The 111,452-nt window shown below is 70.2% G+C and carries 114 protein-coding genes, 3 tRNA genes and 1 other RNA gene (1 of these 118 running past the window's edge); 40 read left to right on the top strand and 78 right to left on the bottom strand.

Features of this window, described 5'->3' with window-relative positions; translation table 11 throughout:
• Positions 1–1,245 carry the 5' portion of an Asp-tRNA(Asn)/Glu-tRNA(Gln) amidotransferase subunit GatA gene (gene gatA, locus AYL44_RS04300; protein ID WP_064001988.1) on the bottom strand. Its footprint begins 267 nt before the window's first position, so only the first 1,245 of its 1,512 coding nucleotides appear in the window; it begins with the start codon at positions 1,243–1,245; its stop codon lies off the left edge, out of view.
• Positions 1,242–1,541 carry an Asp-tRNA(Asn)/Glu-tRNA(Gln) amidotransferase subunit GatC gene (gene gatC / locus AYL44_RS04295; RefSeq protein WP_064001987.1) on the bottom strand — a complete coding sequence of 100 codons (300 nt, stop codon included), beginning with the start codon at positions 1,539–1,541 and terminating at the stop codon, positions 1,242–1,244. Before gatC ends, gatA begins: the two co-directional genes overlap by 4 nt.
• Positions 1,542–1,608: 67 nt before the next feature.
• Between gatC and AYL44_RS04290 the strand changes: the two genes are divergently transcribed.
• Positions 1,609–3,309: a long-chain-fatty-acid--CoA ligase gene (locus AYL44_RS04290; protein WP_064001986.1), complete on the top strand. Its 1,701-nt coding sequence runs from the start codon at positions 1,609–1,611 to the stop codon at positions 3,307–3,309.
• A gap of 3 nt (positions 3,310–3,312) precedes the next feature.
• Here AYL44_RS04290 and ligA read toward each other — a convergent pair whose 3' ends face one another.
• Positions 3,313–5,637, bottom strand: coding sequence for an NAD-dependent DNA ligase LigA (gene ligA, locus AYL44_RS04285; protein WP_064001985.1), 2,325 nt, complete (start codon positions 5,635–5,637; stop codon positions 3,313–3,315).
• Positions 5,610–6,302, bottom strand: a complete 693-nt coding sequence (locus AYL44_RS04280) for a DUF4166 domain-containing protein (RefSeq protein WP_064002473.1) — start codon at positions 6,300–6,302, stop codon at positions 5,610–5,612. The genes ligA and AYL44_RS04280 overlap by 28 nt, the downstream gene beginning before the upstream one ends.
• Before the next feature lie 41 nt (positions 6,303–6,343).
• Here AYL44_RS04280 and AYL44_RS04275 point away from each other — a divergent pair, with 41 nt between their 5' ends.
• Entirely contained in the window at positions 6,344–7,360 is a 1,017-nt protein-coding gene (locus tag AYL44_RS04275; RefSeq protein WP_064001984.1) for an epimerase, read from the top strand.
• Here the strand turns inward: AYL44_RS04275 and mnmA are convergent.
• Positions 7,317–8,414, bottom strand: a complete 1,098-nt coding sequence (mnmA, locus tag AYL44_RS04270) for a tRNA 2-thiouridine(34) synthase MnmA (protein WP_082886089.1) — start codon at positions 8,412–8,414, stop codon at positions 7,317–7,319. The two genes, AYL44_RS04275 and mnmA, sit on opposite strands and share 44 nt — an antisense overlap.
• 9 nt (positions 8,415–8,423) lie before the next feature.
• Positions 8,424–9,608 carry a cysteine desulfurase family protein gene (locus AYL44_RS04265; protein ID WP_064001982.1) on the bottom strand — a complete coding sequence of 395 codons (1,185 nt, stop codon included), beginning with the start codon at positions 9,606–9,608 and terminating at the stop codon, positions 8,424–8,426.
• A gap of 51 nt (positions 9,609–9,659) precedes the next feature.
• On the opposite strand from AYL44_RS04265, the gene glgX reads away from it, so the two are divergent.
• The 3 genes from glgX to glgB are packed head-to-tail and all read left to right on the top strand — an operon-like array spanning position 9,660 to position 16,011.
• Positions 9,660–11,759 carry a glycogen debranching protein GlgX gene (gene glgX / locus AYL44_RS04260; protein WP_082886088.1) on the top strand — a complete coding sequence of 700 codons (2,100 nt, stop codon included), beginning with the start codon at positions 9,660–9,662 and terminating at the stop codon, positions 11,757–11,759.
• A 44-nt stretch (positions 11,760–11,803) separates the two neighbouring features.
• Positions 11,804–13,879, top strand: a complete 2,076-nt coding sequence (locus AYL44_RS04255) for an alpha-1,4-glucan--maltose-1-phosphate maltosyltransferase (protein ID WP_064001981.1) — start codon at positions 11,804–11,806, stop codon at positions 13,877–13,879.
• Entirely contained in the window at positions 13,876–16,011 is a 2,136-nt protein-coding gene (gene glgB, locus AYL44_RS04250; protein ID WP_064001980.1) for a 1,4-alpha-glucan branching protein GlgB, read from the top strand. The genes AYL44_RS04255 and glgB overlap by 4 nt, the downstream gene beginning before the upstream one ends.
• A gap of 42 nt (positions 16,012–16,053) precedes the next feature.
• Here the strand turns inward: glgB and AYL44_RS04245 are convergent, their stop codons facing one another.
• Together AYL44_RS04245 and AYL44_RS04240 are read right to left on the bottom strand one after the other, a co-directional pair.
• Positions 16,054–16,989: a tetratricopeptide repeat protein gene (locus AYL44_RS04245; protein WP_064001979.1), complete on the bottom strand. Its 936-nt coding sequence runs from the start codon at positions 16,987–16,989 to the stop codon at positions 16,054–16,056.
• Entirely contained in the window at positions 16,986–18,764 is a 1,779-nt protein-coding gene (locus AYL44_RS04240) for a glycosyl transferase (RefSeq protein WP_231872720.1), read from the bottom strand. Before AYL44_RS04240 ends, AYL44_RS04245 begins: the two co-directional genes overlap by 4 nt.
• A gap of 157 nt (positions 18,765–18,921) precedes the next feature.
• Here AYL44_RS04240 and AYL44_RS04235 point away from each other — a divergent pair, with 157 nt between their 5' ends.
• On the top strand, positions 18,922–19,995 hold the full coding sequence (locus tag AYL44_RS04235; RefSeq protein WP_064001977.1) for an AI-2E family transporter: 1,074 nt from the start codon (positions 18,922–18,924) through the stop codon (positions 19,993–19,995).
• On the opposite strand, the gene AYL44_RS04230 is transcribed toward AYL44_RS04235, so the two are convergent.
• The 8 genes from AYL44_RS04230 to rpsB form a co-directional block, all read right to left on the bottom strand.
• Entirely contained in the window at positions 19,996–20,277 is a 282-nt protein-coding gene (locus tag AYL44_RS04230) for a hypothetical protein (protein WP_064001976.1), read from the bottom strand. It abuts the gene before it with no gap.
• 3 nt (positions 20,278–20,280) lie between these two features.
• Entirely contained in the window at positions 20,281–21,000 is a 720-nt protein-coding gene (locus tag AYL44_RS04225; RefSeq protein ID WP_064001975.1) for a phage tail tip lysozyme, read from the bottom strand.
• Positions 21,001–21,042: 42 nt separating this feature from the next.
• Positions 21,043–21,600 carry a DivIVA domain-containing protein gene (locus AYL44_RS04220; RefSeq protein ID WP_064001974.1) on the bottom strand — a complete coding sequence of 186 codons (558 nt, stop codon included), beginning with the start codon at positions 21,598–21,600 and terminating at the stop codon, positions 21,043–21,045.
• Positions 21,597–22,628 carry a phosphatidate cytidylyltransferase gene (locus AYL44_RS04215; protein WP_064001973.1) on the bottom strand — a complete coding sequence of 344 codons (1,032 nt, stop codon included), beginning with the start codon at positions 22,626–22,628 and terminating at the stop codon, positions 21,597–21,599. Before AYL44_RS04215 ends, AYL44_RS04220 begins: the two co-directional genes overlap by 4 nt.
• A gap of 7 nt (positions 22,629–22,635) precedes the next feature.
• On the bottom strand, positions 22,636–23,190 hold the full coding sequence (frr, locus tag AYL44_RS04210) for a ribosome recycling factor (protein ID WP_064001972.1): 555 nt from the start codon (positions 23,188–23,190) through the stop codon (positions 22,636–22,638).
• Between the two features lie 55 nt (positions 23,191–23,245).
• Positions 23,246–23,965 (bottom strand): UMP kinase, encoded by a 720-nt coding sequence (gene pyrH / locus AYL44_RS04205; protein ID WP_064001971.1) that lies wholly within the window; start codon positions 23,963–23,965, stop codon positions 23,246–23,248.
• 87 nt (positions 23,966–24,052) lie between these two features.
• Entirely contained in the window at positions 24,053–24,880 is an 828-nt protein-coding gene (tsf, locus tag AYL44_RS04200) for a translation elongation factor Ts (RefSeq protein ID WP_064001970.1), read from the bottom strand.
• Between the two features lie 78 nt (positions 24,881–24,958).
• Entirely contained in the window at positions 24,959–25,840 is an 882-nt protein-coding gene (gene rpsB / locus AYL44_RS04195) for a 30S ribosomal protein S2 (protein WP_064001969.1), read from the bottom strand.
• 287 nt (positions 25,841–26,127) lie between these two features.
• Between rpsB and AYL44_RS04190 the strand changes: the two genes are divergently transcribed.
• The gene (locus AYL44_RS04190; protein WP_064002471.1) at positions 26,128–26,625 is read left to right on the top strand and encodes a murein hydrolase activator EnvC family protein; all 498 of its coding nucleotides are present in this window, start codon (positions 26,128–26,130) and stop codon (positions 26,623–26,625) included.
• Between the two features lie 18 nt (positions 26,626–26,643).
• Here the strand turns inward: AYL44_RS04190 and AYL44_RS04185 are convergent, their stop codons facing one another.
• The 13 genes from AYL44_RS04185 to rpsP all read right to left on the bottom strand — a co-directional run bounded on the left by AYL44_RS04185 (position 26,644) and on the right by rpsP (position 35,639).
• On the bottom strand, positions 26,644–27,543 hold the full coding sequence (locus tag AYL44_RS04185) for a tyrosine recombinase XerC (protein WP_064001968.1): 900 nt from the start codon (positions 27,541–27,543) through the stop codon (positions 26,644–26,646).
• Between the two features lie 70 nt (positions 27,544–27,613).
• Positions 27,614–28,783, bottom strand: a complete 1,170-nt coding sequence (gene dprA / locus AYL44_RS04180) for a DNA-processing protein DprA (protein ID WP_064001967.1) — start codon at positions 28,781–28,783, stop codon at positions 27,614–27,616.
• On the bottom strand, positions 28,777–30,303 hold the full coding sequence (locus tag AYL44_RS04175; protein ID WP_064001966.1) for a YifB family Mg chelatase-like AAA ATPase: 1,527 nt from the start codon (positions 30,301–30,303) through the stop codon (positions 28,777–28,779). Before AYL44_RS04175 ends, dprA begins: the two co-directional genes overlap by 7 nt.
• The gene (locus AYL44_RS04170) at positions 30,300–30,662 is read right to left on the bottom strand and encodes a YraN family protein (RefSeq protein ID WP_064001965.1); all 363 of its coding nucleotides are present in this window, start codon (positions 30,660–30,662) and stop codon (positions 30,300–30,302) included. The genes AYL44_RS04175 and AYL44_RS04170 overlap by 4 nt, the downstream gene beginning before the upstream one ends.
• Before the next feature lie 90 nt (positions 30,663–30,752).
• Positions 30,753–31,076: a DUF2469 family protein gene (locus AYL44_RS04165; protein WP_036309185.1), complete on the bottom strand. Its 324-nt coding sequence runs from the start codon at positions 31,074–31,076 to the stop codon at positions 30,753–30,755.
• Positions 31,077–31,115: 39 nt separating this feature from the next.
• Entirely contained in the window at positions 31,116–31,775 is a 660-nt protein-coding gene (locus AYL44_RS04160; RefSeq protein WP_064001964.1) for a ribonuclease HII, read from the bottom strand.
• Entirely contained in the window at positions 31,775–32,512 is a 738-nt protein-coding gene (gene lepB, locus AYL44_RS04155; protein ID WP_064002470.1) for a signal peptidase I, read from the bottom strand. Before lepB ends, AYL44_RS04160 begins: the two co-directional genes overlap by 1 nt.
• 134 nt (positions 32,513–32,646) lie before the next feature.
• Positions 32,647–32,994, bottom strand: coding sequence for a 50S ribosomal protein L19 (gene rplS, locus AYL44_RS04150; protein WP_064002469.1), 348 nt, complete (start codon positions 32,992–32,994; stop codon positions 32,647–32,649).
• A gap of 173 nt (positions 32,995–33,167) precedes the next feature.
• Positions 33,168–33,626 carry a hypothetical protein gene (locus tag AYL44_RS04145; protein ID WP_064001963.1) on the bottom strand — a complete coding sequence of 153 codons (459 nt, stop codon included), beginning with the start codon at positions 33,624–33,626 and terminating at the stop codon, positions 33,168–33,170.
• 48 nt (positions 33,627–33,674) lie between these two features.
• Positions 33,675–34,385, bottom strand: coding sequence for a tRNA (guanosine(37)-N1)-methyltransferase TrmD (trmD, locus tag AYL44_RS04140; RefSeq protein WP_064001962.1), 711 nt, complete (start codon positions 34,383–34,385; stop codon positions 33,675–33,677).
• 1 nt (position 34,386) lies between these two features.
• A complete protein-coding gene (gene rimM / locus AYL44_RS04135) occupies positions 34,387–34,989 on the bottom strand; it encodes a ribosome maturation factor RimM (RefSeq protein WP_064001961.1) in 603 nt (200 codons plus the stop codon).
• Between the two features lies 1 nt (position 34,990).
• Positions 34,991–35,221 (bottom strand): RNA-binding protein, encoded by a 231-nt coding sequence (locus AYL44_RS04130; RefSeq protein WP_064001960.1) that lies wholly within the window; start codon positions 35,219–35,221, stop codon positions 34,991–34,993.
• 4 nt (positions 35,222–35,225) lie between these two features.
• Positions 35,226–35,639, bottom strand: coding sequence for a 30S ribosomal protein S16 (gene rpsP / locus AYL44_RS04125; protein ID WP_064001959.1), 414 nt, complete (start codon positions 35,637–35,639; stop codon positions 35,226–35,228).
• Between the two features lie 185 nt (positions 35,640–35,824).
• On the opposite strand from rpsP, the gene AYL44_RS04120 reads away from it, so the two are divergent.
• A complete protein-coding gene (locus AYL44_RS04120) occupies positions 35,825–36,982 on the top strand; it encodes a glutamate--cysteine ligase (protein ID WP_064001958.1) in 1,158 nt (385 codons plus the stop codon).
• A 4-nt stretch (positions 36,983–36,986) separates the two neighbouring features.
• Here AYL44_RS04120 and ffh read toward each other — a convergent pair whose 3' ends face one another.
• Positions 36,987–38,537: a signal recognition particle protein gene (gene ffh, locus AYL44_RS04115; RefSeq protein ID WP_064001957.1), complete on the bottom strand. Its 1,551-nt coding sequence runs from the start codon at positions 38,535–38,537 to the stop codon at positions 36,987–36,989.
• Between the two features lie 12 nt (positions 38,538–38,549).
• Positions 38,550–39,128 carry a TetR/AcrR family transcriptional regulator gene (locus AYL44_RS04110; protein WP_064001956.1) on the bottom strand — a complete coding sequence of 193 codons (579 nt, stop codon included), beginning with the start codon at positions 39,126–39,128 and terminating at the stop codon, positions 38,550–38,552.
• A gap of 58 nt (positions 39,129–39,186) precedes the next feature.
• Here AYL44_RS04110 and lipB point away from each other — a divergent pair, with 58 nt between their 5' ends.
• The 3 genes from lipB to AYL44_RS04095 all read left to right on the top strand — a co-directional run bounded on the left by lipB (position 39,187) and on the right by AYL44_RS04095 (position 41,285).
• On the top strand, positions 39,187–39,828 hold the full coding sequence (gene lipB, locus AYL44_RS04105) for a lipoyl(octanoyl) transferase LipB (protein ID WP_064001955.1): 642 nt from the start codon (positions 39,187–39,189) through the stop codon (positions 39,826–39,828).
• Positions 39,825–40,823 (top strand): lipoyl synthase, encoded by a 999-nt coding sequence (gene lipA / locus AYL44_RS04100; protein WP_064001954.1) that lies wholly within the window; start codon positions 39,825–39,827, stop codon positions 40,821–40,823. The genes lipB and lipA overlap by 4 nt, the downstream gene beginning before the upstream one ends.
• Positions 40,824–40,946: 123 nt before the next feature.
• Positions 40,947–41,285: a hypothetical protein gene (locus AYL44_RS04095; protein ID WP_064001953.1), complete on the top strand. Its 339-nt coding sequence runs from the start codon at positions 40,947–40,949 to the stop codon at positions 41,283–41,285.
• A 21-nt stretch (positions 41,286–41,306) separates the two neighbouring features.
• Here the strand turns inward: AYL44_RS04095 and AYL44_RS04090 are convergent, their stop codons facing one another.
• The 4 genes from AYL44_RS04090 to smc form a co-directional block, all read right to left on the bottom strand.
• Complete coding sequence (locus AYL44_RS04090) at positions 41,307–41,807, bottom strand: DUF2004 domain-containing protein (RefSeq protein ID WP_064001952.1); 501 nt, start codon at positions 41,805–41,807, stop codon at positions 41,307–41,309.
• 44 nt (positions 41,808–41,851) lie between these two features.
• Positions 41,852–42,724, bottom strand: coding sequence for a signal recognition particle-docking protein FtsY (ftsY, locus tag AYL44_RS04085; RefSeq protein ID WP_064001951.1), 873 nt, complete (start codon positions 42,722–42,724; stop codon positions 41,852–41,854).
• 22 nt (positions 42,725–42,746) lie between these two features.
• Complete coding sequence (locus AYL44_RS04080; protein WP_231872719.1) at positions 42,747–43,103, bottom strand: excalibur calcium-binding domain-containing protein; 357 nt, start codon at positions 43,101–43,103, stop codon at positions 42,747–42,749.
• A 74-nt stretch (positions 43,104–43,177) separates the two neighbouring features.
• Positions 43,178–46,684, bottom strand: a complete 3,507-nt coding sequence (smc, locus tag AYL44_RS04075) for a chromosome segregation protein SMC (protein WP_064001950.1) — start codon at positions 46,682–46,684, stop codon at positions 43,178–43,180.
• A 417-nt stretch (positions 46,685–47,101) separates the two neighbouring features.
• Between smc and AYL44_RS04070 the strand changes: the two genes are divergently transcribed.
• Both AYL44_RS04070 and AYL44_RS04065 read left to right on the top strand, forming a co-directional pair.
• Complete coding sequence (locus AYL44_RS04070; protein ID WP_064001949.1) at positions 47,102–47,359, top strand: hypothetical protein; 258 nt, start codon at positions 47,102–47,104, stop codon at positions 47,357–47,359.
• Positions 47,360–47,417: 58 nt separating this feature from the next.
• Positions 47,418–48,509: a GNAT family N-acetyltransferase gene (locus tag AYL44_RS04065; RefSeq protein WP_064001948.1), complete on the top strand. Its 1,092-nt coding sequence runs from the start codon at positions 47,418–47,420 to the stop codon at positions 48,507–48,509.
• On the opposite strand, the gene mutM is transcribed toward AYL44_RS04065, so the two are convergent.
• The 6 genes from mutM to AYL44_RS04035 are packed head-to-tail and all read right to left on the bottom strand — an operon-like array spanning position 48,510 to position 53,631.
• Complete coding sequence (gene mutM, locus AYL44_RS04060) at positions 48,510–49,412, bottom strand: bifunctional DNA-formamidopyrimidine glycosylase/DNA-(apurinic or apyrimidinic site) lyase (RefSeq protein WP_064001947.1); 903 nt, start codon at positions 49,410–49,412, stop codon at positions 48,510–48,512.
• 6 nt (positions 49,413–49,418) lie between these two features.
• On the bottom strand, positions 49,419–50,111 hold the full coding sequence (gene rnc, locus AYL44_RS04055) for a ribonuclease III (protein WP_064001946.1): 693 nt from the start codon (positions 50,109–50,111) through the stop codon (positions 49,419–49,421).
• Between the two features lie 10 nt (positions 50,112–50,121).
• Positions 50,122–50,331: a 50S ribosomal protein L32 gene (gene rpmF / locus AYL44_RS04050; RefSeq protein ID WP_018188062.1), complete on the bottom strand. Its 210-nt coding sequence runs from the start codon at positions 50,329–50,331 to the stop codon at positions 50,122–50,124.
• Between the two features lie 2 nt (positions 50,332–50,333).
• On the bottom strand, positions 50,334–50,891 hold the full coding sequence (locus AYL44_RS04045) for a YceD family protein (protein ID WP_064001945.1): 558 nt from the start codon (positions 50,889–50,891) through the stop codon (positions 50,334–50,336).
• 56 nt (positions 50,892–50,947) lie between these two features.
• Positions 50,948–51,445 (bottom strand): pantetheine-phosphate adenylyltransferase, encoded by a 498-nt coding sequence (coaD, locus tag AYL44_RS04040; RefSeq protein WP_064001944.1) that lies wholly within the window; start codon positions 51,443–51,445, stop codon positions 50,948–50,950.
• 38 nt (positions 51,446–51,483) lie between these two features.
• On the bottom strand, positions 51,484–53,631 hold the full coding sequence (locus AYL44_RS04035; RefSeq protein ID WP_064001943.1) for an ATP-dependent DNA helicase RecG: 2,148 nt from the start codon (positions 53,629–53,631) through the stop codon (positions 51,484–51,486).
• Positions 53,632–53,675: 44 nt separating this feature from the next.
• Between AYL44_RS04035 and rsmD the strand changes: the two genes are divergently transcribed.
• A complete protein-coding gene (gene rsmD / locus AYL44_RS04030; protein WP_082886084.1) occupies positions 53,676–54,263 on the top strand; it encodes a 16S rRNA (guanine(966)-N(2))-methyltransferase RsmD in 588 nt (195 codons plus the stop codon).
• Here the strand turns inward: rsmD and thiL are convergent.
• Complete coding sequence (gene thiL / locus AYL44_RS04025) at positions 54,233–55,204, bottom strand: thiamine-phosphate kinase (RefSeq protein ID WP_064001942.1); 972 nt, start codon at positions 55,202–55,204, stop codon at positions 54,233–54,235. The two genes, rsmD and thiL, sit on opposite strands and share 31 nt — an antisense overlap.
• Before the next feature lie 22 nt (positions 55,205–55,226).
• Here thiL and AYL44_RS04020 point away from each other — a divergent pair, with 22 nt between their 5' ends.
• Positions 55,227–55,703 carry a DUF3515 family protein gene (locus AYL44_RS04020; protein WP_064001941.1) on the top strand — a complete coding sequence of 159 codons (477 nt, stop codon included), beginning with the start codon at positions 55,227–55,229 and terminating at the stop codon, positions 55,701–55,703.
• Between the two features lie 6 nt (positions 55,704–55,709).
• Here the strand turns inward: AYL44_RS04020 and AYL44_RS04015 are convergent, their stop codons facing one another.
• The 6 genes from AYL44_RS04015 to leuC all read right to left on the bottom strand — a co-directional run bounded on the left by AYL44_RS04015 (position 55,710) and on the right by leuC (position 62,064).
• Positions 55,710–56,789, bottom strand: a complete 1,080-nt coding sequence (locus AYL44_RS04015) for a D-alanine--D-alanine ligase family protein (protein WP_082886083.1) — start codon at positions 56,787–56,789, stop codon at positions 55,710–55,712.
• Entirely contained in the window at positions 56,695–57,837 is a 1,143-nt protein-coding gene (locus AYL44_RS04010) for an NAD(P)H-dependent glycerol-3-phosphate dehydrogenase (RefSeq protein ID WP_064001940.1), read from the bottom strand. The genes AYL44_RS04015 and AYL44_RS04010 overlap by 95 nt, the downstream gene beginning before the upstream one ends.
• On the bottom strand, positions 57,827–58,597 hold the full coding sequence (locus AYL44_RS04005; protein ID WP_064001939.1) for a lysophospholipid acyltransferase family protein: 771 nt from the start codon (positions 58,595–58,597) through the stop codon (positions 57,827–57,829). Before AYL44_RS04005 ends, AYL44_RS04010 begins: the two co-directional genes overlap by 11 nt.
• The gene (gene murA / locus AYL44_RS04000) at positions 58,594–59,958 is read right to left on the bottom strand and encodes a UDP-N-acetylglucosamine 1-carboxyvinyltransferase (RefSeq protein ID WP_064001938.1); all 1,365 of its coding nucleotides are present in this window, start codon (positions 59,956–59,958) and stop codon (positions 58,594–58,596) included. The genes AYL44_RS04005 and murA overlap by 4 nt, the downstream gene beginning before the upstream one ends.
• Positions 59,959–60,023: 65 nt before the next feature.
• Positions 60,024–60,620 (bottom strand): 3-isopropylmalate dehydratase small subunit, encoded by a 597-nt coding sequence (leuD, locus tag AYL44_RS03995; protein WP_064001937.1) that lies wholly within the window; start codon positions 60,618–60,620, stop codon positions 60,024–60,026.
• 1 nt (position 60,621) lies between these two features.
• Positions 60,622–62,064, bottom strand: a complete 1,443-nt coding sequence (gene leuC / locus AYL44_RS03990) for a 3-isopropylmalate dehydratase large subunit (RefSeq protein WP_064001936.1) — start codon at positions 62,062–62,064, stop codon at positions 60,622–60,624.
• Positions 62,065–62,290: 226 nt separating this feature from the next.
• Between leuC and AYL44_RS03985 the strand changes: the two genes are divergently transcribed.
• A complete protein-coding gene (locus AYL44_RS03985) occupies positions 62,291–63,607 on the top strand; it encodes an O-acetylhomoserine aminocarboxypropyltransferase/cysteine synthase family protein (RefSeq protein WP_064001935.1) in 1,317 nt (438 codons plus the stop codon).
• Positions 63,604–64,914, top strand: a complete 1,311-nt coding sequence (locus AYL44_RS03980) for an LLM class flavin-dependent oxidoreductase (protein WP_064001934.1) — start codon at positions 63,604–63,606, stop codon at positions 64,912–64,914. Before AYL44_RS03985 ends, AYL44_RS03980 begins: the two co-directional genes overlap by 4 nt.
• Positions 64,915–64,922: 8 nt before the next feature.
• On the opposite strand, the gene AYL44_RS03975 is transcribed toward AYL44_RS03980, so the two are convergent.
• Positions 64,923–66,008: a TerC family protein gene (locus tag AYL44_RS03975; RefSeq protein WP_064001933.1), complete on the bottom strand. Its 1,086-nt coding sequence runs from the start codon at positions 66,006–66,008 to the stop codon at positions 64,923–64,925.
• A 104-nt stretch (positions 66,009–66,112) separates the two neighbouring features.
• Between AYL44_RS03975 and AYL44_RS03970 the strand changes: the two genes are divergently transcribed.
• A complete protein-coding gene (locus tag AYL44_RS03970; protein ID WP_064001932.1) occupies positions 66,113–66,673 on the top strand; it encodes an RNA polymerase sigma factor in 561 nt (186 codons plus the stop codon).
• The gene (locus AYL44_RS03965) at positions 66,670–67,728 is read left to right on the top strand and encodes a DUF4349 domain-containing protein (protein ID WP_064001931.1); all 1,059 of its coding nucleotides are present in this window, start codon (positions 66,670–66,672) and stop codon (positions 67,726–67,728) included. Before AYL44_RS03970 ends, AYL44_RS03965 begins: the two co-directional genes overlap by 4 nt.
• A 61-nt stretch (positions 67,729–67,789) precedes the next feature.
• Here the strand turns inward: AYL44_RS03965 and AYL44_RS03960 are convergent.
• A tRNA-Glu gene (locus tag AYL44_RS03960) sits at positions 67,790–67,865 on the bottom strand.
• 114 nt (positions 67,866–67,979) lie between these two features.
• Between AYL44_RS03960 and AYL44_RS03955 the strand changes: the two genes are divergently transcribed.
• On the top strand, positions 67,980–68,618 hold the full coding sequence (locus AYL44_RS03955) for an MBL fold metallo-hydrolase (RefSeq protein ID WP_064001930.1): 639 nt from the start codon (positions 67,980–67,982) through the stop codon (positions 68,616–68,618).
• A 71-nt stretch (positions 68,619–68,689) separates the two neighbouring features.
• Here AYL44_RS03955 and AYL44_RS03950 read toward each other — a convergent pair whose 3' ends face one another.
• The 5 genes from AYL44_RS03950 to AYL44_RS03930 form a co-directional block, all read right to left on the bottom strand.
• Positions 68,690–68,959 (bottom strand): HPr family phosphocarrier protein, encoded by a 270-nt coding sequence (locus AYL44_RS03950; protein ID WP_064001929.1) that lies wholly within the window; start codon positions 68,957–68,959, stop codon positions 68,690–68,692.
• Between the two features lie 32 nt (positions 68,960–68,991).
• Complete coding sequence (locus tag AYL44_RS03945; protein WP_064001928.1) at positions 68,992–71,043, bottom strand: PTS fructose transporter subunit IIABC; 2,052 nt, start codon at positions 71,041–71,043, stop codon at positions 68,992–68,994.
• Positions 71,036–72,016 carry a 1-phosphofructokinase family hexose kinase gene (locus tag AYL44_RS03940; RefSeq protein WP_064001927.1) on the bottom strand — a complete coding sequence of 327 codons (981 nt, stop codon included), beginning with the start codon at positions 72,014–72,016 and terminating at the stop codon, positions 71,036–71,038. The genes AYL44_RS03945 and AYL44_RS03940 overlap by 8 nt, the downstream gene beginning before the upstream one ends.
• Positions 72,013–72,795 carry a DeoR/GlpR family DNA-binding transcription regulator gene (locus AYL44_RS03935; protein ID WP_064001926.1) on the bottom strand — a complete coding sequence of 261 codons (783 nt, stop codon included), beginning with the start codon at positions 72,793–72,795 and terminating at the stop codon, positions 72,013–72,015. The genes AYL44_RS03940 and AYL44_RS03935 overlap by 4 nt, the downstream gene beginning before the upstream one ends.
• 114 nt (positions 72,796–72,909) lie before the next feature.
• Positions 72,910–73,683: a hypothetical protein gene (locus tag AYL44_RS03930; protein WP_064001925.1), complete on the bottom strand. Its 774-nt coding sequence runs from the start codon at positions 73,681–73,683 to the stop codon at positions 72,910–72,912.
• A 122-nt stretch (positions 73,684–73,805) separates the two neighbouring features.
• Between AYL44_RS03930 and AYL44_RS03925 the strand changes: the two genes are divergently transcribed.
• Positions 73,806–75,818: a DUF262 domain-containing protein gene (locus tag AYL44_RS03925; protein ID WP_064001924.1), complete on the top strand. Its 2,013-nt coding sequence runs from the start codon at positions 73,806–73,808 to the stop codon at positions 75,816–75,818.
• 93 nt (positions 75,819–75,911) lie between these two features.
• Positions 75,912–76,091, top strand: coding sequence for a hypothetical protein (locus AYL44_RS03920; RefSeq protein WP_064001923.1), 180 nt, complete (start codon positions 75,912–75,914; stop codon positions 76,089–76,091).
• 24 nt (positions 76,092–76,115) lie between these two features.
• On the opposite strand, the gene AYL44_RS03915 is transcribed toward AYL44_RS03920, so the two are convergent.
• Complete coding sequence (locus AYL44_RS03915; protein WP_064001922.1) at positions 76,116–76,337, bottom strand: hypothetical protein; 222 nt, start codon at positions 76,335–76,337, stop codon at positions 76,116–76,118.
• A 157-nt stretch (positions 76,338–76,494) separates the two neighbouring features.
• Here AYL44_RS03915 and AYL44_RS14515 point away from each other — a divergent pair, with 157 nt between their 5' ends.
• Positions 76,495–77,154, top strand: coding sequence for a hypothetical protein (locus tag AYL44_RS14515; RefSeq protein ID WP_157532567.1), 660 nt, complete (start codon positions 76,495–76,497; stop codon positions 77,152–77,154).
• Between the two features lie 106 nt (positions 77,155–77,260).
• Here AYL44_RS14515 and AYL44_RS03910 read toward each other — a convergent pair.
• From AYL44_RS03910 to AYL44_RS03880, 7 genes are all read right to left on the bottom strand, one after another.
• Positions 77,261–77,332: transfer RNA gene (locus AYL44_RS03910), tRNA-Gln, on the bottom strand.
• 91 nt (positions 77,333–77,423) lie between these two features.
• Entirely contained in the window at positions 77,424–78,938 is a 1,515-nt protein-coding gene (gene gltX / locus AYL44_RS03905; RefSeq protein ID WP_064001921.1) for a glutamate--tRNA ligase, read from the bottom strand.
• Positions 78,939–78,980: 42 nt separating this feature from the next.
• Positions 78,981–80,216 (bottom strand): MFS transporter, encoded by a 1,236-nt coding sequence (locus tag AYL44_RS03900; RefSeq protein WP_064001920.1) that lies wholly within the window; start codon positions 80,214–80,216, stop codon positions 78,981–78,983.
• On the bottom strand, positions 80,209–80,976 hold the full coding sequence (locus AYL44_RS03895; RefSeq protein WP_064001919.1) for a fumarylacetoacetate hydrolase family protein: 768 nt from the start codon (positions 80,974–80,976) through the stop codon (positions 80,209–80,211). The genes AYL44_RS03900 and AYL44_RS03895 overlap by 8 nt, the downstream gene beginning before the upstream one ends.
• A 3-nt stretch (positions 80,977–80,979) precedes the next feature.
• Complete coding sequence (locus AYL44_RS03890) at positions 80,980–82,074, bottom strand: branched-chain amino acid aminotransferase (protein ID WP_064001918.1); 1,095 nt, start codon at positions 82,072–82,074, stop codon at positions 80,980–80,982.
• Between the two features lie 49 nt (positions 82,075–82,123).
• Positions 82,124–83,176, bottom strand: coding sequence for a 3-isopropylmalate dehydrogenase (locus AYL44_RS03885; protein WP_064001917.1), 1,053 nt, complete (start codon positions 83,174–83,176; stop codon positions 82,124–82,126).
• Between the two features lie 31 nt (positions 83,177–83,207).
• Positions 83,208–84,758: an MFS transporter gene (locus AYL44_RS03880; protein ID WP_419865911.1), complete on the bottom strand. Its 1,551-nt coding sequence runs from the start codon at positions 84,756–84,758 to the stop codon at positions 83,208–83,210.
• 62 nt (positions 84,759–84,820) lie between these two features.
• Between AYL44_RS03880 and AYL44_RS03875 the strand changes: the two genes are divergently transcribed.
• Positions 84,821–85,363, top strand: a complete 543-nt coding sequence (locus AYL44_RS03875; protein ID WP_064001916.1) for a TetR/AcrR family transcriptional regulator — start codon at positions 84,821–84,823, stop codon at positions 85,361–85,363.
• Between the two features lie 77 nt (positions 85,364–85,440).
• Here AYL44_RS03875 and serA read toward each other — a convergent pair whose 3' ends face one another.
• The 9 genes from serA to AYL44_RS03830 all read right to left on the bottom strand — a co-directional run bounded on the left by serA (position 85,441) and on the right by AYL44_RS03830 (position 95,424).
• Positions 85,441–87,045 carry a phosphoglycerate dehydrogenase gene (serA, locus tag AYL44_RS03870; RefSeq protein ID WP_064001915.1) on the bottom strand — a complete coding sequence of 535 codons (1,605 nt, stop codon included), beginning with the start codon at positions 87,043–87,045 and terminating at the stop codon, positions 85,441–85,443.
• 122 nt (positions 87,046–87,167) lie between these two features.
• Positions 87,168–87,512, bottom strand: a complete 345-nt coding sequence (locus AYL44_RS03865; protein WP_064001914.1) for a hypothetical protein — start codon at positions 87,510–87,512, stop codon at positions 87,168–87,170.
• Between the two features lie 2 nt (positions 87,513–87,514).
• Positions 87,515–88,006 carry a hypothetical protein gene (locus AYL44_RS03860; RefSeq protein ID WP_064001913.1) on the bottom strand — a complete coding sequence of 164 codons (492 nt, stop codon included), beginning with the start codon at positions 88,004–88,006 and terminating at the stop codon, positions 87,515–87,517.
• A gap of 107 nt (positions 88,007–88,113) precedes the next feature.
• Complete coding sequence (gene ilvC, locus AYL44_RS03855) at positions 88,114–89,139, bottom strand: ketol-acid reductoisomerase (protein ID WP_064001912.1); 1,026 nt, start codon at positions 89,137–89,139, stop codon at positions 88,114–88,116.
• Between the two features lie 44 nt (positions 89,140–89,183).
• Complete coding sequence (gene ilvN, locus AYL44_RS03850) at positions 89,184–89,693, bottom strand: acetolactate synthase small subunit (protein WP_064001911.1); 510 nt, start codon at positions 89,691–89,693, stop codon at positions 89,184–89,186.
• A gap of 2 nt (positions 89,694–89,695) precedes the next feature.
• On the bottom strand, positions 89,696–91,489 hold the full coding sequence (locus AYL44_RS03845) for an acetolactate synthase large subunit (RefSeq protein ID WP_064001910.1): 1,794 nt from the start codon (positions 91,487–91,489) through the stop codon (positions 89,696–89,698).
• 42 nt (positions 91,490–91,531) lie between these two features.
• The gene (gene ilvD / locus AYL44_RS03840) at positions 91,532–93,238 is read right to left on the bottom strand and encodes a dihydroxy-acid dehydratase (protein ID WP_064001909.1); all 1,707 of its coding nucleotides are present in this window, start codon (positions 93,236–93,238) and stop codon (positions 91,532–91,534) included.
• A 9-nt stretch (positions 93,239–93,247) separates the two neighbouring features.
• Positions 93,248–94,015: a trehalose-phosphatase gene (otsB, locus tag AYL44_RS03835; RefSeq protein WP_064001908.1), complete on the bottom strand. Its 768-nt coding sequence runs from the start codon at positions 94,013–94,015 to the stop codon at positions 93,248–93,250.
• Positions 94,012–95,424 carry an alpha,alpha-trehalose-phosphate synthase (UDP-forming) gene (locus tag AYL44_RS03830; protein ID WP_064001907.1) on the bottom strand — a complete coding sequence of 471 codons (1,413 nt, stop codon included), beginning with the start codon at positions 95,422–95,424 and terminating at the stop codon, positions 94,012–94,014. The genes otsB and AYL44_RS03830 overlap by 4 nt, the downstream gene beginning before the upstream one ends.
• 73 nt (positions 95,425–95,497) lie before the next feature.
• Here AYL44_RS03830 and AYL44_RS03825 point away from each other — a divergent pair, with 73 nt between their 5' ends.
• Positions 95,498–95,758 carry a hypothetical protein gene (locus AYL44_RS03825; protein ID WP_064001906.1) on the top strand — a complete coding sequence of 87 codons (261 nt, stop codon included), beginning with the start codon at positions 95,498–95,500 and terminating at the stop codon, positions 95,756–95,758.
• 26 nt (positions 95,759–95,784) lie between these two features.
• On the opposite strand, the gene AYL44_RS03820 is transcribed toward AYL44_RS03825, so the two are convergent.
• The 3 genes from AYL44_RS03820 to AYL44_RS03810 are packed head-to-tail and all read right to left on the bottom strand — an operon-like array spanning position 95,785 to position 98,391.
• Positions 95,785–96,966: an acetyl-CoA C-acetyltransferase gene (locus AYL44_RS03820; RefSeq protein ID WP_064001905.1), complete on the bottom strand. Its 1,182-nt coding sequence runs from the start codon at positions 96,964–96,966 to the stop codon at positions 95,785–95,787.
• Positions 96,963–97,616, bottom strand: a complete 654-nt coding sequence (locus AYL44_RS03815; RefSeq protein WP_197471579.1) for a CoA transferase subunit B — start codon at positions 97,614–97,616, stop codon at positions 96,963–96,965. Before AYL44_RS03815 ends, AYL44_RS03820 begins: the two co-directional genes overlap by 4 nt.
• A gap of 1 nt (position 97,617) precedes the next feature.
• Positions 97,618–98,391, bottom strand: coding sequence for a CoA transferase subunit A (locus AYL44_RS03810; protein WP_064001903.1), 774 nt, complete (start codon positions 98,389–98,391; stop codon positions 97,618–97,620).
• A gap of 102 nt (positions 98,392–98,493) precedes the next feature.
• On the opposite strand from AYL44_RS03810, the gene AYL44_RS03805 reads away from it, so the two are divergent.
• A complete protein-coding gene (locus AYL44_RS03805; protein ID WP_064001902.1) occupies positions 98,494–99,285 on the top strand; it encodes an IclR family transcriptional regulator in 792 nt (263 codons plus the stop codon).
• Between the two features lie 12 nt (positions 99,286–99,297).
• Here the strand turns inward: AYL44_RS03805 and AYL44_RS03800 are convergent, their stop codons facing one another.
• Positions 99,298–100,713 carry a dihydrolipoyl dehydrogenase family protein gene (locus AYL44_RS03800; RefSeq protein ID WP_064001901.1) on the bottom strand — a complete coding sequence of 472 codons (1,416 nt, stop codon included), beginning with the start codon at positions 100,711–100,713 and terminating at the stop codon, positions 99,298–99,300.
• 148 nt (positions 100,714–100,861) lie between these two features.
• On the opposite strand from AYL44_RS03800, the gene AYL44_RS03795 reads away from it, so the two are divergent.
• From AYL44_RS03795 to corA, 12 genes are all read left to right on the top strand, one after another.
• Positions 100,862–101,698, top strand: a complete 837-nt coding sequence (locus AYL44_RS03795) for an ABC transporter ATP-binding protein (protein WP_064001900.1) — start codon at positions 100,862–100,864, stop codon at positions 101,696–101,698.
• 7 nt (positions 101,699–101,705) lie between these two features.
• Positions 101,706–102,383, top strand: coding sequence for an ABC transporter permease (locus tag AYL44_RS03790; protein ID WP_064001899.1), 678 nt, complete (start codon positions 101,706–101,708; stop codon positions 102,381–102,383).
• Complete coding sequence (locus tag AYL44_RS03785) at positions 102,380–103,099, top strand: ABC transporter permease (protein ID WP_064002464.1); 720 nt, start codon at positions 102,380–102,382, stop codon at positions 103,097–103,099. The genes AYL44_RS03790 and AYL44_RS03785 overlap by 4 nt, the downstream gene beginning before the upstream one ends.
• Before the next feature lie 39 nt (positions 103,100–103,138).
• Positions 103,139–104,062, top strand: coding sequence for an ABC transporter substrate-binding protein (locus AYL44_RS03780; RefSeq protein ID WP_064001898.1), 924 nt, complete (start codon positions 103,139–103,141; stop codon positions 104,060–104,062).
• A 3-nt stretch (positions 104,063–104,065) separates the two neighbouring features.
• Positions 104,066–104,851: a glycosyltransferase family A protein gene (locus AYL44_RS03775; protein ID WP_064001897.1), complete on the top strand. Its 786-nt coding sequence runs from the start codon at positions 104,066–104,068 to the stop codon at positions 104,849–104,851.
• Positions 104,848–105,666 (top strand): endonuclease/exonuclease/phosphatase family protein, encoded by an 819-nt coding sequence (locus AYL44_RS03770; protein WP_231872718.1) that lies wholly within the window; start codon positions 104,848–104,850, stop codon positions 105,664–105,666. Before AYL44_RS03775 ends, AYL44_RS03770 begins: the two co-directional genes overlap by 4 nt.
• Positions 105,663–106,265: a hypothetical protein gene (locus AYL44_RS03765; RefSeq protein WP_064001896.1), complete on the top strand. Its 603-nt coding sequence runs from the start codon at positions 105,663–105,665 to the stop codon at positions 106,263–106,265. The genes AYL44_RS03770 and AYL44_RS03765 overlap by 4 nt, the downstream gene beginning before the upstream one ends.
• A complete protein-coding gene (locus tag AYL44_RS03760) occupies positions 106,253–106,465 on the top strand; it encodes a DUF2945 domain-containing protein (RefSeq protein WP_064001895.1) in 213 nt (70 codons plus the stop codon). The genes AYL44_RS03765 and AYL44_RS03760 overlap by 13 nt, the downstream gene beginning before the upstream one ends.
• A 75-nt stretch (positions 106,466–106,540) precedes the next feature.
• Positions 106,541–107,248, top strand: coding sequence for a hypothetical protein (locus AYL44_RS03755; protein ID WP_231872717.1), 708 nt, complete (start codon positions 106,541–106,543; stop codon positions 107,246–107,248).
• Entirely contained in the window at positions 107,248–107,886 is a 639-nt protein-coding gene (locus AYL44_RS03750; protein ID WP_064001894.1) for a DNA/RNA non-specific endonuclease, read from the top strand. Before AYL44_RS03755 ends, AYL44_RS03750 begins: the two co-directional genes overlap by 1 nt.
• A 14-nt stretch (positions 107,887–107,900) precedes the next feature.
• Complete coding sequence (locus AYL44_RS03745; RefSeq protein WP_064001893.1) at positions 107,901–108,281, top strand: hypothetical protein; 381 nt, start codon at positions 107,901–107,903, stop codon at positions 108,279–108,281.
• 73 nt (positions 108,282–108,354) lie between these two features.
• Positions 108,355–109,353, top strand: a complete 999-nt coding sequence (gene corA, locus AYL44_RS03740; RefSeq protein WP_064001892.1) for a magnesium/cobalt transporter CorA — start codon at positions 108,355–108,357, stop codon at positions 109,351–109,353.
• Positions 109,354–109,419: 66 nt separating this feature from the next.
• On the opposite strand, the gene AYL44_RS03735 is transcribed toward corA, so the two are convergent.
• Positions 109,420–109,492, bottom strand: a tRNA-Lys gene (locus AYL44_RS03735).
• A 115-nt stretch (positions 109,493–109,607) separates the two neighbouring features.
• Here AYL44_RS03735 and AYL44_RS03730 point away from each other — a divergent pair.
• Both AYL44_RS03730 and AYL44_RS03725 read left to right on the top strand, forming a co-directional pair.
• A complete protein-coding gene (locus AYL44_RS03730) occupies positions 109,608–110,432 on the top strand; it encodes an inositol monophosphatase family protein (RefSeq protein ID WP_064001891.1) in 825 nt (274 codons plus the stop codon).
• Complete coding sequence (locus AYL44_RS03725) at positions 110,429–111,001, top strand: hypothetical protein (RefSeq protein ID WP_064001890.1); 573 nt, start codon at positions 110,429–110,431, stop codon at positions 110,999–111,001. Before AYL44_RS03730 ends, AYL44_RS03725 begins: the two co-directional genes overlap by 4 nt.
• 60 nt (positions 111,002–111,061) lie before the next feature.
• On the opposite strand, the gene ssrA is transcribed toward AYL44_RS03725, so the two are convergent.
• Positions 111,062–111,434: a transfer-messenger RNA gene (ssrA, locus tag AYL44_RS03720) on the bottom strand.
• Positions 111,435–111,452: the final 18 nt, after the last annotated feature.

Raw genomic sequence — 111,452 nt, 5'->3', positions numbered from 1 at the left:
GAACGCGGTCGTCGGCGCGGACGGCGTCGCGATGACGTCGACCTGCGCGAACGCCTCGTCGAAGTCGCGCTGGATGAGGGTGCGGACCTTCTGCGCGCTGCCGTAGTAGGCGTCGTAGTAGCCCGCCGAGAGCGCGTAGGTGCCGAGGATGACGCGGCGCTTGACCTCGTCGCCGAAGCCGGCGTCGCGCGTCGCGGCCATGACGTCCTCGACGGTGCCGCCGGGCACGTTCACCCGCATCCCGAAACGGACCGAGTCGAACTTCGCCAGGTTGCTGGACGCCTCCGCCGGGAGGATCAGGTAGTACGCGGCGACGCCGTACTCGAAGTGCGGTGCGCTGACCTCGACGATCTCGGCGCCGGCTGCCTCCATCGCGGCGAGGGACGCTCGGAAGGATGCCGAGACGCCGGACTGGAAGCCGGAGTCGTCGAGCTCGCGGATGACGCCGACCTTCAGACCCTTGAGGACCTCGCCGGTCGCGCCCTCGCGGGCGGCGGTGGCGAACGACGGCCAGGCGTCGGTCAGCGACGTCGCGTCGTGCGGGTCGTGTCCGCCGATGACGTCGTGCAGGAGCGCCGAGTCGAGGACGGTGCGCGAGACGGGACCGACCTGGTCGAGGCTGGAGGCGAGGGCGATCGCGCCGTAGCGGCTCACACCGCCGTATGTGGGCTTCATACCGACGGTGCCGGTGACGTGCGCGGGCTGGCGGATCGAGCCGCCCGTGTCGGAACCGAGCGCGAGCGGTGCTTCGAAGGCGGCGACCGCAGCGGCCGAACCGCCGCCGGAGCCGCCGGGGATCCGATCGAGGTCCCACGGGTTGCGGGTCGGGCCGTACGCCGAGTGCTCGGTCGACGAGCCCATCGCGAACTCGTCCATGTTGGTCTTGCCGAGCGGGACGAGGCCCGCCGCCCGGGATCGTGCGACGACGGTCGCGTCGTAGGGCGACATGTAGCCCTCGAGGATCTTCGAGCCGCTCGTGGAGGGCATGTCGGTCGTCACGAGGACGTCCTTGATCGCCAAGGGCACGCCGGCCAGCTCGCCGAGCTCCTCGCCGGCGGCGCGACGGCGGTCGATGTCCGCCGCGACCTCGACCGCGTGGTCGGAGACGTGGAGGAAGGCGTGCACGTCGCCGTCGACGGCGGCGATGCGGTCGAGGTGGACCTGCGTCGCCTCGACGCTCGAGAGCTCGCCGGAGCGCAGCTTCGCGGAGAGGTCGGCGGCGGTCAGTTTCAGGATGTCGCTCACTGCTCCTCCCCCAGGATCGCGGTCACGCGGAAGCGGCCGTCGGCGGCATCCGGTGCGTTCTGGAGCACCTCGTCGACGGTCAGCATGTCGCCGGGGACATCGGGGCGGAAGACGTTGCGCAGCGGGATCGGGTGGCTCGTCGCGACGACCTCGGGGGTGGCGACTTCGGACACCTTGGCGATGTTGTCGACGATCGCGTCGAGCTGGCCGGTGAGCCGCTCCACCTCCTCGTCGCTCAGCTGGATCCGGGCGAGCACGCCGAGATGGCGCACGAGATCGGGGGTGATTTCAGACACCCCGACAGTCTAGTTCGGGCCGGTCGCCCTCCCGAGCCCGCGCCGACCCGCGCCCTAGGCTGGGGGCGTGACCGATTCGCCCTCCGCCGATCGCCCGTGGCTCTCCTCGTACGGTGAGGGCGTCCCCCTGGACCTGCCGCCCATCGACGGGTCGTTGATGGACCTGCTCGACGAGTCCGCGCGCGACTACCCGGACGCGCCCGCCCTCCAGTTCTTCGGCCGCGAGACGACCTACGCGGCCCTGCACGACGCCGTGAACCGGGCCGCCGCGGGGCTGCGCGATCTCGGGGTGAACAAGGGCGACCGGGTCGCGATCGTCCTCCCCAACTGCCCGCAGCACATCATCGCGTTCTACGCCGTCCTGCGACTGGGCGCGGTCGTCGTCGAGCACAACCCGCTCTACACCCCGCGGGAGCTGCGGACGCAGTTCCAGGACCACGGCGCGCGGCACGCCATCGTGTGGGACAAGGTCGCGCCGACCGTGCAGGGGTTCCCCGCCGATCTCCGGGTCGAGGCGCTCATCGCCGTCGACGTCACGCGGGCGCTGCCGCTGCACACCCGTCTCGCGCTCCGCCTGCCGGTGAGGAAGGCGCGGGAATCGCGTGCCGCGTTGACCTCGCCGGCGCGCGGTGCGCTGTCGTGGGATGACCTCGTGCGGACGCCGGCACTGGCGGCATCCCACCCCGGTCCGCAGACCGACGACCTCGCGGTCCTGCAGTACACCTCGGGGACGACGGGCACGCCGAAGGGGGCGATGCTGACGCACCGAAACCTGCTCGCCAACGCCCGGCAGAGCCAGGCGTTCATCCCGGCCGTGCAGCGCGGGGACGGATGCGTCTTCTACGCCGTCCTGCCGATGTTCCACGCCTACGGGCTCACCCTCTGCCTCACCTTCGCGATGTCGATGGGGGCGCGTCTCGTGCTCTTCCCCAAGTTCGACGCGGACATGGTGATCGATGCGATCAAGAAGCACCCGCCCACCGTCCTCCCGCTCGTCCCTCCCATCGCCGAGCGGCTGCTCGCGCGGGCACGCGAGCGCGGCGCTTCGATCCGCGGCATCCGGATCGGCGTCTCGGGGGCGATGGCCCTGTCCCCTGCCCTCGTCGAGCCGTTCGAGGAGGCCACCGGCGGTTACCTCATCGAGGGCTACGGCCTGAGCGAGTGCTCCCCCGTCCTCATGGTCAACCCGCCCGCCGACAACCGGAAGGCGGGCACCATCGGCATCCCGATCCCGGGGACGGACGCGCGGGTCGTCGACCCCGACAACCCGTCGCGTGTCCTCGGCGACGGCGGGCCGGGCGAGCTGGTCGTGCGGGGACCGCAGGTGTTCTCGGGGTACTACGGTAAGCCGGAGGAGACCGAGAAGGTGCTCGTCGACGGCTGGTTCCACACCGGCGATATCGTCGAGCGCGACGCCGACGGCTTCTTCCGCGTGGTCGACCGCCTCAAGGAGCTGATCGTCACCGGCGGCTTCAACGTGTCGCCCACCGAGGTCGAGGCCACGCTCCGACAGCACCCGCAGGTGGCGGATGCCGCCGTCGTCGGTCTCCCCGACGCACACAGCGGCGAGCAGGTCGTCGCCGTCGTGATCCCCGCCCCGGGGATGAGCGAAGTCGACGTCGAGGACGTCCGCGCGTTCGCCCGCACCCGGCTGACGCCCTACAAGGTGCCGAAGCGGATCGAGACGGTCGTCGAGCTGCCGCGCTCGCTCATCGGCAAGGTCCTGCGCCGACAGGTGCGCGACGCGCTCCTCGCGAAGGACGCCTGAGCGTCACTCCGCGGCGGGAACGTCGCCGAGCGCGGCCGGACCCTCGGTGACGAGGACGTGGAACTGCGCGGCGTCGATGATCCGGATGCCGAGGGCCTCGGCCTTCGCGAGCTTCGATCCCGCACCGGGCCCGGCGGCGACGAAGTCCGTCTTCTTCGAGACGCTCGACGCCGCTTTGCCGCCCGCCTGCATGATGGCCTCCTGCGCGCCCTCGCGGGTGTACCCCTCGAGCGAGCCCGTCGCGACGACGGTGATGCCCTCGAGCACTCCTCCGGCCGCGGCCGCGGCGCCGGGTCCCGGGTGCCCGGGCGTGGCCAGCCGCGCGCCCGCGGCGGTCCAGCGGTCGACGATCTCGACGTGCCAGTCGACGGCGAACCAGTCGATGAGCGCGTCGGCGATGATCCCGCCGACACCGTCGACCGCAGCGAGCTCGTCGCGCGAGGCGGCCCGGATCGCGTCGAGCGACCCGAAGTACTGCGCCAGCGCGCGCGCGGCGACGGGTCCGACGTGGCGGATGTTCAACGCGACGAGGAAGCGCCACAGATCCTTCGTCTTGGCCTTCTCGAGCTCGTCGATGAGGGTGAGGGCCTGCGCCGACGGCTGCGGACCCGTGAGGCCCTCCTTCTTCTCCGCCGCGGTGGGGTTGCGGCGGAACGGCGCGCGGCGGACGACCTCGCCGGTGCTCTCGTCGACCCGCGGCTCGCCGGTCTCGGCGTCGCGGACGATGACCTCGATGGGCACGAGCCGCTCCAGGGTCAGCTCGAACAGTCCCGCCTCGGTCTCGAGCGCCGGCTGCTGCGGATCGATCGGTTGGGTCAGCGCGGCCGCAGTGACCTCGCCGAGCGCCTCGATGTCGAGTGCGCCGCGCGAGCCGATGTGCTCGACGCGCCCGCGGACCTGTGCGGGGCAGCCGCGCGTGTTGGGGCAGCGCAGGTCGATGTCGCCCTCTTTGGCCGGCGCGAGGGTCGATCCGCACTCCGGGCACGCCGTCGGCATGACGAAGGCGCGCTCCGTGCCGTCGCGGAGTTCGGCGACCGGGCCCAGCACCTCGGGGATGACGTCCCCGGCCTTGCGGAGCACGACCATGTCGCCGATCAGGACGCCCTTCGCCTTGACGACGTCCTGGTTGTGCAGGGTCGCCTGGCGCACGACGCTACCCGCGACGAGCGCCGGCGCCATCTGCGCGTACGGGGTGGCGCGCCCGGTGCGCCCGACCGAGACGATGATGTCGAGGAGCCGCGTCTGCACCTCTTCGGGCGGGTACTTGTACGCGATCGCCCAGCGCGGGGCACGGCTGGTCGCGCCGAGCTCGTCGTGCAGGGACAGCTCGTCGACCTTCACGACGATGCCGTCGAGTTCGTGCGCGACCGAGTGGCGCTTCTCGCCGTACTCGGCGACGAAGGCGAGGACGCCGTCGACGTCGTCGAACGTCTGCGGATAGGGGCTGACCGGCAGGCCCCATTCGGCGAGCAAGCCGTACACCTCGCTCTGAGCGGACACGGGCGGGTCGGGCCAGGCGCCGATGCCGTGGACGTACATGCGGAGGGACGAGAGACGGGCCTCGCCGGCTTCGAGTTCGAGCCCCGACTTCTTGTCGAGCTGCTGGCGCAGCCCTCCGCTCGCGGCGTTGCGCGGATTGGCGAACGCCGGAAAGCGTCGCGCCGCGCTCTTCTGCGCCTTCTCCTCGTCGTAACGGGGACGGGAGGCGGCGTCTGCGACGACGCGGTCGCGCAGACGCGCCTGCAGCGCGTTGAGGTCCTCGAACGCCGCCACCGGGATGAAGACCTCCCCCCGCACCTCGACGAGAGGGGGATGCCCCTCCCCCGACAGCCGCTCCGGGATCCCGGCCACGCGCACCGCGTTCACCGTGACGTCCTCCCCGATGCGGCCGTCGCCGCGGGTCGCCGCCGAGGTCAGCACACCGTTCTCGTAACGCAGCGAGATGGCGAGCCCGTCGATCTTGAGCTCCGTCAGCCATCGCACCTTGCGCCCCGCTGCGGCCTCGGCCTTCGTGCACCACTCCCGCAGTTCGTCCGGCGAGAAGACGTTGTCGAGGCTCAGCATCCGCTCGGCGTGCTCGACGGGAGCGAACATCGACGACTCCGCCGCGCCGACGGTCTGCGTCGGCGAATCCTGCCCCTGCAGCTCGGGGTGCGCGCGCTCGATCGCTTCGAGGCGCTGCATCCACCCGTCGTAGGTGGCGTCGTCGACCAGACCGACGTCGCCCCCGTAGTAGGCCTCGCGCGCGCCGATGATCTTCTCCGTGAGCCGCGCGGCCTCTGCGCGGGCCTCATCGAGGGTCAGTTCGGGGAGTTCTGCGTCAGCCACATCGACAGTGTAGGGAGGGCCGGCGACACGACCGGGACCGTATCGCACTCCGGCACGATGCGGTAGACGAAGGTCCCGGAGTAACGGAACACCTCGCCGAGCAGCGGCATCCGCAGTCGGACGTCGACGCGCTGCCGGCCGTTCCCGTCCTCCGTCTCCCGGACCTCCACCCCCGCGATGCGCGGCAGCGGGACCCGGAGGCCGCGGATCCGCCACGCGAGACGGCGCGAGCGCAGCAGCATCCCCTCCGCCGACGCACGGGCGGCCAGGCGGACCTCGAGACCGCCGCGGCGACCGAGCCGTTGGACGATCTCGCCGCCGTCGACGTGCATCGTGTCGCGCATAACGCGGGTCGCCCGCGGGAAACCGAACCAGCGCATGCCCCGGAGTGTGCCGTCCGCGGCGGCCCGGTTCTCCACCACGAACGGGATGTCGCGCCCGCTCTCGGCGAACAGCACGTCGTGCCGCGCGGACCACCGCAGCAGAGCCCCGGCCGCGCGCCGGTAGCGCGAGCCGACGATCTCGTAGACGCCCTCCCCCACGCCGACGTGCCCCTCCGGCACCGGGCCGAAGTAGCGTCGCAGTACCGGAGGCAGCGAGCGGATGCCGGATCCGACGGCGCGTTCGTACACGGATGCGGCGTGTTCCCGGCCCTCGGAGTCCATGGTCGGAATCTACCGGCGACGGGACCCGGTAGCGTCGAGGCATGTCCCGTCCACGTGCCGTCGTCGCCGGGGCCGGCGGATTCATCGGTGAGGCTCTCGTCGCAGCCCTCACGGACGACGGGTACGACGTCGTCACCGTCGGACGCACCGCCGCCGTCCGCTGGGACGATCCCGACGCGCTCGCGGCCGCCGTCGACGGCTCCGACCTGCTCGTGAACCTCGCCGGGAAGTCCGTCGACTGTCGCTACACCGATCGCAACCGCGACGAGATCCTGCGGTCGCGGGTGGAGACGACGCGCGCCCTGCAGGCTGCGGTGGCCGCGGCATCCGCCCCGCCCCCGCTCTGGCTCAATGCGTCCACCGCGACGATCTACCGCCACGCGATGGACCGCCCGAACACCGAATCGGGCGGCGAACTCGGACAGGGCTTCTCGGTCGACGTCGCGCGGTCGTGGGAGCGTGCGTTCTTCGCGGGAGAACTGCCGCGCACGCGCCGCGTCGCCCTGCGTCTGGCGATCGTCGTCGGCGACGGCCCCGCCTCTCGGATGTTGCTCACCCTCGCGCGCACCGGGCTCGGCGGGCCGCAGCACGACGGCTGGGTCCCGCCGCACCGTCGCTACCGGGGCATCGGCGACGAGCCGACGGGCGACCGGCCGCCCTGGTACCGCACCCGGGGGCGCCAGCGCTTCAGCTGGGTGCACATCGAGGACGTGCTCCGCGCCGTCCGCTTCCTCATCGAGCGGGACGACATCTCCGGCCCCGTCAACATCGCGGTGCCCGAGGCATCCGACAACCGCACCCTCATGCGCACCCTCCGCGGCGTCGTCGCGATGCCGGTGGGCCTGCCGTCGCTGCGCTGGATGCTCGAGATCGCGATGTGGGCGCTGCGGACCGAGCCGGAACTGATCCTCAAGAGCAGATGGGTCTTCCCCGAGCGGCTCGTGGGCGCCGGATTCCGCTTCGCGCACACGGACCTCCGCGCGGCGTTCGCCGAGGTCGATCGGGGCCGCCGGGTCAGGCGTTCTGGGGGACGGCGGAGACGGTCCGCGCGATCGTGAACTGCCCGATCACCCGGGTCCCGTCGTACAGCACCGCCGTCTGACCGGGCGCGACGCCGTCGAAGGGGGTCTCGGGGACGACCGTGATCGACCCGTCGCGCACGCTCGCCCGCGCGGGGACCGGATCCGCGTGCGCGCGGATCTGCACGTCGCACGCGAACACGTCGTCGGCAGGAGCACGTCCGGCCCAGCTGTGCCGCTCCCCGGAGATCTCCGCCGTCGCGAGAGCCTCCTTCGGCCCGACGACGACCGTGTTCGAGACGGGACGCACCTCGAGGACGAACCGCGGCTTGCCGTCCGCGGCGGGGACACCGAGCTGCAGCCCCCGGCGCTGACCGACCGTGAACGCGTGCGCTCCCTCGTGCCGCCCGACGACCGATCCCTCGCGGTCCACGACGTCACCCTGCTCGGCGCCCACCTTCTCGGCGAGCCACCCGCGGGTGTCGCCGTCGGGGATGAAGCAGATGTCGTGGCTGTCCGGCTTCTGCGCGACCGTCAGACCGCGCTCGGCGGCCTCGGCACGGACGACGGCCTTCGACGGCGTCGTCCCGAGCGGGAAGTAGGTGTGGGCGAGCTGGTCCGCGGTGAGCACCCCGAGGACGTAGGACTGGTCCTTCGCCTCATCCGACGCGCGATGCAGTTCGCGCCCCTCGGGACCATCGACGAGGGTCGCGTAGTGGCCGGTGCAGACGGCGTCGAAACCGAGTTCGAGCGCGCGTTCGAGCAGGGCCGCGAACTTGATCTTCTCGTTGCACCGCATGCACGGGTTCGGTGTGCGTCCCGCCCGGTACTCGCTGATGAAGTCGTCGATCACGTCGTCGCGGAAGCGCTCGGAGAAGTCCCAGACGTAGAACGGGATGCCGAGGAGGTCGGCCGCGCGCCGGGCGTCGAGCGCGTCCTCGATTGTGCAGCAGCCCCGGCTGCCGGTGCGGAGGGTGCCCCCGGCGCGCGAGAGCGCCAGGTGGACGCCGACGACGTCGTGACCCGCGTCGACCGCTCGCGCCGCGGCGACGGCCGAATCGACCCCACCGCTCATGGCTGCCAGTACGCGCATCGTTCCAGTCTACGAGCGCGACCCCGCACGGGCGCTGGACGCCGCCGCGCGGCGGTGCGCCTCGGGGAGGGCGGCGAGGAACGCATCGATGTCGGCCGCCGTGGTCGTGCGCCCGAGCGTGACCCGCAGGACCGAACGGGCCTCGCGATCGGTGCGACCGAGGGCGAGGACGACGTGGCTCGGCTCGGCGACACCCGCTTGGCATGCCGATCCGGTCGACACGCGCACGCCCGCGGAGTCGAGGAGGAACAGGAGGGTCTCCCCCAGCGCGTCGGGGAAGAGCAGGTGCAGGTGGCCGGGCAGTCGCTGGTCCGGTGCACCGAGTAGCCGGACCTCCGGGGCGATGCCGTGCACACCGATCAGGAGCCGGTCGGACAGCGCACGCAGGCGTTCCGCCTCGGCGGCGCGCTCCGCGGCGGTGAGCTCGAGGGCCACGGCCAGGGCGGCGGCACCGGCGACATCCGGTGTGCCCGAGCGGAGGCCACGCTGCTGCCCCCCACCGTGGAGGACCGCGCCCATGCGGGCGTGACGCGACACGACGAGCGCCCCCGTCCCGACCGGCGCACCCACCTTGTGGCCTGCGACGCTCAGCGCGACGAGTCCGCCGCGACCGGCTCCCGGTCCCCGCAGCGCGGCGAAGTCGAGCGGCAGATGGGCGATGGCCCCGACGGCGTCGAGGTGGAGGGGCACGTCCGCCGCCGCCGACGATGCGGCCAGAGCGGCGACATCCGACACGCTCCCGACCTCGTTGTTGGCCACGAGCGCCGTCGCCAGGGCGGCGCCCGGGAGTGCCGTATCGAAGGCCGCGACATCGATCGCCGCGCTCTCGTCGAGCGGCACGGGTCGGACCTCCGCCCCCTGGGCGGAAGCGAGCCACGACACCGTGTCGAGGGTCGCGTGGTGCTCGCCGTCGGGCAGGACGATCGCCGACCGGTCCGGGTCGCGCACCCACCACGTCCCCTGGAGGGCGAGGTTCACCGACTCCGTGCCCCCCGAGGTCAGCACCACTTCGATGGGGTCGCACCCCAGCACCGCCGCGATCCGCTCACGGGCGTCCTCGAGCAGTTTCCGCGCCGCCTGACCGGCGCCGTGCACGGACGACGCGTTCCCGGTGACCTCCGACGCGGCGAGCCACGCATCACGCGCCTGCGGCCGCAGCGGAGTGGATGCCGCGTGGTCGAGATAGACCGCCATGACCCTCCGCCTGCCGCTGACCTTCATCGCCTGCTCACTACTGTAGGACGCATGACCTCCGCTCCGGCCGGCCCGACGACCGCGGCGTCCGCCACCCCCGTCCCGGGGATGCTGTCGGACGTCTACGACCGGCTCGGGGTACGCCTGCACGACGGGGGCGGGACGCTGCGGGTGTGGTCGGAGCACGCCACCGACGTCGAGCTTGTGGTCTTCGACGACGACGACCCGGACTGGATCGTCGAGACCGTCCCGCTGGCGCCGGTGGACGGCGGCGTGTGGGAGGCGACGACGCCCGCGCTGCGGGTCGGCGTCACCTACAGCGTGCGGGTCGACGGACCGCACGGGCCCGGGATGACCTTCAACCCGGCGACGCTGCTGATCGATCCCTACGCGCGGGGGTTGTCGTCCCCCGGCATCCACTCCTGGCGCTCCGTCGTCGTCGACGACTGCTTCGACTGGGGTGGCGTTGCGAAGCCGGCGACGCCGCTCGATCGCACCGTCGTCTACGAAACGCACGTGAAAGGCCTCACGAAGCGGCATCCCGGTGTGCCGGCGGCGCTGCACGGCACCTACGCCGGGATGGCGCATCCAGCCATGATCGAGCACTACCGGAGCCTCGGGGTGACCGCGATCGAGCTGCTCCCGGTCCACGCCTTCGCGAGCGAGCCCCGCCTCCTGCAGCTGGGGTTGACCAATTATTGGGGCTACAACTCCGTCGGCTTCTTCGCGCCGCACGCCCCGTACGCGACGGCCGCCGCCCAGGCCGAGGGCGCCACCGCGGTGCTCCGCGAGGTGAAGGGGATGGTGAAGCTGCTGCACGCGGCCGGCATCGAGGTCATCCTCGACGTCGTCTTCAACCACACCTCCGAGCAGGGACTCGGCGAGCCCCGGTCGAGCTTCCGCGGGATCGACAACCGGTCGTACTACCGGCAGGCCGACGACGGCACCTACATCGACGTGACGGGATGCGGGAACTCCCTGAACACGTCGACGGATGCCGCGTCCCGCCTCGTCCTCGATTCGCTGCGCTACTGGGCGAACGAGGTGCAGATCGACGGGTTCCGTTTCGACCTCGCCCCCGTCCTGGGGCGCGACGCGTCCCACGCCTTCACCCCGGAGCACCCGCTCCTGCAGGCGATCGTCGAGGACCCCGCGCTGGCGGGCGTCAAGATGATCGCTGAACCCTGGGACGTCGGCATCGGCGGCTGGCAGACGGGGGCGTTCGGTGTCGGCTGGAGCGAATGGAACGACCGCTACCGCGATCGGGTCCGCAACTTCTGGCTGAGCGACATCGACTACTCGCGCCGCGCCGACGTCACGCCCGTGGGGATCGGCGGGTTCGCGACCCGGCTCGCCGGATCGGCTAACACGTTCAGCGCCGAGCGCGGACCGCTCGCGAGCGTCAACTTCGTCACCGCGCACGACGGGTTCACCCTCCACGACCTCGTCTCCTACGACTCCAAGCGCAACGAGGCCAACGGCGAGCACGGACGGGACGGAGCGGACACGAACCGCTCCTTCAACCACGGCTTCGAGGGGCCGACCGACGACCCGGCCGTCCTCGCCGCCCGCCGGCGCGCGATGCGCAACCTGCTGGGCACGCTCCTGCTCTCGGCGGGCGTCCCGATGATCACCGCGGGCGACGAGATCGGACGCACGCAGCACGGCAACAACAATGCGTACTGCCATGACTCCGCGCTGACCTGGTACGACTGGGGCCGCGAACCCTGGCAGGACGACCTGCGCGCCCACGTCGAGCTGCTCACCCGCATCCGCCGGGAGAACCCGGCCCTGCGACCCGTCCGGTTCGCGCATGCCGAGAAGACCGTTCCGGGCGCCTCCGTCATCGACTGGTACGACGAGCAGGGGAACACGATGTCGGTCGAGCAGTGGACGGATCCCTCGCACCGCACGCTGCAGTACGACGCCTGCTCCACGCCCGAGAGCGAAGCGCCCAATCGCACGCTCCTGGTGGTCCACGGCCGGGAGAGCGACGTCGAGATCACCCTTCCGGCGCTGGAGGGTGTGACGCGCTTCGCCCCGCTCTGGTCGAGCGTCGACGAGCGTCCCCGCTCGGATGCCGCCCCGCTCTCCCCCGGCGACGCGTTCACCGCGACCGGCCCGTCAATGTACCTGTTCCGGGCCGAGTGATCCAGGCCGTTTCGAGCCTTCCTCGGCACCGGTAGGTTCGGAACGTGGCCACACAGATCTCCCCCGCTTCCGTCCGCAGCTCCGCTGAGATCCCGGTCCGGCCGGTGAAGGCGACCAGGAAGGATGCCGGCATCCGCAACGGCCGTATCCCGATCGCCTCCCACCGCCCCAGCGTCCCGGGCGGCCGGTTCGCGCCGACCGCGTTCGTCGGCGAGGCGGTGCCGTTCACAGTCGCCGCTTTCCGCGAGGGACACGACCGCATCGGCGTGCACCTGCGTCTGACGGCGCCCTCGGGCGCGGTCACGCTCCACCGGCTCCGGCCTCTCGACGACGGCTTCGACAATTGGCGCGTCATTGTGGCACCCCTCGAGCAGGGGACGTGGAAGTTCCGTTTCGAGACGTTCGCCGACGACTACGCGACCTGGCGTCATGCAGCCGAGCTGAAGATCGCCGCGGGTGTCGATCCGATCCTCATGCGGGAGATGGGCGCGCGGCTGTTCGAGCGCGCCGCCGCGGAGAAGACCCGTCCGGTCGAGGAGCGCAGCGCCCTGACCTCCGCGGCGCGCGCCCTCCGCGATGACGCCGTGGACGACGAGGCGGCGCTCATCGTGGTGCGCGACCCGGGGCTCGCCCGGGTGTTCGCCGACCGCCCCGCCCTCTCCCTCCACACCCTCCACGAGGAGAACACGCTCCTCGTCGAGCGCGAGCGTGCCGGCGTCGGCGCCTGGTACGAGTTCTTCCCGCGCTCCGAGGGGGCGGTCCGCCTGCCCGACGGCGCCGTCCGCAGCGGCACCTTCCGGACGGCGGCCGAACGCCTCCCCGCCGTCGCCGCGATGGGCTTCGACGTGGTCTACCTCCCGCCCATCCACCCGATCGGCGAGGTGAACCGCAAGGGCCCCAACAACACCCTGAACGCCGGTCCCGAAGACCCGGGATCGCCGTGGGCCATCGGCTCAGCGGACGGCGGACACGATGCGGTCCACCCCGACCTCGGGACGCTCGAGGACTTCCGCGCGTTCGTGGACACCGCGAACGCCCACGGCCTGGAGATCGCCCTGGACCTCGCCCTCCAGGCCGCTCCCGACCACCCCTGGGTGACCGAGCACCCGGAGTGGTTCACGACGCTGCCGGACGGTTCGATCGCCTTCGCGGAGAACCCGCCGAAGAAGTACCAGGACATCTACCCGGTCAACTTCGACAACGACCCGGTCGGCATCCGCGCCGAGGTGCTGCGCATCGTCCAGCACTGGATCCGACAGGGGGTGAAGATCTTCCGCGTCGACAACCCCCACACCAAGCCGCTGCAGTTCTGGGAGTGGCTGATCCGCACCGTCAACGCCGAGCACCCCGACGTCGTCTTCCTGGCCGAGGCGTTCACCCGCCCCACGCCGATGCGGGCCCTCGCACAGAGCGGTTTCCAGCAGAGCTACTCGTACTTCACGTGGCGCAACACGAAGACCGAGCTCGAGGAGTTCTTCGCCTCGATCTCGGACGAGACGGCGGATTTCATGCGCCCGAACCTCTTCGTCAACACCCCCGACATCCTGACCGAGTACCTGCAGTTCGGCGGTCGCCCCGCCTACCGGATCCGCGCCGCTCTCGCGGCCACCGCGGGGGCCAGCTACGGCGTCTACGCGGGATACGAGCTCTACGAGAACGTCGCCCGCCCGGGGTCCGAGGAGAACATCGACAACGAGAAGTACGAGTACAAGTTCCGCGACTGGGCGGGGGCCGAGGCCGCGGGCGACTCCCTCGCCCCGTACCTCCGGCGGCTGAACGAGATCCGCCGGGCGCATCCCGCGCTCCGGCAGCTGCGCGGTCTGCACCTGCAGGGCACGGATGACGACGCGATCGTCGCCTACGTGAAGCACCTGCCCGCGGCGGTGGCCGAGCGCGGCGAATCCGACACGATCATCGTCGTCGTGAACGTCGACCCGCACTCAGCACGCGAGACGACGGTGCACGTCGATTCGCAGATCTGGGGACTCCCCCGCGGCCACGACTACGAGGTCGAGGACCTCCTCACCGGCGCGCGCTGGACGTGGAACGAGCACAACTACGTCCGACTCGACGCTTTCGCCGAACCCGTCCACATCCTCCACGTGAAGGCACACTCATGACTCGTCCCGATGATTCGATCCTGGATGCCGTCGGTGCCGGCGCCTACCACGCCCCCCACGACGTGCTGGGCCCGCACCCCGAGGGCGACGAATGGGTGATCCGGGCGCGGCGCCCCTTCGCGCAGACCGTGACCGCCGTGCTGGCCGACGGCTCCCGCGTCGAGCTCGAGCACATCCGTCAAGGGGTCTGGGAGGGCGTCACCGAGACGCAGCCGACCGCCTACGATCTCGTCGCGACGTACGAGGGCGCTCCCGACTACCGCGTGGACGACCCGTACCGGCATCTGCCGTCGCTCGGCGAGATGGACCTGCACCTCATCCGCGAGGGGCGCCACGAGCAGCTGTGGACCGTCCTCGGGGCCCACGTCCGCCACTACGGCCCCGTCAGCGGCGTCTCCTTCGCGGTGTGGGCGCCCAACGCCCGGGCCGTCCGCGTCGTCGGCGATCTGAACGGGTGGGACGGCACCCAGCACGCCATGCGCTCGCTCGGCTCGAGTGGCGTCTGGGAACTGTTCGTCCCGGGTATCGGTGCGGGCTCGGCCTACAAGTTCGAGATCCTCACCGCCGCGGGCCACTGGGTGATGAAGGCCGACCCGATGGCCCGGGCCGCCGAGGTCCCGCCCGCGACGGCGTCCGTCGTCACGGAGAGCGAGTACACCTGGTCGGACGACGAATGGATCACCGCGCGGGCGTCGGGCTCCGTGCACGACAAGCCGATGTCCACCTACGAGCTCCATCTCGGCTCGTGGCGGCCCGGTCTCAGCTACCGCGACGCCGCCGACGAGCTCGTGGACTACGTGGGGGCGCAGGGCTTCACCCACGTCGAGTTCCTCCCGCTCGCCGAGCACCCCTTCGGGGGCTCCTGGGGCTATCAGGTGACGGGCTACTACGCCCCGACGAGCCGCTTCGGCAGCCCCGACGACCTCCGCTATCTCATCGACCGGCTGCACCAGGCGGGCATCGGCGTCATCATGGACTGGGTGCCCGGGCACTTCCCGAAGGACGAGTTCGCGCTCGCGCGCTTCGACGGAGCCCCGCTCTACGAGCACCCGGATCCCCGGCGTGGCGAGCACCGCGACTGGGGCACGTACATCTTCGACTACGGGCGCAACGAGGTGCGGAACTTCCTCGTCGCGAACGCGCTCTACTGGTTCGAGGAGTTCCACGTCGACGGCCTGCGTGTCGACGCCGTCGCCTCGATGCTCTACTTGGACTACTCCCGCGAGGAGGGGCAGTGGGAGCCGAACATCCACGGCGGCCGCGAGAACCTCGAGGCGATTCGCTTCCTGCAGGAGGTCAACGCCACGGCCTACAAGCGCCACCCGGGGATCGCCATGATCGCCGAGGAGTCGACGAGCTTCCCCGGCGTCACGGCGCCGACGAGTCAGGGCGGTCTCGGGTTCGGCTTCAAGTGGAACATGGGCTGGATGAACGACTCGCTCGTCTACATCGGCCGCGACCCGCTCTACCGCTCGCACCATGAGGGCGAACTCTCGTTCTCGTTCGTCTACGCGTTCAGCGAGAACTTCGTCCTCCCCATCAGCCACGACGAGGTCGTCCACGGCAAGGGGTCGCTGTTCACTCGGATGCCGGGCGACCACTGGCAGCAGCTCGCCAACATGCGAGCCTTCCTGGCGTACATGTGGGGGCACCCGGGCAAGCAGCTCCTGTTCATGGGGCAGGAGTTCGGGCAGATGTCCGAATGGTCCGAGGGGCGCGGCCTGGACTGGTGGATGCTGGATCAGCCGGCGCACCAGCAGTTGCAGCACTTCGTCGCCGCCCTCAACCGCACCTACCGGGACGAGGCGCCGCTGTGGTCGCGCGACACCGACGGGTCGGCCTTCTCGCGCGTCTGGCCGCACACCCCCGACGGCAACATCCTCGGGTTCGCCCGCCGCGACCACGACGGCGGCACGGTCGTCGTCCTGTGCAACTTCGCCGGCTCCCCCCGCCACGACGTGCGGATCACCCTGCCCGAGGCCGGCGCGTGGGCCGAGATCCTCAACAGCGACGCGCAGGAGTTCGGCGGTTCCGGGGTCGGCAACTTCGGCGGCGTGACGACGGATGCCGACGGCACCGCCTCGGTCGTCCTGCCGCCGCTCGGCGTCCTCTGGCTCCGTCACCGGGCGTGAGATAAGGGGGTCCGGGCTGATGCCCGGACCCCCTTTCCTCTGTCAGAAGAGCAGACTCGCGAGTCGTCCCCGCGCTCGGATGACCCGAGGGTCTGCGTCGCCCACGACGCCGAAGAGTTCGAGCAGACGTGCCCGCACGGGCGCGCGCTCGTCCGCCGGCAGGGCGGCGAACAGATCCAGCAGTCGCGCGAACGCGTCGTCGACGTGCCCGCCGGCGAGATCCAGATCGGCGACGGCGAACTGCGCCTCGACGTCGTGCGGAGCGGCAGCGGCAGCGGCGCGCGCCGCGGCGAGGTCCAGGTTCTGCACACGGCCGAGCAGATGCACCTGCGCGAGGCCGGCTTTCGCGTCCTCGTCGCGGGGGTTCTCGGCGAGAGCCTGCTCGTACGCTGCCGCGGCGGCCTGGTAGTCACCGGACTCGATGGCGTCGAAAGCCGCCTGATGGAGCGGCGGTAAGGCGGCCGGGCGGTCCTCGGCATCCGTCTCAGCGCCCTCGACGGGCACCGTCCCGGTCACCCCGTGCTGCGCGGCGAGCTGCAGCAGTTGCGTGAAGACCTCGCGCACCTGCGCCTCCGGCACGGCCCCCGTGAAGAGCTGGACGGGCTGACCGGCGACGAGGGCGACGACGAGCGGGATCGACTGCGCACGGAAGCTCTGCGCGAGCTGCGGGTTCGCGTCGACGTCCACCTTCGCGAGCACGAGCCGGCCGCTGAGCTCGGTCACGAGCTTCTCGAGCACGGGGCTCAGCTGCTTGCAGGGGCCACACCAGTCGGCCCAGAGGTCGACGACGACGGGGACGGTCCGCGACAGCTCGAGGACCTGACCGAAGTCGGCATCCGTCACGTCGAAGATGAGGCGGGATGCCGGGGCCCCGCCGCCGGCGGGCGCGGCGCCCTCGGGCTGTCCCGCGGGCCGGTTGCGGAGGGACGAGAGATCGACGGCGCCGCGGAGGACGGCGCCGGGTGCGGGGGTGCTCACTCTTTCTTAACCACCTTGGCGTCGAGGACGTTGGAACGGGAGGCGAGCAGCTGGATCTTGTCGTTCGATCCCTGCGCGGGCACGAAGAAGTACAGCTGATCGGTGTAGCGGGTCTGGAAGCCGGTGCTCGACTGCGAGACGCCCGAGAGCGCCTTCACGACGACGTTCTCGCCGAGCTTGATCACGGCGTCGGAATCTGTCGGGACGGCGGTCTCGTTCTCCGTGACGGTGACGGCCACGATCGCGCCGCTGTCGAGTGTGACGAGCGAGAGCGGCTCGGAATCGCCGGGCTCGGCCTGGAACGAGACCCGGCCGGTCTCCTCACCGGTCTCATTGAACTTCTTCAGGACGGCCGCGCGGTTCTCGGCGACGAGGGAGCGGAACGTGTCGGTCTTCTCATCGAACAGGGCGGCGAACTCGCTCTTGTCGCCCTTGTCGAGGACGTCGGCATACGCCGCGGCCAGGTTCTCGGGCGGCATGAGGAGGAACGGTGAGTTGGGCTCGACGGCCACGGCACCGACGTACTCCGCGGCGAGGTTCATTGTGGCATCGGCGCGGAGACTCGAGATGTAGGCGACCTTGTACTCGGCCCACGGGTCGCTCTGCGTCGCCGTCATGACGGTGGCGACGCCGTCCGCGTCCTCGACCACCGCCATGAACATGCGCGGCCAGTCGTTCTTCGCCTGCGGCAGGAGCGCGGTCATCGTGCCGGCGGGGATGGCGGGCAGCGGGTCGGCATCGGGGAGCTCGGTGCGGAGCCGGTAGTTCGTCTTGCGCTCGGTGAGGGCGGGCCCCGTGAGCCGCAGTGCCGCGGCCTTCGGGTCCTTCGCCTCGTCGGCGGCGGCGACCTGCTCGGAGATCCGGCCGAGGATGCGCTCGGCCTGCGTCTTCGTCACGGCGGGCGCTCCCTGGCCCTCGGGCACGATGACGGATGCCGAGGGCGATGGCGTCGCCTCGGGCTGCAGGTCGGGCCAGGCGTCGGGCGAGCAGCCGGTGAGCGCGATCCCGCCGACGAGGAGGGCGGAGAGCGCGACGAACGGGCGCCGTCCGCGGCCGAGTCGCTTCCGCGCGGGAGCCGCCGTGATGACGCCCTTCTCCGCCTGCTCGACCGAGAGGTCGATGGGTTGCGTCGCAGTGGTCGGCAGACCCTTGCGACGCGGACCCCGGGATCGCCGGACGTGACGCAGAGCGAGGATGTACAGGACGAGGCCCACGACGGCCATCAGGATGCCGCCGGCCAGCAGCGGTCCCGCCCACGGCGTGGTCGCGCCGGTCGGCCAGGTGACGCTCAGCTCGGAGGGGGCCGCCGCGGTGCCGTCCGAGGCGACCAGAACGCTCATGTCCGCGGGGAGGCGGAGGGTGGTGGCGAGAGACCCGTCCTGCTCGAACTCGTCCAGCCAGAGGTCGGACCCGGCGGGCGCCGCGGTCGGCGCATCGCCCTCGACGGGGGCCGACGCGGCGACGGTCTCGGAGACGGGCAGGTCCTCGGCGCCGAGGGTCACATGGACGTACTCGGTGGGAGCCAGCCACGCCGCGATGTCCTGCGTCCGACCGTAGGCGGCGAAGACCGGGCCGTCGCCCGCGATGCGGAGGGTCTGCGCGCCCGGGTGGCTGGCGAGGACCGCACCGTCGATGAGGACGTAGGGGGCGTCGGCATCCGTCGTGAGGGTCGCCGTCTCGGTCGCCGGTGCCTCGAGGATCGTGCGCTGAGCCACTCCGGCGCCGATCATCAGCGTGGCAAGGACGAAGGCGATGATCGCCCACACGAATCTCACGAACTGCCGCCCTCCTCCAGCCGGCATCCGGGGTGCACGGCCGATCATTCGACATTCCAGCCTAGCGAACGGTGCTGGCAAACGCGTGGGAGGGCGTCGTTCCCGCGCCCGGGCGCATCGGCGAACTAGGGTGAGGGAAGACCTGGGAGAGGGCACCGTGAAGATCCAGCATCCGTTCCGCACCGCGCTGATCGCCACCCTCGGCGTGGGCGTCGGCATCCTCATCCTCACCGGGGTGCAGACCCTGTCGACCGTCCTGCTCTACATCGGGACGGCCCTCTTCCTCGCGCTGGGACTCGACCCCGTCGTGTCGTTCTTCGAACGCCGCGGACTCCCCCGCTGGGGCGCGCTGCTGGCGACCTTCGCGGGCCTCCTCGCCATCGCGACGGCGCTCGTGCTCATCGTGGTCCCGGTCCTCGTCGACCAGATCGCCAAGCTCGTCCAGCAGATCCAGACACTGGTGGAGAGCGCGGTCGATCAGGAGTGGAACCCGGTCACGGTCGCGCGGGACTGGCTCTCGCACACGTTCCCCCTGCTGCAGGTCGACATGGTGTTGGGCTACGTCAACGATTGGTGGAACGGGCTCGACTTCGCCGACATCGGAGCGGCCCTCGGCACCGGCCTGCTCTCCTTCGGTGCGGGGATCGTCGCGACGGCGACGGGGACCATCATCGTCCTCATCCTGACGATCTACTTCACCGCTTCGATGCGCTCCCTCAAGCGCTCCGTCTACCAACTGGCACCGGCCTCGAAGCGCGAGCGCTTCGTCGGGCTCTCCGAGCAGATCACGGCGTCCGTCGGCTACTACGTCATGGGGCAGGTCGTCCTCGGCGCGATCAACGGCATCCTGAGCGCCATCTTCCTCACCATCATCAAGGCGCCGTTCCCCGCAGTCCTGGCCGTGATCGCCTTCTTCTTCTCGTTGATTCCGCTGGTGGGAACCCTGACCGGATCCGCCATCATCGTGATCGCCTGCCTGGGGCTCGCGTCGCCGTTGACCGCGCTCGTCGCCCTCGTCTGGTACCTCGTCTACATGCAAGTCGAGGCGTATTTCCTCTCCCCCAGGATCATGAGTCGGGCCGTCTCGGTACCCGGCGCCGTGGTCGTGATCGCCGCCCTTGCGGGTGGATCACTCCTCGGCCTACTGGGTGCGCTCATCGCGATCCCGGTGGCAGCGAGCGTTCTGATCATCTACCGCCAGGTGCTGATCCCCCGCCAGAACGAACTCTGATCAGGCGATCCGCCAGCACGCCGTGTGCCAGTGCCGCCTCGCGGCCAGGTCCGCGGCATCCCCCAGCACACCGTCGGCACGCCAGACGACGACGTGCGCCGTCCCGGCCGCCACCGCCCGTCCGCATCCCGGGCACACGTAGTCCTTCTGCGCCTGGACGGCGGACACCGGCTGCACCGTCCACTCGACACCGCGGCGCTGCTCCGTGCGCTTCCAGCCCGCGAGAAGACGGTCGAACGACGCGTCAGGACCGCTGGGCTTGCGCCGATTCGACCGGGGCACGGTTCAGTACCAGCCCGAGCGCTGTGACTTCCCCCAGGCGCCGCACGGGGTGCCGTAGCGGCCCTGGATGTACTTCAGGCCCCACGTGATCTGGGTCGCGGGGTTCGTCTCCCAGTCGGATCCGACCGAGGACATCTTGCGGCCCGGCGTGGCCTGCGGGATGCCGTAGGCACCGCTCGAGGCGTTGTAGGCGTTCACCCGCCAGCCGGATTCCTTCTTCCAGAGCGCGACGAGGCAGGCGAACTCCGAGTCCCCCCAGCCGCGAGCGGTCACCATGTCGTAGGCGATGGCCTGCGCACTGCCGGGATTCGGCGAGACGAAAGGCGGCTGCCAGGAGGAGGACGAGGACGACCGCTTCGCCGAGGACGATGCGGCCGGGGGCTGCGGAGGCGGCGTCGGGGTGGGCTTCACATAGACGGTGTACTCACTCGCACGCTCGAGCTCGACGGCCGGAGCGTCCCCTGCCTGGAAACGCTGCGCGTCCTCGACCGCCGACGCGTAGAGCGAGAGCGGGTCGAGTTGCGTCGCCTCGGCAGGGGCGGGGAATGAGACCAGCGGAACGAGCGTGGCGGCGACGAATCCCGCGGTGGCGACCACCGAGAAGACGGCCAGCACACTCCGGCGACGCGACCAGCGCGATCGCGGAGCCGCGCGCACGGAGCGCCGGACGGTCTGCGTCGCGACGCCGGCGCGCGATGGGAAGATCTCGTTGCCGGAACTCACAGTCTCCCGATCATATCGGCGACGGAAGGCACCCGCCACGCATCAACCGACGGACTGCATGACGTCGACGACGGCGTCGAGGACGGCGTCGACCTGCGCCTCGTCGTACCCTCGGAGCTGCATTCGGAAGGCGACCGAGCGGACCTGTTCGATCGTCAGCCCCTCGCCGGATTCGAGGTAGCGTGCGATCCGCGCCGCGACGAGATCCACTTCGTCGACGCGGTATCCGAAACGGAGCGGGGACACACGACGGAAGCGCTGTCGCGGCTTGCGTGAGAGGCGGTCGAGGATCTCCTGCGCCAGCGCACGGGATGCCCCCACCCAGGCGCGCGCGCCGCGCCGAGTCATCGCCGTCGATCGCTCGCGCTGCGCGAAAGCATCCTCGATGCGGGCCAGGGCCGCGTCGACGGCGTCGATCGCATAACCCTCGCGCACCAGTGGGAACGCGGCGCCGCGGATGTCGGCGGCGGTCAGGTCGGTGCCGTCGGCCTCGAACGCGGCGCGCGCGGAGGCGAGGAAGTCGTCGACTGCGCGCGGGGCGTAGCCCTTACGACGCCCCGAGGTCTTCGGGAACGCGGCGGGAGAGGTGAGCTCGGTCATGACAGTCCGCTCAGGGGGCTCAGAAGGATGTACAGGGCGAGACCCGGGACGAGGGACGGCAGGATCGAGTCGAGTCGATCGAGCACCCCGCCGTGACCGGGCAGGAAGGAGCTCATGTCCTTGATGCCGAGGTCCCGCTTGATGAGCGATTCACCGAGGTCGCCGACTGTCGCCGACACGAGGATCGCGAGTCCGAGGACCACACCCGCCCACAGCGGCAGCTGCAGCATCAGCACGGCGAGCAATCCGCCGGCGACCAGACTCGCGACGACCGCGCCCGCGAAGCCCTCCCACGTCTTGTTGGGGCTGATCCGCGGGGCCATGGGATGCCGCCCGAAAGCGACCCCGCTCGCGTAGGCCCCCGTGTCGACCGAGACCGCGATGACGAGGACGGCCAGCAACCACAGCTCGCCGTGCTCCTGTCGCAGGATCACCAGCGCCAGGCTGCCGTGGAAGACGACGTAGAGCTGGACGAGCGCGCCCGCGAGGACGTCGGTGACGACGTCACCGTAGCGACGACCGTCCACGGCGGCCATCTGTGCGATGAGGCGCCACACGATCACGAAGACGACGGCGGCGAACAGGACGAACCACTGCGTGAGGTAGCCGACGAAGGCGGCGCCCAGCACCAGCGCACCGGCGGTCAGCTGCGCGGGGACGTCGATCCGCCGACCCGATGCCTGCAAGGCCCGCGAGAACTCGAACGCTCCGAGGAGGCACAGCGGGACCGCGAACGCGATGAACGCCCATTTCCAGAAGAGGAGGGATCCCAGCACGATCGCACCGATACCGAGCCCGATGAGGGTAGCCATGATCAGGTTGCGACCCGATCGCGCATTGATGCGCTCGTTGGCCTCTTCGAACTCGACCCGGGCACGCTCGATCTGACTCTCGAACTCGCTGCGCGCCGCGCGGACGTGCGACTGGAACGAGGACGGGTCTCCCGTCGCCTGAGCGGCCCGCCTCAGCTCGGATCTGCTCGGCGGCGTCTCCGGTCCGACCGCGCTCCCCGGTGCCTCTTCGGACATGGCGCTCTCAGACCTCGAGGAGTTCTGCCTCTTTGCGCTTCAACGCCTCGTCGATGAGCTCGACGTGCGTCTTGGTCACCGCGTCGAGCTCCTTCTCGGCCCGAGCGAGGTCGTCGTCGCTGACCTCGCCCTTCAGGGCGTCGAGCTCGTCCTTCGACTTGCGGCGGATGCCGCGCACGTGCACCTTCGCGTCCTCCGCCTTGCTCCTGACGAGCTTGACGTATTCCTTGCGACGGTCCGCGGTGAGTTCGGGCATCGTCACACGGACGATGTTGCCGTCGTTCGTCGGGTTCGCCCCGAGGTTCGGCATGTCGCGGATCGCCTGCTCGATCGCCTTCAGCGCCGACTTGTCGTAGGGCGTGATCACGAGGGTGCGCGCCTCGGGGGCGTTCAGCGATGCGAGCTGCGCGAGCGGCGTCGGCGTGCCGTAGTACTCGACCTGGACCTTCTGGAAGAGCTGAGGATTCGCCCGTCCGGTGCGGACGGTCGCGAAGTCCTCTTTGGCGGCCTCCACGGCGCGGTCCATGCGGGTCTTCGTGTCGGCCAGGATGTCGGCGATCACGGTCTCTCCATTCGTCGGTACGTCCGGTTAAGTCTAGTCCGCGGCATCCCCCGCCTCAGACGCTGACGAGGGTGCCGATCGATTCGCCGAGGAGGGCGCGGGTCACGTTGCCGCCGGGCTCCATGCCGAACACGCGCATGTCCATGCCGTTGTCCATGCAGAGGCTGAAGGCGGTCGAGTCCACGACCTTCAACCCGCGCTGCAGTGCGTCACGGTAGGTGATCGTGTCGAGCTTCTCGGCCGAGGCATCCGTCCTCGGGTCGGCCGTGTAGACGCCGTCCACGCCGTTCTTGGCCACGAGCACCTCGACGGCGCCGATCTCGAGCGCACGCTGCGCCGCGACGGTGTCGGTCGAGAAGTACGGCAGGCCGGCACCGGCGCCGAAGATGACGACGCGCCCCTTCTCGAGGTGACGCTCCGCCCGCCGCGGGATGTAGGGCTCCGCGACCTGCGTCATCGAGATCGCGGACTGGACGCGGGTCGCAGCCCCCGCCTGCTCGAGGAAGTCCTGCAGGGCGAGTGCGTTCATGACGGTGCCGAGCATGCCCATGTAGTCGGCGCGCCCGCGGTCCATCCCGCGCTGGCTGAGCTCGGCGCCGCGGAAGAAGTTGCCGCCGCCGACGACGACGGCGACCTCGACCCGGTCGACGGCCGCGGCGATCTCCTGTGCGATCTGGCTGACGACATCGGGGTTGACCCCCAGCTGTCCTGCGCCGAACGCTTCGCCGGACAGTTTCAGAAGGACGCGACGGCGTCCGGTGTTCTCGTCGATCACGCGGGGATCCTCTCGTTTAGGGGGAGACTATCGAACGGCATGGAAAAGGGGTTCGCATCATCCGATGCGAACCCCTCTCTCATGTGCTTACGCGCCGACCTTGAAGCGGGCGAAGCCGGTGACCGTGATCCCGGCGTCGGCCGCGACCTTCGCGACGGACAGCTTGTTGTCCTTGGCGTAGTCCTGGTCGAGCAGGGCGACCTGCTTGAAGAACGCGTTGACGCGGCCCTCGACGATCTTCGGGAGCGCAGCCTCGGGCTTGCCCTCGTTGCGGGAGATCTCGGTGACGATCTCGCGCTCCTTCTCGACATCCGCCTCGGGCACCTCGTCGCGCGACAGGTACGTCGGGTTCGCGAACGAGATGTGCTGCGCGATCGAGCGAGCGGTCTCGGCGTCGTCACCCGAGTAGGCGACGACGACGCCGACCTGCGGGGGCAGGTCCTTGCTGGTCTTGTGCAGGTACACCTGGAAGGCGTCACCGGACAGCGTGCGCACGCGACGCAGCTCGACCTTCTCGCCGATGATGGCGGCCTCGTCCGAGATGAGGTCGGCGACGGTCTTGCCGCCGGCGTCCGCCGCGAGGGCCTCCTCGGCGGAGTCGGCACCGGCCGCGGCAGCGGCGTCGAGGACCTTCTCCGACAGCGCGATGAAGCGCTCGTTCTTCGCGACGAAGTCGGTCTCGGTGTTCAGCTCGATGAGCGTGACCTTGCCGTCCTGCTCCTTCGCGGCGACGAGTCCCTCGCTCGTGGAGCGGTCGGCACGCTTCGCGTTGCCCTTCGCGCCCTTGAGACGCAGGATCTCGACAGCCTTCTCGAGGTCGCCGTCGGCCTCCTCGAGCGCCTTCTTCGTGTCGACCATTCCCGTGCCGAGCTGCTCGCGCAGCGCCTTGATGTCGGCGATGGTGAAGTTTGCCATGGGTGGCGGCTCCTCAGTAGTTGGGTGGGTGTTTCCAGGCGCCTGTGCCCCGCGGATCGCGGGGCACAGGCGGGATGATCACTCGGCGGACTTCGCCTCGGCGGTCTCGTCGGCGGCGGGGGCCTCGTCAGCGGCCTCCTCCGCGGCGGGGGCCTCGTCAGCGGGCGCCTCGGCGGCGGGGGCCTCGGTCTGCTCGGCCGGAGCGGACTCGAGCAGCTCGCGCTCCCAGTCGGCCAGCGGCTCGGCGTCGGCCGACTCGTCGGTCGGGTTGTGGCGCTGGATGAGGCCCTCGGCAGCGGCGTCGGCGATGATGCGCGTCAGCAGGCTGACCGAGCGGATCGCGTCGTCGTTGCCCGGGATCGGGAACTGGAACTCGTCGGGGTCGGCGTTCGTGTCGAGGATGCCGATCACGGGGATGCCGAGCTTCTTGGCCTCGTCGATGGCGAGGTGCTCGCGCTTGGCGTCGACGACCCAGATCGCCGACGGGGTCTTCTGCAGGTTGCGGATACCCCCGAGCGACTTGTGGAGCTTGTCGAGCTCGCGCTTCTTGAGGAGGAGCTCCTTCTTCGTGAAGCCGCTCTCGGCCGGGTTCTCGAAGTCGAGCTCCTCGAGCTCCTTCATGCGCGCGAGTCGCTTGGAGACCGTCGAGAAGTTGGTGAGGAGACCACCGAGCCACCGCTGGTTGACGAAGGGCTGACCGACACGCGTGGCCTGCTCGGCGATGATCTCCTGCGCCTGCTTCTTGGTGCCGACGAAGAGGATCGTGCCGCCGTGGGCGACCGTCTCGCGCACGTACTCGTACGCCTTGTCGATGTACCCGAGCGACTGCTGCAGGTCGATGATGTGGATGCCGCTGCGCTCCGTGAGGATGAAGCGCTTGACCTTCGGGTTCCACCGACGGGTCTGGTGTCCGAAGTGAACGCCGCTGTCGAGCAGCTGGCGGATGGTGACGACGGCCATGGCCGTTCTCCTGTTCGTTGTGGTTGATCGCGCCGGACGATGGTCGCGGCGAGCCTGGTGCCCGGCACGCACCCGCTCCCGGAGGAGACCGTTGGGTGGGATGCCGCGATGTCGATCGACGGTGTCGGATCGAGCCGCTGTGGGCACGCGTAGTCACCCCGACGAACGGGGTGCCCCACCAGCATAGCAAGAACGAGACCTCCTCCCCCGCCGCCGCCCGCCGCGATCCGTCCCCCGTCGGCGAGCGGGACGCCCGTGCTGACCACGTCGCGGAGCACCATCGGCTCATGCCCTCGATCCGCCGCGTGACCTTGGCTCTGGTGGCTGCCGCCACCCTCGTCCTGCTGACACCCCTGCGCGTCGACGCGGTCCCCGACGGCGCGCCGGACTGGCGACTGCCGGCGGAGGGTGCCAGCGTGGTCGCCGCGTTCGAAGCCCCCGCCCACGACTACGGCGCGGGCCACCGGGGAATCGACATCGGACCCGTGGCGGGTCCCGTCGTCGCACCGGCGGCGGGTGTGGTCGCCTTCGCAGGAACAGTCGTCGACCGCGATGTCGTCACGATCGACCACGGAGGCGGGTGGGTCACGAGCGTCGAGCCGATCGCGCCCTCCGTCGCCGTGGGCGATGCGGTGGAGGCCGGTGATCCGATCGGCACCGTCTCCACGGGAGGCCACGCGCCCGCCGGGACGCTCCACGTCGGCGTCCGGCTGGACGGGGAGTACGTCAACCCGCTCCTGCTGCTCGGGCGGGTGCCGAGAGCGATCCTGCTGCCGTGTTGCTGACCTGGAGGTCCGGGTGTCTCAGGCCCGGGGGTGGGCCAGTCGATACGCGGCGGTGAGCCGCTCGGTCGAGACGTGCGTGTAGATCTGGGTCGTGCCGAGACTCGCGTGTCCGAGCATCTCCTGCACGGCCCGGAGGTCCGCGCCCCCGTCGAGCAGGTGTGTCGCCGCAGAATGCCGCAGGGCGTGGGGACCGACGGCATCCGCGCCGATCACGGGGCTGAGCGTGCGACGGACGACCTCGTAGGCCGTGCGGACACCGAGACGGCCGCCGCGGGCTCCGAGGAACAGCGCGGTGGTCCCGGGGTCGGTCAGAAGAGCGGGTCGCCCGCGCACCAACCACGCATCGACGGCTCGGGCGGCCGGAGCGCCGTAGGGGACCACTCGCTCCTTTCCGCCTTTGCCGAGGACGCGGACGGTCGCCGCTGCGCGGTCGAGCGACCCGAGGTCGAGCCCGCATGCCTCCGACACGCGGAGGGCGGCGCCGTAGAGGAGCTCCAGCAGGGCCGCATCCCGCAGCGCGACGGGGTCTCCTGTCCCGTCGGCGTCGACGCGCTGCGCTTCCAGCACGGTGTCGAGCTCCGCCGCGGCGGCGACGGTCGGCAACGTGCGACCGCGCTTGGGCGTCACGAGGCGGAGTGTCGGGTCGTCTCCCCGCATCCGCTCGGCGGACAGCCACCCGAAGAACCCACGCAGCGAGGCGGTGCGCCGCGCGAGGCTCGCGCGGGAGATGCCGCGCTGCGTGGCGGACCAGAGCCACTCGCGCAGGTCCTCGACGTCGAGGCCGGCGACCGACGGGTCGTCCGCGAAATCCGCGAGGTCGGCGAGGTCGGCCCGATAGGCGCGGACCGTGGCCGGAGACAGCCGCCGAACCCTGGCCAGATGCTCCGTGTAGAGCTCGACCGCCTCCGACATCCGCATCCTCCCAGGATGCCTCGCCCTTCGCCCTTCCGACGGGAGGCGTGCGGGGAAGTCCCTGCCCGACGGATGGTCACCGCGCCGCCGGGGCGCGGCGCCACCCCTCCGGTCCGCGCTGCGCGCGGCCGTCGAGCTCGAGCAGCGCCAGCAGGCCCCGGGCCTCGCCGGGGGCGAATCCGGCGCGACGGGCGACGTCGTCCGGGGTCCGCGGGCTGCGCGCGCTCAGGGCGTCCAGGATCCTCGTCGCATCATCGACTCGTTCGGCGGATGCGTCGCCGCGAGGGCTGTCGAGCCCCAAGAGCTCGCGGGCTTCGTCGGCGGAGGTCACGCACCGCGCGTCGTACTCGCGGAGCAGGCGGTGGCACCCCGCCGAGGCGGCGCTGGTCACGGGTCCCGGGACGGCGCCCAGGGGTCTCCCGAGCGCGGCGGCATGCCCGGCGGTGTTGAGCGAGCCGCTGCGCCATCCCGCTTCGACGACGACCGTCGCTCCCGCCAACGCCGCGATCAGCCTGTTCCGTTGGAGGAAGCGCCATTTCGTCGGCGCGGTCCCACACGGCACCTCGGCGACCACGACACCCGGACCCGCGGCGATCCGCGCGAGGAGGTCCGCGTGGCCCGACGGATAGGCGCGGTCGACGCCACCGGCGAGGACGGCCACCGTCACGCCGCCGGCGGCGAGCGAGGCACGGTGGGCCATGCCGTCGATGCCGTAGGCCCCGCCGGAGACGACGCGGACGCCCGCGCGCACCAGATGCGTGACGAACTCCCCCGTCACGTGCTCGCCGTACCCGGTGGCGGCCCGCGCACCGACGAGGGCCAGAGCCGGACGCGCACCGCTCAACGCGGTGGTGTCACCGCGTGCCCACAGGGCGCGCGGTGCGTGGACGCCGAGGTCGCTGACCGCCTTTGGCCACCCGTGACCGCCGGGGACCAGGAGCTGGGCGCCCACCCGGCGTGCGCGATCGAACGCATCCTGCACGGAGTCCCGCCGCGCATGCCACCGCCGTCTCCCCGCCTCGAGCTCCGCCGAGGTCGGCCCGCCGCTCCCCCACGCGACGTGGAGCGCAGCGACCGCGCCGAGTTCCGCGATGAGGGACCCCGCGACGCCGTCACCGGGTTCCGTCAGGCACGACCAGACGGCGCAGGCGTGATGGTGGGCGACGGCCCCCTCGTCCGCGAGGACGTCTTCCGGCACGAGACCGGCCAACCGCTCGCGCTGCTGAGCCGGGCTCACGGTCAGCATGACGATGCCCCGCGCTTCAGGAACAGGGCTCCGCCGATGTCGACCGCGTCCGGGCGCTCTCTGCCGGCGAGGTCCGCTAGGGTCCACGCGACGCGCAGCACGCGATCGTAGCCGCGGAGCGTCAGCGATCCCCGATGCAGGGCGTCGTCGAGCGGCCTGGTGGTCTCGGGCGCGGGGCGCAGAGGTCCAGATCTCAGCCACGTGCCGTCGACTTCGCCGTTGGTCGTCCACGGTGTGCCGGCGAGCCGTCGTCGTGCCCGATCGCGTGCCGCGCGGACGCGCTCGCGGGCGGCTGCGCTCGTGACACCGGCGCCCACCGTCTGCGTCGCCGACACCCGCTGGAGACCGAGCTCGATGTCGATGCGGTCGATCAACGGACCGGAGAGCCTGCCGAGGTAGCGGCGGATGGCCAGCGACGGGCACGAGCAGACGCCCCCGGGGATGCCGTAATTGCCGCACGGGCAGGGGTTCGTCGCGACCACCAGTTGGAAGCGCGCAGGGAGCACGGCGCGGAACCCCACTCGGTGTATCTCGATGCGACCGGACTCGAGCGGCTGCCGGAGGGCGTCGAGCGCGTGACCGCTGAACTCCCCGGCCTCGTCGAGGAAGAGCACGCCGCCGCTCGCCCTCGCGATCGCCCCCGGCTGGAGGATGCGGCTGCCGCCGCCGACGAGCGCGACGGCGGATGCGGTGTGGTGCGGCGCCTCGAAGGGCGGTCGCCGTCGGAGCGTGGTGACGGGCAGGCCTGCGAGCGATCGGATCGATGCGACCTGCAACGCCGTCTCGTCGTCCAAGTCCGGGAGGAGCCCGGGCAGTCTGCGGGCGAGCATCGTCTTGCCCGCCCCGGGCGGACCGCTCATGAGGACGTGGTGTCCGCCCGCCGCGGCGACGATGAGCGCCTCGACCGCATCGCTCTGCCCGATGACGTCCGCTAGATCGGGGACCGACTCCTCCTCCGCCGGCGCGCTCTCGGGGGCCGACACGGGTTCGGCGACGACATCGGGGACGTCGAGGCCGTGAGCGCGGGCGACATCACGCAGGCTGACCGCGCCGCGGACCTCGATCCCGTCGACCAACTCCGCCTCGGGGAGGTTCGCGTGCGGCACGATGACGCGACGGAACCCTGCGCGAGCGGCCGCCAGGACCGCGGGCAGCACGCCGGAGACCGGGCGCAGACGACCGTCGAGCCCGAGCTCCCCCAGGTGGACGGTCTCGGCCAGCGACTGCCGGTCGAGTGGGGCCTCCGTCGCAACCGCGGCGATCGCGACGGCGACGTCCAGCGCGGACCCGCGCTTCGGGAGGTTCGCGGGCGACAGATTGACCGTCACGTGTCGCCGCGGGAGCGGGAGGTCGCTGTTCGCGCACGCGTTGTGCACGCGCTGCTGCGCCTCCCCGATCGCCTTGTCTGCCAATCCGATGATGGAGAAGCCCGGCACCTGGTTCGACAGATCGGCCTCCACCTCGACGATGTCGCCGACCAGCCCGGTGAGGACGACCGACCACGTGCGCCCCAGGCTCATCGCAGGTCCTCGAGGTGCTCCACCACGGCCGACTCCGGGTCGGGACCCGTGATGCCGATAACATCCAGTCGCAGTCGGCGTCCCCGAGCCGCCTCCGGGTGTGCCACGATCCATGCGGCGGCCAGCCGCCACAGGCGATCCCGCTTGCGGGCGTCGACGGCGGCGAACGGATGCCCGAACCACTCCCCCCGGCGGGTCTTCACCTCGACGACCACGAGATCGGCCCCGTGCGCCGCGACGATGTCGATCTCCCCGCCGTGGGTACGCCAGTTCCGGTCGAGGATCCGATACCCGCCGGCACGCAGATGCCGCTCGGCGCGCTCCTCACCGGCCCGTCCGAGGTCGTCTTTCGCTGCCATGCGACCAGCGTGGCCCGCGCGTCCCGGCGAACGGCGTCGTCGACCCGCCCCGGTGGACGAACGCGGAGGGACGACTCCTGGGGAGGAGGCTCAGCCGTCGAGCGAGAGCTCCTCCGGCAGCTGGAAGTCGCGCCGCTGGAGTTCCTCGACGTTCACGTCCTTGAAGGTGAGCACCCGCACGGACTTCACGAAACGGTCGGCGCGGTAGATGTCCCACACCCACACGTCGTTCATCGAGATCTCGAAGTAGAAGTCGTGCTCGGTGTCGCGGCGGACGACGTTGACCTCGTTGGCGAGGTAGAACCGGCGCTCGGTCTCGATCACGTACTGGAACTGACCGACGACGTCGCGGTACTCCTTGTACAGGGCCAGCTCGAGTTCGCGGTCGTAGTCCTCGAAGACTTCGTCATCCATGGTGACTCCATCCTAGGCGGGCGGCGAACGGCCCCGGACCTAGAACAGGGTCGGGGCGGCCGCGATCGACCACGACGCACGGTGGTGTCCGGAAAGACCGTGCTCTTCGATGGCCGCGCGGTGTTCCGCGCTCGCATACCCCTTGTTGCGGGCCCATCCGTAGACCGGCGCCTCGGCGTCCAGCTCGCTCATGTGCTCGTCGCGCGCCACCTTCGCGATGACGGATGCCGCCGACGCCGACGCGCAGTCACGGTCGGCCTTGATGATGGGCAGGACGCCGCGACCCACCGGCGCGACCGGGGTGATGTAGTCGTGGTTTCCGTCGAGGACCACCAGGGCATCGCCGATGTCGACACCCTGCACGCGGAGCTCCTCGATGGCGCGCGCGGCGGCAAGGCCCAGGGCCCGGATGATCCCGACCTCGTCCACTTCCGTCGCCGACGCCCACCCCACCGCGTGGGCGGGCACCCAGGCCCGGACGCGTTCCGCCATCCCCGCTCGGCGCGGTTCGACAATGAGCTTCGAGTCGCGCAGTCCCTCCGGCACGCGACGCCGGCTGAACGCGGCGTCCGCGGCGACCGCGCCGACCGCGACGGGCCCCGCCAGCGCGCCCCGGCCGACCTCGTCGCACGCGATCACGAGGGGATGCTCCCGGAGCAGTCGACGCTCGAGCGACAGCGTCGGCGCGACCACGGCCATCACGGCGCCGGCACCCCGCGGAACACGTCGTGGTGCGAATCGATGAGACCGAACCGGTCGAACGGCCACGTGATGAGGAACGCCCGCCCGACGATGTTGTCCATCGGAACGAACCCCTGCCCCGGCTGCTCCTGCTGGTACCGCGAGTCCTGCGAGTTGTCGCGGTTGTCGCCGAGCACCCAGATCGAGCCCTCCGGCACCGTGACGTCGTAGTCGAACTCGTCGGGAGCCGACTGGTTCGGACCGAGGTCCAGGTAGGGCGTCTCGTCGATGGGCACGTCGTTGACGGTGACCTGCCCGAGCGCGTTGCAGCACACCACGTGATCGCCGGGCAGACCGATGATGCGTTTGATGAGGTGGTCGTCGCTGTCGGACGCCGTGAGCCCGACGAGGGATCCCAACCAGTCCAGCGCCGCCGTCAACGGAGGCTGCGCCGGCTCGTACGTCGTCGGGAGCCACCCGCCGGGGTCCCGGAAGACGACGACGTCGCCGCGTTCGTACCCGTTGAACCGCGGCGTCAACTCGTCGACGAGGATGCGGTCGCCCTTCAGCAGCGTGCGCTCCATCGAGCCGGACGGGATGTAGAACGACCGCACCAGGAAGGTCTTGACGAGGAAGGACACGAGGACGGCCACCAGGAGGATCACCAGGACGTCCCGGATGAACGGCCACGGTCCGCGTCGCGGACGGGAATCGGAGTCGCTGCCGAGCGTCGGGGACGGGGAATCGGTGGTCATGCTGTCCTTCACCGGTGCCGGGGTTCGGCGACCATCCACCAGCGTGGCACATCATGTGCACGCCGAGCACCGAAACACCCGGGAACGACGGATGCCCCGGGACTCGGTCCCGGGGCATCCTGTGGAGAACGCGATCAGTTGTCGCGCTTCTCCTTGATCTTCGCCTTCTTGCCACGCAGCTCGCGCAGGTAGTAGAGCTTCGCGCGACGCACGTCACCGCGGGTGACGACCTCGATGTGGTCGATCACCGGGCTGTGCACCGGGAAGGTGCGCTCGACGCCCACCTGGAAGCTGATCTTGCGGACCGTGAAGGTCTCACGGACGCCGTCACCGGAGCGGCCGATGACGACACCCTGGAACACCTGGATGCGAGAACGGTTGCCTTCGGTGATGTTGACGTGCACCTTCACGGTGTCGCCGGCGTTGAAGACGGGGATGTCGGAGCGCAGCGAGGCTGCGTCGACGGAGTCGAGGATCTGCATGATCGTCACTTCCTGCGACCGCCTCAGGTCGACCGCGAGAGTAAGAGGAGAAAAGGATGTGGCGCCCGTCGGAGCCGACTGGGCTCCGAACTCCCCCGAGGCAGAGAACTGTCAGGGCACAAAGGGTCATTCTGCCATGGATGCCGACGGCCGCCAAACCGCGGCGCGCGGCCTCACACGAGCGGGTCGCGCTTCTCCTCGACGACGACCACGCTCTCGGGCGTCCGAGCGGGCGCGGTGTACCTGCGCAGGATGACGGAGGGCCGTGTCTCCTGGAACAGCTGTCGCAGCGACAGCCAGAACACCGCGAGGAAGACGACGGTCGCCGCGATGAGGAGAGGCCAGAACCACGCCTCCGAGAAGAAGCCCACGGCGATGGTCAGGACGTGCCAGAGACCGACGCCGCCGACGTCCCACCAGGAGACCGCGCGCGTGTGCCGGACCGTGCCGCGGGAACGGATCAGGAGCGTCAGGACGAGCTGGCCGATGAGGACGGAGGGGATCGCGACGACCAGCACCCAGGCGAGCGCCCAGCCACCGGCATCCGACACGATCCATCCGATGATCAGCCACAGGGGCAGGATGACCGCGCTCGGCAGGAGCCAGAAGAAGAATCCACGACGCAGGGGCATCCTCCGATGCTACGCCGCCGGGCAGCCGCAGCGATCGCCGTCAGCTGATCACTCGCTGAGCAGGTCCGGGCGCCGAAGGCGGGTCCGCTCCACCTGCTGATCGCGCCGCCACTGCGCGACCCGCCCGTGGTGTCCGCTGAGCAGCACGTCCGGAACGTCGTATCCGCGCCACGATGCCGGCTTCGTGTAGGAGGGGTACTCGAGGAGGCCGTCCTCGTGCGACTCCTCGACGAGGCTCTCCGGGTTGCCGACGACGCCCGGGACGAGGCGTCCGACGGCCTCGATCATGGCCATCGCCGCGACCTCCCCGCCGTTCAGGACGTAGTCCCCCAGGCTCACGAGCCGCACGCGGCCGATGGTCGCGGCGTAGGCGAAGACGCGCTCGTCGATGCCTTCGTACCGCCCGCACCCGAAGACGATGTGCGATTCGGTGCTCCACTCGCGCGCCACGGACTGGGTGAAGCGCTCCCCCGCCGGCGACGGGAAGACGAAGAGCGGTCCGGATGCGGCATCCGTCACCGTCTCGTGGGAGCCGGCGACAATCGCGTCGAGGGCCTGCGCCCACGGCTCGGGCTTCATGACCATCCCGGCGCCGCCGCCGTAGGGCGTGTCGTCGACAGTGCGGTGCCGGTCGGTCGTGTGGTCGCGGAGGTCGTGGACGCGGATGTCGAGCAGTCCCGCGCCCCGAGCGCGGCCCAGCAGCGACACTTCGAGGACGTCGAAGAAGGCGGGGAAGATCGTGACGACGTCGATGCGCACGTCAGGACCCGGCGTCGGCCTCGTCGCCGGCCTCCGGACGAGGCTCGTCGTCACCGGGGAGGTCTTCGAACAACCCGGCAGGCGGAGTGACGACGAGACGACCGGCGCTCATGTCCACTTCGGGCACGATGGCCTTGACGAAGGGAACGAGCACCTCGCGGTCGTCCGCGGCCAGCTGGACACCCAGCAGATCCTGCGCCGGGAAGTGGTCGACCCGCGTCACGCGTCCGACGACCTCACCGTCGCGCACGACGTCGAGCCCCACCAGCTGGTGGTCGTACCAGGCGTCGTCCTCGACGACCGGCGCAACGGCATCCTGGTCGATCCACAGGATGGCGCGGACGATGGATTCTGCGGCGGTGCGGTCGTCGATCCCGTCCAGGAAGACGACCGGGTGCGAGTTCATCCACTTGAACTCGCGGACCGTCACCGTCTTTCCGTGCCAGGGCGAGGACTCCGGCACTTGCAGGGTGAACTCCGCACCCGGGACGAACCGTCCGTCGGGGTCGTCGGTGTAGAGCTCGAGTTTGAGGGCGCCCTTCAGACCGTGCGCCTTGACGAGGCGCCCGACGCGGAGCTGCGTGCGAGCCGACTTCGCCGACACGTCAGTCGTCCGCGACGTCGACGCGGACGCGCGTACCGTCGGCCAGAGCGGAGACGAGGATACGCAGGGCTTTCGCCGTGCGTCCGCCGCGCCCGATCACACGACCCCGGTCGTCGGGGTGCACACGCACCTCCAGCACCTCGCCGCGGGGCGACGAGCTGGAGGCGATGGTGACGTCGTCCGGGTGATCGACGATCCCCTTGACGATGTGTTCGAGCGCGGCGGCCAGCAAGGTCTTACTCGGACTCGGTCGCGTCGTCGGCGGCCTCGGCGTCGGCGGCGGGCGCCTCGGCCTTCTTCTCCGCCTTCGGCTTGATGACCGACTTCTTGGACGAGTCGAGCTCGAACGGCGCCTTGGGCTCCGCCGTCTTCACGGTGGAGACGGCGTCCTTGTCGCCCTTGAACTTGCCCCAGTCGCCCGTGAGCTTGAGGATGGCGGCGACCTGCTCGGTCGGCTGCGCACCGACGGAGAGCCAGTACTGCGCGCGCTCCGAGTCGACCTCGATGAACGAGGGCTGCTCGGTCGGGTGGTACTTGCCGATCTCCTCGATCACGCGACCGTCGCGCTTGGTGCGCGAGTCGGCGACGACGATGCGGTAGTACGGCGCACGGATCTTGCCCATGCGCTTCAGACGGATCTTGACAGCCACAATTCTCCTGAATGGTGTTGCGAGTGATGATGAACGTCGCCTGGAGCGTGGGGTGCACACCCGGCGGGAGCTCTGCGGTGGACCTCCGAGCCGGATAGAGGGTCGGGCAAGGCGGTCCAACCGTCCATTCTGCCAGATGCGGAGGGATGCCGCGAACCGCCGGACGCGCGTGACACACTGGCCCCATGACGGTGACCTTCGCCACATCCGCTCGTTCGACCGTCGGGATCGAGTGGGAGATCATGCTGGCCGACCGGACCACCGGCGATCTGGTCCCGGAGGCGCCCGCGATCCTCGACCAGATCGAGGAGCAGACCCGTCACGAGCGTCACACCGTCACCGGTGAACTGCTCACCAACACGATCGAGGTCACCAGCGGCGTGGGCGACACGGTGGCCGCAGCCGTGGACGACATCGCCGATGCGATCGCCCTGGTCCGCACCGTCACCGATCCCCGCGACATCGAGCTCCTGTGCGCGGGCAGCCACCCCTTCGCCCGGTGGTACGACCAGCAGGTGACCGATAAGACCCGGTACCACAAGCTCATCGAGCGTACCCAGTGGTGGGGGCGCAACATGATGATCTGGGGCATCCACGTGCACGTCGGGGTCGAAGACGTCGCGAAGGTCTTCCCCATGATCAACGCCCTCTCCGCCTACCTCCCCCATCTGCAGGCGCTGTCCGCTTCCAGCCCGTTCTGGGCAGGCGACCGCACGGGCTACGCATCCAACCGCGCCCTCGTCTTCCAGCAGCTCCCGACCGCGGGGCTGCCCTGGCCTCTCGAGTCCTGGGCGGAGTACGAGGCCTACCTCGCGGACATGGAGCGGACCGGCGTCATGGCGGACTCCACCGAGGTCCGCTGGGACATCCGACCGGCGCCGCGGTGGGGCACGATCGAGATCCGCGCCTGCGACGGGATGTCGACGCTCCCCGAGCTCGCCGCCGTCGCCGCCCTCGTCCAGGTGCTGGCCGAGCATTTCTCGCGCATGATCGACGAGGGTCGCCCGCTCCCCACCATCCAGCCGTGGTTCGTCCGCGAGAACAAGTGGCGGGCAGCACGCTACGGACTGGATGCCGACGTCATCGTCGACCGCGCCGGCCGGCAGCGTCCCGTCGCCGACCATCTGCGCGAGGTGACCGAGGCCCTCGCGCCGCTCGCCGCGGAACTCCACTGCGCGAAGGAGTTCGCGGGGGTCACGCAGATCCTCGACCAGGGCGCCAGCTCCGCGCGTCAGACCCGCGTGGCCGATGCCGCCGACGGAGACCTGCGCGAGGTGGTCCACCACCTCATCCGCGAGTTCCGGGGCGGCCCGACGCTGCGCGAGGTCGTCTCGGTCGGCTGAGCTCTCAGCCCTTGCCGAAGAGCTTCTGGATCTCGGCCAGGTCCGCCTCGCTCGGCTGCGGCGCGCCGCCGAGGCCGAAGCCCGAGCCCGAGGGTGCGGTGTTCGCCGCCGCGAGGCCCGCGTTCTCGGCCGCGCGCTTGGCGGGGTTGCCCGACCTCGACCCCCCGCTGCTCTTCTGCTTCTTGCCACGCTTGCTAGATGCGCCCGGCTTGCCGCCGATCGCGCCCATCCCGGGCATGGAGGGCACGCCGCCCCGAGCCACGGTCTTCATCATCTTGGCGGCCTGATCGAAGCGCTGCACGAGCTGGTTGACGTCGGTGACCGTCATCCCCGAGCCGCGCGCGATGCGGAGCCGCCGGGATCCGTTCAAGACCTTGGGGTTCCGGCGCTCAGCGGGGGTCATGGACCGGATGATCGCCTCGGTGCGATCGATCTCGCGCTCGTCGAAGCTCTCGATCTGCTGCTTCATCTGACCCATGCCGGGCAGCATCCCCAGCATCTTCTTCATCGAGCCCATCTTGCGGACCTGCTGCAGCTGCTCGAGGAAGTCCTCGAGGGTGAACTGCTCGGTCGCGAGCTTCTGCGCGACGCGCTGCGCTTCCTCCTCGTCGAACGCCTGCTGCGCCTGCTCGATGAGGGTGAGGATGTCACCGAGGTCGAGGATGCGGCTCGCCATCCGGTCGGGGTGGAAGGCCTCGAGGTCGTCGAGGCCTTCACCGGTCGACGCGAAGATGATGGGGCGGCCGGTGACCGACGCCACCGACAGCGCCGCACCGCCGCGGGCGTCGCCGTCCAGCTTCGACAGCACGACGCCGGTGAAGTCGACGCCGTCCTGGAACGCCTTCGCCGTGTTCACGGCGTCCTGTCCGATCATCGCGTCGATGACGAAGAGCACCTCGTCGGGATCGGTCGCCTTGCGGATGTTCGCGGCCTGCTTCATCAGCTCTGCGTCCACGCCCAGGCGTCCCGCGGTGTCGATGATGACGGTGTCGTACTGCTGGCGGCGCGCGTACTCGACGCCGTCACGGGCGACCTTCACAGGGTCGCCGACCCCGTTGCCGGGCTCGGGCGCGTAGATGGCGGCACCTGCGCGCTCGGCCACGACGGTCAGCTGGTTGACGGCGTTCGGACGCTGCAGGTCGCAGGCGACCAGGAGCGGAGTGTGACCGTCCTTCTCGAGCTGCTTCGCCAGCTTCCCGGCGAACGTCGTCTTACCGGAGCCCTGCAGGCCGGCGAGCATGATGACGGTGGGGGGCTGCTTCGCGAACTGCAGTCGCCGCTGCTGGCCGCCCAGGATGGCGACGAGCTCCTCGTTCACGATCTGGACGACCTGCTGCGCCGGGTTGAGGGCGCGATTCACCTCGTCGCCGAGGGCGCGCTCGCGAACCTTGCCCGTGAAGTCCTTGACGACCTGAAGCGCCACGTCGGCGTCGAGGAGGGCGCGACGGATCTCGCGCACGGTCCCGTCGATGTCGGCGGGCGAGAGCTTGCCCTTCGTGCGGAGGTTGCGGAAGGTCTCGGTGAGACGATCGGAGAGCGTGCCGAAGGTAGCCATGATGGCTCGAGTTTAGTCGAGACCCGTCGTCGCGCCGGCGAGGGACGGAAGCGTGGCCGCGGCCACCGCCAGAGCGCGGGCGAGTTCGTCAGGCAAAGACGATCTGCCGGCGCCCGAGCGGGCCCATCCGTCGATGGCGATCATGACGGCCGCAGCGTGGGCGGCACCCGCGATCTCGGCGGCGACGGGTGGTGCCCCGAGCGCGGACCAGGATGCCGAAAGTGACCGGGCGATCCGCGCCTGACGGACGGCGGCTCCCCGCTCGATCTCGTCCTGGACACCCATCGCCTCGGCGTGGACGAGCGCGAGGGCGAGGCTGTCCGGCGCGAAGCCGTCGCAGAGCTCGATGAGCCCGGCGACGGGTTCGGACAGCGGCACCCGTGCGCGCAACCGATCGATCCGACGGTCGAGCGAGGACCACAGGATCGCTTCCTTCGACTCGAAGTAGTTGAAGAAGCTGGATCTGCTCACTCCCGCACGGACGGCGACGTCGGTGACCGATGTCGCGTCGTACCCGCGCTCGAGGAAGAGCTCGCACGCCGCCTCGGAGAGCACCTCCCGAGAGGATGCGCGTGGTCGGCCGGTCGTCATGCGAGGAGCCTATCGTCGCGTATTGTTGCACGCAGTCCAACAAACAGGAGATGGCCTCGTGATCGAGATCCGCACCGTAGGGATGGCCCCCCACCTCGTCCCGTATCGGCAGGGCTGGGACCTCCAGCGCACCCTGCACGCCGACATCGTGGCGGGCACCCGCACAGACACGCTCCTCCTCCTCGAACACGAAGCCGTCTACACGGCGGGCGCGCGTACGGCACGGCACGAGCGGCCGGTCGACGGAACGCCCGTCGTGGACGTCGACCGCGGCGGCAAGATCACCTGGCACGGTCCCGGGCAACTCGTGGGCTACCCGCTCGTCCGACTTCCCGAACCCGTCGACGTCGTCGCGCACGTCCGCCGCTTGGAGGACCTGCTCATCGAGGTGATCCGGACCGTCGGCGTCGTGGGTGAGCGCGTCGACGGACGCAGCGGCGTCTGGGTCGAACGAGCGGGGTCGCTCGAGAAGGTGGCGGCGATCGGGGTACGGGTGCAGCGCGGAGTGACGATGCACGGCTTCGCGCTGAACTGCGACAACTCTCTCGAACCGTTCCGCAGCATCATCCCCTGCGGGATCACGGATGCCGGGGTGACGACCCTCAGCCAGGTCACCGGTCGGGACATCTCCCCCGTCGACGTCCTCCCCGCCGTCGTCGCGGCGTTCACGCGTGAGCACGGAGCCGAGGTCGCCGCATGAGCGCGAACACCGCACCCGAAGGCCGCCGGATGCTCCGGCTCGAGGTCCGCAACGCCGAGACCCCGATCGAGCGCAAGCCGGAATGGATCCGCACGAAGGCGAAGATGGGCCCCGAGTACCGGGAGCTGCAGGGACTCGTGAAGGACGAGGGACTGCACACCGTCTGTCAGGAGGCCGGCTGCCCCAACATCTTCGAGTGCTGGGAGGACCGCGAGGCCACGTTCCTCATCGGCGGCTCGCAGTGCACGAGGCGGTGCGACTTCTGCCAGATCGACACGGGCAAGCCGGCCGACTACGACACCGACGAGCCGCGCCGTGTCGCCGAGAGCGTCACCCGCATGCGCCTGAGGTATGCGACCGTGACCTGCGTCGCGCGGGACGACCTGCCCGACGGCGGCGCATGGCTCAATGCGGAGACCGTCCGCCGCATCCACGCCGACAACCCCGGTACGGGTGTGGAGCTCCTCGCCACGGACTTCAACGGGGACCCTGAGCTCCTGGACGTCGTGTTCGCGTCGCGCCCCGAGGTCTTCGCGCACAACGTCGAGACCGTTCCCCGCATCTTCAAGCGGATCCGACCGGCGTTCCGGTACGAGAGGTCGCTCGGCGTCCTCACCCGCGCGCGGGACGCCGGACTCATCACGAAGTCGAATCTGATCCTCGGGATGGGCGAGGAACGCGACGAGGTGGAGGACGCACTGCGCGACCTGCATTCCGCCGGTACCGACATCATCACCCTCACGCAGTACCTCCGCCCCACGCCGCGTCACCTTCCCGTGGCGCGGTGGGTCACGCCGCAGGAGTTCGTCGAACTGCGCGAGCTCGCCGAGTCCATCGGGTTCCTCGGGGTCCTGGCCGGACCGCTCGTGCGCTCGTCGTACCGCGCCGGGCGGCTCTGGGCGCGCTCGATGCGGTCGAAGGGTCGCGAGATCCCGGCGGCGCTGGCGCACCTCGCCGACGAGGCCGACGCCGAGGGATTCGCCCAGGCGGTCTGACGCCTCCTCCCCAGGTCGGGCGCGGCCGCATCCCTCCCCCACCTGGCACGGACGGGATCGCGCGCGGCGCGACGCTTCCTACCTTCGGGATGCCGGATGCACCGGCCTCACCGAAGGAGACACATGCGTACTTCACTTCCGCTCGCGACCGCTCTCGGCGCGGCCATGGCGCTCGCCGCCCTGCTCCCCCACACGGCCTCCGCGCCGACCACGCACGATGTGCCCGAGCCCGCGCCTGACACCGTGGTGTCCGTGACCGGTGACGCCGCGAACGGGTTCGAGATCGGGTACTACGACGGATCCGCCGAGTACCCCCCGACCGACTCCGAAGCACTCGCCGAGTGCAGTGAATACGACACCCGCGTCGAGCGGGTGCGATGCCGCACCGAGGTGAAGACCTGGTACCGGGACCTCGCTACCCTGCGGGACGCGATCGACTGGGCGCACGCGTCGCGCGGCTGACCGCCCGGTGACGCAGACCGTTCAGTCGGCGCTGGTCACCGACTGGACGGCCCCCGAGACGTCGAGGTTGACCAGGAGAACGTCGTCGGTCGAGTCAGGGTCGAGGGCGTACTCCAGCACCGCGAAAGGGTCCTTGCCCCCGTGCTCGTCGGCGAGGATCGTCATGCTCATCAGCTGCAGGGAGCGGATGACATCCATATGGGTGTCACCCGACACGTCGACGAGCAGGTCCTCGATGTCCTCGCCGAGCATCTCCTGCTGCTGGAGGATGAACTCCGTGACCTCGCTCGTGCGATCGTCCAGCTCGGAGACCATCGCGTTCCGGGCACGCAGATCGATGGTCTCCAACGCCGCGATCATGGCGGCCGCGACGTCGAGGGCATCGATGGAGACGTCGTCCTGGTCGGGCGCGGTGAGGTCGACGGTCACCCGCTGATCACCGAAGTCCACGACCTCCGACCAGAAGATCGACCCGTCGGGTCCGGACTCGAGAAGTCCGAAGTAGTCGTGCTCGATCGCCATGCATCAATGAAACCAGCCTTGACGGTCGCGCGCGACCGCCTGGGTCAATCGACGAGGGCGGATGCGAAGACGTGGGGCGTGAAACCGGTCAGATCGCCGATCCCCTCACCCTGACCGAGGAGCTTGACCGGGATGCCGGTGCGCTCCTGGACCGCGAGCACGAACCCGCCGCGGGCCGAGCCGTCGAGCTTCGTCAGGACGAGCCCCGTCACGCCGGCGTGCTCGAGGAACGCCTCGGCCTGCATGACGCCGTTCTGGCCGGTGGTGGCATCGAGCACGAGGAGGACCTCACTGATGGGCGCCTGCTTCTCGATGACCCGGCGGATCTTGGTCAACTCGTCCATGAGACCGCCCTTGGTGTGCAGGCGGCCGGCCGTGTCCACGAGAACGATCTCGGTCCCGGTGCGGATCGCGTGCTCGATCGTCTGGAAGGCGACGGATGCCGGGTCCTGCCCCTCGTGCTGCGGGCGGACGATGGCGGCTCCCCCGCGCTCGGCCCATGTCGCGAGCTGATCCACCGCGGCCGCGCGGAAGGTGTCGGCCGCGCCCACCACCACCGTCCGCCCGAACCGCTTGAGGTAGCTCGCGAACTTCCCGATCGTCGTCGTCTTGCCGACCCCGTTGACCCCGACCACGAGCACCACCGCGGGGCGCTCCGTCAGCCGGAGAGTCGTGTCGAACTTCGCGAAGTGCTCCTCGAGCGTCTCGCGCAGCATCCGTTGGAGGTCCTTGGGATCCGTCGTGCGGTACCGCTCGACCTTCTCGCGGAGCTCGTCGACGATGCGTTCGGTGATGTCGGGCCCGAAGTCGGCGGTGAGCAACGCGGTCTCGAGGTCCTCCCACGTGTTCTCATCGATCGTCGGCTTGACGAACATGCCGCGCAGCGCGCGACCGAGGGACCAGGAGCTCTCCGCCATGCACCCAGGCTAGTTGACCGCGTCAGCCCTTCTCGCAGGCGATGCCGTCCTTGTCGCGGTCCATCTTCTTGTTGGCGTTGTAGAGCGCCGTCGAGAAGTACGGCTTCACCTTGAACGGCTTCTTCTTGCCGCTGACTGTGTTGTGGGTCACCCCGGCCCGCGCCACGCCGCCTTTATACGTTTTGTTGAGCGCGGTGCAGTTCTTGAACGTCTTGATCGGCGGCTTGGCGGCCGGAACGATCCCCTGGGCCTGCGTCGCCGTCACCGTCGGCGCGGCCGCGGCCGCAGTCACCGTCACCGGCGCTGCGACGAGCGCCGCCGCCAGCATCGTCGCCACCGCACCCCGCCGCAGCGTTCCCGCGCGCACTGAAATTCTCATCCCCACCCCTTGTCTGGTATCGGCGACGACGACACCGTCCCCGCTGCGCACACGCTAGCGCACACCCGCTGCCCTCAGACGCCCGTCCGCTCGCGCACGCGCTGTCCCACGACGGCGGACACGCCGTCCTGACGCATCGACACGCCGTACAGGGCGTCCGCGATCTCCATCGTCCGCTTCTGATGCGTGATGACGATCAGCTGGCTCGATTCGCGCAGCTGCTCGAAGACGCCGAGCAGACGACCCAGATTCGCGTCGTCGAGGGCGGCCTCGACCTCGTCGAGGATGTAGAAGGGACTCGGCCGCGCCTTGAAAATCGCCGTCAGGAGCGCGACCGCCGCGAGGGACCTCTCCCCACCCGACAGCAGCGACAGCCGCTCGATCTTCTTGCCCACGGGTCGGACGGCGACGTCGATCCCGGTCGTGAGCGGGTTGTCGGGGTCGGTGAGTGAGATGGAGCCCGTGCCCCCCGGGAAGAGGATCGGGAACACCTCCCCGAAGGCGACCTTGGTGTCCTCGAACGCCGCGAGGAAGATCGTCTGCATCCGCTCGTCGAGCTCCTCGATGATCGTCAGCAGATCCGTCCGGGTGCGGACGAGATCGTCGAGCTGCTCGGTCAGGAATGCATGACGCTGCTCGAGCGCGGCGAACTCCTCCAGGGCAAGAGGATTCACGCGACCCAGCTGCGCCAGCTTGCGCTCCGCATCTTGCAATCTGCGCATCTGCGCCGAGCGGTCGAACGGCGACGCCTCGCCCTCCTCCGCTCCCGGGACGGGGGCGTCGGGACCATATTCCGCGAGGAGAATATCCTCGGAGAGACCGAGCTCGGACTGCACCCGGTCGAGCAGGCTCTGCACGTGCAGCCGCTTCTCGTGCATCTGCAGCTCGAGGCCGTGCACCGACTCGGTGAGGCGATTCAGCCTCTCGCGGGCCGCCGCATCCTCCTTCCGGAGCTCGGCCAACTCGGCCGTCAGCGCCGTCCGCGTCTGCTCCGCGCGTTCCAGCTCGACCCGCGCCTGCGCCGTCGACCGGTCGATCGAGTCGAGGACGGGCGGCAGCGCACCGACGACCTCGGATGCGATCGCCCGCTGCGCGCGTCGGATCACGGCTCGACGGGCGGCCGCCTCGGCGGCTGCGCGCTCCTTCTCGCGTTGACGTTCGAGTTGCACCACGCGGCTCTCGGCGGCACGCACCCGTTCCCGGAGCGTTTCGACGTCGAGGCGCGTGTCCATCTCGCGCGCCCGAGCCGACTCGAGCGCATCGAGCAGACCGTCCCGGGCCGACGCATCCAGGATCGGACGCGGCATCTCCTCGGCGGCGCTGAAGGCCTCCGTCGCGGCCCGTGCCGCGTTCTCGGCATCCCGAGCCGCCGACTCGGCCTGAGCGAGGCCGGCGCGCAGGCGGTCGCACTCGGCCACCGCGGATTCCAGACGCACGGTCGCACGGTTGAGCTGTTCCGCGTGGGCCGCGAGAGCGGAGTCGTGCTCGCGCAGCGCGGCGAGGGCGTCACGGGTACGCTGGCGCGCCGCATCCCAGGCAGCCTGCGCGTCGGTCAGCGCTTCACGCAGGGAATCCGCGACCACCGTCACCTCGTCGAGACGGACACGGGCCGCGTCGCGCTCGGCGGCGAGCTCGAGACGCGAGCGCGACTGCCCGGAACCGGCACGGACCGTGCTCGGCGTCACTGTCTCGCCCGCGCGCGTCACCACCACGACGCTCTCCCCCGCGTCGGCGGCCGACATCGCGGCGGCGTGGGCCGCATCCAGATCCTCCGCGATCGCGACGCCCGCCAGGACGGCGCGGAGGCCCGCCGGCGCCTCGACGACGTCGACCGCCCACGTCACCCCCGCTCCGAGGGGCGCCTTCCGGGAAGCCGCAGGACCGTCGGCCAAGGCGACGTCGATCGAACCCAGATCGTGCTCGCGAACCGTCGCGATGACCGCGCGTGCGGCCTCGAAGTCGTCGACGAGGACCCCCTCGGCGAGGGCGCCGAGTGCGGCGGCGATCGCCGCTTCATAGCCGGCCGAGACGCGGATCGCATCGCTGACGATGCCACGGATGCCGTCGCCACCCCGATCGACGACCGCCGCTGCGGCGTTGCGGATGTCGAGGGCGCGGCCGAGAGCCGCCGTCTCCGCCAGCAGCGACTCGCGCTCCCGCTCCGCCGCGTGCAACCGGTCGCGTATCGACCCCACCTCGGATTCGGCATCGGATGCCTCGCGCTGCGCGCGCTCGTACGCGGCCGAGTACTCCCCCGCGGCGTCCGCAGGACCCTCGGTCGCCGGTTCGATCGCCGCCAGCGCGCCTTCCGCGTCGGCGCGACGCTCCTCGGCTGCATCGAGGGCGCGCTGCTGCCTCTCCACAGCCAGCCGGAGCGCCTCCGCCTTCGACCCGGCTGCCTCGGCTCGTCCTCTCAGCGAGGCGAGCCGCATGTCGTGCTCGGAGACCAGCGCACTCTGCGCGGCGATGTCGGTGTCGAGCGCATCGAGCTCGGCGCGCGCCCGGATGACGTCGCGCGCGGCGGCGGCGGCGGCATCCTGCGCGGCACCGAGACCCGACGCGATCTCGTCGATCTCCCGACGTGCGTCGTCGATGACGGCCTGGGTGACGGTGGTCCCGGTGTCCGGCTGGTCGCCGTCGTCGTCGAGCAGCGACAGACGCTGGCCGGCGAGCGAGTACAGCCCGCGCAGTCGCTCCTGGACGCGGCCGAGTTCGAATGTCACGGCGCGCGCCCGGTCGACCGCCTCGGCGCGCTGATCGTTCTCGAGCTCGTCGATGCGGCGACGCAAGGCGTCGGCGCGGTCCTGGAGGACGAGCCGCTCAGCGTGACGCTCGTGCTCGGCTCGGGCGTGATCCGCCAGCTCCGCTCGGAGGCGCGACATCTCGTCGGCGTAGAGGCGCGCCTTCGCGTCGCGCACGACCGCGGCGATCGTGGCCGCCTCGCGCGCGACCTCGGCCTGCTTGCCGAGCGGCTTCAACTGACGCCGCAGCTCGCCGGCCAGGTCGCTCAGCCGAGTGAGGTTCGCCTCCATCGCCTCGAGCTTGCGGAGCGTCTTCTCTTTGCGGCGACGGTGTTTGAGGATGCCGGCGGCCTCCTCGATGAAACCGCGCCGATCCTCGGGACTCGCCTGCAGGACGGTGTCGAGTCGCCCCTGACCCACGATGACGTGCATCTCGCGCCCGAGCCCGGAATCGCTCAGCAGCTCCTGGACGTCGAGGAGCCGACAGGTCTCGCCGTTGATGGCGTACTCGCTCGACCCGTTGCGGAACAGGGTCCGGCTGATCGTGACCTCGCTGTACTCGATCGGCAGCGCGCCGTCGGCGTTGTCGATCGTCAGCTGCACCTCCGCGCGACCGAGGGGACCCCGCGTCGCGGTGCCGGCGAAGATGACGTCCTCCATCTTGCCGCCGCGGAGGGTCTTCGCTCCCTGCTCGCCCATCACCCAGGCGAGGGCGTCGACGACGTTCGACTTGCCCGATCCGTTGGGACCGACGATGCACGTGACACCTGGCTCGAGGGCGAAGGTCGTCGGCTGCGCGAAGGATTTGAACCCCTTGAGCGTCACGCTCTTCAGGTGCATGCGGGTCCTCCGGGGTCGTCGTCCCGTCCACGCTAGCGGACGAATCCCGTTTCCCACTTGACGCCGCGCGCGGGCCGGGTCTAGTGTCAGTGCTCGCGTCAGAAGTCTGAGAAAGGAGGTCCCCTGACATGATCATCGAAATGACACCCACCGGAATCGCGTCCACCGCGTTCCCGTGCGCGCTGGGGACCGTCTCCTTCGGCGCCGCGGTGGCAGACCGCATCCGTTCCGGCCACTGACAGCCGTCACGGATCCCGTCCTCGGACGGTGACCTCTCCCACGCCCTGAGGGCGGACTCCGTCCGTCCCCTCCCGGATGCCGGGCCTCGTTGCCCGTGCGTCCCCGCGTCCTCTCGTGCTGCGGCACGATCCTCCGCCGCGCTCCGCGGCATTCACCCCTTCCGAAATGAGATCACTCATGTCCACCCTCACCGCGCCGCAGCGCACCTCGGCGGTCCTCGCCGCGCTGCAGCATCCCACCTCGACGGACACCTCCGCCCGTCAGACGTTCCTCGACCGGATCGCCCTGCGACTGGCCGTCGCGCTGCTCCTGTGGAGCACGCGCCCCGGCCCCGATCGCGAGGCCCTCCATGCCCGCCGTGCCCAGCGCCTGGCTCGCGAAGCGCGGGAAGCCGAGTGGGAACGCCGTCGTGCGCTCCTCGCTCCGCGTCGATGACACCCCCGGGGGCCGCGACCCGCTCGCGGCCCCCTCACCTCTCCGAGAAGAGTCCCTCATGACCACGTCAGTCCCCTTCCAACTGCGCCCCCTCGTCGTACCGGCCACCGTCGATGCGTCGGATGCCACCGATTTCATCGCCATGGTCGACGTTCGGAACGAGATCTACCGCGAGATCAGCGACAACGACGATGAGGCCGTCACACCGGCCCAACTCCTCCCGCACTTCCAACCCGACCCGGACAACGACAAGCGCAGCTGGATCGTGCTGGTCGAGGATCAGGTGGTGGGCCGCGTCATCGTCGACCTCCCCGCCGAGGCGGGATCGCAGGTCGCCTACTGGACCGTCGAACTCCTCGAGCGGGTTCAGGGCAGGGGTATCGGCGGCGCGCTGTACGCCGTCGTCGAGGACACCGCCCGTGACGCGGGACGCACCGTCCTGCAGGCATGGGCCGAGCATCCCGAGCCCGACGCCGGTGCGACCTCGGAACGTCTGGCCGCGCCGACGGGCTACGGGGAGATCCCGCTGGACCGTCCTGCGCGCTACTTCCGACGCCACGGGTACACGCTCGAACAGGTCGACCGGAAGAGCGTGCTCGAGATCGAACCCGCACTTCCGAGCGTGCGAGACCTCCTCACCGATGCCCGATCGCATGCCGACGGTTACCGCGTGGAGCAGTGGATGCTCCCGACTCCCGAGGCCTACCGCGAGAGCTTCGCCTGGGCGAAGTCCCGGATGTCGACGGACGCCCCGGCGGCGGGGCTCGAGATCGACGAGGAGACCTGGGACGTCGAGCGCCTCGCGCGCCACGACGCCCGCTTCGTCGACGGCGGACAGACGGTGCTCGTCACGGTGGCCGTCCATGAGGCGACCGGCACGGTCGTCGCGTTCAACGAGCTTTGCTCCGGCGTCGACCCGACCGCGGCGACGCAGCAGATGGACACCCTTGTGCTCCGTGAGCATCGGGGGCACCGCCTCGGGCAGCTGGTGAAGTGCGCGGGCATCCTCCGGTGGCGCGAGGTCATGCCCCGGTCCTCCCGCATCGTCACCTGGAACGCCGAGGAGAACCGTCCGATGCTCAGCATCAACGAGACGATCGGCTTCGAGCCGGCGGCGTACATCGGCGCCTGGAAGAAGGTCCTCGACTGATCAGCGTCGCTGACACCGCGGGCAGTAGTGACTCGATCGGTTGGTGAAACTCACCCGCACGATCGGCGTGCCGCAGCGCGGGCAGGGCTGACCCGTCCGCCCGTAGGCGTTCAGGGAATGGGCGAAGTATCCCGCCTGTCCGTTGACGTTCACGTACTGCGCGTCGAAGCTCGTCCCGCCCTCGGCGAGGGCCCGGTCCAGCACGGCCCGGACCTCGCCGAGCAGGCGGGTGACGGCGCGTGTCGGGAGTTCGTTCGCGGGGCGTTCCGGATGCAGCCGCGCGGCCCACAGCGCCTCGTCGGCGTAGATGTTCCCGATTCCGCTGACGACGGTCTGATCGAGCAGTGCACGCTTCACGGCGGAGCGCGTCCGCCCGAGCGCGGTCCGGAACGCGCGATCGTCGAACGCGGGGTCCAGCGGATCCCGGGCGATGTGCGCCACCTGCGTGGGGACGAGCGGGATGTCGCTCCCCCGTCCTGCCGGGGCACCGTCGGGGGTGCGCTCGAGCCGATCGATCGCCAGGGAGCCGAAGGTCCGCTGGTCCACGAAGACCATCGCGATCTCACCGTGGGTCGGATGCCGCACATCGAAGCGGATCCGCTCGTGGCGGAGTGTCGGTGTGCCGGGCTCGCGCAGCAGCATCTGTCCGCTCATCCCGAGGTGACCGACGATCGCCTCGATCGGTTCCGCACCGGCATCCGCCAGCGGCATCCAGAGGAACTTGCCGCGGCGGACCACGGCGTCGACGCGCCGACCCGTCAGCCGCGCTTCGAAGTCGGGTGCGTCGCCCGGGTGACGGGTGAGGGACCGGGCGTCCAGAACGGTGACGGCGTCGAGGCGAGCGCCGGCGAGAGCGGGGACGAGACCGGCGCGCACGACCTCGACTTCGGGCAGTTCGGGCACGGGGACTCAGGCCCGCGCGGAGAGTTCGCGCCAGACCGAGAGCGCTGCCGCCATCTCAGCCTGCTTCTTGCTCGAACCGCCGCCGGTCCGCGCGATCTCGCCGACGGCCACCGTCGCGGTGAACACCCGATGGTGATCGGGTCCCGCCGCCTCGACGCTGTACGTCGGTGCCGCATAGCCCAGGCGCGCGGCGAGTTCCTGCAGGCTCGTCTTCGGGTCCATCGCGGCGCCGTACCGCTCGGGGTCCGCCATCAACGGGGACACCAGTCGCAGGACGAGGGCGGTCGCCGCTTCGATACCGGCCGACAGGTAGGCGGCCCCGATGAGCGCCTCGGTGGTGTCGGCGAGGATCGAATCCTTATCGCGCCCGCCGGTCTGGTCCTCGCCGCGGCCGAGCCGCAGGTGCGCACCGAGGCCCATGCCGCGGGCGACCTCCGCGAGAGCGACGGTCGAGACGACGCTCGCCCGCCGCTTGGCGAGGGATCCTTCATCCAGGTCGGGGTGCGTCCGGTAGAGGTGGACGGTGACGGCCATGCCGAGGATCGAGTCGCCGAGGAACTCGAGACGTTCGTTGTGCGCGATGCCGCCGTGCTCGTACGCGTACGAACGATGGGTCAACGCAAGCGACACAAGCTCGGGGTCGATCTCGACCCCGAGCTTGTGTGTGAGCACCGAGTGATCGGTGGCGGCGTCCGTCACGACGCGACGATCAGATGTCGGCGACCTTGCGGCCCTTGTACTCGAGGAACAGCTCCGTGCCCTGCGAGTCGGTGACGACCTTCGCCTGGTGGGGACGGCTGTAGACGACCTTGCCGTTCTCGATGGTCTTGACGAGCGTGGGGGCCTCGGCCTTCCACTGCGCGCGGCGCGAACGGGTGTTGGAGCGGGAGACCTTCCGCTTCGGGGGGTTACCTGCCATGGTCAGCTCTTCTCTGTGTCGTCGGCGTCGGGGCGCGTGGCCTCGTCGTCGTGGTCTGGGGTTCGGGCCGACAAGGCGGCCAGCGCATTCCAGCGCGGGTCGATCTGAGTCTCCGGGACCGGTGCTCCGGTCAGCCTCTCGCCCGTGGACGGATCTAGTCCGGGGCAATCCGGCTGACACACCGGCTGGAACGGAAGCGACAGGACGATCGCATCCCTGACAGGAGTTTCAAGATCCACGTGGTCGTCTTGAACCTCGAAGTCAGTCGCTTCATCCCCAGAATACCCGAAGAGCTCCTGAAACTCGACTTCGAGGGGGTGTGTCAGGTCCACGAGGCACCGGCTGCACTGGCCGTCGTAGGTCGTGGCGATCTCGGCGGTGACCAGGATGCCCTCGTGCACCGACTCGAGACGGACGTCGACCTCGACCTCTTCCCCGGCGGGGACGAAGGCGAGGCCCTCTCCCCATTTCTCCGGCGCGGGGACCCGCAGCTCGAACTCGCGCATCTCACCGGGAGCCCGGACGATGTCGCGAACGGGGAGGACGAACGGACCGCTCACACGCTTTCTGACCACGGTCGTCCATCGTACGCGTGCGCGGACGCCGGCGGGCCGGATCAGGCGGGGTGGGCTCCCGTGTCGAGGAATCGCGCGACCGGAGCCGGGACGAACGGGGACACGTCGCCGCCGAGCGAGGCCACCTGGCGCACGAGCGAGCTCGAGACGAGCGCGTGCGCGGGATCGGGCAGCAGGAACACGGTCTCCACGTGGGCGAGGTGGCGGTTCACGATCGCCATGGGCGTCTCGTAGGCGACATCCACCTGCGAACGGATCCCCTTCACGAGCACACCCGCCCCCACGTCCGTCGCGTAGTCGACGAGCAGCCCGACGCTCCATGCCGCCACGACGACATCACCCTCGATGTCGCTCTCGGCGATCGACTGCTCGAGCAGCGTCAGTCGCTGCGCGATCGGGAGCATCGCCTCCTTCCCCGGGTTGTGGACCACGAGGACGTGCAGCTGGTCGTAGAGGGCGGCCGCGCGCCGGATCACATCGAGGTGGCCGAGCGTCGGCGGGTCGAAGGAGCCGGGCACGACGGCGATCCGGTTGTTCATATCGATGAGCCTAACGATGCGACACGACGCGGAGCGGGTCAGTTCTTGGCGAGGGCGGCGCGCTCGCGGTGACTCACGCGCCCGGAGATGGCCGCAGCGAGGCCCGGGTGGCGATCCAGGGCCGGGTCCTCCGCGAGAAGACGCTCGGCCTCGGCGCGGGCGGTGGCGATCAGATCGGCGTCCGCCACGACGCGCAGCAGTCGCAGCGACGAGCGGACGCCCGACTGAGCATCGCCCAGCACATCCCCCTCGCCCCGCAGGTCGAGGTCGACCTCGGCGAGTTCGAAGCCGTCCGTCGTCGCCGCGACCGCCTCCACACGCGCGCGCGCCGGGGTGTAGGGATCGGCCTCGGTGACGAGGATGCAGAGCCCGGGGACCGCTCCGCGGCCGACGCGACCGCGGAGCTGGTGCAGCTGGGACACCCCGAAGCGGTCGGCTTCTAGGATGACCATGGTGGACGCGTTGGGGACATCGACGCCGACCTCGACCACGGTGGTCGCGACGAGCACGTCGATGTCGCCGCGGGCGAACGCCTGCATCACGGCATCCTTCTCATCGGCGGGCATCTTGCCGTGCAGGATCTGGACGCGGATGTCGCGGTAGTCGGGGTGGCTCTCAAGGAGCGCCGCCGCCTGCAGGACGCCCCAGCGGGTGCGGCCGGGCTCGGCCTCCTCGACGGGTTCGTCCTCGTCCGTCTCGGTCGACGCGTCGATCGCCGGACACACGACGAAGGCCTGCCGTCCGAGCCGCACCTCCTCGGCCACCCGCTCCCAGACGCGCGCGAACCATCCCGGCTTCTCCCCCACCGGCGCGACGAAGGTCGAGATGCCCGCCCGGCCGCCCGGCATGGTCCGGATCGTCGAGACGTCGAGGTCGCCGAACACCGTCATCGCGACGGTGCGAGGGATGGGCGTCGCCGTGAGCACCAGGACGTGCGGGGAACTCCCCTTCGCGCGGAGGGTCTCGCGCTGGTCGACGCCGAACCGGTGCTGCTCGTCGACGACGACGAGACCCAGGTCGGCGAACGTCGTCGATTCGCTGAGGAGGGCGTGCGTCCCGACGACGATGCGCGCCTGGCCCGACGCGACCCGCAGGGCGGCGCGACGGCGTTCCGCGGCGGGTTGCTGACCCGTGAGGAGGGTCGGCATCAGTTCCGGTGCGAGCGCGGGTCCGAGCATGCGTGCCATCGAGCGGACGTGCTGCGCCGCCAGCACCTCGGTGGGGGCGATGAGCGCGGACTGGCCGCCCGACTGGGCGACCTGGAGCATGGCGCGGAGCGCGACGAGCGTCTTGCCGGAGCCGACCTCCCCCTGCACGAGCCGGTTCATCGGCCACTCTCCGACGAGGTCCGCCGCGATGCGATCGCCCACCGTTCGCTGATCGGGGGTGCGCTCGAAGGGCAGCGCGGCATCGAAACGCTCGAGGAGGTCGCCCGCGGGGCGCGCGGTCGCCGACATCATGCGTACGAACTGCCGCTGCTGCAGGAGCGCCGCCTGCAGGACGAACGCCTCGTGCATCCGCAGGGTCTCGCGCGCCGGACCGATCTGGTCGAAGGACTCCGGTGCATGCATGCGCACGAGCGCCGTCCGGGCATCGAGCAGGCCCTGCGCGGCGCGGAAGGCATCGGGGAGCGGTTCGGGCACCTCGCCGAGCCCGGTCAGCACCTGGTCGACGCAGCGTTTGACCTGCCAGCTGGAGAACGTGCTCGTGGCCGGGTAGATCGGGATGGGGACGTTGTGCCACGCCTCGGCGCTCAGCCGGGCCGTGCCCTCGTCGTCGAAGAGCTCGTAGTCGGGATGCGTCAGCTGCTTCTGCCCCCGGTACTCCCCCACCTTGCCCGAGAAGATCCCCTGGCGCCCGGCACGCAGGTCCTTCACCCGCCACGACTGCCCGAAGAACGTCAGGGACATCGTGCCGTTGCCGTCGCCGATCAGGACCTCGACGATCTCGCCGCGCCGACCGCGCATCTGCCGTGTCGTCGCCGAGAGCACCTCGGCGACGATGGTCACCAGCTCGCCGACCGGGAGTTGGGCGATCGGTGTCAACTGGCCGCGGCTCGCGAAGCGTCTCGGGTAGTGCGCCATCAGGTCGCCCACCGTGGTCATCTGGAACGCCCGACGCAGCCCCTTCGCCAGCGTGTCGCCGACCGCCTCGGCGAGCGGTGTGGCGAGCGAGTACGACGGCATGCCTCGAGTCTAGGAGCGGGCGCGGACGCCGCTATCGTGGCGGGGTGACGAGGATCATCGCGGGAGACGCCGGCTCACTGCCCTTGCTCGTGCCGAGCGCCGGCACGCGGCCGACGAGCGAGCGTGTGCGCGAGTCGCTCTTCGGCGCCCTCGACGCCGGCGACCTGCTCGCGGGGGCAGCCGTGCTCGACCTCTACGCGGGGTCGGGAGCGCTGGGTCTCGAGGCGGTAAGCCGCGGGGCCGCGTCGGCCGACCTCGTCGAGCGCGCGCCGCGCGCGGCATCCGTCATCGACCGCAACGTCCGCGCCGTCGCGCGGAGCCTCCCGGGGCGCCGCCTGACCGTCCACCGGTCCGCCGCCGACACGTTCCTGCGGGCCGGCGGACCCGCGTTCGACCTCGTGTTCGTCGACCCGCCCTACGACATGACGGATGCCGAGGTCTCGACGACGCTCGGGCTGCTGGTGCCGCGACTCACCTCCACCGCGACGGTCGTCGTCGAACGCGCGACGCGTTCCGGCGAGCCGCTCCTGCCGGACGGTCTCGTCGTCGAGCGCAGCAAGAAGTACGGCGACACGACGCTGTGGTGGCTCTCTCGCTCAGGTCAGCCGAGCGCCGAATCCCAGTCCGAATAGGGATCCCACCCGCCGCGGCCGCCCGGCGCGACGCCCCGGATCAGGACGGGCGCCTCACGCCGCTGCGCGACACGACCGATCACGGTGAAGCCGGCGGGCACGGTGCCGGCCGGGAAGCATGCCAGCAGCGCGTGGTCCTCGCCGCCGGAGAGCGCGTCGTCGTCGAGGTCCGCCTCGATGAGAAGCGTCACCTCGGAGGCGTCCGCCAGTCGGGTCGCGTCGAGGACGAGGCCGTCCGAGACGTCCATGAGGGCGGTCGCGCCGGCCCGCGCGGCAGCGAGCCCCAGCCGGACCGGAGGCTGCGGCCGGAGCTGGGCCGAGAGGTCCCGGCGCTCCCGCTCGGTGAGGGAAGCGAGGTCGACGGCGACCGGGCGTCCTTCGTCGTCACGGAACCGGGTGAACAGCAGTCGGAGGCCGCGGGCCGCCGCGCCGAGGTCTCCCGCGACGGCGACGTCGTCACCCGGCCGCGCTCCGGAGCGGAGCACGGGCGAGACGCCGTCCAGGACGCCCAGGGCGGTGACGGCGACGGTGAGGGTGTCGGACACGGTCAGGTCTCCGCCCTCCACGGCGCACCCGGGTGCCAGCTCGTGGAGTGCATCGCGGAACCCTGTCGCGAGGTCGTCGACGAAGGCGGCGGGGAGGGAGTCCGGCAGGGCCAGGGCGACGAGCAGAGCCGTGGGACGCGCGCCCATCGCGGCGACATCGGCGAGGTTGACGGCGGCGGCCTTGTATCCGAGGTCCCGCGGCGACGTCCACGCCAACCGGAAGTCGGGACCGTGGACGAGGGTGTCGGTCGTCGCCACGACGCGACCGCCCGGGACGGCCAGGACCGCGGCGTCGTCACCGGGCCCCACCTCGGCACGCGAGAGCGGTCCGAGGACGCGCAGGATGCGGCGCAGCAGCTCCGCCTCGGAGACGTCGCGCACACGGAGCTCACCCATGGCTCCACGGTAGCCTGGAGCGATGCCCCGGACCCGCTCGACCGTCGCGCTCGCCCTCCTCGTCGCCGGTGTCGCGGCACTGTCGGGGTGCTCGTCGACGGTGGCGGTCGAGGCCGCCCCCGGAGCCGACGACCCGCGCTGCGCGGAGGTCATGGTGCGGCTGCCCGACGACCTGGGCGACCAGCCCCGGCGCTGGACCGACGCGCAGTCGACCGCCGCCTGGGGCGAGCCGACGACCGTGCAGCTCGCGTGCGGGGTCCCGCCCCTCGGTCCGTCGGAGCTTCCCTGCGTGACGGTCGACGGCGTCGACTGGGTCGTCGACGACTCGCGGGCACCGCTCTACCGCATCACGACCTACGGCCGCGAGCCGGCGATCCAGCTCATCATCGACTACGACGAGGTCAGCTCGAGCGGTCCGGTGAGCGCCGTCAGCCGCCTCATCACGAAGCGGTTCGAGACCACGGGACAGTGCGTCGCGGCATCCGACGTCGTCCCGTGAGGCGGATCAGCGCGCCAGTTCGATCAGCTCGGTGATGAGCTCGGGATAGCTCAGTCCGCTCTCGATCCAGCAGGTCGGGAACATCGAGATCGGCGTGAACCCCGGCATCGTGTTCACCTCGTTCACGAAGAACTCGGTGCCGGTGTAGAAGAAGTCGACCCGCGACAGCCCCTGCCCGCCGACCGCCTCGAATGCGCGGGCGGCGATTCGCTGCATCTCGCGGAGTTCGCCGTCGTGGAGCTCGGCGGGGCAGACGAGGTCGATGCCGGGGGCGCCGAGGTACTTCGCCTCGAAGTCGTAGAAGTCCCGCCCGCTGACGACGATCTCGCCGGCGACGCTCACGCGCGGATCGCCGCCGTCGCGCCCCTGCAGCACGCCGCACTCGATCTCGCGGCCGGTGACGGCCTGCTCGACGAGCACACTCGAGTCCTCCGCGAAGGCGGTCTCGAGCGCGGCATCCAATTCGTCCCAGTCGGAGACCTTGGACACCCCGACACTCGATCCCGCACGCGCCGGCTTGACGAACACCGGCAGTCCGAGGCCGCGGATGCGGCGACGCCAGAGGTCGCCGTCGCGCTCGAGTCCCGCCCGCGTCACCGTGACCCACGGGACGACGGGGACCCCGGCCGCCTGCAGGATGCTCTTGGTGGTGTGCTTGTCCATGCCGATGGCGGACATCAGCAGGCCCGCGCCGACGTACGGCAGGTCGAGGAGCTCGAGGAACCCCTGCACCGTGCCGTCCTCGCCGAAGCGGCCGTGCAGGATCGGGAAGACGACGTCGATGTCGCCCAGGGACTCGACGGTCCCGTCGGGGCGACGGACCGAGAGCTCCCGCTCGACGGTCGACTCCGGCCACACGATGCGGGTGCCGTTGTCGACGACCTCCGGCAGCCGATCGGCGTTCAGCGCGAACTTGTCGGGGTCGTCGTCCTCGAGGACGTACGCACCCTCGCGGGTGATCCCGACCGGGATGACCCGGTAGCGCTCGCGGTCAATCGCGCGGAGGACGCCTCCCGCCGTGGCGGAACTGATCGAGTGCTCGCTGGAACGCCCGCCGAAGAGCAGAACCACTGCCGCCTGAACCATTCTGAGTCCTCTCCTCGGTGGGCTCGTCGTCATCCGTCGTGAGATGCGGTGCGATGTCGCGCGGATTCATCGTGCCGTCGAGGACCATCTTGACCTGCTCGACGATGGGCATGTGGACGCCGGCCTCGCGGGCCAGCTGCAGCACCGGTGCCACCGACGCGAGCCCCTCGGCCGTCTGGTCCATGTGCTTGACGACCTCGGTGAAGCTGTACCCCTGGCCGAGCAGCCGGCCCGCCGTGTTGTTGCGGCTCAGCGGGGACTGGCACGTCGCGATGAGGTCGCCGAGACCGGCGAGGCCCTGCAGGGTCTCGGGCTGCGCGCCCTGCGCGACGGCGAAGTCGGTCATCTCGACGAGACCGCGCGTGATGATCGACGCCTTGGTGTTCTCGCCGTAGCCGACCCCGTCGACGATGCCGATGGCGACGGCGATGAGGTTCTTCAGCACCCCGCCGAACTCGGTCCCGATGACGTCGGTGTTCACGAAGGTGCGGAAGTAGCGGTTGCGCGAGATGCGGGCGACGGCTTCGGCGGTCTCCTGGCTCGACGAGGAGATGACGGCTGCCGTCGGTTGTTCGCGCGCGATCTCGAGGGCGAGGTTGGGTCCGGATGCCACGGCGATGCGCGCCGGGTCGCAGTGGAGCTCCTGCTCGAGCACCTGGCTCATCCGGAGCCCGGTCTTCTTCTCCACGCCCTTCATGAGCGACACGATCGGTGCATCGTTCGTCGCGAGCAGAGGGCGGACGGCCTTCAGGTTCTGCCGGAGCGCCTGGCTCGAGATCGCGATGTAGACCTGCGTCGCACCGTCGAGCGCCTCGGCGAGGTGGTGGGTGGCCGACAGCCCGCGCGGCAGGTTGATGCCGGGCAGGTACTGCGAGTTGCGCTTGCCCTCGCGGATCTCGTGGGCGAGTTCGGCGCGGCGGGCCCACATGACGACGTCCGCGCCGCCGTCGGCGAGCACTTTGCCGAAGGTCGTCCCCCAGCTTCCGGATCCGAGCACGGCGACGCGGGGCGCCGGTGCCTCGCGGCGCGACGCTTCCCTAGGAGTCAAGGCGTCCCGTCTCCTTCTGGCCGTGCTGCGCCGGGTTCCACCGCTCGGCGGGAGGCTGGACGCCGCGCAGGCGTCCCAGCAGGACGGAGATGTCGCGCATGACGGCATCCGTCGCCGCGGTGAGCGTCGCCGGCGTGGTGTCGGTGAAGGCGGACAGGTCGACGGGCGGGCCCAGCAGGACGCGGACGCGGCGACGCGGCGGCCACAGGCGCAGACGGCCGTACCGCGGCAGGATCTCCTGCACGCCCCACGTCGCCACGGGGATGACCGGCAGCGGTTCGGGTGCGGACAGCGCGAGCCGGACGGCGCCGGTCTTGCCGCGCATCGGCCACATGTCGGGGTCACGTGTGAGCGACCCCTCCGGGTAGACGATGACACCGCGCTGCGCCGCCACGAGGGCGTTCGACTGCGCGAGGGTCTGCTTCGCCGCAGCGGAGGTGGATGCCCGGGCCACCGGCACCATCCCCGTCGCCCGCAGCAGCCACCCGAGAACGGGCACGTGGAACAGGCTCTCCTTGGCCATGAAGCGCGGGGCACGGCCGAGCCGCCAGGTGGCGACCGCGATGATTACCGGGTCGAACTCGCTGTAGTGGTTGGGCGCGAGGATGTAGGAGCCCTCGCGGGGAAGGTGTTCGCCGCCCTCGATCTCGATCTTCGCGAACCAACCGGTCGCGGGTACGACGATCATCGCCGCCGGCCAGAAGACGCTCGGGCGGGTCTTCTCCGGGGAGGCGCGGCGACGAGGAGCCACCGCGCTCACTCCGTGACGTCGAAGTCGGCGCCGAGATCGGTCAGCTTCTCGAGGAACTTCTCGTAGCCGCGACGGATGATCCCGATGTTGCGCACGGTCGACTCGCCCTCGGCCGCCAGGGCGGCGATGACGTAGGAGTACCCGCCACGGAGGTCGGGCACGACGACGTCGGCGCCGTGCAGCGGGGTCGGGCCGTTGATGACAGCCGCCTGCTCGAGCGCCCGACGCGGCACGCGGCGGTCGGAGCTCGCGATGCCGTCGGGGTGCACCACGATGTCGGCGCCCATCTGGACGAGGGCACGGGTGAAGCCGAGACGGTTCTCGTACACCGTCTCGTGGACGACGGACTCGCCCTCGGCCTGTGTGAGCGCCACGATCAGGGGCTGCTGCCAGTCGGTCATGAAGCCGGGGTGCACGTCGGTCTCGACCATGACGGGCTTCAGCGGGCCGCCGCGACGGAAGCGGATGCCGTCCTCGGCGATGTCGAAGTCGCCGCCCACCTTGCGGAAGACGTTGAGGAACGTCAGCATCTCCTGCTGCTTGGCTCCGCCGACGAAGATGTCGCCGTCGGTCGCGAGGGCGGCCGCCGCCCAGGACGCCGCCTCGTTCCGGTCGAAGATGCTGCGGTGGTCGTACCCGCGCAGCGACTCGACGCCCTCGATGAAGATGACCCGGTTGGGCTCGTAGGAGATGATCGCGCCCATCTTCTGGAGGACGGCGATCAGGTCCATGATCTCGGGCTCGATGGCGGCGTTGCGCAGCTCCGTCGTGCCCTTGGCGCGGACCGCGGTCAGGAGCACCTGCTCGGTCGCGCCGACGCTCGGGTAGGGCAGCTCGATGTTCGCGCCGTGCAGGCCGTCGGGAGCCGACAGGCGGATGCCGCTGGGCAGCTTGTCGACGATGGCACCGAACGAGCGGAGGGCGTCGAGGTGGAAGTCGATCGGACGGTCGCCGATGCGGCATCCGCCCAGGTCGGGGATGAAGGCCTGGCCGAGGAGGTGCAGCAGCGGACCGCAGAACAGGATCGGGATGCGGGAGGCCCCCGCGTGCGCGTCGATCTCCTCCATGTGCGCCGAGACGGCACCGCTCGGGTCGAGGCGGATCACACCGTCTTCGAGGTCCTCGACCCGGACGCCGTGGACCTCGAGGAGTGAGCGGACGACGTGGACGTCGCTGATGTCCGGCACGTCCCGGAGGATGCTCGCCGTCTCGCCCAGGAGGGCGGCGACCATCGCCTTCGTGGCGAGGTTCTTCGCCCCCTTCACCTCGACGCGGCCGCGCAGCGGTCGACCGCCGCGGATCCGGAGCGTCTGACCGGTGCTGCCGCCGCTGGCGGGAGTCGACGCGGAGTCGCTGAGAAGTGTGTTCATCGGTGGGACCTCATTACTGGTGTCGAGGAAGCGTGGTCGGCCCCGTTGTGCGGGGCGCGGGCCGATCAGCGGACGGGGAGCGTCCGCGGCCGCCACGCCTCGCGGCGCGCCTCGAACTGCGCGATCTTGTCTTCGCTGCGCAGGGTGAGCCCGATGTCGTCGAGCCCTTCGAGAAGCCGCCACCTAGTGTAATCGTCGATGTCGAACGAGGCCTGGACGTCGCCGACCTGCACCGTGCGTGTCTCGAGGTCGACGGTCACCTCGCGCCCCGGCTCCGCCTCGAGGGCCGCCCAGATCGCCTCGAGCACCTCCTCGGTGACCACACCAGTGACGAGTCCCTGCTTGCCGGCGTTGCCGCGGAAGATGTCGGCGAACTTGGTGCTCAGCACCACCCGGAAGCCGTAGTCGCGGAGGGCCCACACAGCGTGCTCACGGCTCGACCCTGTGCCGAAGTCGGGTCCGGCGACGAGAACGGAGCCGTTCCGGTACGCGTCCTGATTGAGGATGAACGAGGGGTCCTGCCGCCAGTTGGCGAACAGGGCGTCGTCGAAGCCGGTCTTGGTGACGCGCTTCAGGTAGACGGCCGGGATGATCTGGTCGGTGTCGACCGCGGATCGCTTCAGCGGGACGCCGACACCGGTGTGGCGGATGAACTTCTCCATGTCAGGCCTCCGTCAGTGCGAGTGCGTCGAGATCGCTCGGGCTCGCGAGGCGGCCGAGCACGGCGGTCGCGGCGGCGACCTGGGGCGACACGAGGTGCGTGCGACCGCCCTTGCCCTGGCGTCCCTCGAAGTTGCGGTTGCTCGTCGAGGCGCACCGCTCCCCCGGGGCGAGCTGGTCGGGGTTCATCCCGAGGCACATCGAGCATCCGGCGAAACGCCACTCGGCGCCGAAGTCGGTGAAGACCTTGTCGAGCCCCTCCGCCTCGGCCTCCAGCCGGACGCGCGCCGAGCCGGGCACCACCATGACGCGGACCCCGTCCGCCTTGGTCCGGCCCCGGACGATCGACGCGAACTGGCGGAGATCCTCGATGCGGCTGTTCGTGCACGAGCCCATGAAGACGGCATCCACCTGCACGTCCTTCAGCGGGGTCCCCGGGGTCAGGTCCATGTACTCGAGGGCGCGCTCGGCGGCGGCGCGCTCGTTCGGGTCGCTCATCTCGGCGGGGTCGGGGACCACGCCGTTCAGGTTGACCCCCTGACCGGGGTTGGTGCCCCACGTCACGAAGGGCTCGAGTTCGTCGGCGTCGAGGAAGACCTCGGCGTCGTACACGGCACCCTCGTCGGAGGGGAGCGTGCGCCAATAGGCGACCGCCTCGTCCCAGTCCGCGCCCTGCGGTGCGTGCGGCTTGTCCTTGACGTAGGCGAACGTCGTCTCGTCGGGCGCGATCATCCCCGCGCGGGCGCCGGCCTCGATGGACATGTTGCACATCGTCATCCGGCCCTCCATCGAGAGCGAACGGATGGCGGAGCCGCGGAACTCGAGGACGTACCCCTGCCCGCCGTTGGCCCCGATCTTGGCGATGATCGCCAGGATGATGTCCTTCGCGCTGACCCCCGGCTTGAGGGTGCCCTCGACGGTGATGGCCATCGTCTTGAAGGGCTTCAGCGGCAGGGTCTGGGTCGCCAGGACGTGCTCGACCTCGCTCGTGCCGATGCCGAACGCCATGGCGCCGAACGCACCGTGCGTCGAGGTGTGCGAGTCGCCGCACACGACGGTGATGCCCGGCATCGTCAGTCCCAGCTGCGGGCCGACGACGTGGACGATCCCCTGCTCCTTGTCGCCCAGGGAGTGCAGACGCACCCCGAACTCCTCGGCGTTGCGGCGCAGGGTCTCGATCTGGGTGCGGCTCGTGAGATCGGCGATCGGCTTGTCGATCTCGAGCGTCGGGGTGTTGTGGTCCTCGGTCGCGATCGTGAGGTCGAGGCGGCGCACCGGGCGACCTTCGGCGCGGAGACCGTCGAAGGCCTGCGGGCTGGTCACCTCGTGGACGAGGTGGAGGTCGATGTAGATGAGGTCGGGACTGCCGTCCTCACCCTTCACGACGAGGTGGTCGTCCCACACCTTCTCGGCGAGGGTCCGCGGACGGTCGGGAATCGTGCTCATGGTGTCTCCTGATGTCGGATGGCGCCCGCGACAGCCTCCGCGACGAGAGGGGGCTCAGAGCGAGGTCTCGTCGCGGCCGATAAGGAGTCGAGCGGTCCGCACCGCGCCAGACTACCACCGGCCCGGACGGGGCGAGACGAGCCGGCGGCGTAACACCGCGTCTCACGATCGGGGCTCGCGCGCCGCCCCGTGGCACGCTGTGTGCCCTGAGGGACGGGAGACGACGATGACGGAGCGGACCACCGGAGGGTTCACGACGCGACAGGTCCACGTGGGGACGGATGCCGCGCCGGCGACCCCGCGCGCCCTGCCGATCCACCTCACGGCAGGCTTCACCTTCGACTCGTTCGACGACGCCGCCGCCCACTTCGATGCCGGCGACGGGTACGGGTACACCCGCACCGGCAACCCCACCGTCGACGCCGTCGAGCGCAAGCTCGCGTCGCTCGAGGGAGGTGCCGAGGCGGTCCTCCTCGCGTCGGGACAGGCCGCCCTCGCCGTCGCGTTGCTCGGGCTCGTCAGCGCCGGATCGCACATCGTCAGCTCGACGCACATCTACCAGGGCACCCGCGGCCTGCTCGTCGACAACCTGGCCCGACTCGGGATCGAGACGACCTTCGTCGATGACATCCACGACCCGGATGCCTGGCGCCGCGCGATCCGCCCGAAGACGCGCGTGCTCCTCGGCGAGTCGATCGCCAACGCACGCAACGACGTCCTGGACATCGCGGCGGTCGCCGCGATCGGCGACGCCGCCGGCATCCCCCTCATCGTCGACAACACGTTCGCGACGCCGTATCTGCTGCGTCCCCTCGAACACGGCGCCGCGATCGTCGTCCACTCGGCGAGCAAGTTCCTCGCCGGGCAGGGCGCCGTGCTCGGCGGCGTGATCGTCGACGACGGACGGTTCGACGCATCCCGTTCCGGCCACCTCTTCCCGCACCTCGTCGACAGCGGCGCGGGCACGCCGAGCGTCTGGGAGCGCTACGGCGGGCGCGCGCGCATCGCCCACCTGCGGGAGAGCGTCGCACCGCGGTACGGGCCGACGCCCTCCCCCTTGACCGCATTCCTCATCGGTCAGGGCATCGAGACGCTCAGCCTCCGCGTGCAGCGCCAATCGGAGAACGCGCTCGCCGTCGCCGGGTGGCTTGCCGACCGCCCCGAGGTGGCGTCGGTCGACTACGCCGGGCTCGCCTCGCACCCCACCCACGACCTCGCGCAGAACTCCCTCCGCGGCGGGTACGGCTCGGTCTTCACCGTCACGCTCCGCGGCGGGCTACCGGCTGCGCGGGCGTTCGTCGAAGCGGTCTCGGTGATCACCCACATGACGCACCTCGGCGACGTCCGCTCGCTCGTGCTGCATCCGGCGACGACCAGTCACGCCCGGCGCTCCCCCGCCGAGCGCGCGGCCCTGGGCGTCCACCCCGGCACGCTGCGGCTGTCCATCGGCATCGAGGACCTCGACGACCTGCTGGCCGATCTGAACCAGGCGCTCGCGGCGGCTTCATCCGCCGTCCGGGACGATGCGGCGGTGCTCGCATGAGCCGCCCGCAGCACTTCGGGTGGTTCCTCGCGCGCGGCTTCGGCCCGCACGGATGGGGCCACCCGTACCTCGACTGGGGGTACGACTGGACCTCCCCCGCGCTGTACCAGGACGCCGTCCGGACCCTCGAGCAGGCGGGGTTCGAGCTGCTCATCATCGAGGACGCGCCGTCGCTGGGTTCGGCCGAGACGATCGACCTGCGGGTGCGCCAAGCCTTCGGCGGTCCGAAGCTCGACCCTCTGCTGCTGGCTCCCTACCTGTTCGCGGCGACCGAACGCATCGGGATCGTGCCCACGGTGAACCCCGCCGCAACCCTCCCGTACACGGCGGCCCGGCAGTTCGCGACGCTGCAGCACCTCAGTGGGCACCGGCTCGGACTCAACGTCGTCACCGACACCGGGAGCGCCCGCCACTTCTCGACCTCTCCGCAGCTCGGTCACGACGCCGCGTACGACCGCGCCGAGGAGTGGATGTCGGCGGTACGGGCGCTCTGGCGGAGCTGGCCCGACGGAGCGCTCATCGCCGATCCCGCCGCCGGTCGGTACGCGGACGGGACTCGGCTCGAACCCACGATCCACCGCGGTGAGTACTACGCGTTCGACGGCCCCCTCAACGCGATCCCCTTCACCGACGGGGAACCCGTCATCGTCTCTCCGGGCGGCTCACCGCGGGGCCTCGGCTTCGCCGGGGCGAACTCCGACGTGCAGCTCGCTCTCGCGCCGATGACCGAGGACTCCGTCCGCAGCTACCGCAGCCGCATCCACGACGCCGCGGTGGCGGCGGGTCGGCTGGCCGAGGACATCACGATCCTCTTCGCCATCCAGCCGATCGTGGTCTCCTCCGCCGAGGAGGCGGACCGGATCGTCGCCGCCTCGCTCGCACCGGACGATGCGACGCTCCGACGGATCGCGGAACGGCAGTCGAGCGACCTCGAGACGGACCTGACGGCCCTGGACCTCGACCGGCCGCTGGACCGGGGGATCTTCGGGGATCACGTCTCGCACGGCAGCATCCGCCGACTCGTGGGCGACCACGACGACGACGCACCCCTCCGACGGATCCTCGCGGCACACGCACGCCTCGGCCGCCTGAGCGACGGCTCCGGCTGGGTCGGGACCGCCGACGAGCTCGCCGACCGCATCGAGGAGTACGGCACGTGGGGCAACGACGGCGTGCTGCTCTGGGGCGACATGCATCCCGTGACCGTGCACCGCACGCTCGACGAACTCGTCCCGATCCTGCGACGCCGCGGCATCCTGCGCCGGGAGTACGAACCGACCCTCCGGGCGAACCTGCGACCGTTCTGAGGCGCCCCTCAGTCCTCCCGCGACGGGCGGGGGTCGACGGTCGAGGGTGTGCCCTGCTCGGCGGCGACGTCCTCGGCGTGGCCGACGGGCGTCGGTCCCGTCGCCGGAACGGGCTCGCGCAGCCCCTCCCGACGCGCAGCGACGAGACTGGCGACGGTCGCGACGACCATCGAGGCCACGATCACCCCGAGCGACACCCACGTGGAGATCTCGGGCGCCCACTCGATGTGCTCGCCGCCGTTGATGAACGGCAGCTCGTTCTCGTGCATCGCGTGCAGGACGAGCTTGACGCCGATGAAGGCGAGGATGAACGCGATGCCGAAGTGGAGGTACTTCAGTCGGTCGAGCAGACCGCCGAGAAGGAAGTAGAGCTGCCGCAGGCCCATCAGAGCGAAGATGTTCGCGGTGAACACGATGAAGGCGCTCTGGGTGATACCGAAGATCGCGGGGATCGAGTCGATCGCGAAGAGCAGGTCGGTCATGCCGAGGGCGGCGAACACGATGATCATCGGCGTGAAGACCTTCTTGCCGTCGATGACGGTGCGCACCTTCGCGCCGTCGTACTCCTCGCTGATCGACATGCGACGGCGGAGCAGGCGGACGACGAAGCTCTCCTTCTTCTCCTCGTCCTCGTCGTCCTCACTCGAGAAGGCTTGCTTCCAGGCCGTGTAGATGAGGAAGAGCCCGAAGAGGTAGAAGACCCAGCTGAACTGCTCGATGATCGCGGCACCGAGGAGGATGAAGATGCCGCGCAGGACGAGCGCGATGATGATTCCCACCATCAGCACCTTCTGCTGCGCCGCTCGCGGCACGGAGAACTGGCTCATGATGAGGACGAACACGAACAGGTTGTCGATCGACAGGCTGTACTCCGTCAGCCAGCCGGCGACGAATTGGCCGGCGTAGTCGACGTCCGTCACGACGAGCATGATCAGCGCGAACACGAGCGCGAGGGCCACGTAGAAGACGACCCAGAGCGTCGACTCCTTCGTCGAGGGGACGTGCGGACGCTTGATGATCAGCAGCAGGTCGGCGACGAGGATGAGCGTCAGCACGACCAGCGAGCCGACCTCGAACCAGAGGGGGAGCTCCATGAGGGCCTTTCATGCGGGGGCGTCCCCCAGAGTACCTTTTGAGGTGCCTGAGACGATCCCCCGTGACGCGACACTCCCCCATCGACAGAACGAACGAGGATGCCATGGCCGACCCGCTCGCGAGGCGTGACGCGGACCTGGTGGCCGCCGCCGCGGGTGGCGATCAGCAGGCCTTCCGCGAGCTGTACCGCGCCTACGCGAGGCCGGTGTACTGGCTCGCCCACGGGCTCCTCGGGAACACGGCCGATGCGGAGGATGTCATGCAGGAGACCTTCCTGGTCGCGTGGCGGCGACTGCCGACGCTCGATCTCGTGAGCGAATCGCTGCTGCCGTGGCTCGTCACGATCTGCCGGTTCCAGAGCGCCAACCGGATGCGGCGGCAGCGCCGCGACCGGCTGCACACCGCCGGGGCGGTCGAGGAGACGCTCCCGGCCACCGTTGACGTCGAGGATCAGGTGATCGGCGGGGACCTGGCCGAACGTGTGATGGCGGAGCTCGGGACCCTCTCCCCTCTCGACCAGCAGATCTTCCGGTTGTGCGCGACGGAGGGCTACGCGTACGCCGCCGCCGCGGCGGAGCTCGGGATCTCGCACGCAGTCGTCCGCAACCGCCTCTCGCGGGTGCGCACGAAGTTGCGCGCCGTCGTCGGATCGGAGGGATCATGACCGGGCCCGACCTCGAGCTCCCCGAGCTCACACCCGAGCGGCAGGACGACATCGAGGCCGCGCTGTTCGCCGACATCCGCGCCGAGGTCTCGCGCTCGACGAAGCAGTCGCAGCGCCGGCGGCGACGTGCCTGGGGATACACGGGCGCCGCGGCCGCGGTGATCCTGGTCGCCGGATTCGTCGGACCCGCTCTGAGCGGCACGGGGGCGAGCAGCAGCGCCGGTGGGTCCGTGGAGCTGTACGACGAGGGTGCCGGCGGCGCCATGGCCCCCGAAGCTAACGGGGACCTCGGGGGTGACGGGGGCGGTGTCGCGGAGGAGAACGGCTCGACCGCGGCCACCGGGCGCGAGGTCGTCGCGACCAGTTCGACCGTCCTGGAAGCCGCCGACCCGGCCTCCGCGGTCGGGGAGATCGGTGACCGCGCCGATGCGGCCGGCGGCTACGTCGAGTCGATGAACGTCTCGGCTGCGCCGCCCGCGGAGTCGTCGGGCGACGTCGCGACCTCCTTTGGGGACGGCACCTGGATCACGGTGCGCGTGCCGGCGGACACACTGAGCGACTTCCTCGCCGATCTCGACGACGTGGGCGAGGTCCGATCGTCGGAGATCTCGCGGGAGGACGTCACCGCCCAGTCGACCGACCTCCGCGCACGGATCTCGGCGCTGCAGACCTCCGTCGACCGCTTGGAGTCGCTGATCTCGGATGCCGCGACCACGGAGGACCTGCTGACCGCCGAGGAGGCGCTCTCGCAGCGTCAGGCGGAGCTCGACTCGCTCCGCGCGCAGTCCGACGCGCTGGCCGACGATGTCGCCCTCTCGAGCGCCACGATCACGGTGACCGAGCCGGGTGAGGTCGTCGCCGCCGACCCGCAGGGTTTCGGCGACGGTTTCGCGACCGGATGGAACGCGCTCGTCGCGACCGTGAACGGGATCGTCCTCGGTCTGGGATTCCTGCTCCCCTGGCTCGTCGTCGCCGGCATCGTCCTGGCCATCGTCCAGGTGGTGCGCCGGGCACGACGCCGAGCACGGGTGCGGAATGGATCGCCGGAGGCCTGAGACCCCGCGACGCGCCGAAACGACGACACCCCCGACCTGGTGGTCGGGGGTGTCGTCTGCCTGGTGACCCCAGCGGGATTCGAACCCGCGTTACCGCCGTGAGAGGGCGGCGTACTAGGCCGCTATACGATGGGGCCGTACTTTTCCGTTCCCTCCCTGAGGAGGCAACCGTTCAATTATGCATGACGTTCACAGCGGTGCAAAATCGGGCCGCCCTTGCCACAGCCCGCCCTGCTGAGTTGACTGGGACGATGCGCGTCACGAAGCACGAACATGCCTGCATCCGCCTCGACAGTGAGGGCAAGACCCTCCTCATCGACCCGGGTTCGTTCACCCTCCCCCTCGACGATCTGAACGACCTCGTCGCGGTAGTCCTGACCCACGAGCACCCGGACCACTGGACCCCGGCACAACTCGACGCCGTCCGCTCCCAGGCGCCCGGTGTGCCGATCCTCGGCCCGGCCGGTGTCGTGGCCGCGGCATCCGATTACGACGTCACCGAGGTGAAGGTCGGCGACGAGGTGGAGATCGGACCGTTCCGACTCCGCTTCTTCGGCGGCACCCACAGCGTGATCCACGAGTCGATCCCCGTCATCGACAACCTCGGTGTGCTCGTCAACGACGAGTTCTACTACCCCGGGGACTCCTACGCGGTTCCCGAGGGGATCGAGGTCGGACTGCTGGCCGCCCCCGTCGGCGCCCCGTGGCTGAAGATCGGGGAGGCGATCGACTACGTGCTCGCCGTGAAGCCGCGCCGCGCCTTCGGTACGCACGACATGACGCTCTCCCGGGCGGGGCTCGCGATGCACCGCGACCGGCTCAAGTGGGCGACGGAGCAGAACGGCGGCGAGTTCCTCGAACTCGAGCCGGGAGAATCGACCGACCTCTGACCCGACCACGGAAACGACGGATGCCGCGGGGCTCTCGCTCCGCGGCATCCGTCGTTCGTGGGGGTCGAGCCTCACTCGGCGTCGTGATCCGTCTCGATGAAGGCGACGAGCTTGTCGAGCGCCTCCTCGGCGCCCTCGCCCTCGGCCTTGAGCGTGACGACCGTGCCCTGCGTCGCACCGAGACCCATGAGGGTCAGGATGCTGCCGGCGTTCTGGTCGGGGCCACCGGGAACGGCGATCGTGACGGGCACACCCGTCTCCTTGACCGCCTGCACGAAGAGCTTTGCGGGGCGGGCGTGCAGTCCGGAGCTGCTCGCGACGGTTGCGGTCCGTTCGGCCATCTGGGGTTCCTCCTTGAGTCGGTATGACGAGACTATGCCGTGACGGCGACGGCGGGCACGTCGGCCTCGATGGGGCGACGGCGCACGTAGCGCTTGAGCAGAACGACCGAGACGGCGCTCACGACGGTGCCGACAGCGATCGACAGCAGCCACAGCCAGAAGTTGTCGATGGCGAAGAAGACGAAGACACCGCCGTGCGGAGCGCGCGAAGTGATTCCGAAGAACATCGACAGCGCGCCGGTCACCGCGCCACCGAGCATCGCCGAGGGGATGACGCGGAAGACGTCGGCCGCGGCGAACGGGATGGCACCCTCCGAGATGAACGCGGCGCCGAGCAGCCACGCCGCCTTGCCGTTCTCACGCTCGGGAGCCGTGAAGAGCTTGCGCCCGAGGACGGTCGAGGCGAGCGCCATGGCGAGGGGCGGGACCATTCCGGCCGCCATGACGGCGGCCATGATCTGCAGGTAGCGCTCGTCTCCGGCGATGCCCTGCGCGAGGTTCGCCGTGGCGAAGCCGTACGCGACCTTGTTGAGCGGCCCGCCGAGGTCGAAGCACATCATGAGCCCGAGGATGACGCCGAGCAGGATCACACCGGCGCCCGAGAGTCCGGACAACCAGTCGTTGAGGAGCTTCGTGAGCGCGGCGATCGGGCCGCCGAACATGAACAGCAGCAGCCCCGACGCGAAGATCGAGCCGAGCAGCGGGATGATGACGACCGGCATGAGGCCGCGCAGCCAGCGCGGGACCGACAGGCGGTTGAGCCACCACGCCGCGAGACCGGCGAGCAGGCCGCCGACGATGGCGCCGATGAAGCCCGCACCCATGAAGGTGGCCGCGGCACCGGCGACGAAACCGGGGGCGATGCCCGGGCGGTCCGCGAGCCCGTACGCGATGTAGCCGGCCAGCGCCGGCACGAGGAAGCCGAAGGACAGCTGACCGATCTGGAATGCCGCCGCACCGAGGTAGTAGACGAGACCTTCGGGCGGCAGGTTCCACAGGGTGAAGTTCTGCAGCGTGAAGATCGCGTTGTTGACAGTGTTCCCGTCTGCGGTGTTCGCGATCTTGTACCCGGCGAGAGCGAAACCAAGCGCGATCAGCAGACCGCCGCCGGCCACGAACGGGATCATGTAGCTCACCCCGGTGAGCAGGGCACGGCGGATCGCGCCGCCGAGCGAGGTCGGCGTGGCTTCGCTCGCCACCGCGGCACCGGAGGCTGCGGGAACGCGCGGCGCGTTCGGATTCTTCGCCGCGGCGACGGCTTCACGGACCATCTGGGCGGGCTGCTCGATCCCGCGCTTGACCCCGGCCCGGACGACCGGCTTGCCGGCGAAGCGCGCCTGCTCGCGGACGTCGACGTCGACGGCGAAGATGACGGCGTCGGCCTCGTCGATGATGCGCTGGTCGATGGCCTTGTAGCCGCTCGATCCCTGCGGCTCGACCGTGAGGGCGACGCCGTCCTTCTGCCCCGTCGCCGTCAGCGCGTCGGCGGCCATGAAGGTGTGGGCGATGCCGGTGGCGCACGCCGTGACCGCGACGATACGCGCGGGGCGGCCGTCGATCAGGAGCGCGTCGTCGGCGGAGGCGGCGGCGGCCGGTGCCTCGGCGCGCGAGGCGGGGGCCTCGGCGGCGGGCACGTCCGAGATGGCGTCGCGGACGATGGCGACGACCTCGTCGGCCGTCGATGCGGCGCGCAGGCCCGCCGTGAAGTCGTCGCGCATGAGGCTGCGGGCGAGCTTGGAGAGCACGGCGAGGTGCTCCTCGGCGGCGGTGTCGGGAGCGGCGATGAGGAAGACGAGGTCGGCGCCGCCGTCCTCGGCACCGAAGTCGACGCCGGGGTTCAGCCGCGCGAAGGCCAGCGAGGCCTGCGTCACGGCGGCGCTCTTCGCGTGCGGGATGGCGATGCCGCCGGGCAGGCCGGTCTCGTCCTTCTCCTCGCGCGCCCAGGCGTCGTCGGCCAGGCGGGCGCCGTCGGTGGCCCTCCCCTGCGCCGCGACGCGCTGGGCGAGGGCGTCGATGACGGCGCGCTTGTCGGCGCCGAGCGGCTCGTCGATACTGACGAGTTCCGCGGTGATGATCTCAGTCACGGTGACCTCCAGTGGTCGGGTTGTCCTGCGAGAGGAGTCGCACCGGCACTGCGCCGGTCGACAGGTCGTGGGGGGTGGGAGGTTGGGTGCCCGGAAGCGACGCAGCCGCGGATCCGTAGCGGATGCCGGAGCGCAGGCGCTCCTCCGGTACGGCACCGGTCGTCTCGGCGAGCAGGTAGCCGGCGAGCGAGCTGTCGCCGGCCCCCACCGTGCTGCGCACGCGCGTCGGGGGCGGTGTGCCGTGCCACGCGCCGTCGGCGGTGACGAGGACGGCTCCGTCGCCCCCGAGCGTCACGAGGGCGGCGGCGACGGATGCCGGGACCAGCCCGCGCGCGATCCGCGCGACCGCGTCGGGGAGCTCGAGCTCCGCGTCGAGGCCGCGACCGGTGAGTTCGGCGAGTTCCTCGTCGTTGGGCTTGATCAGGTCGGGGCGCCCGGCGGCGACGACGGCGGCCAGGGCGGGCCCCGAGGTGTCGACCGCGATGCGCGGAGCGGAGGGTCCCCAGGCCGCACGGACCGCCTCGATCACGCTCACGTAGTAGTCCACGGGCAGGCCCGGCGCGAGCGATCCGGCGAGCACCAGCCACGACGCGGCCTCCGACGCGGCGACGACCGCGGCGGTCAGGGCCGCGGCATCCTCTTCCGTGAACGCGGCGCCCGGCAGGTTCAGCTTCGTCGTGGTCCCGGCGTGGTCGGCGATCGTGATGTTCGCGCGGGTGGCGCCGTCGTGGGCGACGGTCCGCGTCGGGATGCCGGTGGCCGCCAGGGCGCCCGCGAACGGATCGCGGGGATCGAGCGGCAGGACGGCGAGGGTGGGACGGGATGCCGCGGCGACCACCCGCGCGACGTTGATCCCCTTGCCGCCCGCATCCTCGCGGACGCCGAGCGCGCTCTGCACCTCGCCCACCTGCAGTGGCGCGGCGAGGGAGATCGTCCGATCGAGCGACGGGTTGGTGGTGAGGGTGACGATCACGCGACCTGCACCTCCACGTCGGCGTCGCGGAGTGCGGCGGCGAGGGCTCCCGTCGGGGCCGTGTCGGTCAGGAGGACGTCGACATCCGTCAGCGACGCGAACGAGACGAGCAGCTCCGCGTCGAACTTGTCGCCGTCGGCGACGACCACGATGCGGCGGGCCGACGCGACGATGGCGCGCTTGACGGCCGCCTCGTCGGGATCCGGCGTGCTGAGGCCGAAGGCGGCGGAGACGCCGTTCGTGCCGATGAAGGCGATGTCGGGTCGCAGCCGGCCGATCGCCTCCACCGTCTGCGCTCCGACGGCGGCTGCGGTGAGGCCCCGCACGCGCCCGCCGATCGCCGTCAGTCCCACGGCGGGGGCGCCGGCGAGGATGTGGGCGACGGACATGGAGTGCGTGACGACCTCGAGGTCACCGGCGGGGTGCGGCCCGGTCGCGAGGAGCTGGGCGATGGCGCCGGTCGTCGTGCCGGCGTCGAGGTAGAGGGCGCCGTCGAGCTCGGCGCCGAGCAGGTCGACGGCGGCACGGGCGATGGTCTGCTTCGCGCCGCTGCGCTGTCCCGCCCGCTCGGCGACCGAGACCTCGGCGGTGCTCGCGCGAGTCCGGTGGACGGCGCCGCCGTGGACGCGGCGGACGAGGCCGACACGCTCGAGGGCGGCGAGATCGCGACGGACCGTCTCGGTGGTGACCCCGAAGCGGTCAGCGAGGTCGAGAACGGCGACGCGCCCGTCCGTGGCGATCAGCTGCTCGATCTGCCGCTGGCGCTCCGTTGCGTACATGTGGTCCTCCTCGAACAAGACCACACGTTACAACACAAAACAACACGAAACAAGAACCGCTCACGCGACGACGCCCCCGGGCCGAGGACCGGGGGCGTCGTCAGGGGAGGCGGGTCAGGCCTCGCTCATCGCGAGGACCTCGCGCTGACCGCGAGCCGCGAGAGCGGCGGCGCGGGCGGCGATGCGCCGCTCCTGCTCGGCCTGCGCGGCGTCGATGGTCTCCTGGTCGAGCGGAACGCTCTCGACCTTGTTCACGCCGTTGTACTTCTCCATGTAGGCGTCGAGCTCGGGGCCGGACTCCCACGACGTGATGAGGCAGTACCGCGGGGCGTCGCCGGGGTGGTAGGCGGCGTGCCACAGACGCTGCGTGTCGATGACGAGCTGCGCGCCGGCGGGCAGGGCGATGCGGGTCTCGCCGCTCGGGTCGGTGCGGTTGTCACGCAGGACGAAGAAGCTGTCCTTGTCGTCGGTGAGGTTGAAGAAGCTGCGGACGACCCAGCCGGTGCCGTCGGGGTTCAGCCGGTTGTTGTCGTCCTGGTGCAGGTTGTAGAGCGCGTCGGCGTAAGTGTTCGGCTGCAGCTCGATGATGCGGCAGCGTCCGACGTTCGAGCCCGGCTCGAGCGCGCGCTCGGTGAGCGTGGGCGCCTTCTCGGTCTGCGAGGGGATCCAGACGCCGTCCTTGTCGGTGCGCGGCGGCTGGTGGTTCCAGAAGCCGTTGCACTCGATTTCGCCCTTGGCCGAGGCGAGCGGGGCGAAGCGGGTGTCCCCCGACGACTTCCAGTCGACGTACTCGACGTCGAGCCATTCCTTCGGATCGATGTGCTTGCCGTACATGTCGAGGACGGCGTAGCCGGTCTCCTCGAGCAGCGCACTCTTGATGTAACCCATGCGGATCAACCTTTCTGTCGGACGAGCGAAGTTTTTACAGGCCCGACTTAGGCAAGCCTACCTAGGCGTTCCGGGAGCGTCAGTAGACTCGACCGGGAAATTCGAGGAGCGATTCGAGGAACATGAGCAGCGTCACGAACGTCGATGCGACCGCCGTCAACACGATCGATTGGCTCTCCGCCTCGGACACCACGATCGTCGTGCCGGTCTATCAGCGGCAGTACCGCTGGGACATCGGCGGGTGCGAGCAGCTCCTCGGCGACATCCGCGCCGCAGCCGCCGGTGAAGACGGTCACACGCACTTCATCGGCTCCATCCTCTCGACCGCCAGCACGTCGGCGGAGGACGACGCCCACCTCGTCCTCATCGACGGGCAGCAGCGTGTCACGACGCTGATGCTGCTGGTCGCGGCGCTCCACCACACCCTCCGCGACGACGATCCGGACCTCGCCGCCGAGCTCGAGGCGGTGTTGGTGCGTCACGGCGAGCCGGCGCGGACGAAGCTGCGCCCCCACCGCGCCTGGGCGGACGTCTTCGAGAGCGTCGTGCTCGACCGCCGCTCCCCCGCCGACACCGACCGCGTGTCGCGCTTCGATGACAACTACGCGTTCTTCCGGAGCCAGATCCGGCCCGACGAGGCCGCCGACATCTGGCGCGGCCTGCGCAAGCTGGAACACGTGTCGATCACCCTCGGCGGGCAGGCGAACGCGCAGCAGATCTTCGAGAGCCTCAACTCGACGGGCGAACCGCTGCGCGACCACGAGCTGATCCACAACTACGTGCTGATGGGCCTCACGCACGCCGAGCAGAGCGAGATCGAGAACGAGTACTGGCTCGCGATCGAGGCGAACACGGGCGAGCAGATCGGTGCCTTCTGGCGGGACTACCTCGTCATGCTGACGGGGCGCGAGGTGCTGGTCGAGGGCGAGCGCGGTGTCTACGACGCGTTCCGCCACGAGTTCCCGCGCTTGGATCGAGCGACGCTCCGTGCCCGCGCTCAGGAGTGGCGTGAGCTGTCGGAGATCTACCGGCTCCTGCTCGAACCGGCCTCGGCGACGGATGCCGGCATCGCCCGCCATTTCGCCGCGATCAACACGCTGGGCCGCGGCATGTATCCCCTCGCGATGCGGCTGTACCGCGACCACCTGCACGGTGAGCTCTCGGCATCCGATCTGTCGCTCGCCCTGACGCACGTGGAGTCCCTGCTGCTGCGTCGGACCGTCGTCGGCCTGTCCGTCGACCGGCTGGTCGCGCGCTTCTGTCGCGCGGCGGATGAGGGGATGGAGGCGCTCGTGCTCGCCATCGCCCGCATCACGCCCTCGGACGAGCGGACCCGGGTGGGTCTGCGCTACGGCGAACTCCCCCACGCGGGTTTCGTCCTCGCGCGCCTGGCGGGGGTCGACGACGACGCGGACGTCGTCCTCGAGCACGTCCTCCCCGCGGCGCCCTCCGACGAGTGGACCGGCGACGGCATTCGGCGCTGGGCCGACCTCAGCGACGACGAGCAGAACGCGCACCGCGCCCTCGTGAACACGCTCGGCAACCTGACGCTCCTCGAGGAGGACGCCGCCGATCGGGTGTTCGACGCCCCCTTCCCCGCGAAGCGGAGTGCCTACGCGTCGAGCGGCCTCGAGTTCACGCGTCGGATCGCGGATGCCGAGACCTGGACGACGGCTCGGATCGCCGAACGCACCGAGCAGCTGACCGCGCGCTTCATGGACGCGTGGCGCCGCCCCGCCGTGGTGGGGATCGACGACGACAACCTCACGCCGATCCTCGACGCCAAGAAGCGGCGCGGCTGGCCCCGCGGCTGGCAGCGCGAGTTCGACTACGTCGAGTACCGCGGCGAGCACTGGGACGTGCGGGACGTCCGCTACCTGTTCAACCGCGTGTTCGCGAGGCTCTGGGCCGACTCGCGGCAGAGTGTCGTCGACTACAGCGCCCGCCAGGGCGGACCCGTCTACCCGGCGATGGCGTGGAACGGTCAGTGGGACACCCTCGACGAGGGGCGGTACCTCTACCTTGGTTGGGATTCGAAGTACATGCTGACCGCCGTGCAGGGCGTGCTCGAGGAGGCCGGGTGGGCCTCGGAGGTCTTCGTCAAGTACTCCTACATCGGCGACGCGATGCGCTGATCCGCATCGCCATGGCGCGATAGGTTGGGGCCATGCGTGCGAGCCAACGTCAGCCCCGACCCGGGGCGGCGATCGAGAGAAAGGCTCGCATCCATGGTGCGTTCATCCCTGTGCAGGCTGCTGTTCCGGCTCTTCGGACACCGTGTCTGCTGCCGTCTCCCTGAATGGACCGCGCACGTCGGGCGCCCCTGGCGACCTGTCGACGAGGAACCCTGGAACCTGTACAACATCCTCTGGCGCATGCAGCAGTGGGTCTGCATGGGCCTCGAGTGAGCCCGTCGTCCTGATGCGGTGAGATCAGTCGCCGTCGGCTCCGCCGTCGCCCTCGGGCACGGCGGAGCCGACCGGGATGTCGATCCAGGTCGCCGTCGCGGGCGCCTCGGACAGGAGATCCGGCGCCCATCCGCCGAGGGCCGGTCCTTCGCCGAGCCGGTCGATCGGGTTCGTCGGCTCCAGCGGCTCGGACGGGAGTCCGCCCCATTCCGACGGTTCCTCGGGTCGCTGCACGAAGAGTCCCATGCGTCCATTGTGCGCCTCCACAAGGTATCCCGACACCACGCTTGGCTTCACGGGACCGCGACCCCGTAACCGCTCGGCAGTGATCCCTAGCGGTACGAGCCGGTTGCTCGGTACCCTGCTCGAAACGGCGCACTCTGTGCACATACAAGGGGGAAGTATGAAGAAATCCATCATGTCGATCGCAGCCGCCGGGGTTCTTGTCGTCGGCCTACTACTGAGCCCGAGCCCCGCGACAGCTGCGAGCCCCACGATCGTGGAGAAATCAACCAAAACCGTCAATTTCACTAAGACCGGCCAGTACTACTCTTCCGCGGTCAAACGATGCCTGAAGGTGAAAGTGACGGGAACAATGAAGGTTCAGTACGTCAGGTCTACGGACTACCTCGGGAACGACTACCAGTCACTTACCAACCCGACAATTCATGCTCCAAAGATGGTCCTTTCGACTACGTCTTCGTGTTCGACGAGCGCCGGAGCAAACCTGAGTAGCGCCAAACTGACGCAGACATTCTCCTATTACGCCTGTGGCGGCTCGGTCTCATACTCCGCGGGCTACCCGCTCTCTGTCGGTATCTCGTGGACGCCGGAATGCGGGAATCGCCAAGCTATAAACCGATCGATGGAACTCAGTGGCCCAGCGAGCGTGTTCACCCAGGCGAACTCAAACAGTGTTGGGACCGTGAAGAAGGTAGTCAGCGGCCGCACGTCGACAAGCGTCAAGACGTGCGTTGCCGTCGGCACCTTGGTTACAGCGAGGGTGGGCAGCACCGGAGATAACGTGAAGATCGACGCTGGAGACATCTGCGTCACTGTCTAGGCACCAGTCGGTAACACCCCGCTCGCGATCATCCGAAAAGAGAAGAGCGGCGCAGGTCTCGCAGGAAACGCAAAAACCCCCGCCGGAGCGGGGGTTTTTCGTCTTGCTGGGGTACCTGGACTCGAACCAAGAACAACTGAACCAGAATCAGCCGTGTTGCCAATTACACCATACCCCACCGGGTTTCAACCGGAGTCGTACCGAGGATCAAGCTTAGCCCACGGTACGGCCCCGGCCAAACCGGACGCGTATCCCGAGCGCGTCGCGTCTCAGCTGCGCTCGGCGCGCAGGCGGTCGAGTCGGTCGAGCGTGACGGACTTGCCCAGCAGCTCCATCGACTCGAACAGCGGCGGCGAGACGCGCCGACCGCTCAGTGCGACGCGCGCGGGTCCGTAGGCGACGCGGGGTTTCAGACCCAACCCGTCGATGAGGGATGCCGCCAGTGCCGCCTGGATCGCCTCGGCGGTGAAGGCGTCCTCCGGCACCGCCTGCAGCGCGTCGATAGAGGCGGCGAGCACCTCGGCGGTGTTCGCGGGCAGTCCCTTCACCGCGTCCTCGTCGTACGCCTCCACGTCGCGGAAGAGGAATCCGAGCAGCCCCGGAGCGTCGCCGAGCATCTGCATCCGCTCCTGGACGAGCGGGGCCGCCTTCGCGAGCAGCTCGCGCTGCGCGTCGGTGGGAGGCGTGCTGACGACGCCGGCGCCGACCAGGTGCGGGACCAGGCGCGACGCGAAGTCGGCGGGCTCCAGCATCCGGATGTGGTCGCCGTTGATCGACTCGGCCTTCTTCTGGTCGAAGCGGGCGGGGTTGGGGTTCACGTTCACGATGTCGAACGCCTCGATGAGCTCCTGGCGCGAGAAGACGTCGCGGTCCGGCGCGATCGACCAGCCGAGGAGGGCGAGGTAGTTCAGGAGCCCCTCGTGGATGAAACCCTTCTCGCGCTGCAGGAAGAGGTCGGCCTTCGGGTCGCGCTTGGAGAGCTTCTTCGTGCCCTCCTCACCCAGCACGAGCGGCATGTGCGCGAAGCGCGGCACGAAGGTCGTCACCCCGGCGTCGATGAGCGCGCCGTAGAGGGCGAGCTGACGGGCGGTCGAGGGCATGAGGTCCTCGCCGCGGAGCACATGGGTGATCCCCATCAGGGCGTCGTCGACGGGGTTGGTGAACGTGTAGAGCGGCACGCCGCCGGCGCGCACGACGACGAAGTCGGGGAACGACCCGGCCGGGAAGGTGACCTCGCCGCGGATGAGGTCGACGTAGGTCACGTCCTCGTCCGGCACGCGCAGTCGCCAGGCGGGCTCGCGGCCCTCCGCGCGGAAAGCGGCCTTCTGCTCGTCCGTCAGCGTGCGGTCGAAGTTGTCGTAGCCGAGCTGCTTGGCGCGGCCGTTGGCTTCGTTGCGGGCGTCGATCTCCTCGGCGGTCGAGTACGACTCGTACACGGCACCGGTCGCGATCAGCTTGTCGAGCACCTCGCGGTAGATGTCGTGGCGCTGCGACTGCCGGTATGGCTCGTGCGGGCCGCCCTTCTCGACGCCCTCGTCCCAGTCGATCTCGAGCCAGGTCAGGGCATCAACGAGCTGGCGATAGCTCTCCTCGCTGTCGCGAGCGGCATCCGTGTCCTCGACGCGGAAGATCATCTTGCCGCCGGTGTGCCGCGCGTACGCCCAGTTGAACAGGGCGGTGCGGACCATCCCGACGTGCGGGAGCCCCGTCGGCGAGGGGCAGAACCGGACGCGGACGTCGGAGCCGGAGGCGGTCGTGGTGAGGGGGTGTGGTGCAGTGGACATCGCCGTCAAGTCTACGACCGGCGCCGCTCCCGCCCCGCGCCCTCAGCGCCGCGCGTAGGGCGAGAGGACGGTGATCGCGACGACCACCGCGAGGGCGACGAGGGCGAGCCCTCCGTAGCCGATGAGGCTCAGGATGCCGCCCGCGAGCACCGATCCTATCGCCGCCGACAGCGTCATCGCCGTGTCGCTGCGCCCCTGCCTGCGGGGACGCAGCTCGGTCGGCGTCGCCTCGGTCAACAGCGCCGCGCCGCCCACGGTCGCCGCGCTCCACCCGAGACCGAGCAGCAGCAGGGCGATCAGGACCGCGGTGGGCGAGTTCGGGGCGACCGCCGCCGTCACGAGGGACGCGGCGAGGATGCCCTGCCCCAGGAGGATCGTCTGCAGACGCCCCCACCGGTCGGCCAGGATGCCGAAGACCGGCGACAGCCCGTACATTCCGAAGACGTGCAGCGCGATCGTGACGCCGACGATTGTCGTCACGTTGCGCGGATCGAGGTGGGAGAGGTGCACCGGGGTCATCGCCATGACGGAGGCCATCGTCACGTGCGAGCCCGCCACCGCGAACACGGCGTAGCGGGCGACGACGGGACGGTCCACCTCGTCGAGCCGCATGTCCCGGGGGTCGCGCGACCGCGCGACGTGCTGCGCGACCTTCAGCGGGTCAGGGCGCAGCGCCACCAGGTAGAGCGTCAGGGCGAGGGTCTGCGCGACGATCGAGAACGCGTACGAACCGGTGAGGGGCGGCATCCCGAGCCATCCGCCGACGACCTCCCCCGGCGTGAGCATCAGCGGACCGACCACGCCCCCGACCGTGGTCGCCCACACGACCGTGCCGAGGTCGCGCCCCCGCCGCCCCTGTCCCGAGAGGTCGGTGGCCGCGAAACGGGACTGCAGGTTGCCGGCGTTGCCGGCGCCGATGAGGATCACGCCGACCAGGAGCAGGGGGAAGGCGCGGAGCGCGGCGGCCGTGATGACGACCGCGATCCCCACGAGGGCGAGCAGGTTGCCGAGGGTCAGCGCCCGGCGCCGCCCCTGCGCCGCCGCCAGGCGGGCGAGCGGGATCGCGCAGAGCGCGGCGCCGAGGGTGACGGATGCCGTCGCGAACCCCGACAGCGATTCCTGGCCCGACAGGTCGGCGGCCAGGAGCGCCCCCAGCGACACCGTCGCGCCGAACGCGACACCGCCGAGGACCTGCCCTGCCGCGAGGACGGTGACGGTGCGCCGCTGGATGCGCGCGACATCCGTCGCTGTGAGGGAGAGCAGTCCGTCGTCAGGCATTCCGCGCCGTGTTGCGCAGGATGCCGAGGCCCGAGATCTCCACTTCGAGGACGTCGCCGGCGTGGAACTCGCCGATCCCGGCCGGCGTCCCGGTCAGGATGACGTCGCCGGGCAGCAGCGTGAATGCCGCGGAGGCGTAGGCGATGATCTCCGGTACCGAGTGCACCATGTCGGAGATCGGACCGTCCTGTCGGACCTCGCCGTTCACGCGCGACACGATGCGCGCTCCCCCGTCGAGGTCGAACTCGGTCTCGATGATCGGTCCGAGCGGGCAGAACGTGTCGAATCCCTTGGCGCGGGACCACTGGCCGTCCGAGCGCTGCAGGTCGCGCGCCGTGATGTCGTTGCCGATCGTGTACCCGAACACGTAGTCGAGCGCCTTGTCGGCGGGGACGTTCTTCGCGACCCGCCCGATGACGACGGCGAGCTCGCCCTCGTAATCGGTGCGCTGCGACTGCGGCGGCCGCACGATCGCGTCGTCGGGGCCGATCACGGACGTGTTGGGCTTGAGGAACAGCAGCGGTTCGGTGGGCGCTTCCCCACCCATCTCGGCGGCGTGATCACGGTAGTTCTTGCCGACGCAGACGATCTTCGAGCGCGGGATCGAGGGCGCGAGGAGCGTGATCTCGGCGAGCGGGATCCGCTCGCCCGTCGTCTCGAACCCGGTGAACATCGGGTCGCCGGCGAGCTCGACGACCTCCTTCTCGTCGATGATCCCGTAGCGGATGGCCTCGTTGCGGCTGTAACGGACGATGCGCACGGATCAGCCGTCCAGCCGGGTGAGCCAGCCGTGGACGTCCTCGACACGCCCGTACTGGATGTCGGTGAGGTGCTGGCGCAGTTCGAGGGCGAGCGTGCCCGTGGGCTGCGCGTCCTCGAAGCCCGAGGCCTTGAGCGCGCCGATCGGAGTCACCACGGCGGCGGTGCCGCACGCGAAGACCTCGACGATCTCGCCCGAGGCGACACCCTCACGCCACCCGGCGAGCGAGACGGCACGTCGCTCGACGCGGTGCCCGCGGTCCTCGGCGAGTCGGAGGATCGAGTCGCGCGTGATGCCCGCGAGGATCGACCCCGACTCGGGGGTGACGAGGGTGCCGTCCTTCATGACGAAGACGACGTTCATGCCGCCGAGCTCCTCGACGTTGCCGTCCTCGTCGAGGAAGACCACCTGGTCGCAGCCCTTCTCGTACGCCTCGGCCTGCGGCAGGAGGCTCGCGGCGTAGTTGCCGCCCGTCTTGGCCGCACCCGTGCCGCCCTTGCCGGCACGGGCGTAGTCCTCGCTCAGCCAGATCTTCACGGGGGTCACGCCGCCCTTGAAGTAGGCACCCGCGGGGCTCGCGATCAGGTAGTAGGCGACCTTCTCGGCCGGGCGCACACCGAGGAACGCCTCCTTCGCGAACATGAACGGCCGCAGGTAGAGGCTCTGGTCGGCGCCCGAGGGGACCCAGTCGCCGTCGACGGCGATGAGCTCGCGCAGCGACTGCAGGAAGTACTCGACGGGGAGCTCGGGGAGCGCCATGCGGCGTGCGGAGCGCTGCAGGCGCCGCGCGTTCTCCTCCGGCCGGAACGTGTGGATCGAGCCGTCCGCGTGACGGTACGCCTTGATGCCCTCGAAGATCTCCTGGCCGTAGTGCAGCACGGCGGCGGCGGGCGAGAGCGAGATCGGGCCGTACGGCGAGACGCGGGGACGGTGCCAGCCGCCCTTGGACGACCAGCAGATGTCGACCATGTGGTCGGTGAAGTTCGTGCCGAAGCCGGGGTTGGCGAGGATCTCCTCGCGGGCGGACGGCGAAGCGGCAGCCAGGTTCTTCGTCACCGCGAAGGTGAGGGGGGCTGCGGTCGAGTCGGTGAGGGTCATGTCAGTCCTGTTCCTCGCGCGGCGTCTGCGCGGCGCGCATCCACTCAGATTACGCCCGGAGGCGTGCGGTGATGGCGTCGCCGACCTGCGCGGTCGTGCGGGCGGAGCCGTCCCTGCTCTCGATGTCCTCGCGGGCCGCGCGGGTGACGCGCTCGGCCTCGCCCTGGAGCCCGAGGTGGTCGAGCAGGAGGGCGACGGAGAGGATCGCAGCGGTGGGATCGGCGATCTGCTGTCCGGCGATGTCGGGCGCGGAACCGTGCACGGGCTCGAACATCGACGGGAACGCGCCGTCGGGGTTGATGTTCCCCGAAGCGGCGAGGCCGATGCCTCCGGTGACGGCGCCGGCCAAGTCGGTCAGGATGTCGCCGAAGAGGTTGTCGGTGACGATCACGTCGAAGCGGCCCGGGTTCGTGACCAGGAAGATCGTCGCCGCGTCGACGTGCAGGTAGTCTACGGCCACGTCCGGGTGCTCCGCGGCCACCTGGTCGACGATCCGCTTCCACATGCCGCCGGCGTGGACGAGCACGTTGGTTTTGTGGACGAGGGTCAGCTTCCGACGGCGCTTCTGCGCCTGCGCGAAGGCGAACCGGACGACCCGCTCGACACCGAACGCCGTGTTCACGGAGGTCTCGTTCGCGATCTCGTGCGGCGTGCCGGTGCGGATCGAGCCGCCGTTGCCCACGTAGGGGCCTTCGGTGCCCTCGCGGACCACGACGAAGTCGATCTCCCCCGGCTCCGCGAGCGGACCCGAGGCACCCGGGTACAGGACCGACGGGCGGAGGTTGACGTAGTGGTCCAGCGCGAAACGCAGCTTCAGCAGCAGGCCCCGCTCGATGTTCGCGTCCTTCAGACGGGGGTCCCCCGGCATCCCGCCGACGGCACCGAGGAGGATGGCGTCGTGCGCGGCGATCGCGGCGAGGTCCTCGTCGGTCAGGGTGTCACCCGTCTCGAGGTAGCGGGCGGCGCCCAGGGAGAACCGGGTCTTCTCGAACGTCACCTCGGCTCCCTCGGTCACGGCGTCGAGCACCTTCTCGGCCTCTGCGACGACCTCCGGACCGATGCCGTCTCCGGGGATGACGGCCAGCTTCACGACGCGCGACATCGCTCTCCTCGTTCTCGGGGGACCCGCGCGATCAGTCCTCGACGCGCGGGGTGCGGGTTCCCTTCAGCGTAGTGGCCGCGATGACGGCCGCGCAGACGACCAGGACGGCCCCGATGATCGAGGTGACGCCCACGCCCGCATCGAAGGCGGATGCCGCGGCCTCGACGACGCGGTCGCCCATTGCGCCCGGGAGTCCGTCCGCGACGGTGACCGCCCCGCCGAGGGTCTCGCGCGCCGCCGCAGCCGCGCCCGCCGGCACACCGTCCGGGAGGACGAGTCCGGCACGGTAGAGGGCGGTGAGGATGCCGCCGAGCACCGCGGTCCCGAGCACGGCACCGAGCTCGTACGCAGTCTCGGACACGGCGCTCGCCGCTCCCGCCTTCGCGGGCGGCGCGGTGGCGAGGATGAGTTCGTTGGACACCGTCTCGGCCGCACCGATGCCGATGCCGAGCAGGGCGAAGGCGGCGATGAGGATGCCGAGGGCCGCGGCATCCGTCGACACCGCGATCACGACGTACGCCGCGACCGACAGTGCGAGGGCGACGGGGACGACCACCCGGGGCGACACCCGGCGGGAGACCGGCACGACGGCGAGACCCGACACGATCATGAGCGCGAGCCCGGGCACGAGGGCGAGGCCCGCCTGCAGCGGGCTCAACCCGACGATCAGCTGCAGATGCTGGGTCACGAAGTAGAGGAAGCCGACGAGGGCGACCACGCTCAGCAGGTTCACGAGGAGCGCGCCGGTGAACGCGCCGCGACGGAACAGGCGCATGTCGAGCATCGGGCTCTCGGAGCGCAGCTGACGGCGCACGAAGATCCACCCGAAGGCCAGCCCGACGAGCGCGAGCACCAGCGGGAGCGGCCCCGGACCGTGGACGGCGACCTCCTTGATCGCGTAGACGACCGGCACCATCGTCGCCATGCTGAGGACGATGCTGACGGGGTCGATGCGACCGGGGTGCGGGTCGCGACTCTCGGGCACGAGGACGGGCGCGAGCACCAGCAGCGGGATGAGGACCGGCACGGCGAGCAGGAACACCGAACCCCACGCGAAGTGCTCGAGGAGCACACCGCCGACGATCGGCCCCAGCGCGGACCCGGCTGAGAACATCGACGCCCACACGGCGATCGCGAGGCGCCGCTGGTCGCGGTCGGTGAAGATGCTCCGCAGCAGCGACATCGTCGACGGCATGAGCATCGCGCCGAACAGGCCCATCGTCGCGCGCGCCGCGATGAGGAGCTCGGCCGAGGGGGCGAAAGCGGCCAGCGCCGAGACGGCGGCGAACCCGATCGCACCGATCATCAGCATGCGCCGGCGGCCGAATCGGTCGCCCAGCGATCCCATCGTCACGAGGAGGCCGGCGAGCACGAGCGGGTAGACGTCGATGAGCCACAGCTGCTGCGCGCTCGTCGGGGTCAGGTCGCGCGCGATCTCGGGCAGCGCGAAGCTCAGCACCGTGTTGTCGACCGACACCAGGAGCACGGGCAGCATGAGCACGGCCAGCGCCGCCCACCCGCGCCATCCCTGGCGCGTGCCCGCCGCCTCGGCCGTTCGGATCTCTTCCGTCAACGTCATCATTAGTACACCGTCCAGCCGGTATAGTAACAGAGTCAGGCGCTCATCCGCGAGAGGATCGGAACATGAGCAGACCACCGAAAGCCAAGGAGAGCGTCCTCGACGCGTTCGAGGCGGCGCTCATCGACGGCGGCGCCCGCGGCGCGACGATGGATGCCGTCGCCGCCGCCGCCGGGGTCTCCAAGGGCGGACTGCTCTACCACTACGCGTCGAAGGATGCGCTCGAAGCCGCGCTGCTGGAACGGATGCGGCGCCTCGTCGAGATCGACGTGGAGGACATGCTCCGGGCTCCCGAAGGCGTCGTCGCGGCCTTCGTACGGACCTCGGTGCAGACCGGGTCGCCGCTGGATCGCGCGATCATCGCCGCGTCCCGCCTGGCGCAGACCGGCCACGCCGAGGCCTCCGACGCCCTGCGTCGGGTGCGGGAGCTCTGGGAGGAGGCGCTCCGCCCCCACACCCGCGACGAGACCGCGCTGCAGCTCGTGCTGCTCGTCAGCGACGGCCTGTACTTCAACAGCGCCCTCGCGACGGGCGCGCTCCCCGGCCCTCTCCCCCGCGGCGCCGAGCTCGACGCGCTGATCGCGCTCGTCGAGCGCGCCGCGCGCTAGCCGCATCCGCTCCCCTGTCGCGAACCGCCGCCGCGCACGGCGCGTCGTGACAGGAGAACAGCGGATGCCGGGGCGGGTCAGACCTCGCTGAGCTCGATCTGCCGGAACAGGTCGGCGGCGACGGCGTCGCGCAGCTCGTCGAGCATCGCCTCGGGGATCGGCGAGTCGACCGTCAGCACGGACAGTGCTCGGCCGCTCGCGTCCGGCCGCGCGACCTGCAGGCCGGCGATGTTGATGCCCGCCTCGCCCAGCTTCTGGCCGTAGATCGCGACGATGCCCGGGCGGTCGGCGTAGCGCATGACGACGTGGTACCGGCTGATCGGGACCTCGACCTCGTAGCCGTTGATGCCGACGACCTTGGGCACCATCCGTGTGCCGGCGAGGGTGCCTTCGACCGTGAGGACGGTGCCGTCGGACAGCGTGCCGCGCAGGATCGTGATGTTGCGGTACAGCGGGCTCTCGGATTCCACGATGAGGCGGGTCTCGATGCCGCGCTGCTCCGCGAAGAGCGGCGCGTTCACGTACGAGACGTTCTCGCTCACGATGTTGGTGAAGATGCCCTTGAGCGCGGCCAGGCGGTAGACGCTCACGTCATAGTCGGCCAGCTCGCCGCGCACCTCGATGTCGAGGCTCGTCAGCGCGCTCGGCGCCAGCCCGGTGAAGATCTGGCCGAGCTGCTCGACGAGCGCGATGCCGGGGCGCACGAAGGGGTCGATGACGCCACCGGCGACGTTGACGGCGTCGGGCACCAGGTCGCCCTCGAGGGCGAGCTTGACGGACTTGGCGACCGAGACGCCGGCCTTCTCCTGCGCCTCCTCCGTCGAGGCCCCGAGGTGCGGGGTCACGACGACGTTCGGGAGCGACAGCAGCGGGAACGCCGTGCCGTCCTCCTTCGGCGGCTCGGTCGTGAAGACGTCGAGTCCGGCTCCGGCGATCTGACCCGTCGTCAGCGCGGTGTACAGCGCCTCTTCGTCGATGAGGCCGCCGCGGGCGACGTTCACGACATAGGCGGAGTCCTTCATGATCTCGAACTGCGCGGCCCCGATCATGCCCGTCGTCTCGGGGGTCTTGGGCATGTGGATCGTGACGAAGTCGCTCGTGCGCAGCAGCTCGTCGAGGGTGACGAGCTGCACACCCAGCTGCTGGGCACGCGTCGGCGTGACGTAGGGGTCGTAGGCGACCACGGAGACCCCGAAGGCCTGCACACGGGCCGCGATGAGTGCGCCGATCCGCCCGAGGCCGATGATGCCGACCGTCTTCTCGTACAGCTCGGTGCCCGTGAAGGACGAGCGCTTCCAGGCGCCGGCGGCGAGGGACGAGTGCGCCGCCGGGATGTGACGGGCGAGGCTCAGGATGTGGCCGACGGTGAGCTCGGCGGCGGAGATGATGTTCGACGTCGGGGCGTTGACGACCATCACGCCGGCGCTGGTGGCCGCCTTGATGTCGACGTTGTCGAGGCCGACGCCGGCGCGCGCGATCACCTTGAGCGACGGCGCGGCGGCGATCGCCTCGGCATCCATCTTCGTGGCCGAGCGGATGAGGACCGCGTCGGCGTCGGCCAGCGCCGGGAGGAGCGCCGCACGGTCGGCTCCGTCGACGGATCGGACCTCGAAGTCGGGGCCGAGGGCCTCGATCGTGGCGGGAGAGAGTTCTTCGGCGATGAGGACGACAGGCTTGGGCACGGCAGACCTTCGGGTACGCGGGGGTGGATCGCCACGGAGCCGACCGAGAGGTGACCGACGACGGTACGCGGCACGCCCAGCCTAGCGAAGACCCACGACCGCCCCCGACCGTGTGACACCCGTCACGATCCGACGAGCGAGTTCCCGTTCGTGATCGCGTAGGTGAGGATGTTCAGCCAGAACACCGCGACGAGACCGAGCCCCACGAGGAGGACGACCGCGAGGTGGAGCACCGGGCGTCGCCGCGCGAGGACGACTCCGGCAACGAACACGATGATGGGGAAGACGACGGAGAACAGCAGGATCGCCCATCCGCCGCCGTTCAGGCCCTCGACGCCCGTGGCCTGCGCGAGCAGGAAGGCGAAGGCCGTCCAGACCGCGTACGCGTAGAACAGGCCGAAGACGCCGGCGACGGCGGCGGGCAGCCAGGACGGACCGCGGCGCACCGCCTGGTTCGAGGTCGTCACGATCAGACTCCGATCACGAAGGGCCACGGCAGGAGCAGGAACACGCCGACGATGAGCCAGGCGAACCTCACCCACGCGGCGGACGCGCGGGTGAGCAGCATGACGCCGCCGAACCAGAGGGCGGGGGCCGCGACCGCGACCCACAGCGCCGGCACGACGGCCGCCGGTTCGAGCCAGAACGACGTCGCCGCCGCCAGCCGCGAGCTCCCGAGCAGCCACCCCACGGTGTAGAGCAGGTAGATGCCGCCGAGGAGCCCCAGGGACACGAGCGCGATGTTGCCGAGGGATGCCGGCTCCGCATCCTCGTCCGCCGTCGTCACGGCCTCCGTCGCGGGGGCGATGCCGTCGGCGGGAGTGGGCTCACTCCCCTTCCCGACGGCACGCCACCCGTCGGGGAGCGCAGCGCCGGTGCGCTCTGGACGCACCGGACGCGTCGGCGAATCGTCGCCCTCCCAGCGGAAGGCGTCCTCGTCGTCGTGAGGGTCGGAAGCCACGCTCCGAGTCTACCGACGCCGAAGGCCCGACCCCTTGTAAGGGTCGGGCCTCCGTGGCTCACGAAAAGCCGGTCCCGGCGGATGCGCCGAGGGCTGGATGCCGAAGGTCAGCGCGCGGCGGAGCCTTCGGTGTAGTCGGCGTCCTGCTGCTTCCACGCGAACAGCGCGCGCAGGTCCTTGCCGACCGCCTCGATCGGGTGGGCCGCGGCCTTGGCGCGGAGCTCCTGGAACTCCACGGCGCCGTTGTCCTGGTCGTCGATGAAACGCTTCGCGAACGCGCCGGACTGGATGTCGGCGAGGACGGCGGCCATGTTCTCCTTGACGCTCGGGTCGATGACGCGCGGGCCGGACACGTAGTCGCCGTACTCGGCCGTGTCGGAGACCGACCAGCGCTGCTTGGCGATGCCGCCCTCCCACATGAGGTCGACGATGAGCTTCAGCTCGTGGAGCACCTCGAAGTAGGCGATCTCGGGCTGGTATCCCGCCTCGGACAGCGTCTCGAAGCCGTACTGGACGAGCTGCGACACACCACCGCAGAGGACGGCCTGCTCACCGAACAGGTCGGTCTCGGTCTCCTCGGTGAAGGTGGTCTTGATGACCCCGGCGCGGGTGCCGCCGATCGCCTTCGCGTACGAGAGGGCGACGTCCCAGGCCTGGCCGGAGGCGTCCTTCTCGACGGCGATGATGTCGGGGATGCCGCGACCCGCGACGAACTCGCGGCGCACCGTGTGGCCGGGGGCCTTCGGGGCGACGAGGATGACGTCGACGTCGTCGGGGACCTCGATGTAGCCGAAGCGCACGTTGAAGCCGTGGGCGAAGGCAAGCGTCTTGCCGGCGGCGAGGTGCGGCTTGATCTCGTCGTTGAAGATCCCGCGCTGGTGCTGGTCGGGCGCGAGGATCATGATGAGGTCGGCCCACTCGGCGGCATCCGCCACGGACTTGACCTCGAAGCCGTCCTCCGACGCCTTCGGCGCGGACTTCGAGCCTTCCTTGAGGGCGATGACGACCTCCACGCCGGAGTCGCGGAGGTTCTGGGCGTGGGCGTGGCCCTGCGAGCCGTACCCGACGATGGCGACCTTCTTGCCCTGAATGAGCGAGATGTCGGCGTCGGCGTCGTAGAGGATCTCAGCCATGTTCGTGTGTGTCTCCTTGTAGATGTCGGTAGAGAAGTTGTGGGTCAGCCGCGCAGGACGCGCTCGGTGATGCTTTTGCCGCCGCGGCCGATGGCGACCATGCCGGACTGGGCGAGCTCCTTGATGCCGAAGGGCTCGAGGGCCTTGAGGAAGGCGTCGACCTTGCCGCGGTCGCCCGTCACCTCGACGACGAGCGCGTCGGTGGCGTAGTCGACGACCGAGGCGCGGAACAGGTTGACGACCTCGATCACGTTCGAGCGCGTCTGGTTGTCGGCGCGGACCTTCACGAGCACGTGCTCGCGCTGGACGGAGGTCGCATAGTCGAGCTCGACGATCTTGATGACGTTGACGAGCTTGTTCAGCTGCTTCGTCACCTGCTCGAGCGGCAGCTCCTCGACGTCGACGACGACCGTGATGCGCGAGAGTCCGGGCACCTCGGTCACCCCCACGGCGAGGGAGTCGATGTTGAAGCCGCGGCGCGCGAAGAGGCCGGCGACGCGGGTGAGGAGACCGGGCTTGTCCTCGACGAGGAGGCTCAGGACGTGCTTGCTCATCGTCACTCCCCCTGCTCGAAGGCCGGCGCGTGCTCGCGTGCGTACTGGATGTAGCTGTTGCTGACACCCTGGGGCACCATCGGCCACACCATCGCGTCGGCGCTCACGACGAAGTCGATCACGACCGGGCGGTCGTTGGTCTCGAGGGCGGTGCGGATCGCGGCATCCACGTCCTCCTCCTTCTCGACACGGATCGCGAGGCAGCCGTACGCCTCGGCGAGCTTGACGAAATCCGGGATGCGGATGGTGTCGTGACCCGTGTTCAGGTCGGTGTTCGAGTGGCGGCCGTCGTAGAAGAGGGTCTGCCACTGCCGCACCATGCCGAGCGAGGAGTTGTTGATGATCGCGACCTTGATCGGGATGTCGTTGATCGCGCAGGTGGCGAGTTCCTGATTGGTCATCTGGAAGCAGCCGTCGCCGTCGATCGCCCACACCGTGCGGTCGGGCTGGGCGACCTTCGCGCCCATGGCCGCGGGCACGGCGTAGCCCATCGTGCCGGCGCCGCCGGAGTTGAGCCACGCGTTCGGGCGCTCGTAACCGATGTACTGCGCCGCCCACATCTGGTGCTGGCCGACGCCGGCGGCGAAGACGCCTTCGGGGCCGGTGAGCTCGCCGATGCGCTGGATGACGTGCTGCGGCGAGAGCAGGCCGTCGCTCGTCGGTGCGGCCCCCAGCGGGAACTCGGTGCGGAGGCCGTCGAGGTAGGACCACCACTCCGAGATGTCGGGCTTCGCGACACCGGCGAAGGCCGCGTCGAGATCGACGAGCACGTCCTTCAGGTCGCCCACGATGGGGACGTCGGCGGAGCGGATCTTCGAGATCTCGGCCGGGTCGATGTCGACGTGCACGACCTTCGCGTGCGGGGCGAACAGGGCCGCCTTGCCGGTCACGCGGTCGTCGAACCGGGCACCGAGGGCGACGATCAGGTCGGACTCCTGCAGCGCGAGCACAGCGGGCACCGTGCCGTGCATGCCGGGCATGCCCAACTGCTGCGGGTGCGAGTCGGGGAACGCGCCGCGCGCCATGAGCGTCGTGACCACGGGAGCGCCGGTCGCCTCGGCGAAGCGACGGAGCTCACCGGCGGCTCCCGCGCGGACGACGCCGCCGCCCACGTAGAGGACGGGCTTCTTGGCCTCGGAGATCAGCTGCGCCGCGGCCTGGATCTGCTTGCCGTGCGCCTTGGTGACGGGCCGGTAGCCGGGCAGGTCGATCTTCGGGGGCCACACGAACGGCGCCTTGGCCTGCTGCGCATCCTTCGTGATGTCCACGAGCACGGGGCCGGGGCGACCCGTCGAGGCGATCTCGAAGGCCGCGGCGATGGCGCCCGGGATCTCGGCGGGGTCCTTCACGAGGAACGAGTGCTTGGTGATCGGCATCGTGATGCCCACGATGTCGGCCTCCTGGAAGGCATCCGTCCCCATCAAGGTCGAGTACACCTGACCGGTGATGCAGACGATGGGCATCGAATCCATGTACGCGTCGGCGATCGCGGTCACGAGGTTGGTGGCGCCGGGGCCGGACGTCGCGATGGCGACGCCGACGCGACCGGATGCCGCGGCGTACCCCTCGGCGGCGTGACCGGCACCCTGCTCGTGGCGCACGAGGATGTGGCGCAGATCGGTCGAGTCCATCAGCGGGTCGTAGACCTCGATGATGGCGCCGCCCGGGAGCCCGAAGACGTCGGTGACGCCCAGGAGCTCGAGCGAGCGGACGACGGCCTGCGCTCCGGTGAGCACGGGCGTGGACGGGCCTCCGGCCGGGGGCCGAGGCACAGCGGCGACGGTGTCAGAAGACATGAGTGATACCTCTGCGGTGATGGATGACGGAGTGTGTGGGGCCTAGCCCGTCGTCGCGCCCTCCGCGGCGGAGCGCACGAGCTTCGAGTACTTGGCCAGCACGCCACGGGTATAGCGCGGGGGAAGGGGCTCCCAGCCGTCGCGGCGGGAGTTCAGCTCAGCCTCATCGACGAGTAGGTCGAGAGAGCGAGCCGCGATATCGACCCGTATCAGATCACCATCGCGCACGAAGGCGATGGGACCAGCGTCCACCGCTTCGGGTGCTATGTGGCCGATGCACAGGCCGGTTGTGCCGCCTGAGAATCGTCCGTCCGTCAAGAGTAGTACATCTTTTCCGAGGCCTGCGCCCTTGATGGCGGCCGTCACGGCGAGCATCTCGCGCATGCCGGGGCCGCCCTTCGGGCCCTCGTAACGGATGACGACCACGTCGCCGGCGGCGATGCGGCCCTCCTCGAGCGCGTCCATCGCGGCGCGCTCGCGCTCGAAGACGCGTGCGGGTCCCTCGAACACGGCGGCGTCGAAGCCGGCCGTCTTCACGACGGCACCCTCGGGCGCCATGGAGCCGTGCAGGATCGTGATGCCGCCGGTGGCGTGGATCGGGTCGTCGAAAGTGTGGATGACGGTGCCGTCGATCGGGTCCGGGTCGAGGTCGCGGAGGTTCTCGGCGAGCGTCTTGCCGGTCACGGTGAGCGCGTCGCCGTGGAGGAGGCCCTCGTCGAGCATCGCCTTCATGATGACGGGGATGCCGCCGTGCCGATCGACGTCGTTCATGACGTACTTGCCGAACGGCTTCATGTCGGCCACGTGTGGCACCTTGTCGCCGATGCGGTTGAAGTCGTGCAGCGTGAGGTCGACGTCGGCCTCGCGGGCGATGGCCAGCAGGTGGAGGACGACGTTCGTCGAGCCGCCGAGCGCCATCGCGAGGGCGATCGCGTTCTCGAAGGACTCCTTGGTGAGGATGTCGCGCGTCGTGATCCCCTGGCGCAGCAGGTTGACGACGGCCTCACCGGAGCGGTGCGCGAAGTAGTCGCGGCGACGGTCCGCCGAGGGCGGAGCGGCCGAACCGGGCAGGCTGAGGCCCAGCGCCTCGGCGACCGAGGCCATCGTGTTGGCGGTGTACATGCCGCCGCACGCACCCTCGCCCGGGGCGATCGCGCACTCGATGCGCTTGAGGTCGGCCTCGCTCATCTTGCCGGCCAGGCACGCGCCGACCGCCTCGAACGAGTCGATGATCGTGACGTCCTTCTCGGTGCCGTCGCTGAGCTTCACCCAGCCGGGGGCGATCGACCCGGCGTAGAGGAAGACGCTCGAGAGGTCGAGTCGCGCAGACGCCATGAGCATGCCCGGGATCGACTTGTCGCACCCGGCGAGCAGCACCGAGCCGTCGAGGCGCTCGGCCATCATGACGGTCTCGACGGAATCGGCGATGACCTCGCGGCTCACGAGGGAGAAGTGCATCCCCTCGTGGCCCATGGAGATGCCGTCCGAGACCGAGATCGTGCCGAACTGGAGCGGGTAGCCGCCGCCGGCGTGCACACCCTCCTTCGCGCCCTGCGCGAGCCGATCGAGGCTGAGGTTGCAGGGCGTGATCTCGTTCCAGCTGGATGCGATGCCGATCTGGGGCTTGTCCCAGTCCTCGTCGCCCATGCCCACGGCGCGGAGCATGCCGCGTGACGTGGTGGCTTCGATGCCGTCGGTCACCGCGCGGCTGCGGGGCTTGATGTCGATCGTCTCGTCGGGTGAAGGCATTCTCGAAGTCTATTGCCGAGCGGCGACCCGCTCGCGTGCGAGAGTCGACAGCAAACCGGCCAGTTCTTCGATGTCGCGCACACGCACGGAGGCCGCGGTCTCTCCCGCACCGACGCGGATCCCGAGGTCGTCCGGCTCGAGGGAGCGGAGGGCGTCTTCGTCGGTGACGTCGTCGCCGGCGAACACGACGGCTGTGGCCTGCACGACCTCGCGGAGGTGCGCGACGGCCGCATCCTTCCCCGCATCGGTGAAGGCGTACTCGACGATGTCGTGGCCCTGGCGCCGGCGCCAGTGCGGCGCGGCGTCCGCCATCATCGCGTCGACGCCCGAGCGCAGCGCGGCGGCCTCGTCGGCGTCGGCGACGGTACGCAGGTGCACCCCGAACCCGAACGCCTTCGGCTCGATCCAGGCGCCGGAGACGCCGCTCGCGAGACGCTCCGCGTCAGCGCGCAGGCGATCGCGCAGCGCGATGTCCGCGGCGTCGACGTCGCTCTCGGACGGCGAACCGGGAATCCAGTACTCGGCCCCGTGCGAGCCGGCGAGCAGGATCGGCGAGTCGTCCTCGTGCTCGGAGATCACCCGGAGGTCGGCGAGCGTCCGGCCCGAGACGAACGCGACGAACGTATCGGGCGTCGTCAGGAGGGCGTCGACGGCCCCGCGCGCGGCAGGGGTCATCCGCGCCGTCATCGGTTCGTCGACCAGCGGGGACACGGTGCCGTCGAAGTCGAGCGCGACGAGTAAGCGCTCGGCCGCGGCGACCGCGGTGACACCGGTCACGCCCGCTCCTCGCGCGACTGACCGAGGTCCGCCAGGAAGCGCTGCGACCACTTCGCGACGTCGTTCTCCCGGACCCGACGCCGCAGGGCCCGCATCCGCCGCTCGCGCTCGCGCTCGGGCATCTCGATCGCCTGCATGATCGCGTCCTTCAAGCCGGAGATGTCGTGCGGGTTGACCTTGATGGCCTGGGTCAGCTCGTCGGCGGCCCCGGTGAACTCGCTCAGCACGAGGGCTCCGCCGCCGTCGACGCGGCTGGCGACGTACTCCTTCGCGACGAGGTTCATGCCGTCGCGCAGGGCCGTCACGAGCATGACGTCCGCCGCGAGGAAGAGGGCGACCATCTCCTCCCGCGGATAGGAGTTGTGGAGGTACTGGATCGCGGTGTAGCCGAGCTCGTCGGCGTCGCCGTTGATGCGACCGACGGTGAGCTCGATCTCGTCGCGCAGCTCCATGTAGGTCTGCACGCGTTCACGGCTGGGGCTCGCGACCTGCACGAGGGTCACGTCGTGCACGGAGAGCCGGCCGTCGGCGAGCAGTTCGCCGTAAGCCTTCAGGCGGTGGCGGATGCCCTTCGTGTAGTCGAGCCGGTCGACCCCGAGGAGGATAGCCTTCGGATTGCCGAGGCTCGAGCGGATCTCGGCGGCGCGCGCCTGGATGTCCGGTCGGTTCGCGAGCTCCTCGTACTCGGCGGCGTCGATCGAGATGGGATAGGCCCGCGCCACGGCCTTGCGCACTCCCCCGTCGGCGGTGGGCACCGAGATGGCGCCGGCCTTGGTGTCGAACCCCAGCTGCCGACGCACGGCACGGGCGAAGTTGCCGGCATCCGCCACCCGTTGGAACCCGATGACGTCGGCGCCGAGGAGGCCCTCGAGGACCTGCCGGCGCCACGGCAGCTGAGCGTACAGCCCGTATGCGGGGAACGGAATGTGGTGGAAATACCCGATCGTGAGATCAGGTCGGAGTTCGCGGAGCATCTTCGGGACGAGCTGCAACTGATAGTCGTGGACCCATACCGTCGCGCCGTCGGCGGCATGCGCGGAAGCGGCCTCCGCGAACCTGCGGTTCACCTTGACGTAGGCGTCCCACCAGGCGCGGTGGTAGGTCGGGGCTGCGATCACGTCGTGGTACAGCGGCCAGATGGTGTCGTTCGAGAAGCCCTCGTAGTACAACTGCACATCGTCCGCGGTGAGGGTGACGGGCACGAGCTGGAGCCCGTCGAACTCGAACGGATCGAGCTCCACGCCGGGCTGTCCCGGCCATCCGATCCAGGCACCGTTGTTGCGGCGCATCACCGGATCGACCGCGGTGACCAGTCCGCCCGGGGACCGCCGCCACGGCTCGTTCTCGTCATCCGTCCGATCGACCGGAAGGCGGTTGGACACGACGACGAAGTCTGAAGCCACGGTCACGGAGTTCCTCTCGACGGATGACTTCAGGCTAACAACCGCCGCGACGGGGACTCACCCCACTACCGTGGGTGGTATGCGCAAATACCTCTTCGGCACCGGGCTCCTGTCGGCACTCACCGGAGGCGTCACCCTGCTGCGCTCTGCACGGAGCGAGGAGAAGTTCACCTGGCGCACCGCTCTGGCGTGGCTCAGCTGGGGTATCACGATGGCCCTCGCCGTCGGGTCTGTCGTCGACACGCGCCGCGCATCCCGCGGGAAGCTCATCCCGCTCGACTCGCCGCGCGCCGACGACAAGAAGAAGCTCCTGAAGAAGCGCGTGTCGCGCCGGCGCTGACGCCGAGGACGCTCACGGCGTGGGCCTCACCGGGTGAGGATCAGCGCTTCGCCCTGACCGCCGCCGCCGCACAGCGCCACACCGGCCGACCCGCCCCCGCGGCGGGCCAGCTCGTGCACGGCGTGCACGACCAACCGCGCGCCGGACGCGCCGATCGGGTGTCCGATCGCGATCCCGCCGCCGTGGACGTTGACGACCGCATCATCGACGCCGAGCTCGCGTCGGGACTGGGCGACGACGGCGCCGAAGGCCTCGTTGATCTCGATGAGGTCGAGGTCGGCGGCGGGCATGCCCTGCCGCTCCAGCGCCTGCGCCAGTGCCCGCGCCGGTTGCGAGTGGAGCGAGTTGTCGGGGCCGGCGACCTGACCGGCCGAGCCGATCACCGCGAGGACGGTCCACCCCTCGGCATCCGCTCGGGAGCGCGTCGTCACCACGACCGCCGCGGCACCGTCGGAGATGGGCGACGCGTTGCCGGCCGTGATGTCGCCGTCGGGCGAGAACGCGGGCCGCAGGCAAGCGAGGGTCTCGACGGTCGTCTCAGGGCGGATGCCCTCGTCCCGCGTGAGCCGGAGCGGATCGCCCTTGCGCTGCGGCACCTCGACCTCGACGATCTCCGCGTCGAACACACCCGCCTCCACCGCAGCGGCCGCCCGCTGGTGAGACAGCGCGGCGACGTGGTCCTGGTCCGCGCGGGAGAGTCCGAGCCCGGGGTTGCGGCGCTCCGTCGACAACCCCATCGACACGCCGTCGTAGGCGTCGGTGAGCCCGTCGACGGCCATGTGGTCGAGGACCTCGACGGAGCCGTATGTCCAGCCGTTGCGAGACCCCATCAGCAGGTGAGGGGCGCGCGTCATCGATTCCATCCCGCCGGCGACGACCACCGCGGCATCACCCACGGCGATCATCCGCTTCGCGTCGATGATCGCCGTCAGCCCCGACAGACACACCTTGTTGACCGACGTGGCGGGGACGTTCCAGCCGAGACCGGCGCCGACCGCGGCCTGACGTGCGGGATTCTGCCCCGAACCGGCGGCGAGCACCTGCCCCAGGATGACCGCGTCGACGGATGCCGGGGCGACGCCGCCGCGCTCGAGGGCGCCGCGGATCGCGAGGGCGCCCAGTTGCGGTGCGGTGAACGGGGCGAGCTGCCCCTTCAACCGGCCCTGCGGGGTCCGCGCCGCCGCCACGATCACGATGTCTTCGGTCATGCTCCCACCTTCACATCCTGCGCGACCACGAGCTCGGGCTCGGTCGCATCCTTCACGTCCTGCACGGTGACCCCCGGAGCGGTCTCGACCAGCACCAGCCCCTCGGACGTCACGTCGATGACGGCGAGATCGGTGATGATCCGGTCGACGACCCCGCGACCGGTGAGCGGCAGCGAGCAATCCGTCACGATCTTCGGCGCCCCGTCGCGGGCCGTGTGCTCCATGAGCACGATCACCTTCGCGGCGCCGTGGACGAGGTCCATCGCACCGCCCGGGCCCTTCACCATCTTCCCCGGGATCATCCAGTTCGCGAGGTCGCCCCGGGCCGACACCTGCATCGCGCCGAGGATCGCAGCGTCGATCTTGCCGCCGCGGATCATCCCGAAGCTGAGCGCGGAGTCGAAGAACGCCGCCCCCGGAAGGGTGGTCACCGTCTCCTTGCCCGCGTTGATGAGGTCGGGGTCCACCCGGTCCTCCCTCGGGTACGGGCCGACGCCGAGGATGCCGTTCTCCGACTGGAGCACCACGGTCACGCCCTCGGGGATGTGGTTGGGGACCAGCGTCGGGAGCCCGATCCCCAGATTCACGTAGGCGCCGTCCGGCAGCTCGGCCGCCGCTCGCGCCGCCATCTGCGTCCGTGTCAACGCCATCTCACTCCCCCTCCGTCGCGACGGTGCGTCGCTCGATGCGCTTCTCGATCCCCGTGCCCACCTCGACGATGCGGTGCACATAGACGCCGGGCAGGTGCACCGCATCCGGGTCCAGTTCGCCTGGTTCGACGAGCTCCTCGACCTGCGCGATGCAGATGCGGCCGGCCATGGCGGCCAGCGGGTTGAAGTTGCGGGCCGCCTTGTTGAAGACGAGGTTGCCGTGCCGGTCGCCGCGCAGCGCGTGGACGAGGGAGAAGTCCGTTGCGATGGCCTCCTCGAGGACGAACTCCCGGGCTTCACCGCGGACGTCGAAGCGGCGGACGTCCTTCGGCGGGGATGCCACGGCCACGCCACCGGCGCCGTCGTACCGACGCGGCAGACCACCCTCCGCGACCTGCGTGCCGACACCCGTCTGCGTGTAGAAGGCGGCGATGCCGGCCCCGCCGGCGCGCAGCTTCTCGGCGAGGGTGCCCTGCGGCGTGAGCTCGAGCTCCAACTCGCCGGAGAGGAACTGGCGCTCGAACTCCTTGTTCTCGCCCACGTACGACGAGGTCATCTTGCGGATGCGGCGCGCTCGCAGCAGGACACCGAGACCCCAGTCGTCCACCCCGCAGTTGTTGGAGACGACGGAGAGGTCCGTCGTCCCCTGTGCGAGCAGGGCGTCGATGAGGGCGATCGGGTTTCCGGAGAGGCCGAAGCCGCCGACGGCGATGCTCGCGCCGTCGGGGATGTCGGCGACGGCGTCGGCCGCCGAGGGAACCGTCTTGTCGATCACGGTGCACTCCTTCGTGTCGTTGCTCCCAGCATCGACGTCGGGGGCCCCGGACCGCGAGCTGTCGGTTGCGATGTGGGACGCTCCGCGCCTAGGGTCCACGATGTGGAACACCCCTCGTCGACCGTCCCGGGAGCGCAGGCCATCGCGCGGGCGGCGCGCCTGCTCCGGCTCGTCAGCGCCGCCGGCGCGGAGGGCCGCGGTGTGCGCGAACTCGCCCACGAGGCATCCCTCTCCCGGTCGACGGCGCACCGTCTGTTGACCGCCCTGCGCGCCGAGGGCCTGGTCGATCAGGACGAGCGCACGGCACGATGGCTGGCCGGACCGGAACTCTTCCTCATGGGCGCGGCCGCCGCGCCCCGCTACGACATCACGCACGTCGCCGGCGACATCGTCCGATCGCTCGCGGTGAAGACCGAGGAGAGTGCGTTCCTGTCCGTCCGGCGCGGCGATGAGACCGTCTGCCTCATGCGCGAGGAGGGGTCGTTCCCGATCCGGTCGTTCGTGCTCAGCGAAGGAGTCCGCTTCCCGTTGGGCGTCGCGTCCGCGGGGCTCGCGATCCTCTCGTTCCTGCCGCAGCCCGAGGTCGACGCCTATCTCGGCCGCCATACCGACCTCGCCGCGCGGTGGGGTGATGTCCACGATGCGGATCCCCTGCGCGCACGCATCGGGGAGACCCGGGATCGCGGTTACGCGGTGAATCCGGGGCTCATCGTCCCGGGATCGTGGGGGCTCGGGGCAGCCGTGTTCGATCAGGAGGGGCGGCCCGCCTGGGCCCTCAGCCTCACCGGCGTCGAGTTCCGCTTCGGCCCGGACCGCCTCCCCGAGTTGGGGCGTCTGCTGCTCGCGCACGCGCACCAATTGACGACCCGCATCCAGTCCGTCCGCCGTCGATGACGACGGCGGCGGTCACAACCCCGCGGTCTCGAGCCAGCGCAGCCACACCTCGCTGACGGTCGGGTACGCGGGGACGGCGTGCCAGAGGCGGTGCAGCGGGACCTCGCCGACGATGGCGATCGTCGCAGCATGGAGCAGCTCGGCGACATCGGGTCCCACGAACGTCGCCCCGACCAGCACGCCGCGCTCCGCGTCGATGACGGCCCGTGAGCGCCCTTCGTACCGGTCGGAGTGGGTGCTCGCCCCCGCCACCCAGGACAGGTCGTAGTCGACGACCTTCACGTCGATGCCGGCGTCACGAGCGGATGCCTCGGTGTGCCCGACGGCGGCGACTTCGGGCTCGGTGAACACGACCTGGGGAACGGCGCTGTGGTCGGCGGTGGCCGCCAGCGCGCTCCAGGCCGACGTGTCCACGTCGCTCGACGCGGCGCGACGCGCGATGACGTCGCCGGCGACACGGGCCTGGTACTTGCCCTGGTGGGTCAGCAGGGCCCGGTGATTGACATCGCCCACCGCGTACAGCCAGTCGTTCCCGGGGACGCGCATCGTGTCGTCTACCCGGATCCACGATCCCGCCTCGAGTCCGACGTGTTCGAGGCCGAGGTCCTCGGTGCGGGGCACACGACCCGTCGCCACCAGGATCTCCTCCGCCCGGACGACGGAGCCGTCATCCAGAGTGACACTCACCCCGTCGGAGGAACGGGCGACGTGCTCGACACCGCGCCCGGTGAGGACGGTCGCGCCCGCGCCCGTCAGGGCGGCGCCGACGGCCTCGCCCGCGAAGTCCTCGAGTCCGCCGAGGAGGGTGGACCGGGCGATCACGGTCACGTCCGAGCCGAGCGCGGTGAAGGCCGTCGCCATCTCGAGCCCGACGACGCCGCCGCCCAGGATGATCAGCGAGGACGGCACGGTGCGGACCCCCGTCGCCTCGCGACTGGTCCAGGGTGCGGCATCCTGCAATCCGGGAATGTCCGGGATCAGCGCTGCGGAGCCGGTGCAGACGGCGACCGCGTGCCGAGCCCGAAGCGTCGTCGTCCCGCCGTCGGCCGCGGTGACGGTCACCTCCCGCTCCCCGGCGAGGCGCCCGTGGCCGCGCACCAGGTCGATCCCCGCACCCTGCAGCCACTCGACCTGCGACGTGTCCTGGTAGTCGTGCACGATGCGGTCCCGGCGCGCGAGCACGGCGGCGACGTCGACCCCGCCGGTCACCGCCTCCGCGGCGCCCGCGACGTCGCGGGCCGCGCGCAGCGCGGCGGGCGCACGCAACAACGCCTTCGACGGCATGCATGCCCAGTAGGAGCACTCGCCTCCGACGAGTTCGCTCTCGACGATCGCGGCGGTCAAGCCGCCACGTACCGCCCGGTCGGCGACGTTCTCGCCGACGGGTCCTGCTCCGATGACGATGAGGTCGTATTCGCGTGTGCTCATGCCCTCACGCTAGTGACACCAGGCCCGCCCGGGGCCGAAACGGGCGCTCCGTCTGCCATACCCGCCATGTGACGTCAATGGTCGCGAAGGACTGCCGGGATGTCGGGGGTGTGTGGTTGGCTGAAACACCGGCCGAAAGGACCCCTCCATGGCGATCGAGTTCCGATCCGTCACCAAACGCTTCGGCGACGGACCCGCCGCGGTCGACGACGTCACCCTCGAGATGCCGGCCCGCAAGACGACGGTCTTGGTGGGGTCGTCGGGGTGCGGCAAGACGACGCTCCTGCGCATGATCAACCGCCTCATCGAACCGACGTCGGGCGACATCACGATCGACGGCGAGTCGATCCACGCCAAGGACGCCGTCCAGCTGCGGCGGAGCATCGGGTACGTCCTCCAGAACGCCGGCCTGCTCCCCCACTACACGGTGGCGGACAACATCGCGACGGTGCCCGTCCTCACCGGACAGACGAAGGCTGCCGCACGGCGTCGCGCGCTCGAGCTGATGGAGGTCGTCGGCCTCGACGCCGCCTTCGCCGACCGGTATCCCGCGCAGCTCTCCGGCGGTCAGCAGCAGCGCGTCGGCGTCGCGCGCGCCCTCGCCGCGGACCCCAACATCCTCCTCATGGACGAGCCCTTCGGCGCCGTCGACCCCATCGTCCGCAAAGAACTGCAGGCCGAGGTCATCCGGCTGCAGCGAGAACTCGACAAGACCATCGTCTTCGTCACGCACGACATCGACGAGGCCTTCCTCCTGGGCGACCAGGTCGTGATCCTGCAGAAGGGCGCACACATCGCCCAGCGCGGCACGCCCTCGGAGATCATCGAATCCCCGGCCGACGACTTCGTCGCGACTTTCATCGGCACCGACCGCGGAGCACGTGCGTTCCGCGCCAAGCAGACCCCTCGCGGCACCGTCCTCGTGGACGGCGCGGGACGCACGCAGGGAGTGCTCGTGTCGGATGCGGCAGAGGATCCGAGGTGACCTCCCCATGAACTGGGTCCTCGACAACCTGGACCTGATCGGTCGCCTGACCGTCGCCCACCTCCGACAGAGCACGATCGCGATCCTCGTCGGGTTCGCCGTCGCGGTGCCGATCGGTTGGGCGGCGTTCCGCTACACGCGGCTGCGCGGCACGGTGCTGGGTGCGGTCGGCATCCTCTACACGATCCCGTCGTTCGGCCTGTTCGCGCTCATCAGCGCGATCAGCGGCATCCCTCTGCTGTCCGAGACCAACCTCGTCGTCGCGCTGACCATCTACGCGGTCGCGATCATGACCCGGTCGGTCACGGACGGACTCGCGTCGGTCGAGCCCAGCGTCCGCAACGCCGCGATCGCGGTCGGCTTCGGTCCGTGGCGGCGCTTCTGGACGGTCGACTTCCCGCTGGCGGGCCCCGTCATGCTTGCGGGCCTGAGGGTGACGGCCGTCTCGACGATCTCGCTCGCCACCGTCGGCGCTCTGATCGGCGTGCAGAACCTCGGGTACCTGTTCACGAACGGATCGCAGCGGAGGATCCTCCCCGAGGTCTTTGCGGGCGTGCTCGCCGTGGTGATCATCGCCCTCGTCATCGACGCGCTCCTCCTGCTGGCCGGACGCGCGCTGATGCCGTGGACCCGGCGAACCTCGCCCCCGCGGTCGCGGGCACGGATGCGGGAGCTCGCCGTATGAACGTCTTCCTCGACGCCTTCGCCTGGATCTTCTCGCCGGATCGCACGACGGGATACCTCCCCCTCGGCGAGGCGATCCTCCAGCACCTCGGCTTCACCTTCGGCTCCGTCGCCCTCGCTGCGCTCATCGCCGTACCCGCCGGATGGGCCATCGGGCACACCGGTCGCGGACGCGAGATCGCCGTCTTCCTCTCCGGCGCCGCCCGGTCGCTGCCCTCCCTCGGCCTCGTCGTCCTGCTCTACCTCCTGATCGGCGTGAACTTCAAGGAGCAGGCCGCCCTCGTCTCCTTCGTTCTCCTCGCCATCCCCTCGATCCTCGCGGGGGCCTACGCGGGGATCGAGGCGATCGAGCGCACGACGATCGAGGCGGGGCGCGCCGTCGGGATGACGCCGATGCAGGTCCTGTGGAAGATCGAGATCCCCCTCGGACTGCCGCTGCTGATCGGCGGCATCCGCTCCGCTGTGCTGCAGGTCGTCGCGACGGTCACCATCGCGGCCTACGTCGGCCTCGGCGGACTCGGCTTCGCCCTGATCCAGGGCATCCAGACCCGGAATCCGGCGCAGATCCTCGGGGCGTCGATCGTCGTCGTCGTCCTCGCCCTCGTGCTGGACGGCGTGTTCGCGCTGCTCCAGCGCATCCTCGTCCCCCGCGGCGTCGCCGTCCAGCGATCCGCGCCGCGCCGCCTGCGGCGTCGCCCGTCCCCCCAACCCGCCTGACTCACAGCAGCACAACCCCTATCCCACCCGGAGGCACCCATGTCCATCACCCGCACACGCATCCTGCCCGCCCTCGGCCTCGCCGCCGTCGCCGCCCTCGCACTCTCGGCCTGCGGGTCGAGCGAGTCCCTGCAAGGCGGCGGATCGGGCGGCAGCGGCGGCAACGGCGGAGGCGAGGAGTCGTCGACGATCGTGATCGGTTCGCAGCAGTACTACTCGAACGAGATCATCGCCGAGATCTACGCCCAGGCTCTCGAAGCCGCCGACTTCACCGTCGAGCGCAACTTCTCCATCGGCCAGCGCGACGCCTACATGCCCTCGCTCGAGGACGGATCGATCAACCTCTTCCCGGAGTACACCGGCAACCTGCTGCAGTACTTCGACAAGGACGCCACGGCTACGACGCCCGACGATGTCTACGCCGCGCTGCAGGACGCCCTCCCGGACGGTCTGACCGCGCTCGACTACTCGCCGGCGACCGACCAGGACTCGTACAACGTGACCGCGGCCTTCGCCTCCGAGAACGACCTCACCGAGATCGGCGACCTCGCCGGCATCGACGGCCTGAAGCTCGGCGGCGCGCCTGAGCTGGAACAGCGTCCCTACGGCCCCACCGGGCTCAAGGACGTCTACGGCGTGAATGTCGCTTTCGAGGCGACCGCCGACACCACCGTCGACGAGCTCGTCGCCGGCAACATCCAGGTCGCCAACGTGTACAGCGCCGACCCGCGCATCAAGACCGACGACCTCGTGACCCTCGAAGACCCGAAGGGCCTCTTCCTCGCGTCCAACGTCGTGCCGATCGCGAGCTCGGACATCTCGGACGAGATCGCCGACGTGATCAACGAGGTCAGCGCCGCGATGTCGCCCGAGGAGCTCGTCGCGATGAACGTCGAGTCCTCCGTCGACCAGCGGAACACCGAGGACATCGCGAAGGACTGGATCGCCGACAACCTGAGCTGATCCGTGCGCACCGAGGGCCCGCGGGCCGCCGCATCCGTCTCCGTCGTCATCCCTGTGAAGGACGACGCCGACGACCTGCGACGCTGCCTGCGGGCCCTCGCTCTGCAGACGAAGCGGCCCGATCAGATCATCGTCGTGGACAACATGTCCTCCGATGAGTCCGCAGAGGTCGCCCGCTCGGCGGGCGCCGACGTGATCCACTGCGACCGGCCCGGCATACCGGCTGCGGCAGCCGCCGGCTACGACGCGGCGTCGGCCGACCTCATCCTCCGACTGGACGCGGACTGCGTTCCGGCGGGGTCGTGGGTCGCTGCCATGAGCAGCGCGGCCGACGCGCACCCCGAGGCCTCCGTGTTCGCCGGGGGCGCGCGGTTCGTGGACGGACCCCGCCCGCTGCTGACGCCGCTGGCGGGCGTCTACCTTGGCGCGTACGCGATCGTCCTGCTCCCCGCCCTCGGCCACGTCCCGCTGTTCGGCTCCAACCTCGGTCTGCGGCGCGACGCCTGGCGGCGCGTCAGCAGCAGCGTCCACCGGGACGATCCCGAGGTGCACGACGACCTCGACCTGTCGTTCCACCTCGGCGAGCACCACCGCATCCGCCTCGTCCCCGGCGCCGCGATGGGGATCTCGATGCGGCCCTTCACCTCCGCATCCGCGTTCCGTCGGCGGGTGCGCCGCGGCGTCCGCACCGTCGTGATCCACTGGCCCGCGAGCTTCCCGCCGGTCCGCTGGGCGCGTCTCGTTATGCGACGCGCGGGCTCCATGGTCCCCCGGCGGGTGACCCGGTGAACCGCCTCCTCGGAACCGTGGAAGCTCCGCTCCTCCACGTGATGACGCTGAACGTGCGTCGTCCGATGCCCTCGCTGCTCTCTTCGCCGTCGGATCGCTGGGCACGCCGCCGCCCCGCCCTCGTCTCGATGCTCCGGCGGGAGAGCCCCAGCATCCTGTGCGCCCAGGAGGTCCTCCCCGGTCCCGCAGCGGAGATCGCCGCCGCCCTCGGACCGTCGTTCGCGCGCATTGGCGTGGGACGTCGACGAGGCGGGCGCGGCGAGGGTTGTCCGGTGTTCTTCGATCGAGACCGGCTCGAACTGCTCCACCACCGTCAACGCGCACTGTCCGACACACCCGACGTCCTCGGCACCCGGTCCTGGGGCAACCTCGTGCCCCGGATCGTCACGGTCGGCGCCTTCCGCGACCGCATCACGGGTGCACGCTTCGCCGTCGTCAACACGCACCTCGACCCCTTCTCCGCGCGGTCCAGGATGCGCGGGGTGGAAGCCATCCGCTCCGAGGTGCGCGGTACCGGACTCCCGACCCTCGTGCTCGGCGACATGAACACCGGGGCGGAGTCCGAGGCACTCCGCGCCCTGCGCGCCGGCGATCTGCTGACGGACACGTGGACGGTCGCCGCGGAGAGGGTGACCCCCGCCTGGGGCACGTACGCGGGCTACCGGGCACCCGTCCGCGACGGCAAGCGGATCGACGTGATCCTCGCAACGTCGGACATCGAGGTCGAGCGGGTCGGAATCGACGCGCGAACCGAGGACGGGATCGCGCCGAGCGACCACCTGGCCGTCCATGCCGCTCTCGAGGTGCCGCGATGAGGGAGGACTTCCTGCGCCCGCCGGCGTCGCCGGCGGAATGGGCGGCCGACGGCATCCGTCTCCTCGGCCTGATCAGCGTCCTGGCCGCCTTCGTCTGGTGGACTCCGACGGATGCCGGAATCCTCGCACTCGCACTGCCCGCCCTCCTCGTCCCGCGCCTGCTCGGTGTGCTTCCGTGGTTCGACGTCCTCTACGGAGTGACCGTCAGCGTCGCCGCGTGGAGCAACGTCCTCGACCTGTACCGGTCGATCGCGTGGTGGGATCTCGTCGTGCACTTCGTGGCGACGGGCATCATCGCGTCGATCGGGTACGTCGCCCTGCAGCGATCCGGCGTCCTCCCCGGCCCGTCCAGGCGGCGCACCGCGGTCGTCCTTCTGCCGACCATCGGGCTCGCCATCAGTGCGATCTGGGAGATGGTCGAGTGGCTCGGGAAGACGTTCGTGGACTCCGAGATCTTCGTCACCTACCCGGACACCATCGGGGACATGGCCGTGGGAGGGGCGGGCGCCCTCCTGATGGGCATCGTCCTCGCACGGATCCGCATCGACCGAGCCGCGAATCGCGCGGCGGACAGGAAGGACGCATCATGGCAGCGTTGAAGAAGGGCGACCGGGTCAGCTGGAACACCTCCCAGGGACGCACCCACGGCACGATCGTCGAGCGGAAGACGAAGGACTTCACCTTCGACGGGCAGGACTTCACCGCGTCGAGCGACGAGCCCGCCTACATCGTGGAGTCCGAGAAGACCGGGGCGAAGGCCGCGCACAAGGGCTCCGCGCTGTCGAAGCTCTCCTCCTGAGGCAGCGCCGGCGGGGAGTTCTCCCCATGGACCGGCCCTCGGGCGATTCCTATCCTCGGACCAGGAGGTGGCGCGATGGGCATGATGTTGCCGAACGAGCTCGTGTGGGTCATGGAGAAGCTCGGCTTCGAGTGGCCGGACATCGACGAGGACGAGGTGCGCAAGGGTGCCGACCTGCTGCGCGGCCTCGGCACCGATCTCGAATCCGTCATCCAGGCGGTCGACCGCAAGATGAGCAACGACATCAGCGTCGCGATCCAGGGGCAGACCGGACCGGCGACGCTCGGCGCGTGGACCGCCAACCGCTCGCAGAACCTCCAGAAGCTCATCGACCTCATGCCGCCCGCGGCGACGGCGATGGACCTCGGCGCCGAGGCGATCTTCGCGCTCAAGATGAAGGTCATCGTCGACGTCACGTCCACCCTCGTCACGCTCGTCGCGATGCTGACGAATCCCCTCACCGCGGCGGGCGCCGGTCCGATGCTGCTCATCAAGAAGAAGCTGCTCAACGCCGCCGTCGACATCGCGGTCGAGCAACTCATCATGCAGCTCGCGCCGGCCGTCATCGAGCCGATGGCCGAGCACCTGCCCGCGGTCGTCGACGCCGTCCTCGACGCGCCCCTCGTCGAGGGTGCCGCCGGGGACTCGGACGAGTTCCACGCCGACCTCGCGGCGCTCGAATCGGCCCGGTCGGACATGAAGCTCCACGGAGCCGACATCCAGACGGTCACCTCGACCTTCTTCGCGGAGTTCTCCGCGCTCGACTTCGGAGGGGATGCCTGATGAGCGGTCTCAAGCCGGTCTTCCGTGAGGCACGCGAAGCCGTCGTCATCGGCGCGGGACGCCTCAAGGACCGACTGCACCAGGTCGCCGACAACATGGACGGCCACCTCGACACGATCGTGCGGCGGGTGCGGGACGAGGACAACTTCAACAACGCCGTCGTTACCAACCGCGGGGGCAATGCGAAAGTCACCGTCTACGATCCCGCCACGGGCCGACCGATCACCGAGTACGGCCACATCCGCGAAGACTTCGGCAGCTCGACGCGCGGAGACAATGCGACGGCGGTCGGCAACAGCGTGCCCGGCGACTACGACGGCGGGCACCTCGGCGGCCACCGATTCTTCGGCGACACCGCAGACCCCGGAATCGTTCCGCAGGCATCCAACCTCAACCGCGTCGCGTGGCGTGTCATGGAGAACGAATGGGCCGCGTGGTCCCGACGGGGCTATCAGGTCGACTACACGATCGACGTGTATCCCCCCGGAGCAGCGCTCCCTGATACGTTCGAAGTCTCGTACACCGTCACCAACCCGAACACCGGCGAGCAGATCCTGCAGGCTTACCCCTACTTCTACAACCAACCCGGTCAGGTCTTCACCCGCGTCCCCAGCGCGGAGATGCCCCCGATCTCGTGAGCCGAAGGAGAGTCATGTCCACTGATCCGACGACGGAACTCATCCGTGCGATCGTCACGAACATGCAGGGCGCGCGCGACGACTGGAAGTCACTGGCGATGGTGATCAGCCTCGGCGGGGGGCGACTGAGCGAGACGTCGGGCTACGCCTACTCCCCGGACGGAACCGTCTCGGCGGTCGCCTCACGTCCCTCTCAGATCAAGCCCGCCGTAGACGCCTACCTCGCCGACCGCTACCCCGAGGGCGCCGAGCTGCCCGCGAAGTTCCTGCTGCAGTTCGACCGCGACGCCAAGGCGTACGAGATCACCTTCGAGGACACCGACCCGATGCGATGGAAGGTGACCCCCGACAACTTCGAGGCGATACGGCAGGAGCTCAAGCCGAACCTCGGCTGACTCCCGGCCCGTCCGTGCACCGCGGCGCGGCGCGGCGCGGCATCCTCCCTCCTCGACCGCGGAGAATCGACCCATGCCCATCGTCGACAACGCCGTGTACGTGGACGGCCGCCGGATCCAGGATCCGGTGAACCTCAGCGAGACCTTCGAGCATATGCGCGACCACCACGGCATGGCGTGGATCGGCCTCTACCGCCCGACCGAGGAGGAAGTCGCCGCCGTCGCCACGGAGTTCTCCCTGCACCCGCTCGCCGTCGAGGACGCCCTCGCCGGGCATCAGCGCGCCAAGCTCGAGCGGTACGGCGACGTGCTGTTCACGGTGCTGCGACCGGCGCGGTACGACGACACGACGGATTCGGTGGACTTCGGGGAGCTGCACGTCTTCGTCGGTCCCGAGTTCGTGGTGACGATCCGGCACGCGGACTCGCCGGACCTCACGCAGGTGCGGGCGAGGATGGAGCACCAGCCGGAACTGCTGCGCATGGGTCCGGAGGCGGTCCTGTACGCCATCCTCGACCAGGTGGTGGACGAGTACTCCCCCGTGCTCGCCGGGGTCGAGAACGACATCGACGAGATCGAGGAGACGCTGTTCAGCGGATCGGATGCCGGGCTGTCGCAGCGCATCTATACGCTGGCGCGCGAGGTGATCGCCCTGCACAAGTCGACGCTTCCGCTCGACGACATGCTGCAGCGGCTGCTGCAGGGGTCCGAGAAGTACAAGGTCGACATCGAGTTGCAGCGCTCGCTGCGGGACGTGCTGGACCACGTCATCCGTCTCAACGAGCGCATCGTCGCATTTCGCTCGATCCTCGACAACGCCCTGACCGTCCATTCCACGCTCGTCACGCAGCGGCAGACCGACACCTCGCTCGAACAGAACGAGCAGGTCAAGAAGATCTCCGGGTGGGCGGCGATCCTGTTCGGGCCGACTCTGGTCGGCACGGTCTACGGCATGAACTTCGACAACATGCCCGAGCTGCATTGGACCTTCGGGTACCCGATGGCCCTCGGCTTGATGGTCGCGAGCTCGGTCGTGCTCTACGCGGTCTTCAAGCGCAAGAAGTGGCTCTGACCGGGGCATCCGACACTGCAGAAGCAGAAGGCCCCGGTCACTGGCGAGAGTGACCGGGGCCGTCCGTGCACCCCCTGGGACTCGAACCCAGAACCCACTGATTAAGAGTCAGTTGCTCTGCCGATTGAGCTAGAGGTGCGTGATTCGAAGAACTCGAACCGAGGGTCAACACTAGCATCACGATCGGCTGCTCCGCCAATCGAGACGCCCTCGGCACTCATGAGGGCGCCAGGCGCAGCACGTATCCTGGAGCCGTGACGCCTCTGCCCTCCGCGACGGACTGGACCGCCCCCTTCGACGGCGACGTGACGGACGACCTCGCGCTCGCCCTGCGCCTCGCGGATGCCGCGGACCGCGTCGCGATGGAGCGTTTCGACGCGCCGGACCTCGACGTCCGCACGAAGGCCGACGCGACGCATGTGACCGAGGCGGACCTCGCGACCGAGCGGGCCATCCGCGACCTGCTCGCGGCGGAGCGACCCGCAGACGGTGTCTTCGGCGAGGAGTTCGGCACGACCGGCGACGGATCGCGGCAGTGGATCATCGACCCGATCGACGGCACGGCGAACTACCTGAAGGGCATCCCGATGTGGGCGACCCTGATCTCGCTCGTCGTGGGCGGCGTGCCGCGGGTCGGCGTGGTCAGCCAGCCGGCCATCTCCCGTCGCTGGTGGGGCGCCACGGGCGCCGGTGCGTGGACCCGTTCCGCCGACGGTGAGACCCGCCGCATCCGCACCTCCGACGTCGCGTCGCTCTCCGACGCGAGCATCAGCTTCCAGAGCATCGCGCAGTGGGATGCCGAGGAACGCGCGGACGACCTGCTGCGCCTCTCGCGCGCCGTGTGGCGCGACCGCGGCTACGGCGACGCCTGGCCCTACATGCTGCTCGCCGAGGGCCGTCTGGAGTTCGTCGCCGAGTTCGGGGTCCGCGAGTACGACATCGCCGCGCACGTGCCGATCATCCTCGAGGCCGGCGGCCGCTTCACCGACATCCACGGGGCCGAACGACTCGATGCGCTGTCGTCGCTGGCGACCAACGGCATCCTCCACGACGAGTTCCTCGGGATGCTCGGCGCGTGAGGTCCGCGCGACACGGGGCGCGCCTCGCCGCCGCGGTGGCGGCGAGCGGCCTCACGGTGCTCCTCGCCACGGCGTGCAGTCCCACGCCGGGACAGGCCGGAGCGACGGCGGCGGCTCCCGCCCCGGGCGCCTCCGCACCCGCGGCATCCGCCCCACCGACCATCGATCCCGCCGACGTGACGTGCGAGAACATGCTCTCGCCGGAGACCGTCGACGCGTTCACGGCGACGGGGTGGACGGTCCGCGAAGATCCGTTCGTGATCCTGGACCTCGAGCTCCCCGACGGCACGGCGTGCACCTGGGGCGACTTCAGCTCCCCCACCAACGACGACCTCGTCCTCTTCGGGTGGTCCCCGATCTCCGAGGCCGATGCCGACGCGACCGAGGCGGCGCTCGAGGCGGAGGGATGGCTCCGCGAGGACGACGACGCCGGCGTGATCATCACCGAGGACCCGGACGCGGCGCTCCGCGTGGACGATCAGGGATACGGCGTCACCTACCTCTTCGGCGACGGCTGGGTGAAAGTCTCGGACACCCGGCAGGGCCTGGATCTCATCGAGCTCGGCTGACGCACGACGAAGCCCCCGGCATCCGTACGGACACCGGGGGCTTCACTCCGTGACAACGGTTCGTGGAGATGGGGGGAATCGAACCCCCGTCCATCGCTGAGAGACGGCGTCTTCTCCGGGCGCAGTCTGTAAAAGGCGTTCTGCTCGGCTCCGACCTTCAGTACAGACACATAAGTCGACGAGCCCAGCCTGAGGAAAGTCCCGCGTGACGCTCAGGCGACGTCACGCAGCGAGATCCCTTAGATGACGCCAGGGACCGCGAGGGGATCACTCACGGACTGACGGACTCGGGCTCGCTGCTTACGCAGCGAGGGCGAAGTCGGACTGCTTCTTTTCGGCAGTTATTGGTTCGCAGAGATCGTTAACGAGATAACCCTGCATCCTCGGCCCGCTTCCCGCAGAGTCACAGGCGATGTCGAAACCGATCATCCCCGAGACGCCTGACGGCGTG

The sequence above is a fragment of the Microbacterium oleivorans genome, assembly GCF_001644225.1.
Classification (GTDB): domain Bacteria; phylum Actinomycetota; class Actinomycetes; order Actinomycetales; family Microbacteriaceae; genus Microbacterium; species Microbacterium gawkjiense.
This window is presented reverse-complemented; position numbering and strand designations above follow the sequence as displayed.

Coding starts and splice junctions, on each gene's coding strand:
- AYL44_RS03880 (WP_419865911.1), bottom strand. CDS start 84,758: ATGATGACGTTGACGGAAGAGATCCGAACGGCCGAGGCGGCGGGCACG.
- AYL44_RS03920 (WP_064001923.1), top strand. CDS start 75,912: ATGGTGCGTTCATCCCTGTGCAGGCTGCTGTTCCGGCTCTTCGGACAC.
- rplS (WP_064002469.1), bottom strand. CDS start 32,994: ATGCAGATCCTCGACTCCGTCGACGCAGCCTCGCTGCGCTCCGACATC.
- AYL44_RS03985 (WP_064001935.1), top strand. CDS start 62,291: ATGACGGAGCGGACCACCGGAGGGTTCACGACGCGACAGGTCCACGTG.
- ffh (WP_064001957.1), bottom strand. CDS start 38,537: ATGGCTACCTTCGGCACGCTCTCCGATCGTCTCACCGAGACCTTCCGC.
- AYL44_RS04145 (WP_064001963.1), bottom strand. CDS start 33,626: ATGCCCCTGCGTCGTGGATTCTTCTTCTGGCTCCTGCCGAGCGCGGTC.
- tsf (WP_064001970.1), bottom strand. CDS start 24,880: ATGGCAAACTTCACCATCGCCGACATCAAGGCGCTGCGCGAGCAGCTC.
- AYL44_RS03755 (WP_231872717.1), top strand. CDS start 106,541: ATGGGCATGATGTTGCCGAACGAGCTCGTGTGGGTCATGGAGAAGCTC.
- AYL44_RS03845 (WP_064001910.1), bottom strand. CDS start 91,489: ATGTCTTCTGACACCGTCGCCGCTGTGCCTCGGCCCCCGGCCGGAGGC.
- dprA (WP_064001967.1), bottom strand. CDS start 28,783: ATGCTGACCGTGAGCCCGGCTCAGCAGCGCGAGCGGTTGGCCGGTCTC.
- AYL44_RS03745 (WP_064001893.1), top strand. CDS start 107,901: ATGTCCACTGATCCGACGACGGAACTCATCCGTGCGATCGTCACGAAC.
- AYL44_RS03885 (WP_064001917.1), bottom strand. CDS start 83,176: ATGTCGCGCGTCGTGAAGCTGGCCGTCATCCCCGGAGACGGCATCGGT.
- AYL44_RS04020 (WP_064001941.1), top strand. CDS start 55,227: ATGCCCCGGACCCGCTCGACCGTCGCGCTCGCCCTCCTCGTCGCCGGT.
- AYL44_RS03785 (WP_064002464.1), top strand. CDS start 102,380: ATGAACGTCTTCCTCGACGCCTTCGCCTGGATCTTCTCGCCGGATCGC.
- AYL44_RS04090 (WP_064001952.1), bottom strand. CDS start 41,807: ATGGCGATCGAGCACGACTACTTCGGACTTCTCGAGTCCGGACCCGAC.
- AYL44_RS14515 (WP_157532567.1), top strand. CDS start 76,495: ATGAAGAAATCCATCATGTCGATCGCAGCCGCCGGGGTTCTTGTCGTC.
- rpmF (WP_018188062.1), bottom strand. CDS start 50,331: ATGGCAGGTAACCCCCCGAAGCGGAAGGTCTCCCGCTCCAACACCCGT.
- AYL44_RS04165 (WP_036309185.1), bottom strand. CDS start 31,076: ATGGATGACGAAGTCTTCGAGGACTACGACCGCGAACTCGAGCTGGCC.
- AYL44_RS03970 (WP_064001932.1), top strand. CDS start 66,113: ATGGCCGACCCGCTCGCGAGGCGTGACGCGGACCTGGTGGCCGCCGCC.
- AYL44_RS03760 (WP_064001895.1), top strand. CDS start 106,253: ATGGCAGCGTTGAAGAAGGGCGACCGGGTCAGCTGGAACACCTCCCAG.
- AYL44_RS03780 (WP_064001898.1), top strand. CDS start 103,139: ATGTCCATCACCCGCACACGCATCCTGCCCGCCCTCGGCCTCGCCGCC.
- ilvC (WP_064001912.1), bottom strand. CDS start 89,139: ATGGCTGAGATCCTCTACGACGCCGACGCCGACATCTCGCTCATTCAG.
- AYL44_RS04185 (WP_064001968.1), bottom strand. CDS start 27,543: ATGCGGATGTCGGAGGCGGTCGAGCTCTACACGGAGCATCTGGCCAGG.
- ilvN (WP_064001911.1), bottom strand. CDS start 89,693: ATGAGCAAGCACGTCCTGAGCCTCCTCGTCGAGGACAAGCCCGGTCTC.
- AYL44_RS03815 (WP_197471579.1), bottom strand. CDS start 97,616: ATGGCGTTGACACGGACGCAGATGGCGGCGCGAGCGGCGGCCGAGCTG.
- AYL44_RS03820 (WP_064001905.1), bottom strand. CDS start 96,966: ATGACCGAAGACATCGTGATCGTGGCGGCGGCGCGGACCCCGCAGGGC.
- AYL44_RS04110 (WP_064001956.1), bottom strand. CDS start 39,128: ATGACGACCGGCCGACCACGCGCATCCTCTCGGGAGGTGCTCTCCGAG.
- AYL44_RS04160 (WP_064001964.1), bottom strand. CDS start 31,775: ATGGCCGTGGTCGCGCCGACGCTGTCGCTCGAGCGTCGACTGCTCCGG.
- leuD (WP_064001937.1), bottom strand. CDS start 60,620: ATGGAGAAGTTCATCCGCCACACCGGTGTCGGCGTCCCGCTGAAGCGA.
- leuC (WP_064001936.1), bottom strand. CDS start 62,064: ATGAGCACGATTCCCGACCGTCCGCGGACCCTCGCCGAGAAGGTGTGG.
- AYL44_RS03900 (WP_064001920.1), bottom strand. CDS start 80,216: ATGCCTGACGACGGACTGCTCTCCCTCACAGCGACGGATGTCGCGCGC.
- ilvD (WP_064001909.1), bottom strand. CDS start 93,238: ATGCCTTCACCCGACGAGACGATCGACATCAAGCCCCGCAGCCGCGCG.
- AYL44_RS03955 (WP_064001930.1), top strand. CDS start 67,980: ATGCGCGTCACGAAGCACGAACATGCCTGCATCCGCCTCGACAGTGAG.
- mnmA (WP_082886089.1), bottom strand. CDS start 8,414: ATGCGCGTACTGGCAGCCATGAGCGGTGGGGTCGATTCGGCCGTCGCC.
- AYL44_RS04170 (WP_064001965.1), bottom strand. CDS start 30,662: ATGGCAGCGAAAGACGACCTCGGACGGGCCGGTGAGGAGCGCGCCGAG.
- ftsY (WP_064001951.1), bottom strand. CDS start 42,724: ATGGCGGAGAGCTCCTGGTCCCTCGGTCGCGCGCTGCGCGGCATGTTC.
- rpsB (WP_064001969.1), bottom strand. CDS start 25,840: ATGGCCGTCGTCACCATCCGCCAGCTGCTCGACAGCGGCGTTCACTTC.
- AYL44_RS03975 (WP_064001933.1), bottom strand. CDS start 66,008: ATGGAGCTCCCCCTCTGGTTCGAGGTCGGCTCGCTGGTCGTGCTGACG.
- AYL44_RS03965 (WP_064001931.1), top strand. CDS start 66,670: ATGACCGGGCCCGACCTCGAGCTCCCCGAGCTCACACCCGAGCGGCAG.
- AYL44_RS03950 (WP_064001929.1), bottom strand. CDS start 68,959: ATGGCCGAACGGACCGCAACCGTCGCGAGCAGCTCCGGACTGCACGCC.
- AYL44_RS04220 (WP_064001974.1), bottom strand. CDS start 21,600: ATGACCGAGCTCACCTCTCCCGCCGCGTTCCCGAAGACCTCGGGGCGT.
- AYL44_RS03765 (WP_064001896.1), top strand. CDS start 105,663: ATGAGGGAGGACTTCCTGCGCCCGCCGGCGTCGCCGGCGGAATGGGCG.
- gltX (WP_064001921.1), bottom strand. CDS start 78,938: ATGTCCACTGCACCACACCCCCTCACCACGACCGCCTCCGGCTCCGAC.
- thiL (WP_064001942.1), bottom strand. CDS start 55,204: ATGGGTGAGCTCCGTGTGCGCGACGTCTCCGAGGCGGAGCTGCTGCGC.
- AYL44_RS04015 (WP_082886083.1), bottom strand. CDS start 56,789: ATGGTTCAGGCGGCAGTGGTTCTGCTCTTCGGCGGGCGTTCCAGCGAG.
- AYL44_RS04070 (WP_064001949.1), top strand. CDS start 47,102: ATGTCCACCCTCACCGCGCCGCAGCGCACCTCGGCGGTCCTCGCCGCG.
- glgX (WP_082886088.1), top strand. CDS start 9,660: ATGACCTCCGCTCCGGCCGGCCCGACGACCGCGGCGTCCGCCACCCCC.
- AYL44_RS03930 (WP_064001925.1), bottom strand. CDS start 73,683: ATGGGTTACATCAAGAGTGCGCTGCTCGAGGAGACCGGCTACGCCGTC.
- AYL44_RS03890 (WP_064001918.1), bottom strand. CDS start 82,074: ATGACCCTCACCGACTCGACCGCAGCCCCCCTCACCTTCGCGGTGACG.
- smc (WP_064001950.1), bottom strand. CDS start 46,684: ATGCACCTGAAGAGCGTGACGCTCAAGGGGTTCAAATCCTTCGCGCAG.
- AYL44_RS04280 (WP_064002473.1), bottom strand. CDS start 6,302: ATGGACTCCGAGGGCCGGGAACACGCCGCATCCGTGTACGAACGCGCC.
- AYL44_RS04215 (WP_064001973.1), bottom strand. CDS start 22,628: ATGTCCGAAGAGGCACCGGGGAGCGCGGTCGGACCGGAGACGCCGCCG.
- glgB (WP_064001980.1), top strand. CDS start 13,876: ATGACTCGTCCCGATGATTCGATCCTGGATGCCGTCGGTGCCGGCGCC.
- AYL44_RS04275 (WP_064001984.1), top strand. CDS start 6,344: ATGTCCCGTCCACGTGCCGTCGTCGCCGGGGCCGGCGGATTCATCGGT.
- AYL44_RS04190 (WP_064002471.1), top strand. CDS start 26,128: ATGCCCTCGATCCGCCGCGTGACCTTGGCTCTGGTGGCTGCCGCCACC.
- AYL44_RS04265 (WP_064001982.1), bottom strand. CDS start 9,608: ATGGCGGTCTATCTCGACCACGCGGCATCCACTCCGCTGCGGCCGCAG.
- AYL44_RS03800 (WP_064001901.1), bottom strand. CDS start 100,713: ATGAGCACACGCGAATACGACCTCATCGTCATCGGAGCAGGACCCGTC.
- corA (WP_064001892.1), top strand. CDS start 108,355: ATGCCCATCGTCGACAACGCCGTGTACGTGGACGGCCGCCGGATCCAG.
- AYL44_RS03790 (WP_064001899.1), top strand. CDS start 101,706: ATGAACTGGGTCCTCGACAACCTGGACCTGATCGGTCGCCTGACCGTC.
- AYL44_RS03935 (WP_064001926.1), bottom strand. CDS start 72,795: ATGTACGCAACGGAGCGCCAGCGGCAGATCGAGCAGCTGATCGCCACG.
- AYL44_RS04035 (WP_064001943.1), bottom strand. CDS start 53,631: ATGCCGTCGTACTCGCTCGCCACACCGCTCGCCGAGGCGGTCGGCGAC.
- AYL44_RS03980 (WP_064001934.1), top strand. CDS start 63,604: ATGAGCCGCCCGCAGCACTTCGGGTGGTTCCTCGCGCGCGGCTTCGGC.
- AYL44_RS03750 (WP_064001894.1), top strand. CDS start 107,248: ATGAGCGGTCTCAAGCCGGTCTTCCGTGAGGCACGCGAAGCCGTCGTC.
- AYL44_RS04065 (WP_064001948.1), top strand. CDS start 47,418: ATGACCACGTCAGTCCCCTTCCAACTGCGCCCCCTCGTCGTACCGGCC.
- murA (WP_064001938.1), bottom strand. CDS start 59,958: ATGAACACACTTCTCAGCGACTCCGCGTCGACTCCCGCCAGCGGCGGC.
- AYL44_RS03795 (WP_064001900.1), top strand. CDS start 100,862: ATGGCGATCGAGTTCCGATCCGTCACCAAACGCTTCGGCGACGGACCC.
- AYL44_RS03915 (WP_064001922.1), bottom strand. CDS start 76,337: ATGGGACTCTTCGTGCAGCGACCCGAGGAACCGTCGGAATGGGGCGGA.
- AYL44_RS04080 (WP_231872719.1), bottom strand. CDS start 43,103: ATGAGAATTTCAGTGCGCGCGGGAACGCTGCGGCGGGGTGCGGTGGCG.
- AYL44_RS03825 (WP_064001906.1), top strand. CDS start 95,498: ATGCGCAAATACCTCTTCGGCACCGGGCTCCTGTCGGCACTCACCGGA.
- lipA (WP_064001954.1), top strand. CDS start 39,825: ATGAGCGCGAACACCGCACCCGAAGGCCGCCGGATGCTCCGGCTCGAG.
- lepB (WP_064002470.1), bottom strand. CDS start 32,512: ATGACCACCGATTCCCCGTCCCCGACGCTCGGCAGCGACTCCGATTCC.
- AYL44_RS03925 (WP_064001924.1), top strand. CDS start 73,806: ATGAGCAGCGTCACGAACGTCGATGCGACCGCCGTCAACACGATCGAT.
- AYL44_RS04095 (WP_064001953.1), top strand. CDS start 40,947: ATGCGTACTTCACTTCCGCTCGCGACCGCTCTCGGCGCGGCCATGGCG.
- AYL44_RS04120 (WP_064001958.1), top strand. CDS start 35,825: ATGACGGTGACCTTCGCCACATCCGCTCGTTCGACCGTCGGGATCGAG.
- AYL44_RS03875 (WP_064001916.1), top strand. CDS start 84,821: ATGAGCAGACCACCGAAAGCCAAGGAGAGCGTCCTCGACGCGTTCGAG.
- AYL44_RS04175 (WP_064001966.1), bottom strand. CDS start 30,303: ATGAGCCTGGGGCGCACGTGGTCGGTCGTCCTCACCGGGCTGGTCGGC.
- coaD (WP_064001944.1), bottom strand. CDS start 51,445: ATGAACAACCGGATCGCCGTCGTGCCCGGCTCCTTCGACCCGCCGACG.